Annotated in this window: 112 protein-coding genes, 2 tRNA genes, 1 other RNA gene and 8 pseudogenes (2 of these 123 only partly in view); 48 read left to right on the top strand and 75 right to left on the bottom strand. The window is 34.0% G+C overall.

Annotated elements, in window-relative coordinates:
* The 6 genes and pseudogenes from H5J24_RS03520 to H5J24_RS03495 all read right to left on the bottom strand — a co-directional run.
* On the bottom strand, positions 1–282 hold the 5' portion of the coding sequence (locus H5J24_RS03520) for a UDP-3-O-(3-hydroxymyristoyl)glucosamine N-acyltransferase (RefSeq protein ID WP_068944368.1). 621 nt of this gene lie to the left of the window's left edge; the window shows 282 of its 903 coding nt (coding positions 1–282); its start codon is at positions 280–282; its stop codon lies beyond the left edge, outside the window.
* A 67-nt stretch (positions 283–349) separates the two neighbouring features.
* Positions 350–916, bottom strand: coding sequence for an elongation factor P (efp, locus tag H5J24_RS03515; protein ID WP_045500255.1), 567 nt, complete (start codon positions 914–916; stop codon positions 350–352).
* Positions 917–956: 40 nt separating this feature from the next.
* Positions 957–1,751, bottom strand: coding sequence for an acyl-ACP--UDP-N-acetylglucosamine O-acyltransferase (gene lpxA, locus H5J24_RS03510; protein WP_068944369.1), 795 nt, complete (start codon positions 1,749–1,751; stop codon positions 957–959).
* Positions 1,752–3,150: pseudogene (locus H5J24_RS03505) on the bottom strand (bifunctional UDP-3-O-[3-hydroxymyristoyl] N-acetylglucosamine deacetylase/3-hydroxyacyl-ACP dehydratase).
* A complete protein-coding gene (lpxD, locus tag H5J24_RS03500) occupies positions 3,143–4,174 on the bottom strand; it encodes a UDP-3-O-(3-hydroxymyristoyl)glucosamine N-acyltransferase (RefSeq protein ID WP_068944370.1) in 1,032 nt (343 codons plus the stop codon). The pseudogene H5J24_RS03505 and the gene lpxD overlap by 8 nt, the downstream one beginning before the upstream one ends.
* Positions 4,175–4,254: 80 nt before the next feature.
* Positions 4,255–5,472 carry an HD domain-containing protein gene (locus tag H5J24_RS03495; protein ID WP_068944371.1) on the bottom strand — a complete coding sequence of 406 codons (1,218 nt, stop codon included), beginning with the start codon at positions 5,470–5,472 and terminating at the stop codon, positions 4,255–4,257.
* 304 nt (positions 5,473–5,776) lie between these two features.
* Here H5J24_RS03495 and H5J24_RS03490 point away from each other — a divergent pair, with 304 nt between their 5' ends.
* From H5J24_RS03490 to H5J24_RS03465, 6 genes and pseudogenes are all read left to right on the top strand, one after another.
* Positions 5,777–6,898: a PDZ domain-containing protein gene (locus H5J24_RS03490; protein WP_232816034.1), complete on the top strand. Its 1,122-nt coding sequence runs from the start codon at positions 5,777–5,779 to the stop codon at positions 6,896–6,898.
* On the top strand, positions 6,871–7,419 hold the full coding sequence (locus tag H5J24_RS03485) for a S41 family peptidase (RefSeq protein ID WP_232816033.1): 549 nt from the start codon (positions 6,871–6,873) through the stop codon (positions 7,417–7,419). The genes H5J24_RS03490 and H5J24_RS03485 overlap by 28 nt, the downstream gene beginning before the upstream one ends.
* A gap of 132 nt (positions 7,420–7,551) precedes the next feature.
* Positions 7,552–9,096: a T9SS response regulator signal transducer PorX gene (gene porX / locus H5J24_RS03480; RefSeq protein WP_068944373.1), complete on the top strand. Its 1,545-nt coding sequence runs from the start codon at positions 7,552–7,554 to the stop codon at positions 9,094–9,096.
* A gap of 247 nt (positions 9,097–9,343) precedes the next feature.
* A complete protein-coding gene (locus tag H5J24_RS03475) occupies positions 9,344–9,736 on the top strand; it encodes an MliC family protein (protein WP_068944374.1) in 393 nt (130 codons plus the stop codon).
* A 148-nt stretch (positions 9,737–9,884) separates the two neighbouring features.
* A complete protein-coding gene (locus H5J24_RS03470; protein WP_068944375.1) occupies positions 9,885–10,175 on the top strand; it encodes a YciI family protein in 291 nt (96 codons plus the stop codon).
* Positions 10,175–10,938 (top strand): annotated as a pseudogene (locus H5J24_RS03465) (exodeoxyribonuclease III). The gene H5J24_RS03470 and the pseudogene H5J24_RS03465 overlap by 1 nt, the downstream one beginning before the upstream one ends.
* A gap of 69 nt (positions 10,939–11,007) precedes the next feature.
* Here H5J24_RS03465 and H5J24_RS03460 read toward each other — a convergent pair.
* From H5J24_RS03460 to H5J24_RS03285, 36 genes and pseudogenes are all read right to left on the bottom strand, one after another.
* On the bottom strand, positions 11,008–11,379 hold the full coding sequence (locus H5J24_RS03460; protein ID WP_027374598.1) for a septal ring lytic transglycosylase RlpA family protein: 372 nt from the start codon (positions 11,377–11,379) through the stop codon (positions 11,008–11,010).
* Positions 11,380–12,350: 971 nt separating this feature from the next.
* Positions 12,351–13,061: a hypothetical protein gene (locus H5J24_RS03455; protein WP_232816032.1), complete on the bottom strand. Its 711-nt coding sequence runs from the start codon at positions 13,059–13,061 to the stop codon at positions 12,351–12,353.
* Positions 13,062–13,144: 83 nt separating this feature from the next.
* Positions 13,145–13,807 carry a hypothetical protein gene (locus tag H5J24_RS03450; protein ID WP_068944378.1) on the bottom strand — a complete coding sequence of 221 codons (663 nt, stop codon included), beginning with the start codon at positions 13,805–13,807 and terminating at the stop codon, positions 13,145–13,147.
* 382 nt (positions 13,808–14,189) lie between these two features.
* Positions 14,190–15,491, bottom strand: a complete 1,302-nt coding sequence (gene rimO, locus H5J24_RS03445) for a 30S ribosomal protein S12 methylthiotransferase RimO (RefSeq protein ID WP_068944379.1) — start codon at positions 15,489–15,491, stop codon at positions 14,190–14,192.
* 95 nt (positions 15,492–15,586) lie between these two features.
* Positions 15,587–16,132, bottom strand: a complete 546-nt coding sequence (rfbC, locus tag H5J24_RS03440; protein WP_068944380.1) for a dTDP-4-dehydrorhamnose 3,5-epimerase — start codon at positions 16,130–16,132, stop codon at positions 15,587–15,589.
* 27 nt (positions 16,133–16,159) lie between these two features.
* A complete protein-coding gene (locus H5J24_RS03435) occupies positions 16,160–16,729 on the bottom strand; it encodes a sugar transferase (RefSeq protein ID WP_068944381.1) in 570 nt (189 codons plus the stop codon).
* Between the two features lie 13 nt (positions 16,730–16,742).
* The gene (locus H5J24_RS03430) at positions 16,743–17,879 is read right to left on the bottom strand and encodes a DegT/DnrJ/EryC1/StrS family aminotransferase (protein ID WP_068944382.1); all 1,137 of its coding nucleotides are present in this window, start codon (positions 17,877–17,879) and stop codon (positions 16,743–16,745) included.
* 1 nt (position 17,880) lies between these two features.
* On the bottom strand, positions 17,881–18,522 hold the full coding sequence (locus H5J24_RS03425) for an acetyltransferase (protein ID WP_068944383.1): 642 nt from the start codon (positions 18,520–18,522) through the stop codon (positions 17,881–17,883).
* A gap of 4 nt (positions 18,523–18,526) precedes the next feature.
* Complete coding sequence (locus H5J24_RS03420) at positions 18,527–19,132, bottom strand: sugar transferase (RefSeq protein ID WP_068944384.1); 606 nt, start codon at positions 19,130–19,132, stop codon at positions 18,527–18,529.
* 42 nt (positions 19,133–19,174) lie between these two features.
* Complete coding sequence (locus H5J24_RS03415; RefSeq protein ID WP_232816031.1) at positions 19,175–19,936, bottom strand: WaaS/CpsH family glycosyltransferase; 762 nt, start codon at positions 19,934–19,936, stop codon at positions 19,175–19,177.
* On the bottom strand, positions 19,884–20,180 hold the full coding sequence (locus tag H5J24_RS03410; protein ID WP_232816030.1) for a hypothetical protein: 297 nt from the start codon (positions 20,178–20,180) through the stop codon (positions 19,884–19,886). The genes H5J24_RS03415 and H5J24_RS03410 overlap by 53 nt, the downstream gene beginning before the upstream one ends.
* 7 nt (positions 20,181–20,187) lie before the next feature.
* On the bottom strand, positions 20,188–21,321 hold the full coding sequence (locus tag H5J24_RS03405) for an NAD-dependent epimerase/dehydratase family protein (protein WP_068944386.1): 1,134 nt from the start codon (positions 21,319–21,321) through the stop codon (positions 20,188–20,190).
* A 21-nt stretch (positions 21,322–21,342) separates the two neighbouring features.
* A complete protein-coding gene (locus H5J24_RS25470) occupies positions 21,343–21,942 on the bottom strand; it encodes a DapH/DapD/GlmU-related protein (RefSeq protein WP_283250759.1) in 600 nt (199 codons plus the stop codon).
* Positions 21,929–22,564 carry a glycosyltransferase family 4 protein gene (locus tag H5J24_RS03395; RefSeq protein ID WP_232816029.1) on the bottom strand — a complete coding sequence of 212 codons (636 nt, stop codon included), beginning with the start codon at positions 22,562–22,564 and terminating at the stop codon, positions 21,929–21,931. The genes H5J24_RS25470 and H5J24_RS03395 overlap by 14 nt, the downstream gene beginning before the upstream one ends.
* The gene (locus H5J24_RS03390) at positions 22,546–23,019 is read right to left on the bottom strand and encodes a glycosyltransferase family protein (RefSeq protein ID WP_232816028.1); all 474 of its coding nucleotides are present in this window, start codon (positions 23,017–23,019) and stop codon (positions 22,546–22,548) included. The genes H5J24_RS03395 and H5J24_RS03390 overlap by 19 nt, the downstream gene beginning before the upstream one ends.
* A 34-nt stretch (positions 23,020–23,053) precedes the next feature.
* Positions 23,054–23,902 (bottom strand): glycosyltransferase, encoded by an 849-nt coding sequence (locus H5J24_RS03385; RefSeq protein WP_232816027.1) that lies wholly within the window; start codon positions 23,900–23,902, stop codon positions 23,054–23,056.
* 239 nt (positions 23,903–24,141) lie between these two features.
* The gene (locus H5J24_RS03380; protein WP_068944390.1) at positions 24,142–25,341 is read right to left on the bottom strand and encodes an EpsG family protein; all 1,200 of its coding nucleotides are present in this window, start codon (positions 25,339–25,341) and stop codon (positions 24,142–24,144) included.
* Between the two features lie 5 nt (positions 25,342–25,346).
* Complete coding sequence (locus H5J24_RS03375; RefSeq protein WP_068944391.1) at positions 25,347–26,339, bottom strand: glycosyltransferase family 2 protein; 993 nt, start codon at positions 26,337–26,339, stop codon at positions 25,347–25,349.
* Positions 26,340–26,378: 39 nt separating this feature from the next.
* Entirely contained in the window at positions 26,379–27,260 is an 882-nt protein-coding gene (locus tag H5J24_RS03370; protein WP_232816026.1) for a beta-1,6-N-acetylglucosaminyltransferase, read from the bottom strand.
* The gene (locus H5J24_RS03365; protein ID WP_232816025.1) at positions 27,250–28,092 is read right to left on the bottom strand and encodes a glycosyltransferase; all 843 of its coding nucleotides are present in this window, start codon (positions 28,090–28,092) and stop codon (positions 27,250–27,252) included. The genes H5J24_RS03370 and H5J24_RS03365 overlap by 11 nt, the downstream gene beginning before the upstream one ends.
* Positions 28,093–28,121: 29 nt before the next feature.
* Entirely contained in the window at positions 28,122–28,403 is a 282-nt protein-coding gene (locus H5J24_RS03360) for a glycosyltransferase family protein (protein ID WP_232816024.1), read from the bottom strand.
* Between the two features lie 4 nt (positions 28,404–28,407).
* The gene (locus H5J24_RS03355; protein WP_232816023.1) at positions 28,408–29,646 is read right to left on the bottom strand and encodes an MATE family efflux transporter; all 1,239 of its coding nucleotides are present in this window, start codon (positions 29,644–29,646) and stop codon (positions 28,408–28,410) included.
* A gap of 459 nt (positions 29,647–30,105) precedes the next feature.
* Positions 30,106–31,101 carry a mannose-1-phosphate guanylyltransferase gene (locus H5J24_RS03350; RefSeq protein WP_068944395.1) on the bottom strand — a complete coding sequence of 332 codons (996 nt, stop codon included), beginning with the start codon at positions 31,099–31,101 and terminating at the stop codon, positions 30,106–30,108.
* Positions 31,101–33,457 (bottom strand): annotated as a pseudogene (locus tag H5J24_RS03345) (GumC family protein). The gene H5J24_RS03350 and the pseudogene H5J24_RS03345 overlap by 1 nt, the downstream one beginning before the upstream one ends.
* A 78-nt stretch (positions 33,458–33,535) precedes the next feature.
* The gene (locus H5J24_RS03340; protein ID WP_068944397.1) at positions 33,536–34,828 is read right to left on the bottom strand and encodes a nucleotide sugar dehydrogenase; all 1,293 of its coding nucleotides are present in this window, start codon (positions 34,826–34,828) and stop codon (positions 33,536–33,538) included.
* A gap of 46 nt (positions 34,829–34,874) precedes the next feature.
* Positions 34,875–35,693 (bottom strand): polysaccharide biosynthesis/export family protein, encoded by an 819-nt coding sequence (locus H5J24_RS03335; RefSeq protein WP_068944398.1) that lies wholly within the window; start codon positions 35,691–35,693, stop codon positions 34,875–34,877.
* 41 nt (positions 35,694–35,734) lie between these two features.
* On the bottom strand, positions 35,735–37,663 hold the full coding sequence (locus tag H5J24_RS03330) for a polysaccharide biosynthesis protein (protein WP_068944399.1): 1,929 nt from the start codon (positions 37,661–37,663) through the stop codon (positions 35,735–35,737).
* A 311-nt stretch (positions 37,664–37,974) separates the two neighbouring features.
* The gene (locus H5J24_RS03325) at positions 37,975–38,439 is read right to left on the bottom strand and encodes a regulatory protein RecX (RefSeq protein WP_390881162.1); all 465 of its coding nucleotides are present in this window, start codon (positions 38,437–38,439) and stop codon (positions 37,975–37,977) included.
* A 50-nt stretch (positions 38,440–38,489) separates the two neighbouring features.
* A pseudogene (gene glyA / locus H5J24_RS03320) lies at positions 38,490–39,754 on the bottom strand (serine hydroxymethyltransferase).
* Positions 39,755–39,905: 151 nt separating this feature from the next.
* Positions 39,906–40,808 carry an NAD(P)/FAD-dependent oxidoreductase gene (locus tag H5J24_RS03315; protein ID WP_068944401.1) on the bottom strand — a complete coding sequence of 301 codons (903 nt, stop codon included), beginning with the start codon at positions 40,806–40,808 and terminating at the stop codon, positions 39,906–39,908.
* A 113-nt stretch (positions 40,809–40,921) separates the two neighbouring features.
* Positions 40,922–41,410 carry a hypothetical protein gene (locus tag H5J24_RS03310; RefSeq protein ID WP_232816022.1) on the bottom strand — a complete coding sequence of 163 codons (489 nt, stop codon included), beginning with the start codon at positions 41,408–41,410 and terminating at the stop codon, positions 40,922–40,924.
* A 184-nt stretch (positions 41,411–41,594) separates the two neighbouring features.
* Positions 41,595–42,446: a glycosyltransferase family 39 protein gene (locus H5J24_RS03305; protein ID WP_232816021.1), complete on the bottom strand. Its 852-nt coding sequence runs from the start codon at positions 42,444–42,446 to the stop codon at positions 41,595–41,597.
* Positions 42,447–42,580: 134 nt separating this feature from the next.
* On the bottom strand, positions 42,581–43,792 hold the full coding sequence (locus H5J24_RS03300; RefSeq protein WP_068944403.1) for an efflux RND transporter periplasmic adaptor subunit: 1,212 nt from the start codon (positions 43,790–43,792) through the stop codon (positions 42,581–42,583).
* A 112-nt stretch (positions 43,793–43,904) separates the two neighbouring features.
* Positions 43,905–45,176: an ABC transporter permease gene (locus tag H5J24_RS03295; protein ID WP_068944404.1), complete on the bottom strand. Its 1,272-nt coding sequence runs from the start codon at positions 45,174–45,176 to the stop codon at positions 43,905–43,907.
* A 94-nt stretch (positions 45,177–45,270) separates the two neighbouring features.
* Positions 45,271–46,503, bottom strand: coding sequence for an ABC transporter permease (locus H5J24_RS03290; protein ID WP_068944405.1), 1,233 nt, complete (start codon positions 46,501–46,503; stop codon positions 45,271–45,273).
* A 77-nt stretch (positions 46,504–46,580) separates the two neighbouring features.
* Positions 46,581–47,270 (bottom strand): ABC transporter ATP-binding protein, encoded by a 690-nt coding sequence (locus tag H5J24_RS03285; protein WP_068944406.1) that lies wholly within the window; start codon positions 47,268–47,270, stop codon positions 46,581–46,583.
* A gap of 424 nt (positions 47,271–47,694) precedes the next feature.
* Between H5J24_RS03285 and H5J24_RS03280 the strand changes: the two genes are divergently transcribed.
* From H5J24_RS03280 to H5J24_RS03260, 5 genes are all read left to right on the top strand, one after another.
* Positions 47,695–48,669: a ribonucleotide-diphosphate reductase subunit beta gene (locus H5J24_RS03280; protein ID WP_041461620.1), complete on the top strand. Its 975-nt coding sequence runs from the start codon at positions 47,695–47,697 to the stop codon at positions 48,667–48,669.
* Positions 48,670–48,769: 100 nt separating this feature from the next.
* Positions 48,770–49,060: a hypothetical protein gene (locus tag H5J24_RS03275; RefSeq protein WP_068944407.1), complete on the top strand. Its 291-nt coding sequence runs from the start codon at positions 48,770–48,772 to the stop codon at positions 49,058–49,060.
* A gap of 56 nt (positions 49,061–49,116) precedes the next feature.
* Positions 49,117–50,775, top strand: a complete 1,659-nt coding sequence (locus H5J24_RS03270) for a ribonucleoside-diphosphate reductase subunit alpha (protein WP_068944408.1) — start codon at positions 49,117–49,119, stop codon at positions 50,773–50,775.
* 543 nt (positions 50,776–51,318) lie between these two features.
* Positions 51,319–51,891 (top strand): hypothetical protein, encoded by a 573-nt coding sequence (locus H5J24_RS03265; RefSeq protein ID WP_068944409.1) that lies wholly within the window; start codon positions 51,319–51,321, stop codon positions 51,889–51,891.
* A 6-nt stretch (positions 51,892–51,897) separates the two neighbouring features.
* Positions 51,898–53,466 carry a hypothetical protein gene (locus H5J24_RS03260; protein ID WP_068944410.1) on the top strand — a complete coding sequence of 523 codons (1,569 nt, stop codon included), beginning with the start codon at positions 51,898–51,900 and terminating at the stop codon, positions 53,464–53,466.
* 151 nt (positions 53,467–53,617) lie between these two features.
* On the opposite strand, the gene H5J24_RS03255 is transcribed toward H5J24_RS03260, so the two are convergent.
* Positions 53,618–56,809, bottom strand: coding sequence for a TonB-dependent receptor (locus H5J24_RS03255; RefSeq protein WP_232816020.1), 3,192 nt, complete (start codon positions 56,807–56,809; stop codon positions 53,618–53,620).
* A 218-nt stretch (positions 56,810–57,027) separates the two neighbouring features.
* On the opposite strand from H5J24_RS03255, the gene H5J24_RS03250 reads away from it, so the two are divergent.
* Together H5J24_RS03250 and H5J24_RS03245 are read left to right on the top strand one after the other, a co-directional pair.
* Positions 57,028–57,918 carry a DUF72 domain-containing protein gene (locus H5J24_RS03250; protein ID WP_068944412.1) on the top strand — a complete coding sequence of 297 codons (891 nt, stop codon included), beginning with the start codon at positions 57,028–57,030 and terminating at the stop codon, positions 57,916–57,918.
* A gap of 216 nt (positions 57,919–58,134) precedes the next feature.
* Positions 58,135–58,278: a hypothetical protein gene (locus tag H5J24_RS03245; protein ID WP_232816019.1), complete on the top strand. Its 144-nt coding sequence runs from the start codon at positions 58,135–58,137 to the stop codon at positions 58,276–58,278.
* A 98-nt stretch (positions 58,279–58,376) separates the two neighbouring features.
* Here the strand turns inward: H5J24_RS03245 and H5J24_RS03240 are convergent, their stop codons facing one another.
* The 7 genes and pseudogenes from H5J24_RS03240 to H5J24_RS03210 all read right to left on the bottom strand — a co-directional run bounded on the left by H5J24_RS03240 (position 58,377) and on the right by H5J24_RS03210 (position 65,238).
* Positions 58,377–58,895, bottom strand: a complete 519-nt coding sequence (locus H5J24_RS03240; RefSeq protein WP_068945187.1) for a hypothetical protein — start codon at positions 58,893–58,895, stop codon at positions 58,377–58,379.
* A 113-nt stretch (positions 58,896–59,008) separates the two neighbouring features.
* Positions 59,009–59,656, bottom strand: a complete 648-nt coding sequence (locus H5J24_RS03235) for an HD domain-containing protein (RefSeq protein ID WP_068944414.1) — start codon at positions 59,654–59,656, stop codon at positions 59,009–59,011.
* On the bottom strand, positions 59,656–60,498 hold the full coding sequence (locus H5J24_RS03230) for an alpha/beta hydrolase family protein (protein WP_068944415.1): 843 nt from the start codon (positions 60,496–60,498) through the stop codon (positions 59,656–59,658). Before H5J24_RS03230 ends, H5J24_RS03235 begins: the two co-directional genes overlap by 1 nt.
* A gap of 89 nt (positions 60,499–60,587) precedes the next feature.
* A pseudogene (locus H5J24_RS03225) lies at positions 60,588–61,477 on the bottom strand (ribokinase).
* Positions 61,478–61,543: 66 nt separating this feature from the next.
* Positions 61,544–62,179 carry a DUF4241 domain-containing protein gene (locus H5J24_RS03220; RefSeq protein WP_068944417.1) on the bottom strand — a complete coding sequence of 212 codons (636 nt, stop codon included), beginning with the start codon at positions 62,177–62,179 and terminating at the stop codon, positions 61,544–61,546.
* A 9-nt stretch (positions 62,180–62,188) separates the two neighbouring features.
* Positions 62,189–62,551 (bottom strand): GIY-YIG nuclease family protein, encoded by a 363-nt coding sequence (locus tag H5J24_RS03215; protein ID WP_068944418.1) that lies wholly within the window; start codon positions 62,549–62,551, stop codon positions 62,189–62,191.
* Positions 62,552–62,623: 72 nt separating this feature from the next.
* Positions 62,624–65,238: pseudogene (locus H5J24_RS03210) on the bottom strand (valine--tRNA ligase).
* Between the two features lie 128 nt (positions 65,239–65,366).
* Here H5J24_RS03210 and H5J24_RS03205 point away from each other — a divergent pair.
* Complete coding sequence (locus tag H5J24_RS03205) at positions 65,367–65,831, top strand: DUF1573 domain-containing protein (protein WP_066700282.1); 465 nt, start codon at positions 65,367–65,369, stop codon at positions 65,829–65,831.
* A gap of 383 nt (positions 65,832–66,214) precedes the next feature.
* Positions 66,215–67,084 carry a polyphosphate kinase 2 family protein gene (locus H5J24_RS03200; RefSeq protein WP_068944420.1) on the top strand — a complete coding sequence of 290 codons (870 nt, stop codon included), beginning with the start codon at positions 66,215–66,217 and terminating at the stop codon, positions 67,082–67,084.
* Between the two features lie 69 nt (positions 67,085–67,153).
* On the opposite strand, the gene rnpB is transcribed toward H5J24_RS03200, so the two are convergent.
* Positions 67,154–67,477, bottom strand: an RNA gene (rnpB, locus tag H5J24_RS03195) — RNase P RNA component class A.
* A 288-nt stretch (positions 67,478–67,765) separates the two neighbouring features.
* On the opposite strand from rnpB, the gene H5J24_RS03190 reads away from it, so the two are divergent.
* The 4 genes from H5J24_RS03190 to H5J24_RS03175 are packed head-to-tail and all read left to right on the top strand — an operon-like array spanning position 67,766 to position 70,821.
* Positions 67,766–68,257 (top strand): RNA polymerase sigma factor, encoded by a 492-nt coding sequence (locus H5J24_RS03190; RefSeq protein WP_068944421.1) that lies wholly within the window; start codon positions 67,766–67,768, stop codon positions 68,255–68,257.
* Positions 68,250–68,924: a beta-carotene 15,15'-monooxygenase gene (locus H5J24_RS03185; protein ID WP_068944422.1), complete on the top strand. Its 675-nt coding sequence runs from the start codon at positions 68,250–68,252 to the stop codon at positions 68,922–68,924. The genes H5J24_RS03190 and H5J24_RS03185 overlap by 8 nt, the downstream gene beginning before the upstream one ends.
* A 60-nt stretch (positions 68,925–68,984) precedes the next feature.
* Positions 68,985–70,607 carry an AMP-binding protein gene (locus tag H5J24_RS03180; RefSeq protein WP_068944423.1) on the top strand — a complete coding sequence of 541 codons (1,623 nt, stop codon included), beginning with the start codon at positions 68,985–68,987 and terminating at the stop codon, positions 70,605–70,607.
* 58 nt (positions 70,608–70,665) lie between these two features.
* Entirely contained in the window at positions 70,666–70,821 is a 156-nt protein-coding gene (locus H5J24_RS03175; protein WP_167387029.1) for a hypothetical protein, read from the top strand.
* Positions 70,822–70,866: 45 nt separating this feature from the next.
* Here H5J24_RS03175 and rpoN read toward each other — a convergent pair whose 3' ends face one another.
* The 4 genes from rpoN to H5J24_RS03155 all read right to left on the bottom strand — a co-directional run bounded on the left by rpoN (position 70,867) and on the right by H5J24_RS03155 (position 75,159).
* The gene (gene rpoN, locus H5J24_RS03170; protein WP_068944424.1) at positions 70,867–72,330 is read right to left on the bottom strand and encodes an RNA polymerase factor sigma-54; all 1,464 of its coding nucleotides are present in this window, start codon (positions 72,328–72,330) and stop codon (positions 70,867–70,869) included.
* Positions 72,331–72,489: 159 nt separating this feature from the next.
* Entirely contained in the window at positions 72,490–73,938 is a 1,449-nt protein-coding gene (gene asnS, locus H5J24_RS03165; RefSeq protein ID WP_068944425.1) for an asparagine--tRNA ligase, read from the bottom strand.
* A 112-nt stretch (positions 73,939–74,050) separates the two neighbouring features.
* The gene (locus H5J24_RS03160; protein ID WP_068944426.1) at positions 74,051–74,650 is read right to left on the bottom strand and encodes a CDP-alcohol phosphatidyltransferase family protein; all 600 of its coding nucleotides are present in this window, start codon (positions 74,648–74,650) and stop codon (positions 74,051–74,053) included.
* Between the two features lie 11 nt (positions 74,651–74,661).
* Positions 74,662–75,159 carry a hypothetical protein gene (locus H5J24_RS03155; RefSeq protein ID WP_068945188.1) on the bottom strand — a complete coding sequence of 166 codons (498 nt, stop codon included), beginning with the start codon at positions 75,157–75,159 and terminating at the stop codon, positions 74,662–74,664.
* 174 nt (positions 75,160–75,333) lie between these two features.
* Here H5J24_RS03155 and H5J24_RS03150 point away from each other — a divergent pair, with 174 nt between their 5' ends.
* The 7 genes from H5J24_RS03150 (at position 75,334) to H5J24_RS03120 (ending at position 80,778) form a co-directional block, all read left to right on the top strand.
* Positions 75,334–76,263 carry a helix-turn-helix domain-containing protein gene (locus H5J24_RS03150; RefSeq protein WP_068944427.1) on the top strand — a complete coding sequence of 310 codons (930 nt, stop codon included), beginning with the start codon at positions 75,334–75,336 and terminating at the stop codon, positions 76,261–76,263.
* Complete coding sequence (locus tag H5J24_RS03145) at positions 76,260–77,021, top strand: helix-turn-helix domain-containing protein (RefSeq protein ID WP_232816018.1); 762 nt, start codon at positions 76,260–76,262, stop codon at positions 77,019–77,021. Before H5J24_RS03150 ends, H5J24_RS03145 begins: the two co-directional genes overlap by 4 nt.
* Positions 77,022–77,202: 181 nt before the next feature.
* Entirely contained in the window at positions 77,203–78,024 is an 822-nt protein-coding gene (locus H5J24_RS03140; RefSeq protein WP_346729951.1) for an SDR family NAD(P)-dependent oxidoreductase, read from the top strand.
* Between the two features lie 101 nt (positions 78,025–78,125).
* Positions 78,126–79,040 (top strand): helix-turn-helix domain-containing protein, encoded by a 915-nt coding sequence (locus H5J24_RS03135; protein ID WP_068944430.1) that lies wholly within the window; start codon positions 78,126–78,128, stop codon positions 79,038–79,040.
* 24 nt (positions 79,041–79,064) lie between these two features.
* A complete protein-coding gene (locus H5J24_RS03130; protein WP_232816017.1) occupies positions 79,065–79,517 on the top strand; it encodes a hypothetical protein in 453 nt (150 codons plus the stop codon).
* A gap of 65 nt (positions 79,518–79,582) precedes the next feature.
* Positions 79,583–80,101, top strand: a complete 519-nt coding sequence (locus H5J24_RS03125; RefSeq protein WP_232816016.1) for a serine hydrolase domain-containing protein — start codon at positions 79,583–79,585, stop codon at positions 80,099–80,101.
* A 14-nt stretch (positions 80,102–80,115) separates the two neighbouring features.
* The gene (locus tag H5J24_RS03120) at positions 80,116–80,778 is read left to right on the top strand and encodes a serine hydrolase domain-containing protein (protein WP_232816015.1); all 663 of its coding nucleotides are present in this window, start codon (positions 80,116–80,118) and stop codon (positions 80,776–80,778) included.
* Between the two features lie 56 nt (positions 80,779–80,834).
* On the opposite strand, the gene rimM is transcribed toward H5J24_RS03120, so the two are convergent.
* From rimM to H5J24_RS03095, 5 genes and pseudogenes are all read right to left on the bottom strand, one after another.
* Positions 80,835–81,377 carry a ribosome maturation factor RimM gene (gene rimM, locus H5J24_RS03115; protein WP_068944432.1) on the bottom strand — a complete coding sequence of 181 codons (543 nt, stop codon included), beginning with the start codon at positions 81,375–81,377 and terminating at the stop codon, positions 80,835–80,837.
* Between the two features lie 14 nt (positions 81,378–81,391).
* Positions 81,392–81,945 (bottom strand): annotated as a pseudogene (locus H5J24_RS03110) (30S ribosomal protein S16).
* Between the two features lie 198 nt (positions 81,946–82,143).
* Positions 82,144–82,655: pseudogene (locus H5J24_RS03105) on the bottom strand (nitroreductase family protein).
* A 188-nt stretch (positions 82,656–82,843) separates the two neighbouring features.
* Positions 82,844–83,293, bottom strand: a complete 450-nt coding sequence (locus H5J24_RS03100; protein WP_068944435.1) for a hypothetical protein — start codon at positions 83,291–83,293, stop codon at positions 82,844–82,846.
* A gap of 147 nt (positions 83,294–83,440) precedes the next feature.
* Positions 83,441–83,965, bottom strand: a complete 525-nt coding sequence (locus H5J24_RS03095; RefSeq protein ID WP_068944436.1) for an SRPBCC family protein — start codon at positions 83,963–83,965, stop codon at positions 83,441–83,443.
* Between the two features lie 211 nt (positions 83,966–84,176).
* On the opposite strand from H5J24_RS03095, the gene H5J24_RS03090 reads away from it, so the two are divergent.
* The 10 genes from H5J24_RS03090 (at position 84,177) to H5J24_RS03045 (ending at position 91,618) form a co-directional block, all read left to right on the top strand.
* On the top strand, positions 84,177–86,195 hold the full coding sequence (locus tag H5J24_RS03090) for a M3 family metallopeptidase (RefSeq protein WP_068944437.1): 2,019 nt from the start codon (positions 84,177–84,179) through the stop codon (positions 86,193–86,195).
* 29 nt (positions 86,196–86,224) lie between these two features.
* Complete coding sequence (locus tag H5J24_RS03085; protein WP_068944438.1) at positions 86,225–86,608, top strand: tetratricopeptide repeat protein; 384 nt, start codon at positions 86,225–86,227, stop codon at positions 86,606–86,608.
* A 4-nt stretch (positions 86,609–86,612) separates the two neighbouring features.
* The gene (locus H5J24_RS03080) at positions 86,613–87,026 is read left to right on the top strand and encodes a hypothetical protein (RefSeq protein ID WP_068944439.1); all 414 of its coding nucleotides are present in this window, start codon (positions 86,613–86,615) and stop codon (positions 87,024–87,026) included.
* 25 nt (positions 87,027–87,051) lie between these two features.
* A complete protein-coding gene (locus H5J24_RS03075) occupies positions 87,052–88,362 on the top strand; it encodes a hypothetical protein (RefSeq protein ID WP_068944440.1) in 1,311 nt (436 codons plus the stop codon).
* 14 nt (positions 88,363–88,376) lie between these two features.
* Positions 88,377–88,451, top strand: a tRNA-Lys gene (locus tag H5J24_RS03070).
* 4 nt (positions 88,452–88,455) lie between these two features.
* Positions 88,456–88,528 (top strand) — tRNA-Lys (locus H5J24_RS03065).
* Between the two features lie 13 nt (positions 88,529–88,541).
* On the top strand, positions 88,542–89,237 hold the full coding sequence (locus H5J24_RS03060; protein WP_068944441.1) for a M949_RS01915 family surface polysaccharide biosynthesis protein: 696 nt from the start codon (positions 88,542–88,544) through the stop codon (positions 89,235–89,237).
* A gap of 80 nt (positions 89,238–89,317) precedes the next feature.
* On the top strand, positions 89,318–89,518 hold the full coding sequence (locus H5J24_RS03055; RefSeq protein WP_228407666.1) for a YqaE/Pmp3 family membrane protein: 201 nt from the start codon (positions 89,318–89,320) through the stop codon (positions 89,516–89,518).
* A gap of 147 nt (positions 89,519–89,665) precedes the next feature.
* A complete protein-coding gene (locus tag H5J24_RS03050; protein ID WP_068944443.1) occupies positions 89,666–90,397 on the top strand; it encodes a class I SAM-dependent methyltransferase in 732 nt (243 codons plus the stop codon).
* Between the two features lie 111 nt (positions 90,398–90,508).
* Entirely contained in the window at positions 90,509–91,618 is a 1,110-nt protein-coding gene (locus H5J24_RS03045; RefSeq protein WP_068944444.1) for a serine hydrolase domain-containing protein, read from the top strand.
* Between the two features lie 61 nt (positions 91,619–91,679).
* Here H5J24_RS03045 and H5J24_RS03040 read toward each other — a convergent pair whose 3' ends face one another.
* Together H5J24_RS03040 and H5J24_RS03035 are read right to left on the bottom strand one after the other, a co-directional pair.
* Entirely contained in the window at positions 91,680–93,077 is a 1,398-nt protein-coding gene (locus tag H5J24_RS03040) for an MFS transporter (RefSeq protein ID WP_068944445.1), read from the bottom strand.
* A gap of 39 nt (positions 93,078–93,116) precedes the next feature.
* The gene (locus H5J24_RS03035; RefSeq protein WP_068944446.1) at positions 93,117–93,680 is read right to left on the bottom strand and encodes a TetR/AcrR family transcriptional regulator; all 564 of its coding nucleotides are present in this window, start codon (positions 93,678–93,680) and stop codon (positions 93,117–93,119) included.
* A 149-nt stretch (positions 93,681–93,829) separates the two neighbouring features.
* Between H5J24_RS03035 and H5J24_RS03030 the strand changes: the two genes are divergently transcribed.
* From H5J24_RS03030 to H5J24_RS03020, 3 genes are all read left to right on the top strand, one after another.
* Entirely contained in the window at positions 93,830–94,498 is a 669-nt protein-coding gene (locus tag H5J24_RS03030) for a hypothetical protein (RefSeq protein WP_068944447.1), read from the top strand.
* Positions 94,499–94,508: 10 nt separating this feature from the next.
* Entirely contained in the window at positions 94,509–94,886 is a 378-nt protein-coding gene (locus H5J24_RS03025; RefSeq protein WP_068944448.1) for a VOC family protein, read from the top strand.
* Between the two features lie 382 nt (positions 94,887–95,268).
* The gene (locus H5J24_RS03020) at positions 95,269–95,622 is read left to right on the top strand and encodes a hypothetical protein (protein ID WP_232816014.1); all 354 of its coding nucleotides are present in this window, start codon (positions 95,269–95,271) and stop codon (positions 95,620–95,622) included.
* Positions 95,623–95,901: 279 nt separating this feature from the next.
* Here H5J24_RS03020 and H5J24_RS03015 read toward each other — a convergent pair whose 3' ends face one another.
* Both H5J24_RS03015 and H5J24_RS03010 read right to left on the bottom strand, forming a co-directional pair.
* Complete coding sequence (locus H5J24_RS03015; protein WP_068944450.1) at positions 95,902–96,921, bottom strand: NAD-dependent epimerase/dehydratase family protein; 1,020 nt, start codon at positions 96,919–96,921, stop codon at positions 95,902–95,904.
* 59 nt (positions 96,922–96,980) lie between these two features.
* A complete protein-coding gene (locus H5J24_RS03010; protein WP_068944451.1) occupies positions 96,981–97,556 on the bottom strand; it encodes a Crp/Fnr family transcriptional regulator in 576 nt (191 codons plus the stop codon).
* A gap of 128 nt (positions 97,557–97,684) precedes the next feature.
* On the opposite strand from H5J24_RS03010, the gene H5J24_RS03005 reads away from it, so the two are divergent.
* Complete coding sequence (locus H5J24_RS03005; protein WP_068944452.1) at positions 97,685–100,057, top strand: outer membrane beta-barrel family protein; 2,373 nt, start codon at positions 97,685–97,687, stop codon at positions 100,055–100,057.
* Positions 100,058–100,798: 741 nt separating this feature from the next.
* Here H5J24_RS03005 and H5J24_RS25465 read toward each other — a convergent pair.
* Positions 100,799–100,933, bottom strand: coding sequence for a hypothetical protein (locus H5J24_RS25465; protein ID WP_262495897.1), 135 nt, complete (start codon positions 100,931–100,933; stop codon positions 100,799–100,801).
* Positions 100,934–101,034: 101 nt separating this feature from the next.
* Here H5J24_RS25465 and H5J24_RS03000 point away from each other — a divergent pair, with 101 nt between their 5' ends.
* The 5 genes from H5J24_RS03000 (at position 101,035) to H5J24_RS02980 (ending at position 104,943) form a co-directional block, all read left to right on the top strand.
* The gene (locus tag H5J24_RS03000) at positions 101,035–101,655 is read left to right on the top strand and encodes a TetR/AcrR family transcriptional regulator (protein WP_068944454.1); all 621 of its coding nucleotides are present in this window, start codon (positions 101,035–101,037) and stop codon (positions 101,653–101,655) included.
* Complete coding sequence (locus tag H5J24_RS02995; protein WP_068944455.1) at positions 101,633–102,124, top strand: GNAT family N-acetyltransferase; 492 nt, start codon at positions 101,633–101,635, stop codon at positions 102,122–102,124. Before H5J24_RS03000 ends, H5J24_RS02995 begins: the two co-directional genes overlap by 23 nt.
* A 391-nt stretch (positions 102,125–102,515) precedes the next feature.
* Positions 102,516–103,715 carry a tyrosine--tRNA ligase gene (gene tyrS, locus H5J24_RS02990; protein ID WP_068944456.1) on the top strand — a complete coding sequence of 400 codons (1,200 nt, stop codon included), beginning with the start codon at positions 102,516–102,518 and terminating at the stop codon, positions 103,713–103,715.
* 139 nt (positions 103,716–103,854) lie between these two features.
* A complete protein-coding gene (locus H5J24_RS02985; protein ID WP_068944457.1) occupies positions 103,855–104,403 on the top strand; it encodes a hypothetical protein in 549 nt (182 codons plus the stop codon).
* Between the two features lie 99 nt (positions 104,404–104,502).
* Complete coding sequence (locus H5J24_RS02980; protein WP_068944458.1) at positions 104,503–104,943, top strand: GNAT family N-acetyltransferase; 441 nt, start codon at positions 104,503–104,505, stop codon at positions 104,941–104,943.
* Positions 104,944–105,352: 409 nt separating this feature from the next.
* Here the strand turns inward: H5J24_RS02980 and H5J24_RS25840 are convergent, their stop codons facing one another.
* The 9 genes from H5J24_RS25840 to panD form a co-directional block, all read right to left on the bottom strand.
* Positions 105,353–105,808: a hypothetical protein gene (locus H5J24_RS25840; RefSeq protein ID WP_346729949.1), complete on the bottom strand. Its 456-nt coding sequence runs from the start codon at positions 105,806–105,808 to the stop codon at positions 105,353–105,355.
* Positions 105,809–105,915: 107 nt separating this feature from the next.
* Positions 105,916–106,863, bottom strand: coding sequence for a protein kinase domain-containing protein (locus H5J24_RS25835; RefSeq protein ID WP_346729948.1), 948 nt, complete (start codon positions 106,861–106,863; stop codon positions 105,916–105,918).
* Positions 106,864–106,869: 6 nt separating this feature from the next.
* Positions 106,870–108,138 (bottom strand): PP2C family serine/threonine-protein phosphatase, encoded by a 1,269-nt coding sequence (locus H5J24_RS02970; protein WP_068944460.1) that lies wholly within the window; start codon positions 108,136–108,138, stop codon positions 106,870–106,872.
* 11 nt (positions 108,139–108,149) lie between these two features.
* Positions 108,150–109,193 carry a TerY-C metal binding domain-containing protein gene (locus H5J24_RS02965; protein ID WP_068944461.1) on the bottom strand — a complete coding sequence of 348 codons (1,044 nt, stop codon included), beginning with the start codon at positions 109,191–109,193 and terminating at the stop codon, positions 108,150–108,152.
* A 110-nt stretch (positions 109,194–109,303) separates the two neighbouring features.
* Positions 109,304–109,849, bottom strand: a complete 546-nt coding sequence (locus tag H5J24_RS02960) for a vWA domain-containing protein (RefSeq protein WP_346729947.1) — start codon at positions 109,847–109,849, stop codon at positions 109,304–109,306.
* Positions 109,850–109,931: 82 nt separating this feature from the next.
* Complete coding sequence (locus H5J24_RS02955; RefSeq protein ID WP_068944463.1) at positions 109,932–110,606, bottom strand: TerD family protein; 675 nt, start codon at positions 110,604–110,606, stop codon at positions 109,932–109,934.
* A gap of 32 nt (positions 110,607–110,638) precedes the next feature.
* A complete protein-coding gene (locus H5J24_RS02950) occupies positions 110,639–111,214 on the bottom strand; it encodes a TerD family protein (protein ID WP_068944464.1) in 576 nt (191 codons plus the stop codon).
* A 184-nt stretch (positions 111,215–111,398) separates the two neighbouring features.
* Entirely contained in the window at positions 111,399–112,475 is a 1,077-nt protein-coding gene (locus H5J24_RS02945) for a lysylphosphatidylglycerol synthase transmembrane domain-containing protein (protein ID WP_068944465.1), read from the bottom strand.
* 3 nt (positions 112,476–112,478) lie between these two features.
* The gene (gene panD / locus H5J24_RS02940; protein ID WP_029294648.1) at positions 112,479–112,829 is read right to left on the bottom strand and encodes an aspartate 1-decarboxylase; all 351 of its coding nucleotides are present in this window, start codon (positions 112,827–112,829) and stop codon (positions 112,479–112,481) included.
* Between the two features lie 399 nt (positions 112,830–113,228).
* Between panD and H5J24_RS02935 the strand changes: the two genes are divergently transcribed.
* Positions 113,229–113,519, top strand: a complete 291-nt coding sequence (locus H5J24_RS02935) for an HU family DNA-binding protein (protein ID WP_027379880.1) — start codon at positions 113,229–113,231, stop codon at positions 113,517–113,519.
* A 191-nt stretch (positions 113,520–113,710) separates the two neighbouring features.
* On the opposite strand, the gene pdxH is transcribed toward H5J24_RS02935, so the two are convergent.
* On the bottom strand, positions 113,711–114,352 hold the full coding sequence (pdxH, locus tag H5J24_RS02930) for a pyridoxamine 5'-phosphate oxidase (RefSeq protein ID WP_068944466.1): 642 nt from the start codon (positions 114,350–114,352) through the stop codon (positions 113,711–113,713).
* A 24-nt stretch (positions 114,353–114,376) separates the two neighbouring features.
* Between pdxH and H5J24_RS02925 the strand changes: the two genes are divergently transcribed.
* The gene (locus tag H5J24_RS02925) at positions 114,377–114,928 is read left to right on the top strand and encodes a YqgE/AlgH family protein (protein WP_068944467.1); all 552 of its coding nucleotides are present in this window, start codon (positions 114,377–114,379) and stop codon (positions 114,926–114,928) included.
* A gap of 105 nt (positions 114,929–115,033) precedes the next feature.
* Positions 115,034–115,343, top strand: partial view of an N-acetylmuramoyl-L-alanine amidase family protein gene (locus H5J24_RS02920; protein ID WP_068944468.1) — the 5' portion only. 275 nt of this gene lie beyond the right edge of the window; only the first 310 of its 585 coding nucleotides appear in the window; its start codon is at positions 115,034–115,036; its stop codon lies off the right edge, out of view.

The following is a 115,343-nucleotide window of genomic DNA, read 5'->3' as shown; positions in this document are numbered from 1 at the left end:
TGTAAAATGGGTATTGATCTTATTAAAATCTCTGAAAGGATCATCAGAAACTAAAAGCGCTTTACCTTCAGGGCAATCTACTTCTTTATCAATCAAAATAACAGTTGCCGCAGAGTTTAGTGCCTTATCGTAATATTTGGGATGATTTACAAAAACAATATCACCAGGTTTTACCATGTGAATTTCATTGGTTCCCAATACTTCAAAGTCTTCCGGACCAATAAATTTTGAGCCTATTAAATCTGCGATCGTTTTAAGCTTTTGCGGAGAATGGAATCTCATAACAATAGATTTTCTTATAAAACAAAATTCGGACTGCTAATGCAACCCGAATTTATGTAAATTTTATTTATTCTTTTACTCTTTCTAAGTAGCTACCGTCTTCAGTGCTCACTTTAATTTTGTCTCCCGGTTCAATGAACAAAGGAACCATTACTCTTGCTCCTGTTTCAACGATTGCGTTTTTAAGAGCGTTGGTAGCAGTGTTTCCTTTTACACCCGGATCAGCTTCAATGACATCCAGATATACTGATTGTGGAAGTTCAGCAGAAAGCGGAGTTTCGTCAGCTTCTTTCAAAATGATGGTTACTTCTTCACCTGCTTTCATCAAGTTTGAGTTTTCAATCATTTCTTTATTTAAATATAACTGAGAAAAGTCATCGTTATTCATGAAGTGGAATCCGTTCTCATCATCATAAAGATACTGGAACTTTCTTGTGATTACTTTCACTTCTTCAATTTTGTGACCAGCAGAGAATGTATTATCTAATACTTTTCCGTTTGTCACAGATTTTAGTTTTGTTCTTACGAATGCAGGTCCTTTTCCTGGTTTTACGTGAAGGAACTCAATTACTTTAAAAATATCATTGCTGAATTCGATGCAAAGACCTTTTCTGATATCGTTACTTGTTGCCATTAAATATATATTATCTTTTTTACTTAGTTTGTAGCACTTTTTAGTTGCTGTCTTTTCCTGTTCCGTATCCTTTTACAATCCCTCTTGGAGAGTTTTGGATAAACTGAAGAATTTCATCTCTTTCAGCTGTAGGAAGCATTTCTTTTTCAATATATGCTAACGCTTGAGAAACGTTCATCTTCATTTGGAAAATAGCTCTGTAAATCTTTTGAATTTCAAAGATCTTCTCATTGGAAAAGCCTCTTCTTCTAAGACCTACTGAGTTAATCCCAGCATAGGAAATAGGATCTCTTGCTACTTTCACATACGGGGGAACATCTTTTCTGATCAAAGATCCTCCTGAAATCATCGTATGCTTTCCGATTTTACCAAACTGCTGAACAGCAGATAAACCTCCCATTACGGTAAAGTCTCCAATTTCAACATGTCCTGCAATACCGCAGCCATTGGCTATAATCACATTATCTCCGATAATACAATCATGCGCAACGTGGGAAGTTGCCATAATTAGGCAGTTGCTTCCTACTTTGGTATACCCTAAAGCTTTTGTTCCTCTATTTATTGTTACACACTCTCTTAAAGTAGTATTATCTCCAATAATGGTTCGCGTATCTTCACCATCGAACTTTAAGTCCTGAGGAATAGCAGAAATTACAGTTCCCGGAAAAATTTTACAATCCTTTCCTATTCTTGCTCCATCCATGATGGTAACATTGGGACCAATCCATGTTCCTTCTCCAATTTCTACATCCCCTGCAATTGTAGTAAATGGTTCTACGATTACATTTTTGCTGATTTTCGCACGTTTATCTACGGCTGCTAACTGATGAATCATTTAATCAACTTTATTTTTTGCAACTTGAGCCATAAGCTCTGCTTCTACTGCCACAGTATCTCCTACATATCCGTACCCCTGCATGTGCACAATACCTCTTCTGATAGGCTCAATCAATTCAATTTTGAAGATAAGTGTATCTCCCGGAATTACTTTTCTCTTGAATTTCACTTTATCAATCTTGATAAAATAGGTAGAATAGTTTTCAGGATCCGGAACACTTGCTAAAACAAGGATACCTCCTGTTTGAGCCAAAGCTTCAACCTGAAGTACTCCTGGCATTACAGGTTCTTTAGGGAAATGACCAACGAAGAAAGGTTCATTCATTGTTACATTCTTTAACCCTACTACATGAGAGTCTGAAAGTTCCAGAACTTTATCAATTAATAAAAACGGAGGTCTGTGAGGCATAAGCTTCATAATTCCGTTGATATCAAATACCGGTTCTTTTGTTAAATCAAAATCCGGAACGTTTTTTCTTTTTCTGCAATTTCCACTGACGATTTAGTTTCTTCGCAAACTGAGTGTTTACGAAATGTCCTGGTTTGTTAGCAATAACCTTTCCTTTAATTTTCACTCCTGCTAAAGCCAAATCACCAATTACATCCAGTAATTTGTGTCTTGCCGCTTCGTTAGGATAATTTAGGTTAAGATTATCAAGAATACCGTTTGGTCTGATGGATACATTATCCTTACCAAAGGCTTTTTTCAGTTTTTCTGTAGTTTCCGGAGTCAAATCCTTATCTACATAAACGATCGCGTTGGAGATATCTCCACCTTTGATCAATCCGTGGTCTAAAAGCATTTCCAATTCATGTAAGAAGCTGAATGTTCTTGCTGAAGAGATTTCGTCTTTAAATTCGGAGATATTTTTAAGGGTAGCATTCTGGGTTCCTAAAACTTTAGTTCCAAAATCTACCATAGTAGTTACTTCGTAGGTATCTGAAGGAATGATGGTGATCTCTGAACCTGTAGCCGGATCACTGTAAGTAAGAACTTCTTTTACTACAAGATATTCTCTGGCAACATTCTGATCTACAACTCCTACACTTTCGATAGCTTCTACAAAATACTTTGAAGATCCATCTAAAATAGGAGGCTCAGAAGCGTCCATTTCCAATATTGCATTGTCTATATCACAACCTACTAAAGCTGCCAAAAGGTGCTCACAGGTAGTAATTTTTACGCCAAGCTTTTCTAATGTTGTACCTCTCTCTGTTGCTACTACATAATTAACATCAGCTTCAACCTGAGGGTGTCCCTCCAAATCGGTTCTTACAAATACAAATCCCGTATTTTCTTTTGCGGGTTTGATGGTAAGTTTTACTTCTTTACCAGTATGAAGGCCTATTCCAGAAAGGGTTACTTCTTCCTGAAGCGTTTTTTGCATATCACTCATTAGTATTATCTTTTGAGTTATTCTCAAGATTATTTATTCTGTTAACTATTTCAGGGAAATTTCTGAAATGAACATAGCTTCTTAAATAGTCATTGTAGCTGATTGCCGGTGAACCATATAAAGTTTCTCTATCGTTAACACTTGAATTTACACCACTTTGGGCCTGAATTTTCACCTGGTTTCCGATTTTGATATGTCCGACAACTCCTACCTGACCTCCAATTTGATTCCAGTCTCCGATGGTAGTAGAACCTGCAATTCCGGCTTGTGCCGCAATTACATTATTCTGTCCTATTTTCACATTATGGGCAATCTGGATCAGATTATCAATTTTTGTACCTTTTCCAATGATGGTAGAACCTATTGTTGCTCTGTCTATACTACAGTTTGAACCAATTTCTACATCATCTTCTATGATTACGTTTCCTAGCTGTGGAATTTTTTTGAATCCTTCAGCAGTGGGCTGAAACCCAAAACCATCTCCTCCTACTACTGTGTTGGAATGAATAACACAATTGTCCCCAATAATACAGTAATCATAAATTCTGGCGCCACTGTCTATTTTACAGTTTTTACCAATTTTTACTCCTTTACCAATATATACATGTGGATAAATTTGTGACTTGTCTCCGATCTTAGCTTTCTCAGAAACATATGTAAACGCTCCTATATACACTTGATCCCCTATCACAGCCGAATCATGGATAGACGAACCGTCTTCAATACCTTCTTTCCTTCCTCTCATCTCCTGATATAAATTCATCAGAATCTGAAAAGATAGATAGGCATCTTTTACTACAATTAAGGTTGGGTTATAACTATTTTCGTTAAGAAGTTTTTCCGAAACGATGATTACGGAGCATTTTGAGGTATCTAAAAAATGAGAAAATCGATCTTGTGCTATAAAAGAAAGATGTCCTGATTCTCCATTTTCAATTGGAGAAACCCCTGTAATAAGTGCATTCTCATCACCTATTATTTTTCCGTCAATAAAACTTGCAATTTGCGAAGCTGTGAATTCCATATTCTGCAAAGATAAGAAATTCTATAATTTGCAAACATTTTTTGATTTCAGATATTCAATTTTAATATTATTTAAGAATCTCAACGGGAGATATCTCTTGGAAACATAAGAATATAACGGGTCGTTTTATTGACCATCAACCCTGATAAAAGTTGATCTTCTGATTCGTGAAGCTTCATTTTTTTACCATTTTTCTGCAATAAATAAATCGGTTGCTTTTCGGTATCGTAAGGCAAAAGTTTTCTTTTTATCTCATGAACCAATTCTTTCCCATTAGCAATTTCAAAAAATTCATTGGTGATTTTTATTTTTTCTTCAATAATTCTCTCATCAAAAGGATGGGATGAAATAATGGTCTTTGGAAGATTTCTCTGAATAACACTCTTACACCAATAAGACAAAACAAAGTCATCAGAATTCTGCCATTCTTTCATAGCCTGAATCACATCATTATCATCTAAACTGGTAAATCTTTCTATATCTTCATCTGTTGCTGCACTCTTTCCACGATATAAAAAATATTTAAGATTCTCTGTTGCCGGAAGTTCAATTCCTTGAGAAATCAGATATTTTGCCCTTTCAAGAATTTTCACCAATAAAAATTCTGCTAATGCAGATGTTTTATGATAATAGACCTGCCAATACATAAACATCCTTGCTGTTAAGAAGTTTTCTATAGAATAAATTCCCTTTGCATCAATAACCAGCTCTCCTTCTTCACATACATTCATCATGGAAATAATTCTCTGGGTATTAATATTTCCTTCTGATACTCCCGTAAAAAAACTATCTCTTTTTAGATAATCCAATCTGTCTACATCCAATTGAGATGAGATCAGCTGATTAAAAAACTTTCTGTGGTATTTACCCTGGAACATTTCAATAGCCATGGATAGCTCACCATTAAATTCTTCATTCAACTTATTCATCAGCAATAAAGAAAGCTTTTCGTGGTGCCAGTCATCCATTAACATATTTTCCAAAGCATGGGAAAATGGCCCGTGCCCTATATCATGCATTAAAATAGGCAACATTGCTCCTTTTTCTTCTTCTTCAGAAATTTTAACGCCTTTCTGTTTCAATGTTTCTAAAGCTGTAAACATCAAATGCATGGCTCCCAGCGCATGATGGAACCTTGTATGGGTAGCTCCCGGAAAAATCAGATTCAAAAGACCGGTCTGGCCAATCCTTCTCAATCTCTGGAAATAAGGATGTTCAATAATATCAAATAAAATTTCGTGAGGAATTTTGATAAATCCATGAACAGGATCATTGATAATTTTTAGCTTATTCTGCATTGGAACGTCAATATAAGTAAACAAAGTTAGGGATTTTTAATTTGAAGGATGATTAAATTAGTATTAAAAGGAAGGAAGCTGGAAGAGGGAGGCTGGAAGTTATCATCTGCAATAAGCAATTAAAGTTATTGATTTTGAAAATATTTTTTGAGAATAATTTAATATGTATGAACTACTATTTCATTAATAAACTCCCAATAACCTCCTTCCTCCAACTCCCTGCTTCCCTCTCTAATTATTCATCAAAAAACCTTTGTCATTCTTGCATTAATCACTTACCTTTGAGAAAAACCAATTCTTTTTGATGAGAAAACATTCTCTTTTCATTTTATTCTTCTTTTTAAGTCTACATTTTCCTGCACAGATTTTATCTGAAAATCAAAAACTGGAATCTCTTTGCAGAGTTTGGGGGTTTTTAAAGTATTATCACCCTCATGTAGCAAAAGGTAATCTGAACTGGGACCAGCAGCTTTTCAAAAAGATCAATGAACTTGAAAGAATCAATGACAAAGCAGCATTGAACAATTTGTACTCCAATTGGATTACAGATCTTGGAAAAATTAATGAATGCGCAGAATGCATTCCGGAAGCCGATAAAACTTATTTCCTGAAAAACTTTGACTTAAGCTGGATAGATAATTCCAATATATTTACTGATATAACTTCTCAAAAGCTTCGATATATTGAAAAGAACCGCAACACTGACAACAATCATTTTATTGGAAAAGGAGGACGAAAAATATTTTTCAAAAATGAGCATTCTTACGGATCACAATTTACTTCCAAACAAATCAGTTTATTGGAGCTCTTCAGATATTGGAATTATGTGGAATATTTTTTTCCTTACAAATATCAAACAGATCAAAAATGGAATGAGGTTTTGGCAGAAATGATCCCAAAATTTCTTACAATCAATAATGACGAGGATTATCAGTTGGCCTTAGCAGAATTGGTAACCAAGATTGATGATTCCCATGCTTTTCTTTTTTCACCACTGATCAGCCTTCATCAATATGGAAACAGAAAGCTGCCATTAGAATATTCTTATGCAGAAGGAAGATTGATTGTCACAAAGATTAATGATAACAGACTGCACGAGAAAACACCTTTTAATATCGGGGATGTTATTTATGATGTAAATGGAAAAACAATTCCACAAATGGTCAACAGCCTTGGAAAATATATTCCTGCCTCCAACTCATGGGGGAAAGTAAATAAGCTAAAAAGCAAACTCCTTTTCAGCAATCAGGATTCTCTTTCTGTTAAATTGGAAAGGAACGGACAAAATATAGAAGTTGTAGCAAAAACTTATTTTATTAAAGATATTATCGTTAAAAAGTTCCAACTCCACAAAAATGGAAGTTTCTGGATGAAGAAAAGAAAATCGGCTACGTCAATATGGGAATTCTTGCTAAAGATGAAGTAAATGAAATGTACAAAAATTTGAAATATACAGAGTCCATTATTTTCGACCTCAGAAATTACCCAAAACTTACTATCATCCCTTTAAGTGAATTGTTACTTCCTCAATCAACCACTTATTATCAGTTTAACTTCCCGGAAACCACCTACCCTGGAAAATTTTACAGCAGGAAGAACAATATTGGTAGAAAGAATCCCGATTATTATAAAGGAAACGTCATAGTTTTGGTAGATGAAAACACGCAAAGCCAGGCAGAGACCACAACCATGATGTTTAAACAGCATCCAAAAGCCAAAGTGATTGGAAGTAATACTTCAGGTGCAAATGGAGATATTATCAAGTTTAAAATCGCAGATTTAGACACCTATTTTACAGGTCTTGGCGCTTATTATCCTGATGGCAGAGAAACGCAAAGGATCGGAATTATTCCGGATATCCTTATAAAACCAACTGTAGAAGGAATAAAAAGTGGGAAAGATGAGATTTTGGAAAGAGCTTTGCTGTATATAAAAAATAAGAATTAAATTGTACAGAAGCAGGAAGTGTTACAGACCATTTTCATTTAACTAATATTTAACTTTTAAACTTCCTATTTTGTGAGATTTTAAAAGGATTTGGTCAACATTTTGATAGAATAACCATGTAAAAAATAAATTATGTCAGAAAAGATATTATGGATAGATGATGAAATAGATTTACTTAAACCTCATATCGTATTTTTAGAAAAGAAAGGTTATCAGGTAACCCCTGTTAACAATGTGAATGAGGCTTTGGAGCTTATGGATTCAGAGAAATTTGCCCTAACACTCATTGATGAGAATATGCCAGGGATTTCCGGGCTGGAAGCCATTCCTATGATTAAGGAAAAAGACAATTCTTTAAAGATTGTCATGGTGACCAAAAGTGAGGAAGAACACATTATGGAAGAGGCAATCGGTTCCCAAATTGCAGATTATATCCTAAAGCCTGTAAACCCTAATCAGATTTTACTTTCTTTAAAAAAGAATCTTCAGCAGGATAATCTTGTAGAACAAAAAACCATTTTACAATACCAACAGGAATTCAGAAACCTTTCTATGGAACTTTCTTACCTTAGAACGTATCAGGATTGGGCGGAATATTATAAAAAGATCCTAAGCTGGGAAATTAAGTTCGATAAAGTAGCAGATAATGAATTTGCTGATCTTTTACAATCACAGAAAGAAGAAGCTAATATTCAGTTTGCCAAGTTTATTGAAAAAAATTACGCAGACTGGCTTACGGATTCCGATAAACCTTTGATGAGCCATACCCTTTTTAAGGAAAAAGTAAAACCAGAGGTAGAAAAAGAGAAAGTACTTTTATTAATGGTGGATAACCTTCGTTATGACCAGTGGAAAGTAATTGAACCATTATTTACCAAATATTATAATAAAATTTCGGAAGATTATTATTACAGTATCCTTCCAACTGCTACACAATATGCAAGAAACTCATTCTTCGCGGGTTTAATGCCATCAGAAATTGAAAAACGTTTTCCCGACAAGTGGTTTAATGATAATGAAGAAGGAAACAAGAATGAATTCGAGCGTGACTTCCTGGAAGATCAGATGAAAAGAATTGGTCTTGGGTCCAAGTCTATGAAGTATTTAAAAGTATTGAATGCAGATTTTGAAAGAAAGATCTATGATGATTTCAATCAGCATAAAAACAATGATCTTTTGGTAATTGTCTATAACTTCATTGATATTCTTTCTCATGCCAAGACGGACAACCATATTGTAGACCAGCTTATTCGCGATGATAAGACTTTCCGTTCTCTTACGCTTAACTGGTTTGAAAACTCTTCGTTACTGAAGATTATCAAAACGGCAGCTGAAAACGGATATAAATTAGTGATCACAACAGACCATGGAACCGTCTATGTTAAGAAACCAAGCAAAGTAGTAGGTGACAGAGAAACCTCTACTAATATCCGATATAAAACAGGTAAAAGCTTAACGTATGATGACAGTGATGTATGGGCTATTACCAACCCTGAAAAACTTTTCCTTCCAAAAGGAAATCTAAGTTCAAAATATATTTTTGCTAAAAACAATATATTCCTGGCTTACCCTAAGAACTACAATCATTTTGTAAATTACTATAAAGAAACCTACCAGCATGGTGGAATCTCATTGGAAGAATGTATCATTCCTATCAGCATTTTAGAACCCAAGTAGTTTTTTTCATAGTTTATTTAATTTTGGGTTTAAGGCGGGAAAAATCAATTGATTTTTCCCGCTTTTTTTGATATAACAGCCAATACATGGATAATAAATTCCGTTATTTTTCTATCTCAAAAACAATTCAATTTATATTTTACATTGAATAATGAAAATATTAGTAAAACAGAATCTAATTCATGCATAGATATTGCTTATCCTGTTAACTGTTTGTAAATTTATACTGTATTAAAAAATATAAATTATGAAAAAAAGCATTTTTGGAATTGCATTATTCTCTACCCTACTATTAGCATCCTGCAAACAGGAAAAAACAGCTTCTACTACAAATCAAGAAACCACTCCAGCTACGGATTCTACTTCTTCCATTCCAGCTAAAGATTCAGCAGCCACAGCAGCAACTACTGATATAGTAAAAAGTACTTTAAAAGATAAGAGCGGAAAAACAGTGGAGGTAACTTTTGACAATTCCAAAGACATCGCGACTTTAGTTTTTAATGGTGAAAATCTGGAGCTAAAAGGCCAAAGACCAGCATCAGGAATTTGGTATAAAAATGACCATTATGAACTTAGAGGTAAAGGTAATGATATTCAACTTTCTAAAGATGGCAAAGTTGTTTTTGAAAACGCAAAATAATAAATAATATAAGATTTAATTTTTTATAAATCGGTTTTACAGCTTGTAAAACCGATTTATTATTTCTTACAACTAAAATATATCCAGATATTCTTCCTCCTTCTTTTTAGAGTCTGTAAGAGTTCCTATCTTCGTACAAAATAAAAATATGTTCATTATTTCGCTTACCTATAAAGGGTCAATTGAAGATGTAGAACGCTATATTCCGGAACACAACTCTTTTCTTCAAAAATATTATGATATAGGGCTATTTATTGCTTCCGGAAGAAAAGAGCCGAGAACCGGAGGAATTATTATCTGTAATGCTCCCTCTCAAAATGAGGTTGAAAACATCATTAAAGAAGATCCTTTCCATATCTATCAGGTCGCAGATTATGAAATCACAGAATTTATCCCATCAAAATACAACGAAAACTTTAAAATATTTACAGAAGACTAATGAGATTAATTACATACAATGTCAACGGAATCAGAGCAGCTTTCACTAAAGATTTTCTGGGCTGGCTGAAGACTGCTGATCCGGATGTGATATGCATTCAGGAGAGTAAAGCCGGAAACGATCAAATAGACATCGAAAGCCTTGAAAAATTAGGATACCACAGTTATTGGCATTCAGCAGTAAGAAAAGGCTATAGCGGTGTTGGAATCGCGTCAAAAATAAAACCTAATCATGTAGAATATGGCTGCGGTATCGAAAGTTATGATAATGAGGGAAGAATTATTCGGGCTGATTTTGATGGGTTTTCTGCTATTTCAGTATATGTACCCTCCGCATCGAATATTGAAAGACTTGATTTCAAGATGCAGTTCTGCCATGATTTCCTTGAATACATAAAGAATTTGAAAAAGAAATTCCTAACCTTATTATATCCGGTGATTTTAATATCTGCCACGAGGCTATTGATATCCACAATCCTGTTGGCTTAAAAAATGTTTCAGGATTTCTTCCTATGGAAAGAGAATGGATGACCAATTTCATCAATGAATGTGAACTGATTGACAGTTTCAGATTCTTCAACAATGAACCGGACAATTATACATGGTGGAGCTACAGACAAAATTCAAGGGAAAGAAATAAAGGCTGGAGACTGGATTATAACTTCACTTCTTACAGCTTAAAGGATAAACTCAGCCGAGCTGTTATTTTGAAGGAAGCAGTTCATTCAGATCATTGTCCTGCTTTATTAGAATTGGATGTATAAAAGCATGATATCTATCAACACAAAAGCCAGCTAAAATCAGCTGGCTTTTTTTTAATTTAAATCATAAGATTAATCGACAATTTCATATTCAACCGGAATTGTACCATGACTGATATCTCCGATCTCATCGAACGCGGCTTTAGACATATCTAAAGATCTTGATGAATGGAAAGGGCCTCTATCATTAATCCTCACTATTACTTCTTTACCATTCTTAAGGTTAGTAACCTTAACGTTTGTTCCAAAAGGAAGCGTTCTGTTTGCTGCAGTAAACTTTGAATTATCAAAGATTTCTCCGCTAGCTGTTTTTCTACCGTTAAATTTATCGTGGTAGTACGATGCATAACTTGTTTTTTTCGCATCTAAGGCATTATTCGTAAATGAATAAATACCTAAAGTTGAAATCATCATTATGATTACGAGAATGAATCTTTTCATCATTTTGAAATTTTTATTGTTTGACAGGGCAAAAGTATCAGGAATCTCATTAACTCCCTACTCAAATTGTTAAAAACTGTTAACAAAAACCAAATTATATGTTAAGCACCCCTGTAACCTCCTATGAATAGGGATTTTAAACACACCTGTTAAATAGTGTTAAAAAAACAAGGTAAATGTTAATTTAATTAACTAATTTATGCATAATTTAGAAAATTAAATATTTTAACTTACTAAAAATCAACATGTTATAAAAATACAAAATATTGATTATATACATAAAATTGAGTTTTAAAAAGCTAAAAGTGTTAAGGTTTACTATAGGATAAAATGGCTGGTAGAATAGCTCCAGGGCTATAAATTACCATCATTCACATTTATTTTAACAACAATATCAGCTTCATTATTTACAATGACTGAATTAGTAGTAAAAAATAATCATACTTTTTTATGCATCATGGATATAAAGATCTTCTTTTCTTTGTAATCGTTTTCAAAAATAGGAGTTAAAAATCAGATTAAAAAGCTTTTTTGATGGAAAATATGATACCAGTAATTTCTTATTCTTATACTAGTGGATCATATAATGAACAAAGCAAAATCACATATTTAATATCATAGGCATTAAAACTTTTACTTAACATCATTCTTGCTGTAAATTTAATTAAATCCTCCTTAAAATCATTTTAGGGCTAATTCTCAATTAATAATATAAAAAAATAAGATGCTTAGCTACAGTCATACAATTTTTACAATCAAATGTATTAGCGAATGTCATTATGAATATTGACTGAAGATTTGTGAACAAGCAGCTAAAAAGTTAAATGAAGCTAGCATATATCATTATTTCTTCGTCAAAAATCGAATCTAAAGCATATAACCACGTCAACAAATATAAATGATAAATGAATATAAAGACCAAATAAAAAAACCAACGAGTTATCGTTGGTTTAATATGTAATTAAATATTTTTTTTATTTTAAGTATTCTAAGATATATTCGTATGTATCTTGTGGGTAAACTACTGACATGCTCTGAGAACCTGTAACCGCAGCACCTGTTGCCGTATCATATGAATACAAATCTCTAGCATAAACAACTTTATTACCATTACCTGTACCTACACCAGCTTTTTTATAAATAGTGATACCATACATTGATGTAATACCAGTAGGAGGTGTAATTGTAACAGCAGTACTAGTTCCTGTAGTTGTAAATTGTCCTTTAATAGCATACACCTGAGCACCAGCAACTAATGTGTTAGTAGCAGTTCCAGCTGCTGCAGTTGTTACATCAAACTTAGGAGAGGTAGGAGCACCACCTAATGGTCTCCAAACACCTGGTTTCACATCTTGACTATTAAACCCATTTGGGTTAAAATAGAAGTAATATCCAGGGGTAACTGCTGTTGCTGTTGAAGATCTATTTCCTGTTGTTAAAGTAGTACCCGTAGCTCTGTTGTATACAACCATACCATCAAACATTGTTGGGAAAGTAGCTCCATCAGCTAAAGTAAGATCGAATTCGAAATTAACAAGGTCTACACTTGGAATGATAATTCCTTTACCAACATTTGGCTGAGCACCAGATTCTGTACTAAAGTTGGTACTACCATCTAATAATACGTTTGAGTTTGTAATGGTGGGGTTTACTGGTTGATTCGTAAGAACTTGAGCAGAAGCCATAGTCCCTAATCCAGCAAATAATAAAAGGCTAAATATATTTTTCATCTTGTTTAAAAAATTTAAGTTATTAATAAAATTAGAGATTATAAACCTATACTTACCCATTGTGTTCCTGTCCAAGTGACTGTTCTACCTCTAAGTGCGTTATTACCTGTTTGTCCAGTAACTCCTGAAATAGTGTTCGCCTGACTAGACGGATTATTATTAAATACTAATACAACACGTCCAGCATCAGCTGCTGTAAGATTAGGAAAAGTAATGACAACACCACCAGTTCCAGCCTGAGTGTTAATTACATAATCATTGGCACCAACTGTATAAGTACCAGCTGTAACATTGGCTACACCTCCTTTAATAACTTCATATCGCTGGGTTCCACCACCGCCACCTACTGGCTTCCAAACATTATTACCATTTGTACCATCATAATAATAGAATCCTGTGGCTGTAACATTTACTGTTTTACCAGTTCCCGCACCTCCTAGTGCGTTAATAAATACAAGCGCTCCATTCTGAGCACTCGCAGCAGTAGTATTACCATCAGCATAAGCCGAAGTTCTAGCTTCTAAATCAGCTCTTGATAGACGAGGGACTAATAAGGCATCAGGCCTAGTAGCATCAGTACTGGCTACTACATCTAGAGTCGCGGCAGGTGTGGTTGTGTTAATCCCCACTCGCCCTTGCTGAGCCTGTGAAAGCGCCGTAAAGGCAACGAGCATTGTTGCTGTTAATAAAAATTTTTTCATAAGTTTTTAAAGATTTTAATTACATTATTTTTCATCAATATTTCCAAAGGGAAAATGTATCTCAACTTGCGATTATTATCTTAAGGCTAATATAAATAAAAAAAACAGATTTTTGAATTTTTAGCCCAATTTTAATAAATAACTTATTGATAGCACATGATTTAAAAACATTGCTTATGGCGCAAATTTAAGACATAATTTTTTAATTTACATACTTTATGATAGAAAATTAAAAAATCTTAACATTCAAAGCTATAATATACTGAAAATCAACAATTTAAAAAATTTAACATAAAATTATTTCTGTTAAACCTTATTAATTTTTGTTTTTTTATCTCAGAAAGCTAAACTTTTTCTTCCTGATTAATAATGTTTTATGTTTCTATATTAATTCACCATATAAATCAAATTCTTCAGCAGAAGTAATCTTCACATCAGCGAATTCTCCAATGGAAATATAAGTATCTTCAGCAGATACTAAAACGGTGTTATCTACATCAGGCGAATCATATTCTGTTCTACCGATAAAGTAGTTTCCTTCTTTACGATCGAAAATACATCTGAATACTTTTCCTACTTTCTCCTGATTCTTTTCCCAAGAGATCTGAGATTGTAATTCCATGATTTCTTCTACCCTTGCTTCTTTTACTTCCTGTGGAATATCATCTTCCAGCACATAGGCACCTGTATTTTCTTCATGAGAATAGGTAAAACAACCTAATCTATCAAATTTCTGTTCTCTCACCCAGTCTTTAAGCTCCTGGAATCTCTCTTCAGTTTCTCCGGGATATCCCACAATAAGAGTTGTTCTGATGGCCATATCCGGAACTTTTTCTCTGAATTTCCCTAAAAGCGCATCCGTTTTCTCATGGGTAGTTCCTCTTTTCATTGATTTCAACAGATCAGAATTGATATGCTGAAGAGGAATATCTATATAATTACAAACTTTTGGCTCCTCACGGATAATATCCAAAACATCTTCCGGGAAACCGCTTGGGAAAGCATAATGAAGGCGAATCCATTCAACTCCTTCTACTTTTACTAACTCTTTCAGTAAATCTCCTAATGCACGTTTTTTATAAATATCAAGTCCATAATAAGTAAGATCCTGAGCAATAAGAATTAATTCTTTAGTTCCCTTTTTAGCCAGTTTTTGAGCTTCAGAGACTAATTTTTCAATAGGAGTAGAAACGTGGCCACCTCTCATCAAAGGAATAGCACAAAATGAGCAAGGTCTGTCACATCCTTCTGAAATTTTAAGGTATGCATAATGTTTCGGAGTTGTGGTTAACCTCTCTCCTACTAATTCGTGCTTGTAATCTGCACCAAGATGTTTTAATAGTATCGGAAGGTCCCTTGTACCAAAATACTGGTCTACGTCTGGAATTTCTCTAACCAAATCCGGTTTATATCTTTCAGAAAGACAACCTGTAACGAATACTTTTTCTACTTCTCCTCTGTTCTTTGCTTCTACATAATCAAGGATGGTATTGATAGATTCTTCTTTAGCATTATCAATAAATCCACAGGTATTAATCACAACAATATCTCCACGGTCTTCATGAACAACTTCCTTTCCATTGGCTTTCAGCTGGCTCATTAATACTTCAGAGTCATATACATTCTTGGAACATCCAAGTGTAACTACATTGATTTTTTTCTTCCCTACCGATTTTGTACGCATCTTTTTGATTTTGAGTCTGCAAAGATACAAAATATTAAAGAGTAAAGATTACAAAAATAAAAACCACTTTAAAAAAGTGGTTTTCAGTGTTATACTTAGAAGTTTTTTTCTTTAAAACTTGGGGCGTTTTGATCTTTTTCTGAAAGAACTGCCTCTTTCTCATCAATCTTCCAATCAATATTAATATCGGGATCATTGAATTTTACGCTTCCTTCCGATTCTTTATTATAAAAGTTATCACATTTATAAGAGAATACAGCATTGGTACTTAATACAGAGAAACCGTGTCCAAAACCTCTTGGTACATAAAGCTGTAGTTTGTTTTCAGCAGAAAGTTCAATCCCGAACCATTGTCCGAAGGTTGGGGAATCTTCTCTCAGATCTACTGCAACATCCCACACACTTCCTTCAAGGCAGGATACCAATTTAGCCTGAGCATGCTCTCCCTTTTGAAGATGAAGTCCTCTTAATACACCATAAGAAGATTTGGAAACATTATCCTGAACAAAGTGTCCGTTCATTCCTGTAAGTTCTTCGAATCTTTTTTCATTGAATTTTTCAAAGAAGTAACCTCTGTCGTCTTCAAATACAGTAGGCTCTATGATATAACAATCTTTAAGTGGAGTTTCTTTAATTTTCATAACAATTGAAAATTTATATATAATTTTTTATTTTAAAATAATTAATAAAGTATTCAATAGAATCCTGACATCATTTTTAAATGATAAATGTTTCAAATATTCAAGATTCATTTTAACTTTATGTGGAAATAATACTTCGTCATTATATTTTAAAGGATCTTCCTGTATTTTAAGAATATTTTCTTCATTCCTATATACAATACTGGCTTCACATGTTAGTCCCGGTTTTAATTCCAGTACCTTTCTATCTGTACCTTTAAGTTGATCATAATAGCCTTTGACATCAGGTCTTGGACCTACAAAACTCATCTCACCTTTTATAATATTCAATAACTGGGGAAGCTCATCTAATTTAAATTTTCTAAGTATTCTTCCTATTTTTGAACAGCTCCTATTCTTTTCGTGAATAGTTTTAAATTTAAAAATGATAAAAGTTTTTCCGTGTTGTCCGATTCTTTCTTGAAAAAAAATCCCATTGGAAGAAGTATCCAAACTAGCAATGATAAATAAAATAATCAGCAATGGTATCAGAAAAACAGTTAACATTATCGCAAGGATAAAATCAAAAATAATTTTCCAATATTTATACTGATTCATTTATTTTCAAAAATTAGGACCCGAAATATGCTTTTATCACCTTTGATATTCTTTCTCTATCTTCATCAGACAGATTAGAACCCGAAGGCAGGCATAGCCCGTTATCAAATAGTTTCCCGGAAATATTTCCACCATAGTATGGAGCTCCTTCAAAGACCGGCTGTAAGTGCATTGGCTTCCAAAGTGGTCTTGATTCAATATTATCTTCAAGGAAAGCCAATCTTAATTCTTCTCTATTTTTCCCTGTAATTTCTGGATCAACAATGATTGCTGATAGCCAATGATTAGAATAAAAGTTTGAATTGGGTTCAGAGAAAACTTCTACTTCATTAATATCTTTAAAGATCTCCACATAAAAGTCATGCATATTTCTGCGTGCTTGAACTCTATCTTTCAAAACCTCCATTTGCCCTCTTCCGATCCCTGCAACAATATTACTCATTCTGTAGTTGAATCCAATATGAGAATGCTGATAGTGAGGGGCATTGTCTCTGGCCTGAGTAGATAGAAAAACCGTTTTATCTTTATCTTGCTGGTTATGGCAAACTAAGGCTCCACCTCCTGAAGTTGTAATAATTTTATTTCCATTGAAACTTAAAACTCCAAAACGGCCAAAAGTTCCACAAGATTGTCCTTTATAAGTAGAACCTAATGCTTCTGCGGCGTCTTCAATAATTGGAATTTGATATTCTTGAGCTATAACTGTAATCTCATCCATTTTTGCCGGCATTCCATATAAATGAACGACAATAATGGCTTTAGGTATTTTACCTTTTTGAATTCTATCTTCAATTGCTTCTTTCAATGCTTTTGGACACATATTCCATGTATCCGGCTCACTGTCTACGAAAACAGGATTTGCACCGCAATAGGCAATAGGATTAGCTGAAGCTGAGAATGTCATAGACTGGCAGATTACTTCATCTCCATGCTTTATATCGCATTCAATAAGCGCAAGATGAAGCGCTGCTGTCCCTGCAGAAAGAGCTGCTACTTTTACATTTTCACCCAAAAACTTTTCAAGATCTTCTTCAAATCCATTTACATTAGGCCCTAAAGGGGCCACCCAGTTTTCAGCAAATGCTTCGTTGATATATTTTTGCTCGTTGCCTCCCATATGTGGTGAGGAAAGCCAGATTTTTTGTGACATTTTATTCATGAAATTTTATTGGTTTAGCAGGAATACCAACAGCTGTACAATTGGCAGGAAGACTTTTAGAAACAACTGCTCCAGCTCCTATAATAGTATTTTCACCTATCTCGAGTAAATTGATAATTTTAGCACCTGTTCCCACATATACCCCATTATTGATTATTACTTCCCCTGAAATATTCACACTTGGCATGAAAGAACTATAACTCTTAATCTTAGTATCATGACCTACAGTACAGAAAAGGTTTAAAATAATAAAATCTTCAATTTCAATATCAACTGTTATGATAGCACTTGCACAAATAATATTTCCTTGACCTAATTTAACATTGTCATCCCCAATAATAACTGTTGGATGAATTAAATTTGGAAATTCAATATTAGAATTATTAATACCTTCAATTATTCTTTTTTTAATTTTTGGATCTGCTATAGCTACTGCTATTCCAAGGGGGTAATCAATATCGTTTACACTTGATACTTTTCCCAAATGTGGAAGTCCATTAATTTGACCATCATATTCTTTATCATCAAAAAAACCTATAAGCTCAAATTGATTTTCTTTTTGATTAATATGATCAATCAGCATTTTTACTTCACGTCCAAATCCTCCTGCTCCAATAATTGCTATTTTTTTCATTTTTCTAATTGTTGCCTTTAAATGGTTCCATTGTTGCCTGCCCTGTTTGTGAAATTCCTTCTCTGATAAATACCTTTTTTATAGTTAAAAAGAAGATTTTCACATCTAATATAAATGATATGTTCTCTACATACCAAACATCAAAGTTAAATTTTTCTTCCCAAGAAATAGCATTTCTTCCATTCACTTGTGCCCATCCTGTAATACCTGGCCTAACTTCATGTCTTCTTCCCTGGTGTTCACTATAAAGTGGTAAATACTGTACCAAAAGCGGACGTGGTCCAATGAGAGACATATCTCCTTTAATCACATTAAGTAACTGAGGTATTTCATCCAGAGAAGTTTTTCGAACAATTTGCCCAATGGCAGTCATCCGTTCTGCGTCTGATAAAAGATTTCCATTTTCATCTTTTTTATCGTTCATTGTTTTAAACTTAATGATTTTAAATTTTTTCTCATTAAGCCCTGGTCTTTCCTGGAAGAAAAAAGGTTTCCCACGATTGGCAAAATACAAACCAATCACAGCTACAATAAAGATTGGAGATAATATAGTTAACCCCAAAAGTGCAATAAAAAAATCGAAAAGTCTTTTGAAAAAATTTTTATACATCTTCTTCAATATATTAATTTTTCAACATCCTATTCCAGTATTCTACATTCTTTTTGTAAACAAACTTTCTAGCCACCCCTCCATAGATAATTTTTGATATAGATTATTTTCTAATGGTTGAAAATCATTTTCAAAAAAACTCTTGTCTACAATTAAGTTTTCCCGATCAATAATATAAAAGTTATTTTCATTATAAAAAGGATACTTCTTTATTTCAGAATTGGTAGTAATAAGCTTTTTGTTTGCACCAATCGCCTCAAACGTCCTCATAGTAAGCCCTGTCTGATAAGGATGATTAATATCCAAAACTACTTTTGACTGTTTATAAAAATCTACCATTTCCGAAGTCGTCAAGGAATTAAAACTCAATTTTTTATAATCAAATTTTTTAAAGGTAGGATCTAGTATACGTTTAATAAAATAGACTAATTTTCCTTGCATAAAAAAATAATTGAATGATGCAAGGCCATTCTCAGTACACCATTTACTAAGTTTATTAGCAATAATATATCGATCTGAATGGGCCGTTCCTAAAAACAATAAATCATATTTTTTAACCGTAGAATCATTTAAACCAATATTGAACTGATCATAGTAAAAAAGTGGAAGAAAATTAATTTGAAATCTCTTTGAATCTTCCAGGTCAAATGAAAATGACTTATCATACAAATCTAAATGATCAGATGTATTAGGAGTATTTTTAAAAGAATCCCAGTTATAAAAAATTAAAGTACAATCTGGATTTTTCTCTTTAATTTTTTTTAAAAAATGCAGGAACAACTTCCCCCCTAATGACCAACACATAATCCAATTCTATGTTGTCCAGATCCTTTAATATTGAGTTATAATATTGGATAATATTATTTTTTATCAAATTAGGAGCAACTCTTAAAATACCTTTTGTAAAATTATTATTGGCAGGCCTTTCATCATAATGGATGACATTAGCACCATATGATTCTAATTTATCTACAATTAGATTATAAGATCCAAAATTTTTTACTAAAAAAAATAAGATATTTTTTCCTTTTAATGCATGTAAATCCACAAATATATTATTTATATAATCCTTTAGCTTTCATTTCATCAATCGACTTTTGGTATTGATCTTTTTGTATTTCCTGAGTATTTACCCAATCTGTAAACTTCTTAAGACCTTTTTCAAAAGTAACTTTTGGCTCAAAACCTAAAAGAGTATTTATCTTTGTTAAATCAGCATAATTATGACGGATATCTCCTAAACGATAGTTTCCTGAAACTTTTATAGGAACATCAACTCCATAATTTTTAGCAAGTCCATTAGCAACTTCTAAAACATTAGTTGCAACTCCAGTTCCTACATTAAAAACTTGATTATTTGCCTCCTCTTTTTCTAAACCTAAAATCGTTGCATCCACAACATCATCAATGAAAACAAAATCTCTAGTTTCTTTTCCATCTTCAAAAATATTAATGCTGTTCCCATTTTTAATTTGAGTAGAAAAAATAGATAAAATTCCAGTATATGGGTTTTTTAAAGATTGTCCTGGTCCATAAACATTTTGGTACCGGAAAGCAACACCAGCAATCCCTATTGTAGAACAAACCGTTAAAATCATCTGTTCTTGATTTTGTTTGGTAATTCCATAAACAGAAGAAGGGTGAATTTTAGATGTTTCGTCCGTTCCTACTAGTGTCAATGCTGAGGAGCCAGGATATTTCACTTCAAAATCTCCTAGATCCATATAATCCGCAGTACGTTGTGTAGGATATACAACCCCCAATTCTTGACTAATATATTTTCCTTCTCCATAGATGGAACGTGAAGAAGCAACAATTACTTTTTTAATTTTGTGCTCTGTGTTCACTAATAAATCTAATAATAAAGCAGTACCATTAATATTAACATCAATATACTTTTTCACTTCATACATAGACTGTCCAGTCCCTGTTTCAGCAGCAAAATGTATAATAGCATCCTGACCTTTAATAGCATCTTTCCAATCTTCTTCGCTAGTAACTGTTCCCAAGATAAATTTCACTTTATCTTTAATACTTAAATATAATGGTGACGTTTCAGTAGGATTTTCACCATGTATTTGTGGCGAAAGATTATCCAACACCGTAATATTATAACCCTTATCAATAAGTTTTAAAGCAAGATTAGATCCTATAAAACCAGCTCCCCCTGTTATCAATATATCTTTCATAGTAAAGTAGATTTGTATTTTTTATATTTTTTCCCAATGTTGGGTTTCAAAATTATATTTTTTTATAGGTTTTGCAGGTATTCCCACTGCAATCACATTTGGTGGTAAACTTTTTGATACCACCGAATTTGCACCAACAATAGTGCCTTTACCAATTGTAACTCCTGGTAAAACAGAAACAAATTCTCCTAGCCAAACATTATCTTCAATAATGACCGGTTTTGAAAACAATTTTCTATCGTGTGGAATTGAAGTAGGATCTGAGTCATTTTCATCTCCTGAATAGCTCCCATGAGAACAATCTGAGACATATATTTTACTTGCAAAAAGTACATTATTTCCGATTTGCACCTTTTCTATTGCAGTAATATGCACATAGTCATTCATTTGAAAATTTTCCCCAAAAAACATAGTAGCTTGGTTATGTTCTGGGTAAGCTTCCATTCTACAACCCACACCTGTTGTGAATCCTTTCGAAACTTTGATAAATTTTTTCCCTCTTATATCAATTGGGAAACGAATAATCCGGGCGTTAGAAAATGTCAGCTTTGTTTTAAACAGATTCAATGCCATCTTTAGCACCCCAAAAAAACCATATTGTGTTAATTTATTTCCCATCATATAGTTCTTTATAAAATTCTAAATAATTTAAATATGTTTTATTCCAGTCAAATTTAGGAAATTGTTGAATACCTTTTTTAATTATATCAGCTCTAAATGATGTACTTTCCAACTTTTTAATTCCATCCACAATTAAATTTTCATTAATATTATCATAAAGAATTGCAGCATCTCCAGCAACTTCTGGTATTGACGAATTATTTGCTGCAATTACAGGACAGTGTGCTTTCATTGCCTCAACAATAGGAATACCAAACCCCTCATAAAGAGAAGGGTATAGTAAAACAAAAGCTTTATTATATAAATAATTTAATTTATTATTATCCAATTTATTGAAAATAATAAAATGGTCACCTAAATATTTGTTAATTAAAGCATATTCCTCTTTATTCAATTCTTCTCCAACTATGACTAATTTATATTCACTTTTAACCAGACAAGCAGCTTTTACCACCAAATGAAAATTCTTATATGAATTTCTACGTCCGACAAACAAAAGATATTTAGTATCTTCTAAGGATAAGAACCTTTTGTCTATTTCACCTAAATTAAAATTATGTTCAATTTTGAAGAAATCATCACTGACACCGTTATAAATAACTCTTATTTTTTTATTTTCCACTTCTGGAAAAAACTCCAGTAAATCTTTTTCGTATTCTCAGAGATACATATAATTCCATCTGAGTTTTTTATGGCATGTTTTTTTTGATGATAATTAACAAATCTACCAAGCCCTGTAGTAAATTTCTCTGCAGTTAGATCATGTATTGTGGTAACATTGATAGCGTTTTTAGATTTGGAGACTCTAAAATAGCTAGAATGAAAAATGCTCTTTTCTTCAATTCTTTCCCTGAAATTTAAATATCTCCTTATTTTTAGATGCAGAAAATTTTCAATAGATACATTTTTTAATTTGATCTCTTTCCTAAATATATTATTACAATTTTCTTTTTCATCATAAAACTTCACATCAATACCTTCCAAATTGTTAAACCTCTTTATCAACTCTGTCCAATAAACAGAGCCACCTCCAGATCTCTGTAACCAAAATATAATATTATCGAAAACAATTTTCATGACCTTAAATTAAATATTTTGTTCCATTTATTTTTCACAACTTCTGTACTATATTCCGAAAGGCTTTGCCTTCCTTTTTCCCTTTTTCAATCCGATCTTGTTCATTTAAAATTAAGCTTTTCAACTTTTCATAAAAAGCCACAGTATCATTTTCTTTAATTAAAAAGCCATCAATACTGTCTGAAATTAAAAGCTTAGCCCCTTCATTTTCATAGGCAATAACAGGCAACTCAAAAGTTTTAGCTTCTAAAATAACAAACGGCATAGCTTCGGTATACGATGTCATGATAAAAATTTTCGCGATATTTAACTCTTGATTGATATTTTTTACTGAACCATGCAGTTTTACATTCATCAGATCATTATCTAAATAGAGCTGTTCTAAATGATTCATTAAAGGGCCATCACCAAAAATATCGATCATCCAAGTAGGAAAATCTTGTTTTAGCTTTTCTGCAATGGGGATTATTCTTTCATAGCCTTTTTCTTCACTTAATCTCCCTACCATAATAATCCTATCTTTCTTTATATTTCCAGTTTGATTATCAGGGATTTCAATATAATTAGGGATTACCAATACATTTTTATTTAAATGCTTAAAATTAATATAAGCTGGTTTTGATAGAACAATAATACCAGTCAATTTCTTATATAGCATATTTACAAGCATTTTTGTCAAAACAGGCATTGTTTGATAGTCTGCATGCTCGTAGGCATATAGGCTCATATTATTTTTGGAAAAAAAAGATAATATAATACTCATACTATGTCCATACCCTATTAAATAATCAAATAACTCTTTATTAGTTTCTTTTTTTAAAAGTTGATAAAACTTTTTATACCATTTGATTTTATCAAATAGAGTATTAGGAATACTTCTCAAATTAAAATGATGAACTTTGACCTGACTCGGGATTTTATAAAAGGTACATTTTCCTCATTAGATGCAGGGCTGAAAATTACAAAATCGTGTTCTTTGCCAAAAAGCTTTATCAAACTTATTAACGCTTTCTCAGTTCCTCCTGGTCTAGTAATATCTCCAACTAGTAAGCCTATTCTCATTTATAAAAGTATATTAATAATGTATTTATGAAATTTTTACTATATAAAACTATATTGATTTTACTTAATATCTTTTAATCCAAAATTATTTTCGAAAATAGTATAGATAAAGCTCCATTTTTGAAACTCTGGCTGAAGCATATCCACCAAAACAACTCTCATCACTATAATTTGATTAAAAAAGATCATAAAAAGAAAAGTAGTAAATACAAGTGTTAGTTTGATTTTATTGTATTGGACTTCTTCTCTAAGCAAAAAAAGTACCAAGAACAATTTTAAGAACAAATTATATCTATTGTAAATAATAGGAAATGAAATAAATATATTAGTCGTTATAAGTAATATCATCAGTATTCTCACATAAACTGACTCATTCTTATTTTTTCTTAATAATAAAACGCCATTTAAGATAATTACCCAAATTACATTAAAAAAATTGATTACTTTCACGGCAAAGCTATCTACTTCTACGATTACTGTTTTATCTAAATATGCATTAAGTTTTGCATCAACAACATCTCCCATACCTATACCTACAAAAAATTGTAACATTATTTTTTCGGGTATCAATATAAAAAAGGTTGAAAATAATAGAGCAAGTTTGAGCCACTTCAATTTTATATTTTTAGTGAGTGGAAAAAAAATAAATAAAAGAGCAAATAGAATTACAGAAAAGTGTGTAAATACACCTAATAGAATCCATATTACAGAGGATTTCTTCTTTTCTAGGAGCCCCGTATAATATCCGTAAAAGATAAAACTAATTGCAAGAGTATATCTCAATCCCGATATTATATCTGTATATGATATTGAGAAAATAAAAAGAGGTACTATTAATAGGCTATATTTCCCTATTATGTTAGGTTTATTATATTCTTTAAAGTAAACTTTAAAAATTAGATAAACCGTTATAAAGGTAACAAAGAAAAATATATAGTGAACATTGATATTTATTTGAGCCCCAATAAACAAAAGAAGTCTGAATATAAAATCAGGCTGAGATTTAAAATTTATTTCAAAAAATTCTTTTAATGATAGAATTTTTGAAAAATTGTAAAACTCCATATGCCTTGCTTTATCCCATTCAAAAGGTGGAATATATAAAAAGCTTACAAATGCAACGGAAATACCATAAAAAAAGGCACTCATTCGCATGTTTTTTATCATTCCATATAGAATTAATGGAAGTGCCAAAAATGGGGACACTAAATAAGTTAATACAGTTAATAAATTAAACTCAATTTTACCTTTTCTTTCCATAATTATTACCTACCCTTTATCTTCTGAATCAATAAAAACAAATTGCTATATAAATTTATATACCCCTTCAATGCCGTATTACTTTTTCTTTTCATTAAGTAAAATACTATTTTATCTCTACCATTTAAAAAATTTACATTCTGTATATTATCTGTATCGGGAAATAAGTTTACAATTTTATCAAAATTTTCCCGATTTGATCGTAATAAAAGCTCTATCTTCTTGATAAGTTTACTTTTACGCATTGAAGATAAGAAATCTTTAGAATTAGGTGTATTTTTAAAAAAAATTTCTAATTCTGAATATACACTAACTAAATTTTCTATATTTTTATCGGATATCTTTTTTGTATATGAATTGGCATTTATCTGAACATAATGGTACAAACAATCACTCACTTTTGAAATCTTTTGAGAATAATATATAAGCTTTGGAATTGTTACAAAGTCTTCTCCCAAATTAACACCTTCAATTGCATGGATATTATTATCTACATATAAACTCCTCTTGATCAACTTATTCCACACTGATGTTACAATCTTTCCCGCTAAGATATTTTCGATAAAAATGTTTACATTTCCATTAAAGGATTGAATTACTTTCTTTTGTGTATGACTCCATTCAAGAAAAAAGTTACAAACTACTATATCCGCATTATCATTAATCGCTTTGTTATATAATAATTCAATTGTATTTAATTCTATATAATCATCACTATCAATATGTAAAATATAATCTCCTGTTGCATTTGCTATCCCTGTATTTCTAGCACCGGCTAATCCTTTATTAACAATATGATTTATTATTTTAATATTCTTATTTCGGTTTGGATAACGTAAAATAACATTTTCAAGAATTTCAATGGATTTATCTTTTGATTGATCATTTACAAATATATATTCAATATCATCAAAGGTCTGTTCAAATAAAGAAATAGCACATCTTTCAATAAATTTTTCGACTCCATAAATAGGAACTAAGATCGATACTTTAGCCATAATTTTATATTTTATCCAATTCGTCCAACACCCTAGAATCTAAACTTGTATCAAATTTTCTAGCAAATAACTTATACTCTGGTTGAGATAATAGCTCATGCATATCTTCTTTTTGAATGTAACAGGTAATTCAACTCCTTCCCTAATCCAATTATCATAAGTAAGTGAAGGCATAATATTTATTGTATTATCATCTTTTTTTAGATGTATAAGTATACTATGGAAAAAGATTTCGTCAGGGCACAAAGTTTGTTTGAAAAAAAATTCTAAATCATTTTTATGATCATTATAAAAATCAATTATTTTTTGCAATGTAAGATAATTAAAAGAAAACCAATTTGACCCTCTATAGAATGTAATATGAAAGGGAAGTTTCTTTGTTTTGAAAATTAATACTAGATCTTTAAATTGAATTTTTCTATTGATTATTCCTTTGATAATACTTTTATAATGATATTTTGAAATCATTGTAAAGTCATATCGTTGGCTACTATGATTAAGCTTAAAAGCCTTAAGATTTTTTAAATGATGGCTACCGGACTGGGTTATATTTTCAATATTGATAAAAGAAAAGCCTTCATGTTTTTCAAAAAAATCGTTAATGAAGTCTAGTGATTTTATTGGATAATCTTGACCGCTCAATAAGACAACCCTTGTATTAGGATTATAATCTATTTTCAAAACTTCTTGTATCATATTGAGTGTTGCCTGAACCTGCGAAAAATCTCCCCAAATACAATCAACTCTATTCTCTATAAAAAAAATATTTTCCCCCTTTATAATTTTCTGAAATTCATTCAAATCAGATTTAAAATCAATATGAATATAAAAAAGAGTACCCTCCTCATTCAATCTATTAATCATTCGAAATAATTGCTCAGGATATTGGTGGGCTTGTATTAAATAAATCTTATTTATCATTATGTAACTTCTCAAAAAGGTTTTTCCAAATATCCATCACTTTTTCGATTTCATATTTTTTAGCATTCTCAATAGCCTTAACCGACATTGTTCTTCTTAGCTCTTCATCTTCTATTAACTTAAAAATTTTTCCTAAAAAATCCTCACTATGATTTAATGGTACCAAGAAACCGTTTTCTTCGTCACTTATAAGCTCTGAGGGCCCATATTTACAATTATAAGCTACAACCGGTAAACCAGACTGCATTGCCTCCAATATCACTAAAGAAAATCCTTCAAATTTGGAAGCCATCAAATACATAGATGCATTTCGATAAAAAGCATCCATTTCTACACCTGGCTGCTCTAGCAAAACATTCGATTTCAAATTATTATCATCAATAAGCTTTTGGTAATAATCCCTTTGACTCCCAGATCCTTTTAAAATCAATTTCCAGTCCGGGTATTTATCTACAACTCTTTTCCAAATTAATATGAGTTGATCCAATTGTTTTTCAGGTTCAAATCGTCCTACAGCAACGGCAAGCTTTTCTCTTGGTAAAGTTAAACCCTTTTGATTAATTTTAAATGTTTGAGGATTAGGTATAGTAATTACATTTTTAGAGAAACGGCTCCATTCATTTTCGTCACCTTTCGTTAAAACAATAAATTTATTGTACTTTCTAATGTTTTTTATAAACTTTTGGAAAGAGATCTTAGCTTTTAATTTTTGAAAACCTTTTAAATACTCATTAATTGATTCAAATGCACCAATAGTAACATGATATTCTGCCAATTTTATACTACCATCATCCTGAATTGAATTTAAAATATAAAATTCAGCCCCTCCCAAAGAAATACTATAATCAGGCTTTATTTCTTTTAAAACATTTGCAAGTTTATTTTTAAACTTTTTTTATATTCCTGATATGCAATTCTATTTCTGATAAAATTAGAATTTTGATGTGTAAACTCACCAACTTCTATATCTATTAGTTTTATTCTTTTATCTAATTCAAAAAAAATAGGATTATCACCTTGATTATAAGTAATAATAAAAACTTCAAATTCAAAATTTTGCACAAGATAATTGGCTTTTGTGGTAAGTATCTTTTCTACCCCTCCATGATGAAAAAGAGAGTGAAAGCAATAAGCTATTCTCATAATATTATGAATTTAAAGGTAAATATTTCATTATTATTTTTCTTATTTCTGCTTTTTCTTTTTTATTAAACCCAATCAGAATTAAAATAACTGAGATAATTATAACATCAATGATTAATCTTAAATAAATCTCATTAGGTAAAACAAATTTCTGAACAAAAAAACAAAGTAAGAATGCGATTGTAAAAATAAATAAACTCTTTAATAATACATTCTTAATAAATGTAGTAATTAAAAAATCGGGTATAAGTTTGTTTACAATAAATAGTATTCCAAACCCCATTAATGCAGTCACTGAAATATGAATAATAGAGGTTGTAAACACCCCAAAACCTATTTTCAATAAAATAAAAGATAATAAAACACTTGAGCTATATACGATAGTACTTAAGATACTTAATGGTCTTATCTTTCCAGTAGCATTGATTAAAATAGTTAGGTAATCATAAAGAGAACCTACTAATATTGAAATAAGGAGTAGTTGAGTAAATTCAATACTATACTTAGGGACCTCTTTTAACCAAAGGCTAAGAAAAAAGGACGTATCTAATAAAAAAGGAATTGCCCCAAGAATTAATAAGAAAAAACTTACCCTTGTTCCGGTTTCTACTAATAAAAAAACATTTTTGTAGTCTTTCAAAGAGTAAGATTGAAAAATTTGTGGTCTCAATGCAAAACTGATATTTGCTACAATGGAATTGATTGCATTGGTGATTATACCTGCAACCCCCATAGCTGCGTTAACTATTGCACCAAAGAATATATTTTGTAAAATATTAATTCCTTGATTCCTTGATAAAGCACTTACATTACCCATTAAATCCCATCCAAAGAAAACAGAGATTTCTTTTAATAATTTTCTATCAAAAACAAAATTTAATCTACATTCTTTAAATTTTCTTCTACAATAATATTGATATATTAAACGAATAACAAGACTGACTATTAATAATAAAAAACCGTATACTATTAAATGATCATGCGCAGAATAGAGAACAATAAAAGCAACTGCTAACTTAAGTATAGATTCTAGGATAGAAACAAAAGCGAAAACTTTCATTTTTTGATGGGCTATGATTGCTGAATCATATGGAATTTGCATTACATTCAGTACCATGGTTAGGATTGCAAAATGATAAACTAAACTTGCCGCATAAACTCTATTCTCTGGAATGTTAAGTTTATTGTAAAAAAACCATATCCCAATTGTCTCTCCTAGTAAAACAATCAATAACGCAATCATAATATGAGTAATAAAAATTGTATTAAAGACAATTTTTATTTGTGAAAAAATCACTTAAGGCCATCGCTGAATTCATAAAACGTATGCTAGCGCCATTAAGTGAATAATGTAAAAAAGAAATCAAAGTAACCATTCCCCCTACAACATTATAAATTCCGTAATCTATAATACCTAAAGCTTCAAGCACAATTCTTGAACTATACAAAGAAATGCACATTGTTAAAAGCATTCTTAAAAATAAAAAAATTACGTTTGTAATTGCAGTTTTAGTCTGGCTCATTAATGTGAATTATTGAAACTAAATTTCTTAAATGGTAATATAATTAACAGAATTTGGTCTTTATAGTGAAGTATTCTCAATGTTTATAAAAATATTAATAAATAGAATGTATAACCAGCAACCTATTTCTTTGGAGTTTGCAGATTTCCTCAATTAAACTTTTTTTATTTTTTAAGAATTTATTGCAGAATACTTTTAGACCCTAGTTTCTCATAGACATCCTTTACTTTTTGAGCTTTTTCTCTTTTCAGTACTAAGATTGCATCAGGCGTAACAACTAAAATACTTTTTTTAATTCCTAAAAACTCTGTATGAACATTGGTACCAATTACCATATTTCCATGTTCGTCTGTCGTATGCCCATTGTTCTTTAAATAATAATATAAAGATTCAAAAGACCCCATATCAGACCATTTAAAACTTGATTTTACAACTTTAAGTCGATCTGTTTTTTCCATTACTGCATAATCTACAGATATAGACGGAATATCCATACTTTTTTCAAAAGGTAATTGATCCCCATTTTTTGCATTAAAAGCAATCTCTGATTTTATATATACATCAGGTTGATATTTTTTAAGCTCTTCCAAAAAAACCCCAGCTTTAAAACAAAACATCCCCGAATTCCATAAGAAATTACCCTTTGTTAAAAATTCCTGAGCAGTTTCTTGATTAGGTTTTTCTCTAAAACCTAAAACATTATTACCCTGTACTTGAATGTAACCAAATCCGGTTTCTGGTTTAGTCGGAACCAACCCGAACGTCACAATTGAATCGTCTTTCGCCAAACTAATTGCTTCAATAAATGATTTTTTATATTCATCTTCATCTTCTATCAAATGATCTGATGGTGTAATAAGTAAAATATCATCTTTATCTGCAGAAAACGCTGCAAAAGCAATAGCTGCAGCTGTATTTCTTGGAGTAGCTTCTATGATCTGACCATATTGATCTACTTTGATCTCTTTTAATGCTTCTGAAGATAATTCAAAGTTATCTGTATTACCTATCACAATTAGACTATCACATAAACCAATATTTCTAATTGCTGTCAACTGGAAAAGAGATTTTTCACCAAAAATATTCAAATACTGCTTAGGCTTATGTTTTCTTGATAAAGGCCAAAGTCTACTGCCTACTCCTCCGGAAAGTATTACATTAATAATTTTAGGCATTACAATTTGTCTTTAATTTTTTCTAACCAATTTTTTTCTTTAGCAGAATAACCATAACCATACTTATTACCATATCCATAATGATTTTTATCCACATCATTAAGTACAAAACCTACATTCTTAATTTTATGACTATCAATATTACTGTTGGCAAATTCAATAAGAGCTTTTTCGGTATATCTAGACCTTGTAACATATATTGTAGCATCGGCTAAGTCTGCAAATAAAAAGCTATCCGTCACTAGTAATAAAGGAGCAGTATCTAGAATAATATAATTATATTTAGCTTTCAGCTCATCCAATAATTTTTCATATCTTCCATTACTCAATAAATCTGTAGGATTTGGAGGAATCGCCCCTGAATAAATGACATCACAATGTGGATTAAATGAAGTAATGTGCACAATGTCTTCTAGTCTGGTTTGATCCGAATACAAATATTCGGTCAAACCTTTTAAGCCTTTTCGGGCAGTATTATAACGTTGGAGTTGGGGATTTCTTATATCTGAGCCTATAATAATCACTTTCTTACTAGGGGTAGCTAAGGTCAAAGCTAAATTAACCGAAGTAAAAGTTTTCCCTTCACCCTTAACTGTAGAAGTAACAAAAACAACTTTCCCTTTATCCCTTTTTGGTAATAAAAAGTTCATATTGGTAATTAAAATTCGGAAGGCTTCTGCCATCGGTGAAATATCATTTACCTGTACAATATCCGGGTCTCCTTTTAAAATACTTGGTAACTCTCCTAATACAGGGGCATGAGAAAGCTTTTCTAAATCATGCTTACTCTTAATTTTATTATTAAGTATTTCTTTAAGATAAATAAAAGCAAAAGGTAAAAGAGTTCCTAATAATAATGCACCTGCTAAGTATAGCATTTTTTAGGGGCTACAGGGCTAGGAGAAGCATAAGCATAATCTACGATTCTCGCTTTACTTGCAGTAACTGCTAATGAAATTGCAGTTTCTTCTCTCTTTTGTAATAAAAGCAAATATAAATTTTCTTTTATCTGCTGTTGTCTTTCAATACTCCTAAACATTTTTTCCTGAGCAGGAATTTTAATAATTTTAGAACTGATTTTGTTCTGTTCTCCTTCATATTGATTTTTAGCTAATTGTAATCCAGTTCTATTTTTTATTAAGCTTTCCATTACGGAACCTCTAAGTGAAGAAATTTGTTTATTAAGATCTATTATTAGTGGGTTTTGAGGTGTTGCATTTTCAAGCAATCTATTTCTCTCTAATACAAGTTGATTGTAAGCAGTTATATTTGCAGATGCCGTTGTATTGTTTAAACCAATATTTACTGGTAATACTTGAGTGCTATTTTGTCTTCCCATAAAATCAATCAAAGCATTGGTTAATTCAAACTGTGATTCTAAATCAATTTGTTTTGCTCTTGCTTCGGCTGATGTTTCAAGACTTATTTTAGCTTCTGTTGAAAGGTCAGTAATTTTGTTACTTGATTTGAAACGTTCTTTTTCATTTTCAACCTGTCCTAGTTCTTTTGATATAATATTTATTCTGTCATCAATAAAATCCTTTGTTTTTTTCGACTCAGAATTTTTGTCATATATAGCATCACTATTATATGCTTCTACCAAAGTATTTACGATATCCTTAGCTTTATTGATATTGGCGTAATTTAATGATAACCCTATAACTGTTGCATCTTTATTAACTAAATCTACATTTAATAGTTTTTGATAATAATTTACAGCTCCTTCCAGCGTAGAATAAGTAAAATACATATTGCTTGCATCCTCGGATTTAGATTTAATATATCCTGGATTTCTGGTAATTAACAAATGTGCATAGGGAAGATTTATTGTCTTATTGAACTGTGTTTTAATTTCTGAGAAACTATCACTTGTTAAAATAATATTTTGACCAGAAATCTTAATTGTTACAGCCCCTATTTTTTTTGTGTAAGGTTTTTCATTAATAATCTGAATAATTATCGGCGATGTTTCTTTATAAAGTTCCTTATCATTTAATTTGGATATTGAATATATTGAAGTCTGTAATTTATTTTTTCTTACAACTTCATACATTAATTTTTTTGATCTAAAAATTTCTATTTCATTTTGAATACTATTGGTCCCCATTCCTCCAAATCCGGATAAATCCTTCAAAACACCTAAATCTGCAGCTACAGGGGAATTCTTTTTAGCATCTTTAATTAATACTGATGATTGAATATTATATATAGGTGTTACAAACTTTAAATAAAGATAAGTTAAAGCTAAACATATGATAGGAACAATAATAAACCACATCCAGTTTCTTAAATAGGGTTTAATTATTTCCTGAATGTTAATTCCTTTTTCTGATTCTTCAATAACTGGATTATCCATTATTTAGTTTTAAATTTTATAAATTGTTATGTTGCTATATTTAACAACAGATATTAATTAATTTTTATTATCAAAAGATTAGAGTCTTGCATCTACTAAGCCTCTATCAATACAAGATTTAGTATCAAAAATAACACTAACTTCTTTTCTTAGTTTTTCAAAATCTAATGTGAGAAACTCTTCATGAGATACTGCAATGATAATAGAGTCATATTTTTTATTTTCCGGAAGTTGGTCAAGAATATCAACTCCATATTCATCTCTAACCTCTAGTTTATTTGCCCAAGGATCAAAAATATCGACATTTATTCCATAATCTATTAACTCGCTATAAATATCAATGACTTTTGTATTTCTAACATCCGGGCAATTTTCTTTAAAAGTCACTCCTAAAATTAAAGCTTGTGAATTTTTGATAATATTACTTTTGGCTATTAATAATTTCACCACTTTCGAAGCTATAAATTTTGCAATGGAATCATTGACTCTTCGACCAGATAAAATAACATCCGGATGATATCCCAATTGTTCTGCTTTATGAGCTAAATAATAAGGATCTACAGAGATACAATGCCCTCCAACTAAACCGGGTTTATATTTTAAGAAATTATACTTTGTTCCTGCTGCCTCGAGAACGTCATTGGTATCAATTCCCATTTTGTCAAAAATTAAAGCTAGCTCATTAACAAAAGAAATATTCACATCTCTTTGTGCATTTTCAATTGCTTTAGAAGCCTCAGCTACCTTAATACTAGGAGCCTTATGGGTTCCTGCGGTAATGATTTTTTTATATAAGTTGTCTACTTCTGTTGCTATTTCATCTGTAGACCCTGACGTTACTTTTTTTACACTTGTTAAAGTGTTTACTTTATCTCCTGGGTTGATTCTTTCAGGGGAATATCCTACAAAAAAATCTTTATTAAATTGTAAACCAGAATATTTCTCTAAAATAGGAACACATTCTTCTTCAGTACATCCAGGAAAAACAGTAGATTCATAAATTATTATATCTCCTACTTTAATGATTTCACCCAACATTTTGGAAGCTGATATTAAAGGTTTTAAATCAGGAGCATTAAATTTATCTATGGGAGTGGGAACTGTTATTATAAATATATTACAATCTGAAATTTCATGTAACTCATTTGTTGCTTTATAACCTATACTTCCTTCTGCTTTTATATAATTCTTTAACTCTTCATTTAATTTTTCAGAATCTGCTTCTAATGTTATATCATACCCCTTATTAAGCTGATTAATTCTTTCTATATTAATATCAAAACCTAAAACAGGATAATGTCTAGCAAACTCTAATGACAGAGGCAACCCTACATATCCTTGCCCAATAACTGCTATTCTATATGATTTCATTCTTTGTGTGATTATTAAGAATTTTATGAATATAATGGGAACATTTTTATTTTTTAAATAAACTTACAACTACAGCAATAGCTGTAATACCAATAGAAACGGCTGTTAGATAAATTCCTGTATTGGGGTTCTGTTTAGCCAATAAATCTCTTGTCTTATTTGATGAAACTATAATAGCATCTCCTTGTTTTAGATGAAAGTATGGAGAATTAATTAGATTAGCGTCCTGCAAATTAACTCTACCATGTGTAACTGTACCATTTTCGGTTCTAATCACTAATATATCTGTTCTTTTACCATACATGGTCAAATCTCCAGCAAGCCCCAATGCATTGAGAATTGTAGCTTGTCCATTAGCAATTGTGTAGTCCCCTTGTCTGTTTACTTCCCCTAAAACTGTGACTTTAAAATTTGCAAGTCTGACATTTATTGTTGGGTTAATAACATATTGACTTATTTTATTTTTTAATTCATCTTTAAATTCTACCAGAGATTTATCTTTTGTATTTAGCAAACCAATAATCGGGAAATCTATATTCCCATTACGATCCACAATATATGTAGGTCCTGATATACTAGCATTTCCCTGACCAGGTGTATTGCTACCTGCAAAACTATTACCCTGAATCATTTCAGAAGAATAATAATTTTGATTAAATGGTTTTACAACATTCATATCTTTTGCTGTAATCAAAATAACCAGTTGGTCACCTGCCTGTATTATATTATCAGAATTCTTAGCAGATGATTCAACAGCAATCTGCTCTATGTTCTGCATATAGTTTAAATCATTCTGAGCATTCTGATTAGTTTTACAAGAAACCAATAAAAAAACCAGTGATATGGCTAATATTTTACCTTTCATTATATCTTAAAAATTGTACAAATATACATTTATATTTTTTCCTATTTATCTAGAACCTCGTAGATTGAATTATTACTTATAAATTCAGGTACTATTAATTTCAAAATTTTAACGACCTCAACTTTTTCTTTATTTATAGAAGCTTCACCAATCAAATTAACAAGACTTTCTATTTCAGAAAACGACATTGTCGGATCTTTAGAGATCATAATCTTTTCATTATGTGTCGGAAGTGCCTTCGCATTATCGCTTAATAATTCCTCATACAACTTTTCACCAGGTCTTAAACCTGTATAAATAATTTTTATATCAATATTCGGTTCAAAACCTGATAATTTAATCATTCTTCTTGCCAAGTCTAAAATTTTCACAGGCTCCCCCATATCAAAAACAAAAATTTCACCACCATGTCCCATTGTACCAGCTTGTAAAACTAACTCACAGGCTTCTGGAATAGTCATAAAATATCGTACAATATCTGGATGTGTAATTGTAACCGGGCCCCCAGCTTCAATCTGTTTTTTAAAATAAGGAATAACTGATCCATTTGACCCCAAAACATTTCCAAATCTTGTAGTAATAAATTTTGTTGTATTTCCTTCAGCATGTTGTAAAGACTGTACAAATAATTCCGCAGCTCTTTTAGAAGCCCCCATTACATTAGTAGGATTTACAGCTTTATCCGTTGAAATCATTACAAATCTATTCACTTTATAACGACTGGATAAAACAGCTATATTCTTTGAACCTAAAACATTAACACGAATAGCCTCATTTGGATTGTCTTCAACAAGAGGTACATGCTTATAGGCAGCGGCATGATATACCATCGAAAAATTATACATCTGAAACAACGGCTCTACTCTATGTAGATTAGATACATCTGCCAAAACAAATTTAAACCTGATATGAGGAAACTTCTCTTTCATTTCAAGTTCTATGTCGTATAATGGTGTTTCTGCTTGGTCTAATACAACAATCAAAGAGGGAGTAAATTGCGCAACCTGTCTTATGATTTCACTGCCAATAGATCCTGCACCACCTGTTACAAGTACTGCTTTTCCATAATGACGGCTCTTGACCTCCTCATTTTCAATTTTGATAGGTTTTCTGTTAAGAAGGTCTTCTATCTGAAGATTTCTAATGGAGCCTCCCAGATCACTATCTCTTAATTTTTGTACAGATGGAGCTTTAAAAACATTAAGGTCTTTTTCTAAAAATAAATTGACCCATGAGTTCATTTCATCTTTAGCCATCATTTCTTTTACAATAATAACCCCATCAATAACAAGATCATCTTTGGTTGTATTCTCGATCCATTCTTTTGCGTAAATGGGTTTACCTAAAAGTGATGCTCTTTTTGAATCTGATCTCTGCGTCAAAAATCCAACTACATGATAAGGAAGGTTTGGATTATCTAAAATTGCTCTTGCAATTGCTATAGATTGCTCATCAATACCCAGCACTAAGATTCTTTTTTTCAAGGTACTTCTTCTATATTCTCTTACAATGTGAAAAAACTCTTTAACATAAAGTCTAAAGAGAAATAATCCCATAAAAGAAATTACAAAATACAATACCAGATAAGGGGTCAAAATAAACTTTCCACCAGTAATCCAAAAGTACACGATATTCATCGTAGCAACAACAAACATTGTACTAAAACATGATACAAGCAATTTAAATAAATCGATAAAGGTAGAGTGTCTGATAATCCCAACATATGTCTTAAAAACATACATAAAAATGGTATTTATCATAATAATAAAAGCAAATACAATACTTTTATCTTCATGATAGATAAATTCTTTTTGAGTAATTTTTTCTATAATATAGGTAGAAAGAAATAGAGATATAACCAGAATAATAATATCTAATACTAATATTATCCATCTAGGAAGATATCTTACGTCTGAGAGATTGACAACATTATCTCCTCCAAATATTTTTTTTCTAAGAGAATTATACATTGTCTATATTTGTGTCCATATTTTTAATTCGTGTAAGATTCAATTATCCACCAAAGATAATTTCGATACAATCATGCAAAAATAAAATAAAATTTTATTCCTTCACTGAAATCAAAAATAAATTTGATGTTTACCTATTTTCTGAAATCATTAAGAGTCAGTCAATAGAGCAAATGATTGACAAAAATCATACCATAAAAATTCAGCAAAGAGTGATATTTGTGAGTAATTTGCTTCTTTTTTTATAACTATTTGATCTTTATCTTTTTTAAAAGTCTAAAATAATTATGATTTTAAAACTTAATTAATATTTAGTCAAAAATATCATTTATTTTCTCATATTCAAAACCTCTGCTCATCAAATATTTTATAGTCTTTGCTTTTTTTTGATATTCCTGCAGTCCCTTTTGCTTAGAAGAATAGTCTTCATAGATTCTTGTAATGGTTTTCGTATAATCATCTTCATATATTTCATCAAAACACATACTAATCATCTTTTCAGAAATCTGCTTTTGCTTAAGATTCATTTTGATTTTATTCCTTCCCCAGTGTTTAATGTAAAATTTTCCTCTGATATAACTTCTGGTAAATCTTTCTTCATTAAGATAATTTTCATTCATCAAATAAAGGATAATTTCCTCCTTTGCCTCATCAATCAATAAAAACTCTCTCATTTTTTGTTCTACCTCGGCATGACAACGATCCTGATACACACAATAGCTCACCAGTTTCTGCTTAATTTCATCAAAAGTATAAGATTTCTTTTCCATGTGGATAAAAAAAGAATGAGCTTCCGCCCATTCTTTATATTATATTATACTATTTATTAGTAGTTGAATAACGCTTTTCCTTCCATTAATTCATTAACATTCTTTCTCACAGACGCAAGAACTTCTTCATTTTTGATATTGTCTACTACTTCAGAGATTAATCCCGCAATAGTTTCCATATCATTTTCTTTAAGCCCTCTTGTTGTGATAGCAGCTGTTCCCAGTCTGATACCAGATGTTGTAAATGGAGACTTATCGTCAAAAGGAACCATGTTTTTGTTACAAGTAATATCAGCAAGCACTAATGCTTTTTCTGTTTCTTTACCATTTACGCCTTTATTTCTAAGGTCTACCAGCATTAAGTGGTTATCTGTACCTCCACTTACGATATCAAATCCTCTGTCGATCATTGCTTTTGATAAAGCTTGTGCATTAGCTTTAACCTGTTTTGCATACGTTTCAAACTGACCATCCAAAGCTTCTCCGAAAGCAACCGCCTTACCAGCGATCACATGCTCTAACGGACCACCCTGAATTCCTGGAAATACAGCTCCATCCAATACCTGGCTCATCATTTTTGTTTCTCCTTTTGGAGTTTTATGACCGTAAGTATTTTCAAAATCTTTCCCCATCATAATCATTCCTCCTCTTGGACCTCTTAATGTCTTGTGAGTGGTAGTGGTTACAACGTGGCAGTGTTCAAATGGTGAATTTAATAATCCTTTTGCTACTAAACCTGCAGGGTGAGCAATATCAGCCCAAAGAGTCGCTCCAATTTCATCAGCGATTTCTCTGAATTTAGCATAATCAAGATCTCTTGAATAAGCCGAAAATCCAGCGATCATCATTTTCGGTCTTTCTCTTAAAGCAACTTCTCTCATTTGGTTATAATCGATAAGACCTGTTTCTCTTTCTACTCCGTAAGAAACTACTTCATACTGAATTCCTGAGAAGTTCACAGCAGAACCGTGAGTAAGGTGTCCACCCATTGAAAGATCCATTCCCATGATCTTATCTCCTGGTTTCAAAACAGCAAGATAAATGGCTGCATTCGCCTGAGATCCGGAATGCGGCTGTACGTTCACATAGTCTACACCGAAAAGTTCTTTCGCCCTGTTGATCGCTAATGTTTCAACCTCATCTACAACTTCGCATCCACCGTAATATCTTTTCCGGGATACCCTTCAGCATATTTATTTGTCAGTACACTTCCCATTGCTTTCATCACATTTTCAGAAACAAAGTTTTCTGATGCGATAAGCTCTAATCCATGGGCCTGTCTTTGTCTTTCCTTTTCAATCAGGTCGAAAATAATATCCATTTTACTTTTAGTTTTTGAAATTTTTCACCCCAAATGTACGGATTTTTCGCTGAGATTTTGGTATGGATAAAAATGATTTTAAGCACTAAATAATGAAATATCCGAAAAACAATCAAATCTTTTATACCATTCAATCATATAAAGTAAATCTCTAAAACTCTTCTTCCGAAAGTTCCTTATTTACCATGGCTCCAGCAAAATTGCCCTGTGCTACAGCATTAGCTACCGACCTCATCATGGTTGTATTATCTCCACAGGCAAAAACTCCGGGAACAGAAGTTTTCTGCATAAAATCTACTTTGATAAATCCATGTTCTGTTAACTCACAGGCCAATTCAGATACATCAATATTCTGTTCAAAAGGAATTTTCGCATACAAAGCTTTTAGAGAAACTTCATTCCCATTTTTAAATATAATTTTTTGAATATTTCCGTTTTCATGTTCAAGCTTCACAATTTCATCTTCTTTAAGGTTGATGGTATTCTGTCTCAATTTTTCAACCTGCTCATGGGTAAGTTTAGTTTTTCCGTTAGTAAATAAAGTAAGTTCTTTCGTCAAATTAAAAACAAGTTTAGAAAATTCGTAAGCCAAATCTCCATCAGATAGAATTCCTGTTACTTCATTTCTTACCTCATAGCCATGACAATATGGGCAATGTATAACAGAAATACCCCAACATTCTGTAAATCCAGGAATATCAGGCATTATATCCTTTACTCCTGAAGCCAAAATAATTTTTTTAGCATAAAATGTATCTTCGGAAGATAGTTCTACAGAGAAACCATCAGTATTTTTGGCTACTCTGATTACTTTACCATCATAAAACTGAATACTGTCATACTTTTCTACATCCTTTTTCGCAAGTTCTCCTATTTCTTTTGGCGTTTTTCCATCATGAGTAATAAAATTATGTGAATGCGGGGTCTGCCTGTTACAGGGTTTCCCGTCGTCTATAATCAAAACATTCCTCAAGGATCTTCCCAATGCCATTCCTGCTGATAAGCCAGCATAGCTTCCACCTATGATAATAACATCAAAATTTTTACTTTGCATATTTCAGTTGAGATATAATTTATTAAGGAGATAAAATTACAATAAAATTCAATTAACGCAATAAAGTTGCATTAATATTTTTTTTATTTGTTAAGAGGGCCTCAAAATAAAATTTACTTTTTCCATTGATCTTTCATTTTATCAATCTCATCCTGAAGTCTCTTTCGTATATCAATATTGGCATCTTCAAAACTGAAAATAATTGTTCCTTTTCCTCTTGCATAAGGACTGGTAACAGAATCTGCTATTGCAGAATGTTTAAAAAAAGCTCCTGTCTTTTCAAGTTCATCTTCTGAGCTATCTTTAATTCTAATTAGATTTTTGTATTCCTTACTTAAATCAAACCAGTTGATATAGTCGGCATTAAATGAAACAGCCTTTACGCCTTTTTTTGAGTAAAAATTAATTGCTCCCGCCTGTCCATAATTATCGCAAAGCACTAAAGTATTCCCGGATTTTGATAATCGTGAATATTCTTTATCTACTTTATGTGCCAGTTCTTTCCACCCCAGCATATCAGCAAAATCCTGAGGTAAGGAATGATCTTTACCATCTTCCCAGCGCAAGAGCCCAAATTTTTTATAATTTTCTGGATTTTTCACTATAGATTCTGGAGTTTTGTTAGGAAATGCCAAATTATATATTGGCAAAAACAAAAGGATAGGATGTAGAAGACAAACTGGTTTTAGAAATCTCTTCCATCCACTATTTAAAATATTCTCAAGATAAACAGCTCCAAATCCAATGTATATAGGATAAATACCTACAGCATAATAATCCTTTGCCCTAAAAAACATAAATACTGCTATGGTAATAACATATCCCCAGAAAAAAAAACCTGATTTTTTCAAAAGCTTTATAAAATAATAATGCATAAAAGCCCAACAGGATAACAAACGCAACACCAATAAAGAATAAAAGCTGAGATTTCAAAAAGTTAAACCTGTTTACATTCACCAATTGAAATTCGGAAAGCTCTTTCATATGGTGAATTACCGGAAATCCGTTATTATACTGCCAGATAAGATTGGGAAGAATAATTATTAATGCTAAAAGTGCAGCTCCGTAAGTATGCGGATTTAGAAAAATCCTTCTTTGTTTTGTTATGAGAAGTGCAGGGATAAATCCTAATGCAAGAAAAGCAATATTGTATTTGTTCAAAATTCCGATTGCAAAAATACCTCCACCCCAATATAACCACTTTACTTTTTCTGTATTGACGTATTTTATCAGAATGTAGAAAAAAGAAGTCCACAACAAAACATCCAATGAATTGGGCTGATAAAGCATATTCAATCGGAGCAGCGAAGATAACAATAACCCTAAGGCTGCAAGAATACATGCAAAAATACCACCTTTTAATTCTTCAATAGCTTTCCAGACAACAACCATCGTCAATGCTCCAAATAAAGCCGGAAAAAATCTAATCCAAAATACAGAACCTCCCAATATTTTTATCAGCCACGATATCCATGAGCTTACGGGAGGAACAGAAATATACCCCCAAGCAAGATGATTACCTTGATCTAAGTGCAAATATTCATCTCTTTGCAAATCGTATACAGGGCTTACCAAGGAATATTGAAGGACAAATTTCACAATGACAAAGAGGATCAAAATTAGGTAGCTTTTCTTCATAGTTTTATTTTATAATTAAAAATAAGACATTTCAAACTTCTGATTTATTACATCAATATAATATCTGGTTTTTATAAAAAAATCCCGAAGAATATACTCCGGGATCTAACAGTTTAAAATGTATAGTAAGTTTATTATTTTGCTTTTGCTTTTTCTTTCAACTCTTCTTTGTCTTTATCAGAAGGATTCCAAACTTTCACTTCAGAATCTTTTGTAATATTGGATCCTGGAAGAATCTGAACATTGATCCCGTCACTGGCTCCAAGCTTTACATATACTTTCTTAAATTTTCCATCTGTCTGCTTTACTTCTACAAAAGGAACATCTTTTCCTTGCTTCTTTTCATACTGAACTAAAGATTCATCCAGTAATAAAGCATTTTTCTGTGAGCTTAATACAATTTCTCCATTCGCAGAGAATCCGGCTCTGATATATTCATTGTTAGGATTATCTACGTTTCCTTCTACCGGGAATTTAATAGTTCCTGCATTGTCTTTTCCTTTAGGAGCAATCATAGTCAGCTTCCCAGGGAAAGTTTTATTCTGTAATGCACCGATTACAATATTCATATCCATTCCTTGCTTTAACTTTCCTGCCTGCGCTTCATCAATTTCTCCTTTGAATATCAGAGAATTTAGATCGGCTACTGAACAAATGGTTGTTCCTGCATTAAAGTTATTCGCTTCAATTACCTGGCTTCCTAATTTTACAGGAACCTCAAGAACAGTCCCTGAAGCTTTGGAACGGATTTGAGTGGTAGCTAAACCTTGCCCCTGAAGTTCAGGAGTAGCTCCGGTTTTTGCGATCTGCAATCTTTTCTGTGCAGTATTCAACTGCTGCTGAGCATTTTTCAAGGTCTGTTGCTGTGAGAATAGCTGCTGTTGAGCATTAAGGAACTCTTGTCTGGAAGCTACACCTTGCTTAAAAAGCTTATCCTGCATTTCAAACTGCTTCTGCATATTCCCAACATTCATCTGTGCATTGCTTATCTGAATCTGTGCATTCTGAACTTCCTGCTGAGCTGCATTCACTTCAGAAATACTTGGTACAATTTTCACAGTAGCAATCAGCTGGCCTACTTCCACTTTATCACCTTCCTTCACTAAAATTTTATCGATAATCCCAGTAATATTGGGTTTAATTTCAATTTCTTCCTTTGGAACAATTTTCCCAGTGGCCATTACCTTATCATCCATATTCTGGATACTAGGTTTACGGGTAAGGAAAGCCTCGCTTTCTTGGGAATTTGATTTTATAAGATAACCGATCCCTGAGAACAATGCCACTGCAAATAAAAGCCCCAACACGATATAAATGGCTTTTTTCCAAGTGAATTTCTTTTTCATATGTATAGTTTATTTTTTAATTAAAGGATTGAAAGATTTAAAAATTAAAAGATTAATACCCCATGGCTACTGATCATTTTCAAATTTTTCAAATTATTTCATTTTCAAATTATTACTCTGTCCTTAATGCTTCAATCGGTCTGATTTTCACCGCTCTCTGTGCAGGGATCATCCCGATAATCAATCCTAATATTACCATTACTGCCATGGCAGCAAATACGTTTCCGTAGTTTACCGTTGGATTATAGAAAGGAAACGAATCCTGTCCCTGAGTGGCTATATTTAAAATCATCAGTACAAAAATTCCAAACATAAATCCTAGAAGTCCTGAGGAGAGCGTAATCACAACACTTTCCAATAATATCTGGTTTCTAACTTCAGATGGTTTTGCCCCCAAGGCTCTTCTGATTCCAATTTCCTTGGTCCTTTCTTTTACAGTAATCAAGAGAATGTTTGAAATGGCAATCACCCCTGCCAGAATCGTTAATGTTCCTACAATGATGGTTAAAAGCTGCATTCCGGTGAGGAAACCTGTCAGCTTTTTAAACTCTTTTCCCAAATTGAAACTTCCAAAGGCATTGGTATCTTCGGGAGAAATTTTATTTTTTGCTTTTAACACCTGTTTTACTTCTTCTTCCACTCCATTAACGTTAGCATTAGGCTTGCTTACAATAGCAAACAGATCAATCTGCTCGCCTGCATTGTACATTTTAGTATAAGTGGATAGTGGAATAAAGGCTGTTTGGTCATTCTCAAAGCCTCCGCCTTTTTTCACTCTGAAAACGCCAATTACGTTGAAAAATATTCCTTTTATATTGATAGACTGCCCTATCGGATTTTCTTTTTTCTTGGAATCAAAAAGGTTTTTGTAGATTTCTTCTCCTATAACTACTACATTTTTATTTCCGGAAACGTCGGCATCATTGATGTAACGCCCGAAAATAAGTTTCTTTTCTGAAATTTTATTTCCTACTGCATAATCTCCTGTCAAAGAATAAGTAGCACTTTTCCCGTTTCTTGATATAGATTCTCCCGGTGTTCCTGTAAAACTTCCTCTTGCATTCTGGGGTGATATATAATCTACATCAACTACTTTTCTTTTGAGCATCTCCATATCTGATAGGTTCAAATGAACTTCTCTTCCTTTAGGAAATCCCTCATAAGGAATGGATGTCTTTTGTGCCCACAGGAAAATAGAGTTGGTAGCGAATCCGGAAAACAATTTATCAAAACCATTCTCCATTCCTTTTGCTGCCCCAAGAAGGCTCACATACAAAAACATGCCCCATCCTACTCCAATCATGGTAAGAAATGTGCGGAGTTTATTATTCCTCAATGAATAATAAATTTCCTGCCAAGTATCTATTTTAAATATGATATTCACCTTTCTGAATTATAAATTATTAATAGTTGTAAAAGAGTAAATCAACAAACTGCGATCATTACTGCATTTCCAATTTTATATTATTTTCAAATTACTATTCTGTTCTCAATGCTTCAATCGGTTTAATTCTTGAAGCTCTGTATGCTGGAACAAATCCCGCGATCAATCCGGAAAAAACCAAGGCAATAAATGCCATAAGGATAGATCCCCAACCTACACTTGGACTTTTAATGAAAAACTCTTCAAGACTGTCACCAATCAAGCTCAATGTTAGCACACCTACTCCTATTCCAACAATTCCTGAAATCACAGTAATTACTACACTTTCCTGAACAATTAAGGCAACAATTCCTGCAGGTCTTGCTCCAATGGCTTTTCGTACCCCGATTTCTTTGGTTCTTTCTTTTACGATATACACCATAATGTTACTGATCCCGATGATCCCTGCCAATAATGTCCCTAATCCAATAAATCCAACAATTGCAGTAAGAACTGCCATAAAGGTGAAGGTATCATTCATATTTTTGGCATTATTCCAAACACGGACTCCATTTTCGTCATCAGGAGATACATTCTTTCTTGCTTTTAATTTATCTCTCAGTTCATCACCATATTTAATAGCATCCTGAGGATTAAGTAATTTATCATTATAGGCTATATAAACCGTGTTTACAGTATCAGAGCCTTTCTTCATCTGCTGTAAAGTGGTAATAGGTACAGTAATATGTCTTTCGTCTCTGTCTCCGCCATCGTCTGAAAATACGCCTACTACTTTAAACATTGTTCCGTTGATATCCAGTTCTTTCCCTATGGACCCCCCGTTTTTAATAAGGTCTCTCTGAACCATTCTTCCGATCACTGCTACATTCTGCTTTCTTGCCAGGTCAAAAGAATTAATATAACGTCCATCAACAAGATTTCTGTTTTCAATAACTTGTTCTCCCGGCTCTGCACCATGAACCTGATAAAGACCACTCTCCTTTCCATATTTCACCATTAAATTGGTAGCATATCTTGGGCTGGATGCTCCTACTTTTTCTTTTTCTGTATTAACAAGAAAGTCATAGTCATCATTATTCATACTCACACTTCTATCGGACTGTAATCCTTTATAAGCTAAAGTTGTTTTTCCTGTATAAATGGTAATCAGGTTTTTAGCATCACCTGCAAACCCTTCCGAGAAAGCATTCTGAAGCCCTTGTCCTATTCCAAAAAGTACAATGAAAATAAACAGTCCTAAAGCTACTGTAAATCCTGAAAGTACTGTCCGAAGTACATTACTACGGATAGAACTGAATATTTCCTGCCAACGATCTAGGTCAAACATTTTTATTAATATTAAAAGATTGAAAAATTAAAATCATTTAATTTTCAAATTATCTCATTTTCAAATTTTCAAATTGCTTAAAGCACAATCTGTTTAATAAACTCATCACTTTCAATAATCCCATCCTTCAGCACTACATTTCTTTTTGTCTGTGCCGCTACATCCGGTTCGTGGGTCACCACAATGATTGTTTTCCCTTCATTGTTAATATCCTGAAGAAGTTTCATAATATCATGGGTGGTTTTTGAATCCAAAGCTCCGGTAGGTTCATCCGCCAATACGACTTTTGGATTTGTAATAAGAGCCCTTGCAATGGCAACTCTTTGTTTCTGTCCTCCTGAAAGTTCATTAGGAAGGTGATTGGCCCATTGGGTAAGGCCTACTTTCTCCAGGTATTCTAATGCCTTTTGATTCCGTTCTTTTCTCGGTACATTTTGATAATATAATGGAAGAGCTACATTTTCAAGAGCTGTTTTATAACTGATAAGATTAAAAGACTGGAAAATAAATCCTAAAAATTTACTTCTGTATTCCGCAGCTTTTACCTCAGACAAATGCTCGATAGGAACACCATCCAGCTCATAAGTTCCTGAATCTTTTTCATCCAGAATACCAATGATATTCAAAAGAGTAGATTTTCCGGAACCAGAACTTCCCATAATGGAAACAAACTCTCCCTCTGAAATATTCAGATTAATCCCCTTCAAAACATGAAGCTTGCTTTTTCCTGTATCGTATGACTTGTGTAAATCCTGAATTACTAACATTAAGTGATGTATGTTTTATACCCAATAAGTAGATGATATTTCCAAATTGTTACAAGAAAGAAAATTTATTCAAATATTTTTTTGTTTAACACTTTAACCCTTTATTTAAAATAGTTTATAAAGTTTCGTTTAACTGTAACTTAGGTTTTCCATGTATTTATCCCCTATATTGCCTTCTAGCCTATTATTCGAGCCAGTTTCATGTAAATGTGGAAAACTTTTACAGCTAAAAGTCAGCCTATTAGTATTTACCTCTTTCAAAATCAGTTCTTTTTTTCGAACTTTGTCATTAGATTTTGCTCAGAAAAGAAAACTTGCAGTGTGAATAACTTAAATTCACAACCATCACAAAAACAAAAAGTTAACCATCTTCTGAACATTATCCACATAGATCTGAATTATTTAATTATAAAGATATTTTAATATGGGAATTTTTGATAAGAGAGTAAGCTATAAGCCATTTGAATACCCTGAAGTTCTACAATTTGTAGAAGCCATCAACAAATCGTTCTGGGTACATTCGGAAGTGGACTTTACTGCAGATGTACAAGATTTTCATTCGCAGTTGGAACCACATGAAAAGCATGCTGTGAAAAATGCGCTATTAGCCATTGCACAGATCGAGGTGTCTGTAAAGACATTCTGGGGGAATTTATACAACCACCTTCCGAAACCGGAGTTCAATGGATTAGGATCTACTTTCGCAGAATGTGAGTTCCGTCATTCCGAAGCATATTCCCGTTTATTAGAAGTATTAGGATATAATGACGAATTCCTTAATGTAATTGAAATTCCTGCTGTAAAGGGTAGAATTGAGTTCCTTGGAAATGCTTTAAAACATGCCAACTCTGCTACTCCTAAAGAATATGTTTCAGCATTATTGTTATTCAGTATCCTGGTAGAAAACGTTTCTCTTTTCTCTCAATTTGCCATCATCCTTTCTTTCACAAGATTCAAAGGCTTCATGAAAAATGTTTCCAACATTATTGCATGGACTTCTGTAGATGAGCAAATTCACGCTAATGCAGGAATCTATCTGATCAACAAAATCCGTGAAGAACAACCAGATCTATTGACAGACAGCGATATTGAAGATATCTATACCCTTGTAGATGAATCTATCGCAAGAGAAGGAGACATCCTAAGCTGGATCTTTGAATTAGGAGAAATTGATAACGTATCTAAAGAAGATCTATTAAACTTCATGAAGTACCGTGTAGATGACAGCTTGAAGAAAATCAACATGAAGACAAGATACAACATCACTCCGGAGCAATACAGACCAATGGTTTGGTTCGAAGAAGAAGTTTTCGCCAATTCACTGGATGATTTCTTTGCAAAAAGACCTGTGGATTACACGAAACACGATAAGAGTATTACAGCAAACGACTTGTTCTAATGTAAAGGCGCGAGCGAAGCGAGCGTCAAGGCAGATGGTATTAGGATAATTATATTCTTTATACTTCAAACAAGAGTTAACTTAATAAACACAAATAACAATGATTAATGTAATGGTAAGCTATACTGTAAAACCTGAGTTTGTTTCATCAAATAAGGCCAATATTCAAAAGTTTTTAGAAGATTTTAAAAACTTAGATCAGTCAGTATTTGAATACAAGGTTTTTGTAAAGGAGGATGGCGTTACTTTTCTACATTATTCAAACTACATCAATGAAGAAGTTCAGCATGAAGTTTTGAATGTTCCATCATTTAAGGAATTTCAAAGATTGAGAGATGAAAGCGGACTGAATGACTCTCACAAAGTAGAACTTTTACAATCAATAATATAAAAAAAACAAGATTCCGGAGTGACAGCCTCATTCCGGAATTCGAAAATATAACATCTATGGAAGAGCAAAATTCAAATATATGGTGGCTCAATGAAGAGTCTGAGCAGATGCTGAACAGAGGATATCTGTTGAAAGGTGAAACGGTAGACGGAGCTATCGACAGAATTACTACTGCTGCTGCGAAAAGGTTATACAAACCAGAACTTCAGCCAGCTTTCAAAGAAATGATCACAAAAGGATGGATCAGTTTCTCTTCTCCTGTATGGGCTAATATGGGAACAGAGAGAGGTCTTCCTATCTCTTGTTTCAACGCTCACATTCCGGACAGCATTGAAGGAATTACTCATAAGATGGGTGAGGTGATCATGCAGACAAAAATCGGAGGAGGAACTTCAGGATATTTTGGAGAACTTAGAAACAGAGGTACCGCTGTAACAGATAACGGAAAATCTTCCGGAGCAGTTTCTTTCATGAAGCTTTTTGACACTGCAATGGATGTTGTTTCTCAGGGAGGGGTAAGAAGAGGAGCTTTTGCTGCTTACTTAGATATTGACCACGGAGATATTGAAGAATTTTTATCTATTAAAGATATCGGCAGCCCGATTCAAAACCTGTTCACCGGAGTATGTGTTCCGGATTACTGGATGCAGGATATGATTGATGGTGATATGGAGAAACGTAAAGTTTGGGCAAGAGTATTGGAAAGCCGCCAGCAAAAAGGCCTTCCTTACATTTTCTTTACCGATAACGTAAACAGAAACAAACCACAGGTATATAAAGACCTTGGAATGACGGTAAACGCAAGTAACCTTTGTTCTGAAATCATGCTTCCTTCTACCATGGAAGAGTCATTTATCTGCTGTCTGTCTTCCATGAACCTTGAACTGTATGATGAGTGGAAAGATACGGATGCTGTTAAATTAGCCGTTTACTTCCTGGATGCTGTATTATCTGAATTTATCGACAAGACTGAAGGAAACTACTACTTACAAGGGGCAAGAAACTTTGCAATGCGTCACAGAGCTCTTGGATTAGGAGTTCTAGGATACCATTCTTACTTACAGAAAAACATGATTCCATTTGAAAGCTTTGAGGCGACTCAGTTCAATGCAAGAGCATTCAGACATATCAAAGAACAGGCTGAGCAGGCTTCAAGAGAATTGGCTAACATCTACGGTGAACCAGATGTACTGAAAGGATATGGATTAAGAAATACCACTACCATGGCTATTGCTCCTACCACTTCAAGTTCTGCGATCTTAGGACAGACTTCTCCTGGAATTGAGCCTTTCTCTTCTAACTATTATAAAGCAGGTCTTGCTAAAGGAAACTTTATGCGTAAGAATAAATACCTGGCAAAACTATTAAAAGAAAAAGGATTAGATAACGAGGAAACATGGAGAACGATCATGTTGAATCACGGTTCTGTACAACATCTGAATGAACTTACTCCTGAAGAAAAGGCAGTATTCAAAACATTCAAAGAAATCTCTCCAATGGAGATTATTTCTCAGGCTGCACAAAGACAGCAATACATTGACCAGGCACAGTCTCTGAACCTTCAGATCCCATCTACAATGCCTGTAAAAGATGTAAACTATTTATATATTGAAGCTTGGAAAAAAGGAGTAAAAACTCTTTACTACCAAAGAAGTTCTTCTGTTTCAAAAGAAATGATGGTGAACTTTGTATCTTGTTCAAGCTGCGAAGCATAAGATCAAATAATAAACGCACTATATAGTGGAGCACACCCTTTTGGGTGTGCTTTTTTATTATATTTAAAATTTAACAAAAATTTAACATTTAGGTTTTAAAAACTTATTTTTATTAAATCATCTATTAATACTGAAAATATCAGTCCTTCACTCTCCAAATAGTGAATCAATTACTAATATTACTGATTTTCAATTATCAATATAAAGTAATTTTATTTACATTTGTTAAAGAAAAACCAAATAAATTATTTTTTAATAAATAAAATACCAACAATCAGGCTTATTATTGAACATAAATTTAATACGAAACAAAGATTGTATTAAGATTAAGTTTAAATTAATAAACAAGCCTCTTTTGGTAATTGAGAAACAGGTTATTATTTTTAAAAAACACAATATAAAAGAGAAAAAAATACATTATCAATACAACACGGTATAGGGTGTTCTAATTCTCCCTTTAATTTAAAAACACAAAAAAAATCAGACTACCTCATTACGCTTAGCAAAAATTGCTACAATATAAACACAAACAATTATTTCGAAATGAACAAAGTTATTACCCTAATGATGGCAATGGCCAGTATTACTTTCTATGCACAAGTAGGAATTAATACCACAACTCCTGATCAGAGCGCAGCGTTAGATGTTACAAGTACTTCCAAGGGTGTACTTCTACCAAGAATCAGCAATCTAACCTCTATTACCAATCCAGCTACAGGACTCATTATTTTTGATACCAACAAAAAATGTATCAGCCAAAATGTAGGAACTCCTGCAACTCCTGATTGGACATGCCTTTCTCCGTATGTATCTAAGTTTTTTTACATGCCGAGTATCGTTTTTGACACCACAACAACTTCAACAGGCCAAACGAAAGATCTGTATACATTATATAAAAACCAGTTCTCGAATGTCCCGGCAAATGCCAGAAGTACATCTGCTCCGGCTTCAATTCCTTTTTTTCCCAATGCAACAGATTTATATTATTATGTAACGGGCTATGACACTTCTGTTTTTAAAATAAACAGCGTCAGCAGCACAGGTATATTGAATTATGATGTTTTATCAAATGCGACTTCAGCATCTTTCATTAACATCGTATTTGTTGTAAAATAGGCAGTCATGAAAAAGAATTTTAAAAGGCTGTCTTTGATGAGCCTCATTTTCGCACTGCTTACAAACTTTATGTATGCACAGACAGACAGTACCGAAGTAGCAAGTATCTATGGGTTTTATTCCTATTCCAATTCGCTTATGAATGCCTCTTCAGCTTCTGAGCTTACAATACAGGGAAACGCGTCACATACTTCTACAGGAGTACAGCTTACTCCGGCAAGCTCAGGGCAGTTTGGAGGATTATTTATCAATGGCAGGACTTTTACTTCCGTAAACGGACTTCATGTTGAGTTTGAATATGATATGAAAAACGGAACTCCCTTGAGTGGTACTTATGGAGACGGTTTATCCTTTTTCCTATATGACGGTGCAGTAACAAGCCCTACAATTGGTGCTCCGGGAGCAGGCCTTGGATATTCATATAACAGAGCACAGAATACCTACGCCAGCCAAAGAAAGCAAGGTTTATCATCCGCTTATCTAGGCATTGCCCTGGATGAGTTTGGGAATTTTAAATCAAAGCGTTTTCAGGGTGAATCAAGGGTAAATGGAATTGCAGGAGTAACCTGGTCTCAACCGACAAGCCATGTAACCTTAAGGGGTGCAAGAGGTGCTGCAATCAATACAACAGGACTAGGAGATGGTTTTACAGGATATCCCGTTCTGATTACGCGATCTACATTAAGCAATTCGGGAACTGTAGGCAGGGTATTACAAACTGACAGAAGCTACTTGGCAACCACCAATACTCTTTCTTCAGTATTTGATCTTAGAAATAATGCCGGAGAATTCAGAAAAGTATATCTTGACCTGATTCCTCATTTTATAAGCAGTACCACCACAGACGGATTTGATATAAAAGTTGATATTCAGACAACACAAAACGGAACACCTGTTAATATCATCAACTATTATCATTATAAGACGTCAATACCTTATACAGAAAATGCCAATCCTCAAACTACTGATTTTAATACTTCGGATGTGGAAGGAACTGCAACTCCCCAGACACTTAATGCAACAACTCCAGCTTTTTTAAAGTTAGGCTTTGCTGCCTCTACAGGAGCAGCATTCCAGCAGCATATTATCCGAAATGTGAAATTAACCCTTCCTTATTCAGCGGTAACAAATGATGACATAGCTTCTACATGTAAGTTTCAACCTGTTAATATCCCGGTTTTCAATAATGATATAGCTTATAAAGGTCCTATCAGCATTACAACTCCACCCACTGGAAGTAATACCAATATTGATTATTCAACATTCAGTTTTACAAAGACCAGTGATACAGATCTTACATTGTACCGTAAAAAAACAACTAGTCAAGGAACATGGACCTACAACAAATCAACTGGTATTGTCACATTTAGCCCTTCAGGCGCATTTACTGGAACAGCAACAATGACTTATACAGTAAAAGGAAGAACAGTGAAGGATTCAAATGGTAAAATTGTTGAACCTTATGGTGACACTGCTTATCGGTCTGTTCCGGCTACCATTACGGTTAATCTAAAAACGACTGGCTGTACCTATTCAGCCATTTCAAACAGAATGGTTACACAAACGATAAAATAAGTGATCAAAAAAAGTTTTTTTTTAGTGGAATGGAAGAAATAATATGTCTCAGCCTGTAAGAAGTCATATTATTTCTTCTTTTATTTTACACAGCAAAAAGGCCCGGAAAGAAAATCCGAACCTTTGAAAGAAGTATAGTAAAAAAGAGTAATTAAAAATTATATCTCACCCCCAGCTGAGCTTGAAACCTTGAAGCAAACTGATCGATGGTATAAGCAGGGCCCGGTGTTTTGAAGTTATAAGTAGGGTCTCCGGCTGATGGCTGCCCTGATGCGATATTTCCAGCTTTGGTAAGCCCTACACTTGCTGTAGAATTGAATGTATTTGGTACAAAGTACACTTTACCCCAATCCTTATTCAATAAGTTTGTGAAATTGATGATACTTAAAGAGATCTGAATAGTATTTTTAGATTTTTCACTCAGTCTGATCTCATCCATGATTCTGATATCTGCCTGAATATTCCAAGGTGTTGTATCACCATTCCTTTCCGTAAACTTTCCTCTTCTTGATTTCAGATAATCATTATTATTAACGAAGTTCTCATAATCAGCAACCTGCTGCTGGGCACTTACCACTATATTTCCTGATCCATCTTTTATAGGAACAATATATTTTGCAGCTTCAGCAGCATCTTTAAAGATATAAGCAAGACCTGCGGCTTGTCCCGTATTGGCAATCGTACTGTTTACAAATCCCCATGAAAAAGGATTTCCTGATTGTGCATTAAAATATACATTGGTATATAACTTATTGGATTTGGAAATATTAAACGCATATCCAAGATTAGCTACGATTCTGTTTTTGATGGCAAAATTAGAAGTTGTCAGTTTAGGATCATTGGGTGTCAGCGATTGATTCATCTGCCAGTTACTTTCCATTGAGTTTCTGATACCGTTCGTAATATCTTTCGCGTCACCATACGTATAGGCTGCAAAGAAATTAAATCCGAAATGATATGATTTTGAAATCTGAGCGGTCAGGTTGTAACGATATCCTTCCTTTGTATTGGATAAAAGGTAGGCATTAGAGAACTTACTATTGATATTGGTTGTGTAAATTGGCATTTCATGATTCACATCATAACTGTAATACGTTACATTATCTGTTTTATTCACCTGCTGGAATTTCAGATCATAAAGTACTTTCGTATAAATACCTTCCAAAGTCAATTTATATCCGGCAACAGTATAATCCAATGCCAGAGAACTTCTCCAAACTCTTGGCATTTTAAAATTGTTATCAATAAGGTCAACCTGTACTTTAGATGCCTTTGGGTCTTTGGTTGGATTCTGCCAATTCGGAAGATTAGTTCCTACCAATGGATCCCCATACTGTGCAATCTGTGATGTTGTTGGCCCATTGATATCATAACTTCCAAAACCAACTCCATCATTATAATAAGCATATCCTAACCACGCAAACGGAATTCTTCCTACAAAAATACCTGAACCTCCTCTTAATACCACAGATCTGTCTTCTGTAACATCAATGGTAAATCCAAGCCTTGGAGATAATGTTGGTTTGTTAAGATAACTGTTGGTCAACTGGCTCAACGGGGTATAGCTATAAGTATTTCCTAAATTAGGATCCTGAGGAGATTGATTCACCAATGGACTTAGCTGTGGCTTATTAGGTAGATCTGTATAATCTACTCTTACCCCTGGCGAAAGTCTCACTCTTCCCCAATTGATCTCATCCTGCAGATATAAGGAAAGAAGGTTTACTTTATATTGAGCATACGGATTGTCAAAAAGATCCTCTCTGCTGTTCCCGCCAAAAGGATAAGTTCCTCTTACTCTTGCAGGAGTACCATTATAAAAATCGTTTAATGATTTATAAGATATTCTTCCGTTCAAAGCATTTACAAAGCCATAGTTGATATTATATAGCTCATTGTGAGTTCCCAGTAAGAAAGTATGATTCCCTGTTTTATAAGTTAAGTTATCTGTAATTTCGAAAGTCTTCTGCTTCATGTTGAAAACAGTGGCTTCCCTATCATTCCCTAACAGAATAGTTCCACCGTTATGAGTAATTTCAACTTGTGGAAACATCGCATTACCAGAAGTTGGATCTCTATAATCATGAATAGAAGAATACCCAACCACCAAATTGTTATTCCATTTATCATTAAAACGGCTTTTCAACTCAAGTGTAGTTGTGGATGCTGTATTTTTCTGAACAAAATCCATACTTGAAAACCTGAAATTAGCACCATCTCTTTCAAGGTTGGATGCCTGAGAAAAGACCGTATTATTTTTGATAGATAAAGTATGCTTATCATTGATCTTCCAATCTAACTTATTAAAAAGCTTAGCACTTTCAGAAAAGTTATTGTATCCATTAAAACTTCCCACATTGAACCCGTATTTCTTTTGTACAAAATCTGATATTTTTTGTGCTGTAGACTCATCAATCAGGGCATTAGGATCGTTTGCATTATAAAATATGGGGTCTACCCTTTTCGTATACTCCAGGTTTGTAAATAAAAACACTTTATCCCTCACTACCGGCAGCCCTACTCTTCCACCATAAATAAAATCTGAGAAGTCACTTGGCATTTTAGAATTATCCCCCACTCTGTTTCTTCCTGTGATCGCTGCATTTCTTCCATACACATACAATGAACCAGTTACATCATTACTTCCGCTTCGGGTCACCGCATTGATACTTCCGCCAAGAAAATTTCCAAGCTTTACATCATAAGGAGCGATATACACCTGTACATCCTGAATAGCATCCAAACTGATCGAATTGGAACGCGTACTGCTTCCCGGCATCCCTGACGTTCCTGTCTGTCCTCCCAAAGAGGGGCTGAAACCAATTGCATCGTTGTTGATGGAACCATCAATCGTAACGTTGTTATAACGGAAATTGGTACCATTAAAAGAATTATTGGCACTTTGAGGAACTAATTTGGTAACATCCTGAATTCCACGGTTGATATTAGGAAGCCCTGAAATCTGTGCCTGACTGATCCCAACTCCGTTTTTTACAACTGTTTTTTTAGAAGTGATCTTCACTTCATCAATGGTCTTCTCTTTGTTTCCAATTTCTACCACGGGAAGATCATTACTTCCTAATGAAAGCTGTAAATTAGGATTTTCATAAATAACCTGTGACCCGTCAGATATTTCCAATTTATAAGGACCTCCCGGCTGAAGATTATCTAAGCTAAACTGCCCTTTATTATTACTTTTGGTTTCAAAGGTACTATTGGTAGGGACATGCACGATCTTTACCGTAACTTCAGAAGAAATTCCTTTTAGTCTTCCAAAAATTCTAGAGCTGGTTTCCTGTGAGAATGCGAATCCAAAAGATAACAAAGCAAAAGCACAGATCAATTTTTTTCTTCATATTTTTAATGCTACAAAACTTGTCACAAAATTAGATCGGGGAAAAATGAAGTATGGTAACATAGAATTAACATTGCGTAACATAAAGTTTAATATTTCCTTAAAAAAAACTTAATATCCATCATCATCTGTTCCCGCATTTTATATTCTTTCTATGAAAATCACAGCAAAAAAATGCTTAATTTTAAACATTAAAACAGCTTAATATGAAATTCGGACAAGTAGAAGACCCTTCAAAAATAGACTTCACCCTTCCCAAAGATCATTCCAGAACCAAGGAAATTTTGAGCCTTAATAAAAAAGGACTGGAAAATATTTCGATCGGATGTGCCAAATGGAACAAAACAGATCTTAAAGGATTTTATCCTAAAGGAACCAAAGATGAGTTGACCTATTATGCCACCCAATTTAATTCCATCGAACTCAATGCAACCTTTTACGGAATGCCTACCCCGGATCAGGTAAAAACATGGAAGGAAAAAACTCCCGAAAACTTTAAATTCTTCCCTAAGATCACCAATACCGTTTCTCATTTCAGAAGGCTCATAGACGTTATAGATCCTGTTACTCATTTTGCTTCTGCTGTTATCAATTTTGATGAAAAAATGGGAATGGCTTTCCTTCAGCTTCATGATAACTTTAAGCCAAAAGATTACGACAGATTGGAAAAATTTGTAAAAGAATGGCCTAAAGAAGTTCCTCTTGCTATAGAGCTTAGAAATACGGAATGGTTTACCAATGAAGAAATCCTGAATACAACCTGTGAGCTGTTTGAAGCTTACAATATCACCAATATCATTGTAGATACTGCCGGAAGAAGAGATATGCTTCACATGCGCCTTACTACTCCCAATGCGTTTATACGATATGTAGGAGCCAATGCAGAGAGTGATTATGAAAGACTGGATGATTGGTTAAAACATCTTACCCAATGGAAAAAAGAAGGTCTTCAGAATCTCTATTTCTTCGTTCACCAGAACATTGAAAAAGCTTCCCCTCTCCTTTCTGCTTACTTCATCAAAAAAATGAATGAAGAGTGGAAAACTGACCTTCATATTCCCAAAATGGCCACTGAAAGTACTGGAACCTTATTTTAGTTAAAATTTTAAATGGAATAATTTTAATTTACTGCTGTATTGCAATAAATCACTTTTCATAACGTAAAAATTTATAAATTAGAGTATGTTCTGTTGTTCATTAATAGGACATACTTAAAAAATAAATGTCATGAAAAAGAAATTTGCAAAATCAGCATCTCGAGCAATTGGCTTGGAGATGAATATACCTTCTATGAGGATCACACGATAAAAAGAGTGTATGACAACCATAGTCTGAACTCCAACAAAACAGAATGGCTGGAACCTTGCCAGATCAGTAAACAAAATAAAGATAAGTTAATAAAAGGCTGTCCTGAAGAGTTTAAAGAACAGATTATGTACCTTCTTGATTATCCTTAATAAAAAAACTCTCGCAGATTTCGCAAATATAGCAGATTGATATCATACAATCATCTGCCAGATCAGCAAAATCTGTGAGAATTTATATAATTGGGCTCTTATTTATTTTTCTTCAGAAGCAATACCAGATTGAGAAATAAAAGCAGAAAATCTAATGTAATCCAGATTCCCAGCTTTGTATTTTCATAATTATAGGCATCAACCTGCTTCTTAGCAGCATCAGACAATTTCATGCTTTGATTGATATAATTCTGCACTTCTACAATCTGATCGATATTCTTATTAGGAACAGAATGTTGTGAGAAATATACCAGATTCTTTTTTCCAAGATACCCTACAATCCAATACTCATCAGACTTATCCATTTTCAGATATTCTATCCTGTAATATTCAGGACGTACTTTCCCGATATGCTTAGGCTCAAGCTTCGTGATATTATCAACTTTATTGACATTGATAAGATAAAAATCCAAAGCCTGTGGAAGTTTATTAATGACCTGTAGGCCTACAGAATTATCAACAAATGCCACCGCACTTTTCTTTATAAACCAATACGTAAAAATTGAAATGGAAGAAACTACTGTTACAATACGGAACAGTCTTGCCCATTTTGCCATTCTTCCCGACTTTACTTTATATAAAATCAGGGAAAATATACACGCCCAAAAGATAACAAGAATGAGAAATACCATACTGCAAAGATACTGATTTCAGAATTTTTGAGAGAATGTTAATCTACATTCCACTCTTTATAGAACTGATCAAGGAAATTCAGCATATAATCGTGTCTTTCCTGGGCCATCTTTTTCCCATGTTCGGTATTCATCAGATCCTTCAGCAGCAATAGTTTTTCATAAAAATGATTGATTGTTGTCCCGTTAGATTTTTTATATTGCTCTTTAGACATATTCAAATCAGGCTGAACATTGGGGTCATACATCAAATTATTTTTAAAACCGCCAAAATTAAATGTCCTTGCTATTCCAATTGCTCCAATAGCATCAATACGGTCGGCATCCTGTACAATTTTCAATTCAAGTGGTGGATTAGCAGGGGCCTGGCTTCTGTTTTTAAATGAAATATTTTCAATCACAAATAAAACCTTTTCAATGGTTTCATCAGGAACATTTTGATTTTCTAAAAATTCTCTGGATATTCTTGGAGCTATAGTTTCGTCTCCATTATGAAATTTAGGATCTGCAATATCATGCAATAATGCAGATAATTCTACTACATTCGGATCGCAGGTTTCTTCTGTTTCTGCTATTTTTTTAGCAAGCTTCCATACTCTTTCAATATGGAACCAGTCATGTCCGGCTTCAGCTCCTTCTAATTTTTCCTTTACAAATTCTACGGTATTGTTAATCGTACTTTTCATTAATCTATCAGTTCATTTAAAATAATATTCCAGAGCTTGTGATTATAGCTTCTAAAAAAATTAACATGCCCGATTTCTTTTTTCTCGGACTCTGCGGTTTTCACCAGCCTGTAAGTCGGTTTAAGATTAGGATAAGTATTGTTTAAAAGACTCAGAACTCCTTTTTCTGTCAGCCAGACATCATCCTCAGCACGAATAACAAATACTTTCTGTGTTAAATTTTTAGAATAATCATCAATCTTCTCCAACAGTCTGTTGGTTGATTTTTTGTTTAAAATTAAGGTTCTCCAATCATATGCACAATTTTTTGGAAGACTTTCTCCAAGTCCAAACCAATTTGCAGGAAAATACCCTAACAATGAAGTCGTTAACGGCTGCACAATTCCGAATCCCAGATAGGCTTCAATCTTTGTCTTCAGCCTGAGATTTCCCACAAATGCATTCTGAGTTCCTACAAACACAAATTCTTCAAACATTTCAGAATCTTCATTCATTCCTAAAATCAAAGCTCCTACCGAATGTCCCAAACAGAACTTTCTATGCTTGGGAAACTTATTTTTAATGTATGTTGTAAGTGTTTTATAATCCTTTGAACCCCAAATTCTCATAGATCCATGGAACCCTTTCATATTTTCCGGTTTAGACAATCCTATTCCTCTGTAATCATAAGTAATCACAGTAAATCCCTGCTCTGAAAAATATTGGGCAAAAGAAAAATAAACCTGCTGCTTTACCCCCGTTGCTGAGTTGATGAGCAATAGTTTTCCATTATTTTTTTCAGATTGAAAAAGATGAACAGCCAAAGATGCTTGATCTTCTGTGGTAAGTATTAGTTTTTCCATAGATAAAAGAAAAAAATCCACTATAAAAGTGGACATTTTCAATATATTATTATGTTTAGTTTTAAACTTTCGATATGCCGTAAATAGCTTTAAGAAAGGAAATCTGATATTCTTGGCAAGCCGGTCTGTGAACCTTTGCCTCCGGAAACACGCGATGAAACCTCATTTCCAAATTTTACACATTCTTCTACAGAGTTCCCATGGCAAAGTGCGATCGCAAATCCTGAAGTAAATGCATCTCCCATCCCCATCTTATAAACTGTCTTCTCTTTATTCTTTCTATAGTACTTCATTTCTGTACCATCAAAGTAAATAGTAGAATTCGTATCATCTCTTACAAACACTTTGTTAAAGTATTTTTTAAGAACCTCTTCTCTCTTTTCTTCTCCAAAAATAATGAATAATTCATTACTTTTAGCTACAATAAAGTCTACCATTTCCAGAATTTCATCATTCACTCTCATCGCTGGAGAAGCATACAGCCCTACTTTCTTGCCATATTTTTTAGCTTTTCTCACCGTATATTCCACTACATCCATTGAAACCTCAAGCTGTACCAGAACAAGGTCTGAAGTATGAAAATAGCGATCAGCCTCATCAATATGAGATTTATTAAGATATTTGTTGGCTGCAGGTACTACTACAATAGCAGCATTTCCCTGGGATGTTGTTACATAAGCTGTTCCTGTTGACTCTTTATCTGTTTCATGTACAAAACCTACATTCACACTTTCGCCCACCAGGTTTCTCATGATTTGCTGTCCCAGAGGATCCATTCCAACACAACCTATAAAATAAACACTGGCTCCCAATCTTGCTGTTCCTACTGCCTGATTGGCTCCTTTCCCCCAAAATAACTTTCTGAGTTGACTGCCAGAACAGTTTCGTTAGGCGAAGGAAGTTTATCGGTTTCCAAAACAAGATCTATTGAAGAGCTTCCTACAACGATAATTTTTGGTTGTTCTGATGAGAAATTCATTGTGTTTTGATATTAGTTTAAAGATTATAACAGACTAAATTCCGTGCCAAAAATAATTAATTTTCCCTAACTTATTTCAATAAATTCTGTAATAATTTTCACTGGTGATTGATTTCTATCATAAGCAATATAGCTTGCATAAAAACCTTCCCCATATCCGGTCTCAAAAGCAAATATAGTTCCCGGGTGAGATTCTGAAGGCTTTAAAAATGCATATTGATCTATTGCTCCGTTTTCATCAAAGAAATACTCATGGAAAAACTCTTCGTATATTCCCATAAAATCTCCGCCTTTGTTATGATAAAGCCTTTGTTCCAGTTCATTAAGACTTTTTTGAGTATCCACATCCATGAAACAGCCCATTCCGCTTTCTACGGGATATCCAAACACTTCTCCTTCTGCCAGTTCTTTTATATGCTGCCCCTCAGTAGTAGCCAGCTTCCAGTCTGCAATTTCTGAAGTATTAAAAATAATTTCTGCATAGGCTACACAATTACTATCTCTCTCTTTATGCAGCATTACAGAAAATTCTCCTTTTGGAAATTCTGTAGAAAAAGGCAGCATATCATTGGTGATTAAAGGATCACAAGCGACCAGCTTTCCACTGGAAAGATAGATTTTCCCTACTTCAAAGCTTTCTAATAACGGGCTTTCTACAAAGTCCTTCGAAAATAGCTTTTTTATGTTTTCTATATGTGTCATTTTATTGTATTACTTATTCTCAGTGTCAGGCTGAGCGGAGTCGAAGCCTTTTTGATTTTTGCTCTCAAAATTATCAGAGTGACTTTTGTTGTGGCAAACAGACAACTCTTTTAATTGATCCCAATTATCATTAATTATAGCTTCTTTTTTCTTTCTACTCCAACCTTTCACTTGTTTTTCAAACGCTATTGCTTGAATAATGTCATTAAATACATAAAAGAAGACTAGTTCAACCGGTCTTCTTTTATAAGTATAACTTTCAGGAAACTTACCTGATTGATGTTGAGCTAATCTCACTTCAATATCATTGGTAACCCCTGTATAATAGGAGTTGTCGGAACATCTTAAAATATACACGAAATATTGTTTCATTTTTATTCCAAAAAAGGCTTCGACTCCGCTCAGCCTGACATTCCAACAACCACTTTGGTTTATTGGTGTTATTTACAAACTTTTCAGCTTCTCTTCCAAGATCGCAATCTTATCAAGAGCATCTTTTTGTTTCTTACGTTCAACCTCTACAATTTCAGGTTTTGCGTTTGCTACAAACTTCTCGTTGGAAAGCTTTTTATCTACTGAAATTAAGAATCCTTTCAGATACTTTAATTCTTCTTCAGTTTTAGCTTTTTCTTCCCCTAAATCTAAGTTTTCACTTAAAGGAATAGAAACCTCAGTTGCTCCTACAAGGAATGTAAAGCTTGGTTTATCTGTTTTCTGCCCAAAGTGGATTTCAGAAACATTGGCCAGTTTTCTTACTACGGCTTCATTAGCAAATTCAGCAGCATTGGTATATATTTCAGCTGCTTCTCTTGGAGAAATTCCTTTGGTCTGTCGGTAATTTCTAACTCCAGAGATCAATTCTGCTGCTGTTTCAAAGTTTTTAATGATCGTTTCATCAAACGCAGCCGCTTCTTTTTGCTGAGCAACAACTAAAGCGTCTTCAATATTTCTCTCTGAAATCATCTGCCATAATTCTTCTGTCAAGAAAGGCATGAACGGATGAAGTAATTTCATCAGTTCTTCAAAGAAATATATTGTTTTATTATACACTTCTTTAGAAATACCTTCTCCATAATTTGGTTTGATGGCTTCCAGGTACCAACCACAAAAATCATCCCAAATTAATTTATAGATCAAATGCAGGGCATCAGAAATTCTAAATTTCTCAAACTGATCGTTGATTTCAGCAATCGTTTTATTTAATTTATTTTCAAACCATTCGATAGCCTGGTTATCTGTAGCAATTGCTGGTTTATCTTCATGATTCCACATGTTAATCAAACGGAAAGCATTCCAGATCTTTGTCATGAAGTTTCTACCCTGAAGCATTAAATCTTCATCAAAAAGAAGGTCATTTCCTGCTGCAGAGCTTAGTAGAATACCTACCCGAACTCCATCAGCACCATATTTATCCATTAATTCAAGCGGATCCGGAGAGTTTCCTAAAGATTTTGACATCTTTCTTCTCTGCTTGTCTCTTACGATTCCTGTAAAGTAAACATTCTTAAACGGAACTTCTTTTCTGTATTCCAATCCAGCCATAATCATTCTGGCTACCCAGAAGAAGATAATATCCGGCCCGGTAACCAAGTCAGAAGTTGGATAATAATAGTTGATATCTTTATTTTCCGGATCAAGTAATCCATCAAATACAGACATTGGCCACAACCATGAAGAGAACCAGGTATCTAGCGCATCATCATCTTGTCTAAGACCTTCTATTGTTAATTCCTGATTTCCTGTTTTTTGTTTTGCTAATTCTAAAGCTTCTTCTTTGGTTTCAGCAACTACAAAATCTTCATCTCCTGCACCGTAATAGTACGCCGGAATTTGCTGCCCCCACCAAAGCTGACGGGAAATATTCCAGTCACGGATGTTTTCCATCCAGTATTTGTAAGTATTTTTAAACTTATCCGGATAGAATTTTACTTCGTCATCCATTACTACATCCAATGCCGGCTTAGCAATTTCAGACATTTTAAGGAACCATTGTACTGAAACTTTAGGTTCAATCACTGCTCCTGTTCTTTCGGATGTCCCTACTTTATTTACGTAATCTTCTGCTTTTAGTAAAAGACCTTTTTCTTCTAATTCTTTTGCGATCTGCTTTCTTACATCAAATCTGTTTTGTCCTGCATAGTGAAGACCATGCTCGTTAAGATTTCCATCATCATCCAATGCATCAATCATTTTCAACTGATGCTTCTGCCCGATTTCATAGTCATTGGTATCGTGTGCAGGGGTAATTTTCAATGCTCCTGTTCCAAACTCGATGTCAACATATTCATCCTCAATAATAGGAATTACTCTGTCAACGATAGGTACAATTACATTTTTACCTTTTAGGTGAGCGTATCTCTCATCATTCGGATTGATACATACGGCAGTATCCCCGAAAATAGTTTCAGGACGTGTAGTGGCTACAGAAAGGAATTCTTCTGAACCTTCAATTTTATATTTAAGGAAATATAATTTTCCGTTCTGCTCTTTAAAGATTACCTCTTCATCTGAGATATTGGTTTTCGCTTCCGGGTCCCAGTTTACCATTCTGTATCCTCTATAGATCAAACCTTTGTTATATAGATCTACAAAACTTTTGATAACCTGTTGTGAAAGTTTATCCTCTAAAGTGAAGTGGGTTCTGTCCCAGTCACATGAACATCCTAACTTTTTAAGCTGCTCAAGGATTGTTCCACCGTATTTATCAGTCCATTCCCAGGCATGTTCAAGGAATTGCTCACGGGTAATATCAGACTTGCTGATTCCTTCAGACTTCAACTTAGCAACAACTTTAGCTTCGGTAGCAATAGAAGCGTGATCTGTTCCCGGAATCCAACAAGCATTAAACCCGCGCATTCTTGCACGACGGACCAGAACATCTTGGATGGTATTGTTCAACATATGTCCCATGTGTAAGATCCCCGTCACGTTTGGCGGCGGAATGACCACGGTATATGGTGGTTTCTCATTAGGCTCTGAGTGGAAGTATTTGTTTTCCAACCAGTAATTGTACCATTTTGTTCTGTTTCCTGTGGATTGTACTTTTCTGAAATCTGCATAAATTCTATTTCTTTGGCTTGCAATTTGCAAAAATAGTCTAAAGAAAAAAATTTTTAAGCATGAATTAAAATAATTTTTAACTTTGTTTCACAAAATTTATCTAACAAACATATTAACATTCAAGAATATGAAGAAATTAATCGCAGGAATTGCATTATTCGGAACATTTGCTCTTGCATCTGCACAAACTATTACGTTTGATAAAACTACTTTCGACTATGGTAACATTAAGCCTAGTTCTGATGGTACAAGATTCTTTACAGTAACTAACACTGGTGATAAGCCTTTGATCATTTCAAACGTAAAACCATCTTGTGGATGTACTACTCCTGAGTTCAGCCAGGATCCGATCATGCCAGGAAAATCTGCTAAGATCAAAGTTGGATACAACACTGCTCTTACGGGAGGGTTCAACAAAATGATTGAGGTTTTCTCTAATGACCCTGCTAACAGCAGAAGCGTAATCTATATCAAAGGAAACGTAGATGCTAATGCTCCTGAACCAAAAGTATTAACTCCTGCTGAGCAGAAAGAAGCTGCTAAAGCTGAGAAAAAAGCTGCAAAAATTGCTAAGAAAGCTGCTGCAAAATAATTTTCTACTTAAAAATAATGAAACCGTCTCTCTTGAGGCGGTTTTTTGTTATATTTATAGTAACAGATATTAGACAATATCAACTTTATTTCATCACCATATGACGCATCTCTTTAGGTTTTGGCTAAAACCAATGGAATATTTTAAATCTATTTGATCGGCCGGGCTAAAGCCCGCCCCTATTGATGCTGATATTCGAGTGGATATACACAAACGCAATAGTTGTTTAACGACAAGATCTTTTATCTTTTATCTTTTATCTTTTATCTTTTATCTTTTATCTTTTATCTTTTATCTTTTATCTTTTATCTTTTATCTTTTATCTTTTATCTTTTATCTTTTATCTTTTATCTTTTATCTTTTATCTTTAAATAAAAAAATATATGGACACCAATTTCTCAGACGACTTTAAGGTAAATGGAAAATTCTCAATAGAAAAAGCATCTACTTCTTATAAGGGAAAACTTACCAAAGAAGAAGGGACTCAATTATTAATTCAGGAAAAAGAAAAACTCCGTGAACTGCAGGAAAAACTATACGCCGATGGAAGCCAATCTCTTCTGGTTGTACTCCAGGCTATGGATGCCGCAGGGAAAGACAGCATGATAGAACATGTATTTGGAGGAGTAAACCCTCAAGGCTGTAATGTAACCAGCTTTAAAACACCAAGTTCAAAGGAATATTCCCACGATTTTCTCTGGAGGCATTATCTGGCCTTACCTCAAAAAGGAATGATCGGAATTTTCAACCGCTCTCATTACGAAAGTGTTTTGGTCTGTAAAGTTCACCCTGAATATAATTTAAGTGAGAAAACATGGTCTTCTGTAAAAGATTTTGACAATAAATTCTGGGAAAACCGCTATGAAAGTATCAGAAACTTTGAGAAACATCTTGCTCAGAACGGAACAACCATTATCAAAATTTTCCTGCATGTTTCTAAGGACGAGCAAAAGAAAAGACTTCTGGACAGGATCAACGAACAGGAAAAAAACTGGAAGTTTTCTGCTGGAGACCTTCCGGAAAGAGCTTTATTTGATCAGTATATGGAAGCTTATGAAACAGCGATCAACGAAACATCAAAGGATCATGCCCCATGGTATGTACTTCCTGCAGATAATAAATGGTTTGCAAGAATGGCAGCAATCCAGATTATTATAGACACGTTGGAAAAAATGAATCTTAAATATCCTCAGCTTTCGGAAAAAGATAAATTGGAATTACAGGAAGCAAAAAAGCAATTGGAAAGTGAATAAAAACAAAACCTCAGATGTACTTATCTGAGGTTTTTTATTTAAATAAAGACTATCTATATTTTCCAAAAAATCACGAGAAAATCTATAAGCCGGATTCTGTACTTCCGAAGAAGCGCCTGTTATTTATCTACGTCTTACATTGCTGCAACACTTGAGCTGATTACCCCTCGGTTTTCAGGACGAGCCGCCCCTATTTCCATTACTGAAAAGAACCGATATACTTACCATTGCACCGCAAAGAGTTTACCTGGTTTCACTACAGCCGAACTGTACTTGCTTTCTGTTGCACTTGTCCTACCCTCACGGGTGACGGATGTTATCCGCTTTGCTGCTCTATGGTGTCCGGACTTTCCTACCTCCCGTAAACGGGAAATCAACAAGCCGATTTTCTCGCGGGTGCAAAGATACATAAATTTTGCGGTAAAAGTATAAAGAGGTTCGAAGCAGGAAGTGAGAGGCAGGGAATCATTGAGCTACGAAGTCAGCAGTAACAGACATTTTATATTATTTTTTTCAGGGCTGTCTGTTCAGATTGTAAGGTTATTGTTAAAATAAGTCTCTATAATAACTGCCAGTCTCCAGCTTCAGACTTCCTGACATAATCAGAATTATCTTTGATTTCACCATAATTATTCTTCCGCAATTACCACATTATTATTATCTTCGTGGCATTATACATCTATGGATTCCAGAGAAAAAGAATTTGCGCAGCTCATCAAAGATAATCAGGGCCTGATTATTAAGGTATCGCGCTTATATACCAATTCGCTGGAAGATGAAGAGGATCTTTTCCAGGAAATTGTCCTACAGCTCTGGAGAAGTTATGATTCTTTCAAAGGAAACTCCAAGATTTCAACATGGATGTACCGTGTAGCGCTTAACACAGCCATTACCCTCTTTAGAAAAAAAAGCAAAAGCCTTCCTACGAATGAGCTGGACGTCAACCACAGGGATTTTGTGGAAGATGATGATGAAAAACAGCAACAGGTATCACTTTTGTATACTGTAATCAAGACTCTTCCTAATATAGAAAGAGCCATTGTCATGATGTATCTTGACGATCTGCCTTACAAGGACATCGCAGAAAACCTCGGAATCACTGAAGTCAATGCACGCGTGAAAATGAACAGATTAAAGAAAACCCTTAAAGAACAGATGGAAAAATATGCCTGAATTTGATTTAGATAGTTTAAAAAAAACATGGCAGGAACAACCTGTACAGCCAAAATATGACAACAGTGAGATTCTTCAGATGTTGAATAGAAAATCACGTAATTATGTAAAATATATTTTCTGGATCAGCGTTTTTGAATTCCTGTTCTTTTCCGTATTAGGCTTATTCTATTTCTTTCAGGATGATGAATCTGACAGCTTCCGTAAAATACTGGATAAGCTGGGTACTCAGGAAGCTCCTGAGGTAGAAAATAACTTTGGCCATTTTTATCTGGCTATTAAAATTCTAAGTGTATTAATTACAGCTTATTTTGTATTAAAATTCTATCAAAATTACCGTAAAATAAAGATCGAGGAAAATCTAAAAGGTCTTATTACGAGAATCATCGGCTTCAAAAAAACAGTCAATGCCTTTATCCTGATTAGTATTGTATTACTGCTTGCATTTACCTTTGTATTGATCGCCTTTATATTCTACACTTTAAATTCTCAAAACATACAGCCTTCCGGCTCTAATCTTACGGTTATTATTGTTGCGATTACCATCAGTACTTTGTTGGCCATTTCTATGATCTGGGTATATTACAGATTGGTATATGGAAGTATCATCAAAAAACTTGATAAAAATCTGGAACAGCTTAAAGAAATAGATTCTCAGGAAAATTAGCATTCATAGGCTATAGTTCAAGATATTATTGTTAATTTTATTTCACCAAATCTTTTTACTATGCCTTTATCATATGTTTATGGAACATCTGAGGTTCCATTATTAGGACAGACTATTGGAGGAAATCTTAAAAGTACTGTCGAAAAATTTCCTAACCAAGAAGCTCTTGTCTGTGTTCATCAGGGTTACCGAGCTACTTATCAAGAATTTTACAATCAAACAACCGCTATTGCCAAAGCGCTGATATTTTTAGGTGCAAAAACTGGTGATAGAATAGGAATATGGGCTTCCAACCGTTATGAATGGGTACTTCTTCAATATGCCACAGCCAGAATCGGAACCATTTTAGTCAATATCAATCCGGCTTACAGAACCCATGAACTTACCTATGTACTCAATCAGTCAGAAGTAAGGTTTATTTTTTCTTCCTTAAGCTTTAAAACGAGTAACTATAGAGAAATGGTTGAATATGCCAAGGAAGTCTGCCCCACTTTGGAGCACGAAATTTTCTTTGATGACAACTGGGAAATCTTCGTCAATAATGGGCAGGATATTTCCGATGAGGTTCTTCATAGTTTCGAAGAACATGTACAGTTTGATGATCCTGTCAATATTCAGTATACTTCAGGAACTACTGGATTTCCAAAAGGAGTTACCCTTTCTCACCATAACATTTTAAATAACGGATATTTTATTGGTATCCGCTTAAAATATACAGAAAAAGACCGTGTATGCATTCCCGTTCCTTTTTATCATTGCTTTGGAATGGTGATCGGAAATATATGCTGTACAACGCACGGAGCCTGCATGGTAATTCCTAATGATAGTTTTGATCCTGAGATTACGCTAAAGGCTGTTTCGGATGAAAAATGTACCTCTCTTTATGGGGTTCCTACCATGTTTATTGCTGAACTTGCCGTAAAGGATTTTGATACTTATGATTTTTCAAGCCTAAGGACAGGTGTTATGGCTGGCTCTGTATGTCCACCGGAAATTATGAAGAAAGTGGAAAACCTGATGAATATTAAAGAAATGAGTATTTGTTATGGAATGACAGAAACTTCTCCAGTGTCAACACAGACTTTAATTGGAACTCCACTGGAAAAACAGGTCAGTACAGTAGGAACAGTTCAGGATCATCTTGAAATAAAAATCATAGACGAAAGTGGAAAAATTTTGAAACGTGGTGAACACGGTGAACTTTGTACAAGAGGCTACTCTGTCATGCTGAAGTACTGGAACGATCCTGAAAATACAAAAAAAGTACTGGACGACGCCCGATGGATGCACACCGGAGATATGGCTGTAATGGATAAAGATGGATATATTACCATTTCAGGAAGAATTAAAGACCTGATCATCCGTGGTGGAGAAAATATTTCCCCTAAAGAAATCGAAGACTTCTTATATACTTATACTCATATTCTAGATGTACAGATCATCGGAGTACCCAGTGAAAAATTTGGAGAAGAAGTGATGGCCTGGGTGAAAGTACGAAAAGGCTTTACCATTACAGAAGAAGAACTATTAGAATATTGTAAAGGAAAAATTGCTCATTATAAAGTTCCGAAATACTGGAAGTTTGTGGATGAATTCCCAATGACTATTTCCGGAAAAATAAGAAAGGTAGAAATGCGTGAGGTATCTATGAAGGAACTGGGATTGGAGAGCCTGAAAAGTTAATTCAAATAAAATCATAAAAGATCATTCAATCTAAAATTAATATCAAATCTAAACAACTATGAAAAAATTAAAAAGAAATGAGCTGAAGAATATCACAGGAGGTGAAAGATGTTTCTGTCTGGTGAGCCCAGATGCCTGTTATGAATTAAATCTTAATAATGAAGGAAAACATTATTCTTTTAACTGTTGCACAATGAGATGTGAACTGGATTAAATTCAATAAAAAAAAGCATTTCAATTTGAAATGCTTTTTTTATTATTAAAGTTCTTTTCTCAATCTGGCAACAGGAATATTGAGCTGTTCACGATATTTAGCAATCGTCCTTCTGGCAATATTATATCCTTGCTCTTTTAAAATCACTACCAAAGCGTCATCCGTCAATGGCTTTCTCTTATTCTCTTTGCTGATAACTTCCTGAAGGTGGGTTTTGATCTCTTTAGTAGAAACCTCTTCCCCGTCATCATTGGTTAAACTGTCTGAGAACAGATCTTTAAGGTAAACAATACCATTTGGTGTATCTGCATATTTACTTTTTACCACTCTTGAAATGGTAGAAATATCAAATCCTGTAATATCTGCCACGTCTTTTAAGATCATCGGCTTCAGAGATTTTTCGTCACCTGTGATAAAATAGTCTTTCTGAAATTTCACAATAGCGGTAATTGTCTGCAATAAAGTATTCTGGCGCTGATTAATGGCATCAATATACCATTTGGCTGCATCTAATTTCTGCTTGATAAACAAAGCAGCCTGCTTATGCTCAGAAGAGTTTTTATCATGTGAATAGGTTGTAAGAATGTCTTTATATTCTTCAGAAACTCTTAATGTAGGAGCATTCTTGCTATTAAGCATAGGAATCACCTGCCCATCCTTCACCTGAATGACAAAATCCGGAATAATCTCCTGGTTGATGGTAATCGTTTGAGTATCGAAGTTTCCACCCACTTTTGGTGATAGCTTTGAAATTTCCTCCAACGCATCTTTCAGATCTTCCTCCTCAATATCATACTTTTGAATAATCTTATTATAATGCTTATTGGTTAAAGCATCAAACTGATATCTCAGGATATTGGCGGCTAAAGAAACCGCTTTATCAGCGCTTACTTTCTTTTCAATCTGTAGTAATAAACATTCCTGAAGACCTCTGGCCCCCACTCCAGGTGGATCCAGCTTCTGAACATAATTTTCAAGGATATCCTCTACTCTTTCCTTGGTCGTATAAATTCCTTGTGAGAAAGCGAGATCATCTACGATAGATTTGATCTCTCTTCTCAGATATCCGTCAGTATCAAGGTTACCAATCAGGTATTCTGCAATTTTCAGATCTTCTTCATTGATATTAATCAGGTGAATCTGTTCCGTCAGATAATCATATAAAGACTGTCCTTCTGTTAAAAGACTTTCATTATCAAATTCTTCATCATCCGGAGAATAGTTGCTGGACGCAGTTTTATAGCTTGGTTCGTCGTCATAAAGATATTCATTAACGTCGAAATCTGTTTCAATGCTTTCCGTACCCTCATCCTGATAAGCATCTTCCAGGGAAGAATAATCATCTTCCTTAGAATCCTCTTTTACAATTTCCAAAGCAGGGTTTTCTTCTAACTCTCTCTCCAACTCCTCTTCAAATTCAAGAGTATGAAGCTGAATAAGCTTCATAAGCTGGATCTGCTGAGGAGCCAGCTTCTGTCCTAATTTGAGTTGTAAATGTTGTTTAAGCATATTAATATTGGCGTTTTAACATAACATATTCTACGAATTTAATAAATTTATTTGATAAAAAATACATTTAGCATGATTTTTGCTTTATACTTTTTATATAATAAACTATTGAAAAATAAAAAAAGCCTTAAACAATTGTTTAAGGCTTTTTTTTTGATTCTAGAATTCAGCGCTTTTCGGCGTTCTTGGGAAAGGAATTACGTCTCTGATGTTCGTCATTCCCGTTACAAAAAGAACTAGTCTTTCTAATCCTAAACCGAAACCTGCATGGGGTACAGAACCGAATTTTCTGGTGTCTAAATACCACCAAAGTTCATGTTCATCTACATGCATATCTGCCATTTTCTGTTTTAAAACGTCTAATCTTGCTTCTCTTTCAGATCCACCGATGATTTCACCGATACCTGGGAAAAGAACATCCATTGCAGCCACTGTTTTGTTGTCTTCGTTCAGCTTCATATAGAAAGCTTTGATTTCTTTCGGATAATCGAACAATACAACCGGGCATTCAAAATGTTTTTCCACCAAGAATCTTTCATGCTCAGACTGAAGATCTGTGCCCCAATTTTCAACAGGGTAAGCAAATTTTCCTTTTTTGTTCTCTTTTGAGTTCATTAAAATCTCGATAGCTTCTGTATAGCTTACACGCTTAAAACGTTTAGCAATTACATTTTCAAGTTTCTCAATAAGACCCTCTTTTGCTCTTTCTTTTTCCGGTTTTGTCTTTTGTTCTTCAGCAAAACGGTTGTCTAAGAACACAAGATCATCTTTACAGTGATCCAATACATACTGGATTACATATTTTAAGAAATCTTCAGCTAAGTCGATATTGTCTTCAAGGTTGTTGAAGGCAACTTCCGGCTCAATCATCCAGAATTCTGCAAGGTGTCTTGTTGTATTTGAATTCTCTGCACGGAAAGTAGGTCCGAAGGTATAGATTCTTCCTAATCCCATGGCTGCAGTTTCTCCTTCAAGCTGTCCTGAAACGGTAAGGTTGGTTTTTCTACCAAAGAAATCCTGAGCGAAATCAATTTCTCCCTCTTCAGTTCTTGGCATATTATTCAGATCGAAGTTGGTAACTCCGAACATTTCTCCTGCTCCTTCAGCATCAGCTCCTGTAATAACGGGAGTATTGATATAGAAGAACTGGTTTTGGTTGAAGAATGAATGAACTGCAAAACTTACTGCATGACGTACTCTGAAAACAGCTCCAAATAAGTTGGTTCTGAATCTTAAGTGTGCCTGCTCACGAAGTTTCTCTAAGCTGTGCTTTTTTGGCTGAAGAATGGTGCTTTGAAGCTCTTCTGTAAAGTTATCTCCTAAAATAATAATCTTTTTAGCAACAATTTCTACAGATTGTCCTGCTCCCTGGCTTTCCACTACTTCACCTACCACTTTAAGAGAAGAAGCTGTGCTAATATTCTTGATAAGTTCTTCATCAAAATTTTCGAAATCAACAACTATCTGCAAATTATTAATCGTAGAACCATCATTAAGTGCAATAAAGCGATTAGCACGGAATGATCTTACCCATCCGTAAACTGTAATGTCATGATGTAATACTTTCTTGTAATCCTTTAGGATTTCTTTGATCGTTTGCTTTTTCATTTGTTGATAATAAATTTTTGTATAAAAATTAATGGTTGCAAAGTTACAAAAAAACGGCGCAACTTGATGATTGCGCCGTCTTTAAAAAATCATTTATCAATTATTTAATGCTTCAGTTGAAGAAAATGGTCTTTTTTCTTTGCTTTCCCTTCCTGATTTTCAGGGCATGGTAGCAGCTTGGAACATCATATTGCCATTGGGGAAGAAACAGAATAATGAGGATAACATCTATATGAGAAATTAATCCTAAGATCACTGCTAAATCAAAGGTCCAACCTGTTTTCTGAAAACCTATCAGATAAGTAAAAGCCAATAAAAGACTCAAACCCCACATTTTAGCTAAAAAAGCATGAGTACAGGTTTCTTTTCGAAACTTCCAGATGCTTACGATATAACACAATGCTTCCATGATGAAGATCAGCAGAATACTTTTCCATTCATTGATAATCAGATCCGGATTGAGAAAATAAGAAACAACTCCTAATGAAAGCCAGAAAACAAGATCAGTCTGGCTGTCTAACCGACGTAATTTCTCTGAGGAAATACCAGTTTTACGGGCAATAATCCCATCAAAAATATCGGTAAACAATCCGAAATACATGAGGATCAGAATATGTTGACGAGCTGATTCTCCTACAAAATATCCCAGATACAGAATCACAAATGCTGTAATAAAACGGGATAAGATCAATAAATAAGGTATATTTTTCATGACTATTATTTTTAATTAATTCTTTTATATTTTTCTGCATAATTGATAGTGTATCCTGACCAGAAAAAGAGTAAAAAAGCTCCGCTGTTATCATAATAATCCTGAATCAATAGGTTATGATCTTGTGTTAATCCTATTCTTGACTGAAAATTACGGCAGCCACCAAACAAATAAGGAATTTCATCACAATGAGAAGTGAAGTTATCCAGTAAAAACAAACCATTCTTCAACTTAGCTTTATATTTAAAAGTATATCCAATAGTACTGTTCTTAAAAAAAATGAACTGTACTTCATATGTTTTATTTTTTGCTAACGGTACTGATTTTATAATGAGTTTATCAAAATCCTTCACTTCTCCATTTTTCATAGCCAACATTTCCCCAACACTTCCTGTTTTATCAGATTTTGTATTGTTATTTACAATATGTTCATAGCCTTTGTATTCATATTGTCCATCAATCATCTGAACATTTTCTTTATTCAGCATCAAAAGATCATTCTCAATCATTTTTCTACTGAAACTCACACATGAATTCAAGCTTACTATTATTGGTATTAAAAAAAATTGTGCTTTCATAGCTCATGATTTTAAAATTATGGTTCAAAATTATCAGCAGAGAGCGTCGTATTAAATGTGAAAAAAAATTAAAAAAAACAGTACATTTGTGAAAATCACAAATTCATGCACCAGGAATCTTTACTCAAGGAAATTCGTAGAAGAATTGGTGACAAATCGTTGAACGATGAAATTGCCAATATTCTCAATATAAGTTATGATGCTGCCCATCGAAGAACTTCGCTTAAAGCAAAATTCAGTTTTGAAGAAGCCCTGGAATTGGCAAAATATTATCAGATTTCGTTAGATCAATTTCTCTCTTCAGATCATCAGATTTTGGTTAAAAAAACTTCTGCTGTTACTACAACAGAGGATCTCCAATCTTTCTTCCAGAATAACCTGAGTGTTTTTGAAAACTTACCCATTTCGGATAAAATGACCATTTATTATTCGGCAAAGGATATTCCGTTTTTCTATACCCTTTCGGATACTTTACTTTCTCGTTTTAAGATTTATGTCTGGATGAATTTACTAAATGCCAAACAGGTCTTCATCCCTTTTCTACAGTTTTCTCCACCACTATTTGAAGCTGACACTCAAAAATTAAGAAGAATATATGAAGAACAGAATGTTGCTGAATTATGGAATGACATGACTGTTTCCAGTATTTTACAACAAGTTTTATTTTATTACGAAACCGATCTGCTGAAAATAAACGAAGCACAAATTATTTTACAGGAATTAAGAGAGTTGATAGAATACATCGAGCAAAAGACAGAAAACAATCCAAAGTTCCACTTATACGAAAATGAATTGATGCATCTTTCCAATGACATTTTTTTCCATCATCCACAGCAGTCGCTTTTTGCTTTACCTACGAATATGTTTGGATATATTTTAATAAATGATGCTAAGACCTGCCAGGAAACCTTGAATTATTTTGAACATCAGATTAAAAATTCAAAATCACTGAACACTTCAGGAAATCGCGACAGAAAAAAGTTCTTTAATAAAATGTATGAACAGATTGACCGATTAAAACAAAATCTATCATGAAGAGTCTTTGTAACGGCGAATACTTTGGGGAAACTAATCAGAGGATCAATTTAGAAGGATTGACGATCACTGATACGGAATATACTCATCCTTATGTGGACTGGCATTATCACGAAAATGCTTATTTTACCTTTCTCCTTCAGGGCAATATGACGGAAGGAAACAAAAAAGAAACATACGGATGCTCATCAGGAACATTGTTGTATCATCATTGGGAAGATCCGCACTATAATATTAAACCGGATGTTTTTACCAGAGGCTTCCATATAGAAATCAGTCAAAATTGGTTTGACCGTTTTGATATTCAGAAAAACAAAGTTGAAGGCAGTTTCAATATAAGAAATCCAGCCTTCAAATTATTGGTACATCTGATTTTTAAAGAAACAAAAATCAATGATTCATCTCTTGAAATGGCTATCGATCAATTATTAGTACATCTTTTTAGTCAATTAACTTATGAGAAGGAAATCAAAGAAACAAAACCTTTGTGGGTAGGCCAGATTAATGAACTATTACATGAAAACGTTACTGAAACTCTAAATCTGACTGAACTTTCTAAAACGTTGAATATCCATCCTATTCATTTAAGCAGAGATTTTCATAAATATTTCCATTGCAATCTGGGAGAATATCTCCGGAAATTAAAGATTAATAAAGCAATGGAACTCCTCCATTCGCCATCTTCATTAACGGATATTGCTCTGGAATGTGGTTTTGCAGATCAAAGTCATTTCATCCGTTGTTTCAAAAAAATATAGGAACCACTCCTTTGAAATACAGAAATATTCTGAAAATTCATTGAAATTTTCACGAATAAAATCACCATTCACGGTTTGGATACATCATCCCCCGATTTGGATACATTTTACCTCCTATAAGTTTTCATCTTTGTACCATCATTTAAACAAAAAAATATTTAAAAATGGAAACAAAAAAAGTATGGTTCGTGACAGGAGCTTCAAAAGGCTTAGGATTCGAGTTGATAAAAAATTATTATCCGAAGGATTTCAGGTTGCTGCCACCAGCCGTACCGTTGAATCTCTCATTTCTACCATTGGAGAAACTTCAGAAAATTTCCTTCCGCTCAGCGTCAACATCACAGATAATGAGGATATAAAATCCGCAATTTCTAAAACTGTGGAACATTTCGGCCGAATTGATGTGGTTGTTAACAATGCCGGCTACGGACAAATTGGAACGCTGGAGGAACTTACTGATGAAGAAGCAAGAAAAAATTATGCTGTGAATGTTTTTGGCACCTTAAATGTGATCAGAAATGCCATGCCCTATCTTCGTGAGCAAAGGTCAGGAAACATCTTCAATATTTCTTCTGTAGGTGGATATTCTGCCAATTTTCCGGGTTGGGGTATTTACTGTTCCACAAAATTTGCTGTTGCCGGATTTACAGAAGCACTGGCTGAAGAAGTAAAAGATTTTGGTATTCATGCTACCGTTGTTTATCCAGGATATTTCCGTACAGATTTCTTAGACAAAGATTCTGTGAGAACTCCATCAAATCCTATTCAGGCCTATGAAGCGGCAAGGAATTCTGAGCAGGCTCACCTTAATGAAATCAACGGTAATCAGCCTAATGATCCTGTGAAAGCAGCGGATGTTCTGATCCAGATCAGCAAAGAGAAAAACCCTCCTGTTCATTTATTATTAGGAATAGGAACAATAGAATTTCTAAATAATAAAATTGATATTTTAAAGAAAGATGCTGAAAAATGGGAAAATCTGACTGTCTCAACGGCATTTTAATGTTATCATGATATCCTTCAGTTCCGTTCATTCTGAACGGAACTGAAGGCCTTCTTAAGCCATGTATTATACTTTTTATAAAAACAATTAACTTAGCCATTATGAAACAGCCTGTTCATTTTAATACTATTGCAGATTTTCATGCTTTCTGCAGTCTTCCAAACCCTGAGCATCCCCTGATCAGCCTGATAGACTACAGTAAAGTAAATTACATTGTGGAGAATGAAGAATTAAAATGGATACAGAATTTTTATTCCATTGGATTGAAGAAAAACGTCAATCCAAAATTTAATTATGGACAGCAGCAATATGATTTCGATTCTGGAGTATTGTGTTTTGTTTCACCGCAGCAGTGTTTAAGTCTGGAAATAAGACAGGATATCCAGGTAGAACCTACCGGGTTCTTATTACTGATTCACCCTGATTTTCTTTGGAATACGTCATTAACAAAAAAAATAAAATCTTACGATTTTTTCAGCTATCAGGTGAAAGAAGCCCTTTTCCTTTCAGATAAAGAAGAGAAGATCATTATTGAAATTCTTAAAAATATTGAGCGTGAATACCAGTCAAACATTGATAAATTCACCCAGGAACTTCTCATTGCACAGATTGAATTGTTACTGATTTATTCTGATCGTTTTTATGAGCGTCAGTTTTTTACCAGAAAAAAATCAAGTCATGAATTGCTTCATAAATTTGAAGAGATTCTTTCCGGATATTTTGAAAACGGAAACCTTATAGAAAATGGAATTCCTTCTGTAAAACGTATAGCCGAACAGATGAATATTTCTCCCAATTACCTTGGAACCTTACTTCGTCTTCATACTCAGCAAAATACACAGCAGCATATTCAGAATAAACTAATTGATTGTGCGAAAGAACGTTTAAGCACTACGAGTTTGTCAGTGAGTGAAATTGCTTATGAACTCGGTTTTGAACATCCGCAGTCTTTCAGCAAGCTCTTTAAACAAAAAACAAATCAGTCTCCCGGAGCGTTTAGAAAACGATTCAATTAGAGAGCACATAATTATAAAACAGCAATGTTAATTTCATTCTATTTTACTGTAAAGAAGTTTGTTATTTTTGCTCAAATACTTCTTGCCATGAGAACAGCTTTATTATTGATTTTTATTTTCATCCTCCATCTTTACCAGGGACAAAGCAAAAACATAATCAATCCTGAAAAAATTGAGAATCCGATTCAGAAAAAATATTCAGGGAAAATTGTGTTCCTGAACAAAGCTATTTCACTTGAAAACCTCAAAGATTCTGATATGATTACTTCTTCAACATTTCAGGAAAATGGTGACCTTGGAATTCATGCTTTTTTTGACAATTCACTGATCAACTATCTCCATCAGCTTGAACCGAATTGGACCATAGAAGAACTTCTTAAAAAGGAAATTTTCAATTTTCATTCTATGTTGATGGACAACCGATCTATACGGAAAATCTCAATACAGGAGCAGGAAGTTCAGAAAATAAAAAACTAAAGACTACATTAAGAATTCCTCTTCTCAGCAGTAAAAATGAAGATTCATGGGGCAGATATTTATGGATGCGTTTTTATAGAGGCCATGACGGAATTGATGTACTGACAGACGGAAATCACACTTTAAAAATTGAAATCCGCCCTTATCTGAATACAGGAAATATAATTACAGGACCTGTTATTGCAGAAGGACAAATCAATTTGAATGTTCCTAAACAAAATATTTCAGAATATCAAATGGCAATTCAGACTATCCTGCCCAACAGCGGATGGAAAGTTTCAAATGAAAAAAAACATACTGAAATGATCAGAAATCTGAATAAAAAAATTGCAGAAGAAAGGTTTAAAAATATTACAAGCATTGTTGTTATTAAAAACGAAAAGCTTCTTCTGGAAGAATATTTCAATGGGTCCGGAAGAGACTCTTTGCAGGATACCCGTTCGGTTGGAAAAACATTTGCTTCTGCATTGATGGGAATTGCGATCCAAGAGGGTTTTATTAAAAGCGAATATCAGCATCTGAAAGAATTTTATGATATCAAGTCATTTGAAAATTATTCCCCCGAAAAGACAGCGTTACCATAAAAAGCCTGCTAACGATGAGTTCTGGTTTTGATGGTAATGATCAGGACTCAGAATCTCCAGGAAATGAAGAAAATATGTATCCTACCGATAATTGGGTGAAATTTACATTGAATTTACCCATGACCGAAAATAAAATAGGGAAAAACTGGAACTATTTTACAGCAGGAGTAGTGATAACAGGTGATATTTTAGATAAATCTCTTCCCCAAGGACTGAAAGACTATGCTGATAAAAAATTATTCCAACCCCTTGGAATCAAGAACTACAAATGGCAGCTTACTCCTCAACAAAAACCTTCTTTAGCAGGCGGCTTACGGATGAGAGCAATAGATTTTGCAACATTCGGGCAATTATATAAAAATAAGGGGATCTGGAACGGAAAAACGATCTTAAATACAAATTGGATAAAGAAGTCTTTCACGAACTACTTCACAGACCATAAAGATTTTGAAGGCTATGGCTACTTATTCTGGAGGAAAATTTATAAAATGGGAAACAAAAACCTAGAAGCTTATCAATGCAGTGGAAATGGCGGAAACAAGATCATTATATTTGCAGATATACCGGTTGTGATGGTCATTACAGCTACAGCTTATAATCAACCTTATGCTCATTCACAGACTGATAAAATGGTAGAAGAATACCTTTTACCGGCTTTAATAATGGGTAAAGAATAATTTCAGATAATAATGATAGGAAAATGAGAAGGGATAATTGTTGATAGTAACAACAATTACTCATCTTTTTTAGAGGGAACCAGAAATACATCAATAAGGCCTTCAGGAAGTACCATTTTGATCGTTCTTTCTTCTCTGTCCACGTTAAGAATCCAATCTTTAATCATAGGAATAACTACTTCTTTTCCATCCAGATTGGTTATAAAATACACTTGCGCCGTTTGATCATTTACAGATCTGATCACACCACAGTTGTTATCATTTTCATCAAAAATTTCAAATCCAATGATTTCGTGATAATAGAATTGCTTACCTGTAAGTTTTGGAAGTGAAGCCAGCGGAAGGTAAACACTTTTACCTAAAACCTGGTCTACCATTGCTTCAGAAGCATTTTTGAATGCAAGATTCAGAGCATCTAATTTGCTCCAGGATGATTTTTCAATAAAAAATGGAACCAATAATCCGTTGATTTCAACGAATATTGATTCCAATTTATTGTAAAGCTCAGGCTGGTCGGTATCCAATTTAAGGATAACGTTGCCCGCAAGTCCATGTCTGCGTGTAATTTTCCCCAACAAATAGCAATCTTCTTTACGCATAACAGGAAATGTTCTTAAGCTTCAGTGTTTTCTTCAGTTTCAGCAGCAGCTTCTCCTTCTGTAGCAACTTCTTCAGCAGGTGCGTTTGCAGCTTCTTCAGCAGCTTTAGCATCAGCTTCAGCTTGTGCAGCAGCAGCGATTCTAGCTTCATTTACTTTTACTTCAGCTTCTAAAGCAGCTTTTTTAGCATCAGATTTAGCAGTTGCTAAACCGTCAACTTTACCTTGTACTTTAGATTCTTTAGCATCTACCCAAGCGCTAAATCTTTTTCAGCTTCAGCTTGATCAAAAGCTCCTTTAGCAACACCACCTTGTAAGTGTTTTTTGTAAAGAGCACCTTTGTAAGATAAAATAGCTCTAGCAGTATCAGTAGGCTGAGCACCGTTGTTTAACCACTGTACAGCAGAATCAACGTTCAACTCGATAGTTGCTGGGTTAGTAATTGGGTTGTAAGTTCCTAGTTTCTCGATGAATCTACCATCTCTTCTAGCTCTAGAATCTGCAACCACGATGTGGAAGAAAGGTTTTCCTTTTTTACCGTGTCTTTGTAATCTGATTTTTACTGACATAATGTTTGAATTTTACGGGAACTCGTCCCAGTTAAATATTTAAGAGTGCAAAGATAGTAAAAAAGTTTGAAGTAAAAAGCTCCAAGTAAAAAGTTTTGTAAAATTCAATTACTTTTCTCAGGAGCCGGGAACCTGCTTTCGCTACTCGCTTTTTTCTTATACAAAGAAAAAGAGCTTAAACAGGCCGCTCAATCAGGGCTAATCCAAATTTCCCATATAGAAAAGACCCAGGCATTTCTGGTTTTCTTCTATCGTCAGAGACTCTTTCAAATGGTCAACAATCTTAGGAGAACTCCAATAGCAACCGATATTATTGGCTGTACAGCTCAAATACATGTTCTGAACGGCCATTGAAGTAGCCGCAATTTCTTCCCATTCCGGAACCATTCCACTGAAGTTGACTACAATGGAAACCACTGCATTGGCTTTATTGATCTTAAAACCTATGTCATTATATTTTTTTCCAGGAATAGCTGCTCAGGTTGAGTTGCTTTATAGATAGCCTGCATTTCCGAAGCCAGCTTTGCTTTTTCTTCTCCTTTAAATATTTTGAAACGCCAAGGCTTAGTACGTTTATGGTTAGGAGCTAAAGTCGCTGAATGTAAAATTTCATCAATAACTTCCTGAGAAATTTCTGCATCCGTATAATCTTTTGGGAAAATACTCCTTCTTTGCTCTATGATTTCTTTTAAAATTTCTGCTTTGTTCATAAAGACAAAAATACGATATGTAAGTTAAAATGCAGGAGATATGATGAAGATTTTAATAGTAATTCTGGTTGGAGAAATAAAATAAGAGATAATAGTGAATAGTCAATCCACTGCGCTTGTCAATTTTTGTAGATAGCAATGATTCACTATTCGCTTGCAAAGCAAAATTCTCTATTGACAATATAATTTTATAGCACTTCCACAATCTTCTGATGAATTTTGTTGAGTGTAAACTCATCTCCTGCTTTCATTCCCATCATCTTTTTAGCCATGGGACTTTCGGAAGAAATAGCGTAAAAGCGGTCTCCTTCAAAGAAAAATTCACCTAACGATACTGAAATATAGAAACGGGCTTTATTGGTAATCACTAAAGAACCTAGCTGAACCCGATCCGTAGAAGTATTCAGTACCTTTCCCATATTTCGCTTGAGATCATTTAAAGCACCTAGCTGCCGCTGCATTTGATAGATTTCTTCCTGCATTTCTTCACGCATACTGTCATATTTAGGTGTTTTTTTGATATCACGACTCGCTTCCAGAGTAAATTCAATGAAGTTTTTAAGCTTTTCAATTTTTTCTGTAATGGTATTTTTTACAAAGTCTCTGATATCACTTTTTTCAAATACAATCTTCTCCATACAATCGTTTCTTTATATAAAGATAATATTTTTAGAATAATATTTACTCTTTTCATATTTTACAAAAAGTAAACCATCAGCAAGTACAATTATTTATCTTGATATTACAGCACAAAAAAGCCCTGTAGTTTTTACAAGGCTTTTATTTTATTTTTCTGATAATTTCTTCAGGTCATCCAGTCCCTGCCCGAACATTTTATCCATATTACTGTCCATCATGGGCTTCATGATCTTCATCATAGTGTTTAGTTCATTATCAATCATCCAGGTAACTTTCGTACCGGCACCTTCAGGAGTCAGTACAATAGCACTTTTAGCATTTCCCTCAAAAGGTTTTATAAAATGAAGCTGAGTTCCCAATTTTTCATTAGGGACTATTTCCGTAATAGATTGTTCTCCTTCACTATCATCTCCTTTCCAGTGATAAGAATCTCCCATTGTATTTCCTTCTCCGGAATAGGTAATTTTAATATTTTTGATTTCTTTTGAAAAAGGATCCCACATATTATATCCTTTTAATGAACCTGCATATTGCCATACTTTTTCTTTAGGAGCATTGATGACAACAGATTTTTCATAATGATAATCTTTACTGAAGGCCAACATGGCAAAAACAGCATATACAATAAGCAGCAAAATGATAATGCCGATAAATTTTAAGAGTGTTTTCATAGTCTGTCTATTTAAGGTTATTTATTTCAAAATGAGTCTCTCATCTGCTTTCAAAATTAAATATTCTGACATCATCCCCTCTTTGCATAGGACAAGATTATTTAAAGATAAGGTATTTTTGTCATACCTTGGCTTTAAGGCATTATTTTTGAGCATTTCAACTGGGATTCCCCATGAATCCTTACATTTACGTTTAACTAAAAATCGAAAAATGAATATTTTAACAGAAAAATTTAATACGCCATATCACTCAGCACCATTCGGAGACATTAAAAATGAAGATTATCTTCCCGCTTTCAAGGAATTAATTCAAAAATCTGAAGAAGAAATTAATGCTATCGTTGACAATCCTGAAGCTCCTACTTTTGAAAACGTCATTGAGGCATTAGCGTATTCCGGTGAACAGCTGGATGTGGTTTCTAATATCTTTTTCAATTTAAATTCAGCAGAAACCAGTGATGAGCTCCAGCAGATTGCTCAGGAAGTTTCTCCGATTTTAACAGAATATTCTTCTAAAATATCTCAAAACGAGGGCCTTTTCAACAAAATCAAAAAAGTGTATGATGAAAAGGAAAAATATAATCTCAATGAGGAACAGGAAATGCTTTTGAATGAAACCTATAAAGGTTTTGTAAGAGATGGCGCTTTACTGAATGAAGAAGACAAGGAAAAATTAAAGAAGATCAGTATGGATCTTTCCATAAAATCTCTGCAATTCGGACAAAATGTACTGGCTTCTACGAATGCTTACTTCAAACATATTACAGATAAAGAACAATTAGCCGGAATTCCGGAAGCAATTCTCGAACAATACGCAGAGGAAGCTAAAGAAAGAAATCTTGAAGGATGGGTGGTTACTTTACAATATCCAAGTTATATTCCATTCATTACATATGCTGAGAACCGTGAACTGAAAAAAGAACTGGCATTAGCCAATGGTAAAAAATCTTTTGATGGCGAAGAATATGATAATCAAAATCTCATTAAAGAGCTTCTTCAACTAAAACAACAGAAAGCTGAGCTTTTGGGCTATAAAAATTATGCAGATTTTGTATTGGAAGAAAGAATGGCAAAATCTCCGGTAAAAGTTTTTGATTTTTTAAATGAACTTTTAACAAAGGCAAAGCCTTATGCCGATAAAGAAGTTGAAGAATTAAAATCTTTGGCAAAAGCTGATGGAATTGAGGAAATGCAAGGCTATGACCACGCTTTCTATGCTGAAAAACTTCGTAAGCAGAAATTTGACCTTAATGATGAAGAACTCAAACCTTACTTCCCGTTAGATCATGTACAGGATGCTGTTTTCGGACTGGCTGGAAAACTCTTCGGGTTAACCTTTGAAGAAAGAAACGATATTCCTAAATATCATGAAGATGTAAAAGTCTATGAAGTAAAGGAGAACGGAACTTATAAATCCTTATTATATGTTGACTATTTCCCAAGAAAAGGGAAAAGAGCCGGCGCATGGATGACCAGCTACAAGAATCAGTATAAGCAGAACGGAGAAAACTCACGTCCGCATATTTCTATTGTCTGCAACTTCAGCAAACCTACAAAAGATACGCCTAGCTTACTGACATTCCAGGAAGTAACGACTTTATTCCACGAATTCGGACATGCTCTTCACGGAATGATGGCAGATACTCAATACCCTAATCTATCCGGAACTTCCGTGAAATGGGATTTTGTGGAGTTACCATCTCAGTTTTTAGAAAACTTCTGCTATGAGCCTGAATTCCTAAAAACCTTCGCAAAACATTATAAAACCGGAGAAGTTCTTCCCGATGAAAAAATTGCAAAAATTGAGCAGTCTAAAAACTTTATGGAGGGCTACCAGACTTTAAGACAATTAGGTTTTGGTTTACTGGATATGAACTATCATACAAAAGTTGCAGAGCTGGAAAATGAAAGTATAAAAGAGTTTGAAGATCAATACACCAAAGCTACAGCACTTTATCCAACCAATCCTGAAACAGCGATGAGCCCAAGTTTCTCTCATATTTTCCAAGGCGGATATTCCGCAGGATACTATTCTTACAAATGGGCAGAAGTATTGGATGCTGATGCTTTCCAGTATTTTAAAGAAAACGGAATTTTCAATCCGGAAATTGCCGCGAAATATAAAGTACTTCTTTCTTCCGGAGGAACAAAAGATCCTATGGAATTGTATAAAGCCTTCAGAGGGAGTGAGCCTAAAGTAGAGAGTTTATTGAAAAGAGCTTTTGGATAAGAAAACATTCAACAATACTTGAAAAACAGATGAGCAACATACCACAAAGACTCGAAAATGTAAAAAAACTCCAGGCGAAAAGATGGGAGAATGAAGATCATTGGGATACATTAAATGATCTTTTAGTGAAAGAGCTGGATGAAATTTTACTTATTGAACCTGAAAATACCTCTGCACTCATCAACATTGGAGCAATTTATTCCGATATGGGCGAAAATGAGAAAGCCTTGGATTATTTAAAAATGGCTTTAAACCTGGGATCTGAAGATAAAAACCTTTTCGTAAACCTGGCTATTGTGATGATTTATATGGAAAAACATCAGGCAGAATATTTAGAATATCTGGAAGACGCTGAGGGAAAAATTGAGGATCCGCTTACTTTTAAAGCTTATTTTGACCCTCAATCTCATTAAAATTATGATAGAAAAACTAAGTAAATTAGCAGCAGCTTTTAATGATTCATTAAAGGCTGCTCTTATCAATATTACCCCTGAAAAGATTGATGAGATCCTCGACAACAGAGATTCTTCAGAATTTTCTGTTGCATGGATGAACGCTTACCAGACAGTGGATGGAAAAGAAATAGATGAAGAAACCGAGGATGCTCTTACACATATCCGAAAGGAACTTTTCATCTCTATTTTCAAAGCTACCAGCTCTTCTGAGCTGCCAGCTTATATTTCTGATGACTTTGGATTAATTTCGTCTTACTATATTCACGATATTGAAAACAATTGGGTAACCAATTTACTGTTTACTTATCTTAACCATCAGATTCCTCAGGGAGATTTGTTGATAACAGACAAAACATTGAAAGAATTAATTTCATAAAAAATCCAAAAGCAAATGACAAGATATGAACACTATTGAACAGCTTTATCAATCATTAGATCAGCGCCGCCGTCCCGAAGATGTTGCGGAAATGATTGTTGAATTAATGAGAGGTCAATTAGCTATTCACGAGCTGGCAACTTTAAGTAAAGCAGCCAGCCGTTCTCTGAAAAATAGTGTTTATGGATATACCTCAATGCTTGAAACTTTTGGAAAGGCAGTCGGTGCAGACAAACAGATCAAAAAAGCCATCGAAATATTTAAGATTGATGAAAAAGAAAATTCCGGTTATCACAGTGTCAATGGCATTGAAACATTTCTGAAAGAAGTTTCACCGCTGGTCCATAAAGATATTGGAGAAAATAATTTTAAAAGTGACCGGCTTAATAAAGATCTGAGAAAACTGGCCGGATTAGATATCTCCAAGCGGAATTACAACAAGAAATGGAGGCTTTTAAAACGTATTGAAATCCGTCTTCAAAAATTCATCCATGAATCAAAGAAGATTGAACTTCAGAAAATAGCTAAACACGGGCTTTCTCATACCATCAGCTTTGAAGATTTCAGCCAAGATCTGAATACAGCCTGCTTTATTGCTTATTTCAATGCGAGAAGTAATCTCAGAAGTACATTCACCAACCAAAGCCAGGAAAGACCCTTTGATGAAATCTGCGAAATGTTATTCAACAGATGCCTGAAAAATCCGGGTGAAACTCAATGGGAAGCCATTTCCTATATTTATACGGATGCTAAAGTTTTAGAACATCTGAATGATGAAAAAAAGGGTAAACTCTTAGGAAAATGGACTGCTATTTTACAGGAGCTCTCCGATTTTCTTGAAGAACTATGGAATCAGAATGATATCTACAGGAAAACAATGGCTGTAAAGAAAGGAAATGACTCCACCACCTGGAACAATACCGCCGGAGCCTGGAATAAAGCCAGAGATAACTGGATGAATCTCATCTATGCCCTTGGTCTTGATTCTATTCTGGGTGATATCTGTTTCGGAAAAGTTATGCGTTTGATGGCTGCTGATGTCATTGCATGGCATTTATCAACTGGAGGAAAAATAGATCCTAATACAGAAGTTTGGAATGTATTACCTTTGCCATGGGAAGTTTTTCAGGAAAAAGCCTTTTGTAACAAGGAAATGATCGTTAATGCCTGTAAAGATGCTGGCATTGATCCCGAAAAATCAGGATGGATTGCTCCCCGCACTCATGGAGTAAGTGAATTTAAACCTACTCCGGAACTGGTACATGGCGTAACCGTTTCCAATCCTTTTCTGGCTAAAGTCTTAAGACAAAACAAATATTTTTCAGGAAAACTCTGAAGCAAAAATAAAAAGGATAGGTTAGTTCAGTGGTAGAACACCCGGCTCTTTAACCGGGTTGACGCAGGTTCGAGCCCTGCACCTATCCTAATTTCTGATATAGCTCAGTGGCAGAGCGTCCGGCTCTTGGACCGGGAGGACACAGGTTCGAGCCCTGTTATCAGACCAAAAAATTATCTATGAAAAAAAAGCATCTACTCTATTGTCTTCCGTTTCTATTCTTTTTAAACTGTAAAGAAGAAAAGAAAAATTCCCCATCAGAAACTCAATCACCGGAAGTTAATCAGATAGAAAAAACAGATTCTTTAATCACTACAAAAATAGATTCTGCCCAGGCTCCTAAAGCGTTGAAGTACAAAGGAAATTTTAAAGACGGATTCCGATGGAAAGATAAAACCGGAGAATATGTAGTTATTACTTCCGAAACAGGAGTCTACATCAATGAAAATTTTTCGCATGAAAATGATGGCAGTGATGCTGAAGTTTTTGCCCAGTGTTATTCTTTGGAAAATAATCAGCTCGTATGGAAAGTCAATGATTTCGTTAAAGACTGTATGGTAGATATAGAGGCCGAGTTCAAGAAAAATACTTTAGCGGTAACAGACCTTGATAAAAACGGTGTCGCTGAAATTTGGATGATGTATAAAACCGCCTGCAAAGGAGATGTAAGTCCGTCAGATCTAAAGGTCATTATGTATGAAGGAAAACAAAAGTTTGCCATGCGTGGAGAAACAAAAATACAAACAGGAATGGAAAATCATGGCAAGCCAGTATTTGAAGGAGGATCTTATACTTTCGACAAGGCTTTCCAGCAAGGCCCGAAAGTGTTCAGAAATTATGCCGAAAAATTATGGAACGCGCATATGGAGGATTAATTGACTATCTTTTTTCATTGGATTAAAATTTGATACATTTGATTCATAAAACTATATTATAACCTTAAAAAATTTACATCATGTTTTTAGCTGTTGTACTTCCCTTTCTATCTTTTATTGTTAGAGGAAAAGTTCTTACCGGAATCATATGCTTTTTCTTACAAATTACCTTGATTGGCTGGCTTCCGGCAGCGATTTGGGCCGTGATGTCTTTAAATAACGAAAGAGCAAATAAACGAAACGAAGATTTAATTCGCGCCGTTCGTGAAGGCAGAAAATAAAATCATTTTACCTCTATATAGTCAATCCTTTATTTCGGTAAAGGATTTTTTATTCAATTTTTTGAATCAGTGTTTTAAAACTTTATCAGCTAATAATCGTAAATTTATTGTTCATTAATTCCGGTTTTAACCCTTTAAATCTGTCCTATGAAAGAAAATAAATATGATAATCCGTCTTTTTTTGACCAGTATGAGAAAATGCTCCGCTCCCAATTAGGACTGGAAGGAGCCGGAGAATGGCATACCCTGAAAAATATGTTACCCGATTTTAAAGGGAAAAATGTACTTGACCTCGGCTGCGGATTTGGGTGGCATTGCAGATATGCTATAGAAAACGGAGCAAAATCAGTGATTGGAATTGATCTTTCAGAAAAAATGCTGGCCAAAGCACAGGAAATCAATAATATCGAAGGCATCCTCTATGAAAGAAAAGCCCTGGAAGATGTTGCTTATCCGGCAGAGCAGTTTGATATTATTTTAAGTTCATTAACACTACATTATGTGGAATCATTCGATAAGATTGTCCAAAATATTCATCAATGGCTGACTTCAGGCGGGCATTTTATATTTTCCGTGGAACATCCTGTCTTTACCGCTGAAGGAAGCCAGGATTGGAACTATGATAAGAATGGAGAAAAAACAGACTGGCCTGTCGACAGATATTTTATCGAAGGAAAAAGAAATACTACCTTCTTAGGGGAAAATGTCATTAAATACCATAGAACTTTAACTACATATCTGAATACTTTACTGAAACATGGTTTCAAAATCAAAGAAATTATTGAACCAGAGCCTAGCCCTGAAATGTTGAAAGAAATTCCGGAAATGAAAAATGAGCTCAGAAGACCCATGATGCTTCTGATCGCTGTAGAAAAATAGAATATTCTTGTATCTGGCTATAAAACAAAAACATAATTTAAACATCCCTTAGTATATTGTATAACATAGTAATTAAAATAATTTATATCTTTGTATTACAAAATACATTATATGATTACTAAAAAAACAATAGCCTTACTGATGACTCTGCTGATATGCAGTTCTATTGGTGCACAACTCCATACAAAAAAATATGAAAAGAAGATAGACAGTCTTATTCTTACCGGATTTGGAGATCAGAATGAACCGGGAGGTGTCTTTATGGTAGTTCAAAAAGGTAAAAACCTTTATCGAAAAGCGTTTGGAAAAGCCAATCTGGAACTGGATGTCAACATGACCCCTGAAAATGTTTTCCAAATCGGTTCTATGACCAAACAATTTACAGCTGTAGCGATTCTAATGCTTGAACAGCAGGGAAAACTTAAAGTAAGTGATCCGGTATCAAAATATATTGCAGACTATCCAAATGGTGATAAAATTACCATTCATCATCTTCTTACCCACACTTCGGGAATCAAAGATTTTACCAAGATGAAAGCTTTATCTTCTATTGCCCAAAAAGAAATGGAACCTAAAGCCATGGTTGATTTTTTCAAAAATGAACCTGTTGATTTTGCGCCCGGAGAAAAATTCGATTACAATAATTCAGGGTATGTTGTTCTGGGATATATCATAGAACTTACTTCTGGAGATACCTATGAAAATTTTATTAAAAAAAATATTTTCGATAAAATCGGAATGACTCATTCTTATTATGCTTCAGACCGGAAGATCATTCCTCAAAGAGCTTATGGATATCATAAAAAAGAATATGGTTTTGTGAATAAGACTGTTATTAGTTTCAGTGTTCCTTTTTCTTCAGGTTCACTGATGTCTACCGCCGATGATCTATGGAAATGGCAGCAGGCTTTGAATCAAAATATCTTATTAAATCCACAGGAAACTCAGAAAGCCTTTCAAAAATATAAACTTAATAATGGAGAAGAATTCACCTATGGCTACGGATGGCATCTGAAAGACATCAACGGAACTCCGGATCGTGAACATGGCGGCAGTGTATTTGGATTCAAAAGCATGGGAGTCTATATTCCTGAAAAAGACATTTATGTAATAGGGCTCAGCAATTGCGATTGCCATTCTCCCACCGAAATTACGCGCAACATTGCCAAAATAACCTTAGACGAAACGAAAACCTCATCCAAAAACCTTAAAACTAAGTAAAAACACCTTAGTTAGAATGAAGTGATAAATCGTTTTATAGAAAGACTGTTGATTAAATTATTTATTTACTTTTAGGAAGAACAGCAGCAGGTACTTTAAAAACAGCAGCCAGGACGATCATTAAGCATACAATATTAATCAGTACTGCTATTGTAAAAGCAGTGTGATAATGCTGTATCGAAGGTCTTTCTCCAAGAAAATAATAGAAGACACTTCCTACTGCTACAATTCCGATGATCGCAGCAACCTGCTGAAAGGTGTTATAGACTCCGGAGGCGTTTCCTATCAGCTTTTCAGGCATTTCCGAAAAAGCAATACTGGCCAGTGAAGGAATCACAGAGCCCACTCCTGCTCCATGGAAAAACAACAGTAGATAAAACAGGTAAAATTCTGTATAATTATTGAACATAATAATCTGAAGGATCAAAACCAGCACAATAAAACAAAGTCCTGCTATCAGGGCTTTTTTTCCATATCTCAGAATCAGCTTCACTGAAAAAGCAGAAGCCATTATAAATCCCAGACCTTGAAATACGATCACTTCCCCTGCTTTCAAAGGACTCATCTTTAAACCATCCTGAAAGAATAAAGACAAAATATAGAAATAAGAATCCAACATGATAAAAAAGAAAGAAACAGCAATAATACCCAGATTGAAATTTTTATAATGAAACAATTCAAAATCAACAAGGTATGATCTTTTATTTTTAAATTTCAATTGTTGATTTTTTATGAAGTAAATCAAAATACAAATGGAAATAGCAACCAACAATATATTCTGAACAGAAAAACCATTTTTCTCAGAAGCGGTAAGAGCGTACGTCGCACTAAAAAGTCCTGCGGATAACAGAAAGACACCTCCAATATCAAAATATTCCTTTGTATTCACTTTAGATTCTTCCAGTTTCCAAAGGCTGAAAAAAATAGCGATTAAACATATTGGAATATTAATCAGAAAAATAAACCGCCATGGTTGATCAAAACCCGTTAGTGAAGAAAAATATCCCCCAAGAAACTGTCCTGAAATGGTTCCAATCCCGATCGTAATACCATACCAACCCATTGCTTTAGTACGCTGTTGATGATCCGGAAACAGAATCTGAATCATTGAAAGTACTTGTGGAGCCATCAATCCAGCACTTATTCCCTGTACAAGCCTTGAAATCATCAGCTGAATTGCTCCTTCTGAAATTCCACAGGCTATAGAACTGGCCATAAAGAAAATCAACCCAAGAATAAAAATCTTTTTTCGCCCATATACATCTCCCATGCGCCCGCCTGTAATCAGAAAAGAAGCAAATCCGATAAGATAAGCGGCTATCATCAGCTGCATTTCACCATGAGAAGCCTGAATATCACGCTGTATAGATGGTATGGATACGTTGATAATGAAAATATCCATGATCGTCAGCAATTGACCAAAAAGTATAACAAATAATTTCAAATAGTTACGTTTCATTTTTATATAGATATATCTATTTTTTATTTAGTGAAAAAATTAGGGTAATAAACCCTGAATCATTTTTTGTATCTGATCAAAAGAATCATTATTTCCGGTAATGGTAGATGTTACCACGGCTCCTTCTATCAACAAAAATATATTTTCAGTGATTATATTGGAGTCAGGCAATTGATGTTCTTCATTGTATTCTTTTATAATATTATTGATCATCATCTTTTGCTTTTCCTTATGATTTTTTGCAAAGGCAGATACTGCTGGATTTCCGTCACCGGTTTCGGAAACAATTTTGATGAAAGGACATCCTGCAAATTTGGATGACTTTTGCAGCCTTTTACGATAATCAATAATGGCAGAAATTTTTTCTTTCGGATCAGGAATATGACCAATACTTTTTTCAAGACCTTCAAACCAATCCAGTTCCTCTTTGATTAAATAAGCCTGAAGCAGATCATTTTTGGATGCAAAATGATTATACAACGAACCGATAGCGATATCAGCCTCAGCAATAATCTGATTAATTCCTGTAGAATTAAATCCTTGCTTATAAAATAAGTCTGAAGCCACTCTGATGATTCTCTCACGTACTTTTTCCTTTTTCATTCTGAAAAATTTTCACAAAGCTACATAAAAAATAGAGAAGTCACTCTATTTTTTTATTACGGAAAAATTCTATCTAGTTCTTTAAAATTCTTTCCGTGAAATTCTTTTAATTATTAAAATAATACGATCTTTAAACTAAAAGACCAACCATGTTCAAGTTTTTCAGGAAGAATAAAAAAAATAAGGCCAGTCTCCATTCTGTAACCATTCCCAACCAGGGATGGGAAAAAGTCTCTGAAGATCATGATGCTATCAGATGGATAAATCCACAACAATCTGCCCTGATTGTTCTGCACTATTTTGACAAAGAGCCTGACCTCCCCACAGCCAAAGACCTCGATTATCTGAAAAAGTTTTACAGAAATATTGCGGACTCCTCCAACGGCGGAATTATTGAAACAGATATTATCCACATTCATGATATCCCTTGTGTAAAAACCATTATTAAGTTTCCTCAACAGGAAACCGGAATGATTTATATCGCCTCCATCACTATTCCTTTTGAAAATTGCAGCTATGTCGTAAAAATTCAGGCTAACGAGATTGGCATTACAGGAATGAGAGATGCAGTTATTCTCAACAAGATGATTGAAGCCGGAGAAGTAAAAATAGATGGCGAAACTATGACCCATTGGTTTGAAGATCCTTATGATCCCGATTGTAAGCAAGGAACACTTATGAATAAATCTGAGCTTGAGAAATATGATCATGAATTTCCTGAACATCCGCTTTCCATCACCAGATCTCTAATCCGATCAATAACTGAAACAATTATTTTCAAAAAAGAAATAAAGGAACTTCCACCATTTAAAAGATAAAACCACGCCCATGAATTCATCCAACCCTGTTGTTTATTTTGAAATCCCTGTTAATGATCTGAAACGTGCAGAAGAATTTTATGCAGCTGTATTCAATTTCAGTTTTGAAAAGGAAATTATTGATCAATATGAAATGGCCCTCTTCCCTTTTGAGGAAAAAAACAGTGGAATTACCGGAGCTTTGGCTAAAGGTGATGTTTATAAACCAACAAAAGACGGGGTTATCATTTATTTTAAAACAGAAAGTATTGATGCTACGTTGGAAAAAGTTCTTCAGCATGCAGGAAAAGTTCTTTATCCCAAAAGAACTGATGAAAAATATGGTTTTGCAGTGGCAGAATTTGAAGACTCGGAAGGAAATAGGATTGCACTACACCAAACGATCTGAGAGTATTGAAGATGGAGGCTGGGAAATGGAAGTTATGAAGTACATACAAGCAAAATTTTCCACTATTGAAACATTGAGTGATACTAAACGAATTATTATGTAAGTATTTTACAAAATAATTTATTACTTCTGTGTTAAATATGAACTACATAGGCACATAGGATTATTAGCGGTGTAATTGTTTTCGGTTTAAAATAATTTTTGAAACGCTTTTGGCATCAAAAAGATTTATGTTTTAATATGGTTTACAACTTCCAGCCTCCATCTTCCTGCTTCCATCCTCAAAACGCATTCCATTCATCGCATAACATTTTTCAATCTATGTTTCAGCATATTTTGTATCTTTAATTACCATTTCAATAAAAATATTTGGTAATTCGTTATGACAGAAGAACTTTATTTCATCAAAACCAACCCAAATATTGCCAAGATCAATTTGTATAATAAGCTTTGCCGTGAGGAAGAAAATTTTCTGAGCTTCCTTCAGCCTGATGGAAAAAGAAGTCTTGAAATTATCAAGGATAAAGTAAAAGATTCTGTAGAAGAGCTTACCCGGGAAGAGCTTCTCAATATATTTTCATGGTTCAGTAAGGCTTATCCTTCAGATCATGAAGAAATAAGAACGCAATTGTTCATCAATGGTATTGATCTTTTTACGAAATTCAATCGCCGGTACATACTGAATACTTTCTTAAAATTCTTTCAGACTATGAGAAGCTGTCCCAGGAAAATCTGAATTATATTGTCAATGCCCAAAACTTTAACCAATTTCTGATCTATGGAATTTTTCTTACGGAAATAATCAACAGAGAAAAGGGCAAAGAAAATATTCTTTCCGATTATCTGAAACCAGATTACCGGTCTTTATACTCCTTGGCTGAGAATCATTCAGAATCAAAAAATTGGGATGAGAAAAACAGTACAGATCTTCAGCGCTACTTCAATGATCTTTATGACCTAACTAAATTTTATAAGGGTTCTATTATTCAATTATAATTCAATAAAAAAGGGAATTTTATACCTCTTTCCAAAGTTCAGGATGCTGCAATAAATAATCAAATGCTTCCTGTACAGTCTTTTCCGGGCTTTTGGGATTAAAACCCAGTTCATTTCTGGCTTTCGAAATATCAAAATCCTGTTGTAATCCGGAGAACATTGAGATATCTTTTCTAGTCAATACAGGAGCTTTTCTGCTCAGTTTTGCAGAGAATTCCATCAAACCAGCAATAGTAAACAAAATTCTTTTGGGAACAGACTTGGGGATTTTCAATTTAAGATCAGAGTATAGCTTATTTGCCAGAATTGTTGTATCTGTAATTGTCATGCATTTCTCATTAGCCAGAATATAACGTTCTCCGGGACGTCCTTTTTGCGCGGCCAGATAACAGCCTTCTGCAACATCTTTCACATCTACCCAATTCAGGGTAATCTTTGTATCTACAGGAATCTTTTTGTTCAGGATAAGCTTCAGTATACCATAGGAAACATTCAAAGGTAAAAAGGCTTCACTGCCAATCATCGCAGATGGCATAATGGAAACAAGCTCTACTCCGAGCTTTGCAGCAAGTTCAAAAGCTAATTTTTCCCCATCATTTTTGGAATTATAATACATATCTCTTCGATCCGGATTGTACCCATTGCTTTCCTTTGTGGGCAGTTGAGTATAATCAAGAGCAGCAATAGAACTTACATAAACGATTCTTTTAACTCCAGCTTCAGCAGCGGCTTCAATGGTATTTCGGGTTCCTTTGATATTGACATCATATATTTCTTTCTTTGGATCTTTAGCCCACAGCTTAAAAGAAGCTCCCACCGCATAAAATGTTTCTACTCCCTGAAGTGCTTTTACAAAAGATGCTTTATCCGTAATGTCAGCCTGTACCAATTCACAATTCAGGCCGGCAAAAGGTTTTGTATTGTGGATATTCCGAACTGTTGCCCGTACCGGAATACCTTGCTTCAGTAAAAATCTGACTAAATTATTTCCTAAATGTCCATTAGCACCAGAAACGAGGCTTAGATTATTCTTTGTCATTGCATTAATTTTAATACAGCAAATTTCATCCTCTTGCTCTCGGAACCACTTGACTTTTGTTAGTTAATTATTTTTCTTCTGATCCGGCTCAGACTTTCCGGTTTCATTCCGAGAAATGATGCGATATATTGAATAGGAACATGCTGAATAATTTCAGGATAATTTTTTAAAAGCTTAAGATACCGCTGCTCTGCGCTGAGGGCAGACAATTCTCTGGAACGGTTTTCATTATAAGCTATGGAGTGTTGAAATACTGAAATACTGAAGTCTTTCATCGCCTTACTCTCGTTGACCAAATCATCAAGATTTGTCTTTGTAATTCTTAGAAGTTCACATGCTGTAATACATTCCACACTATGATCCGAGACTGTTCCACTGACAAAATGAGAATAAGAAGTAAAAAATCCTGGTGGGCAGTTAATATGTGTCGTCACTTCACTTCCATCCTCATCCATATAAAACAATCTGAGATACCCTGAAACGATGTAATATAGGTAATTGGGAACCTTTCCTGCTTCTTCTATCACTGTATTTTTAACAAAAGATACAGGTTCAAAATATTGTTGAACCCTTTCAATATCTTTTGGGGTAAAATTATGATTGGAACCGATGTATTGTAATAGCTTGCCGTGCATCAAAGTCAAATTTATATACTTACAAAAATACCAAAAGAATAGTGCCGTATTTTATTAATAAGAAAACATTTTTCACAAGCCAATGTAATATTCTCTGCAAAATAATTGTCTTGTATAAAAAGCTAAATATGAACCGGAAAATTATTCTTCTTTTAAGTCTTACAGTTTCTTCATTCATTTTTGCACAAAGTGTAGAGGGAACCATTACAGACAAAGAAAATAAACCTGTAGCAGAAACAGAGGTGCTTATCACAAAAAATGACATTAAATTTTCTGCTATTACAGATGACAAAGGATTATTCAAAATTCCTTTGAAAGAAGATGGAAATTACATACTTGAGATTATAAAAGATGGCGTAAAAACCAACAATGAGAAAATTGAAGTAAAAGGAAATATCAGAAAGGATATTCAGATCAAGGATGAGCCGGTAGTACAGAAAGTAGAAGGCGTAACCATTACCGCAAAGAAAAAATTATTCGAGAGAAAAGTAGACCGTCTGGTCTTCAATGTGGAGAATTCTGTAGCATCACAGGGCATTGATGCTATAGAAGCTCTTGCTAAAACACCCATGGTAAAAACCAGTGATGAAGCGATAAGTATTGCCGGAAAAAGCAATGTAGCTGTTATGATTAATGACAGATTACTGAACCTGAACGGACAGGAACTTATCAATTATCTGAAGACAATCCGTTCTGATGATATTCTTAAGATTGAGGTCATCACTACCCCACCGGCAAAATATGACGCAGAAGGGAAAAGTGGACTGATTAATATTATTCTTAAGAAAAATGCCAATCTGGGATGGAATGGATCTATTCAGACTTCAGGAAATTATTTTTGGGGAAAGCCTACCGTTTCCTCAAGAGGAGGTGCCACCTTCAATTACCAGGGAGAAAAACTTTCATTAAGTACCAATTTATCTGCTGGGGATAATTACTGGCAGTATAATACTTATAATAATATGTCCGGTATTTCAAATAATAATTACTGGAACAAAGATGGAGACAATCTTAACAATTATAAATACCAAAGTGGAAATATAAAAGCTGAATATAAGATTAATGATAAAAACCTTATCGGCATCAATTATAATTATTCACACAGCAATCCTAAGGAAATAGGAGTAAGTAAATCGGTCCGTTTCAATGGAAAGGAACTCATTAATATTTCTTCTGATTTCAATAACAGAAACAGTCGGGATGTTCACAATGCTACAGCATTTTATGAAACTAAAATCGATAGTGCCGGAGGTAAGCTGAATATAACAGCTAATTTGATGCTTAACAATTCCAATGCGAGAAATTTCTCCAACACCTATACTCCACAAGAGATCTATACAATGGCTAACCCAATCAGTAAATACAGAATTTACTCGGGACAGGCTGATCTGGAAAAAACATTTGGTAAAATAAAAACAGAATCCGGGCTGAAGTATACGAAAATCAAAAACGATTCTGAATTTAATTTCTTTGACATTATCAACGGACAAAACCAGCTTAACGCAGGCAAAACCAACACATTCCTTTATAATGAAGAAAACTATGCCGCTTATTTTTCAACCAATTTTAAGATCAATGATCAATGGGATGCAAAGGCTGGGCTTCGTTATGAATACACCACGCTGGAAGGTATTTCTATGAATGATCATATTTCCACAAAGATCAAATATGGTAAACTCTTTCCTACTGCTTACATAAGCTATAAGCCTAACGAAAACAATTCATTTTCATTAAGTTATTCCCGAAGAATTTCACGCCCTTATTTTGGAAATCTGAATCCATTTAAGTATTTCACCTCCAACTTTGAATACACCACCGGAAATCCTTATCTACTGCCATCATTTTCGGATAATTTTGAATTCGGGTATGTTTTGAATAACAACCTCAACATTACACTTTATCACAGCTACAACAAAGACAGCTGGGACAGAATTCAGATGATTGATGAAAATTACAGATACACCATCGCGAAGAATTTCTATAATGAAAATCAGACCGGAGTCAATATCAGTTATAACTACAACAAACTGAAATGGCTGGAATCTACTATTTTTCTGAATGGATATTATACCAAAGCAAAATCTTATGATCCGTCTATTCTTCCTGTTCCTCCGGGATACAGTGCCAATGTAAACATAGATAACAGTTTCTTCCTTAATAAAGATAAAACAGTGACTTTCTTACTGGGATTATGGGGAAGCCTTCCGAACAGAGATGGAAATACCTATTATTACACCAATGCCTCATTATACACAGGACTCAAATTAGCATTCATGGATAAAAAGCTTTTAGTCAATCTGTATTTGAATGATGTGCTGAATACCAACCGTGAAAAAGGAATAGAATATTATCCGGATTATAATATTGATTACCAATACAAAGGAATTACCAGAAACGTTCATCTTTCCCTAACCTATAAATTCGGAAACAATAATGTAAAAGGAGCTACAAAACAGGTGAAATTTGAAGACTCCAACAGGGCAAACAGCGGCAACAATTAAAACCTCACCCTTTCTTTAGCATAAAGAACAAAAAACAGGATAAAAACAATAACCCCGGCCGGCAGCCTTTTTTATAATAAGGTTCTGCCGGTCTTTTTTATGATGATTAAAAATGATTTTCCCCTTTTACATTTTTTGAAGTATGTTCCTATTTTTCTTTGACGCAAAGGTTTTATCTTCTTATCACATACTTTTAGGCAGCAAAGAATGGAATCAACTTTGTTGATTCGATAAAGCGAGTGTATCCATCTGCTTCATCAAAATCGATTGCAAATCGATTACATTCTTAGCTCACTTAAAAATAAAGCATATTTTAAATAAAACTTTGCGTCAAATTCTAGGTAATCTCAAGCTTTTAATATTACCTCAATTTACTCCGACTTTCTTTTTAAAACGGAAAATGATCTTATATAAAAAGAGCAATACAGCATTCCTCCAAGAAAATAAGCTACTACATCAAAAATATCTCCTGTAAATAATAGGGACAGCTTCGGACAAAGGACTTCAAATAAAAAGACAGATATAAAATTGAAGTGAGTACAAACTTAAAATCAGGCTTCCAGTGAAATCCAAGTAGAGAATTCATGATATATTCTATGAGGTAACAATACATCGGAACGGTAATAAGATCTGTAAAATGGTTATTGATAACAGGAATAAAAATACCATTCTTTCTCAGTTGAACAATGATCAGCCACACCGCTAATCCCAGCAAAAACCAATATGAAATCCTTTTTTTCATCACATGTGCAGCACTGCCATAATAAATCCAATAATGACCTGCAGCACTTTTGCCATTATATCCTGGATGTCGGTTTCATTTTTCTTTTCACCGCTTCCAGCAGCCTCATAATCAAACTTTTGTTTTCCTTCCATTGTCATAAGATTTGATATTGTAAATATACTTAAATTAGAACAATTGTTCTAATTTTAAAAATATGATTTATTCCCTGCCTGATAATTCATATCTTTGAAAGATGAGCACAAAGGAAAAAATTCTGGCTAAGGCTCTGGAACTCTTTAATGACCAGGGATACAACAATATCACAACAAGACATATTGCAGCTGAACTTTCTATCAGTCCGGGAAACCTTCATTACCATTTCAAGCATTCTGAAGATATAATCAAGATTCTTTTTTCTGAACTTACCCTTAAAATGGATGAGCTGCTAAACAAGATGAAGGAGAAAGAGGATAAAACACTAAATGATCTTTACAGGTTCACTTCTTCCACTTGCGAGATATTTTACGATTACAGGTTCATCTTCATGAATCTTGTCGATATATTGAAAAAAATACCTGAAGTTGAATCTCAGTATGAAGGCATTAACTTCAGCCGAAGAGAAGAATTTCAACTTATTTTCTCAGATCTTCAAAGGAATAATGTTTTCAAAAAAGATGTTCCTGATTTTATCATTAATAATCTTACTGAACAAATTTTCATTATTGCTGACAATTGGATTACCCATAACCGGCTGATTTCAAAGCTTAAGAAAAAAGCAGCAATTCAGTCGTATACGCTTTTACTGATGAACCTCTTCTATCCTTTCCTGAATAAAGATCAACAAAAACTCTATGAACAGCAATACATCCGATAAACCGGCCATTATCATCAGAAAAGGAGACCCAAGCGATCTTCCGGAGATGTTACAGCTTTTCCAGGACACTATAATAACTATTTGCCAGGAAGATTATAATATCGATCAGCTTAATGCGTGGAGATCTGGTACAGAGAATCAGGAAAGATGGAACAATGTCATCAAACAACAATTTATTTTAATTGCTGAAATAAAAAATAAAACAGTAGGTTTTTGTACCCTTGATAAAGGAAATTATATCGATCTGCTCTTTGTTCATAAAGATTATCAACATCTGGGAATTGCCACTCAACTGTATAAGCTTATTGAAAAAGAAGCGTTGCATCAAAATCAAAAATTTTTAACTGCAGATGTTAGCAAAACAGCAAAACCCTTTTTTGAAAGGATGAATTTTAAACTTATTCAGGAACAAACTGTGAACGTAAAAGGAGTAGATCTCATCAATTATAAGATGGAAAAAGCCTTATAACATGATAAAAAACATATAAACTCATTTTAACAGATTGTGGCATAGAATTAGCTTAGAAAATGACAAGTAAAATTGTTTTGAACCATTATTTTAGACCATTAAGATACGTAAATGGTTAAGTTTTTTCTAAAAAAACAAATCTTGTTATAACCACTACATTACATCTTAATGGTTTAAATATTGGAAGTTCAGGGAAATCCTGTTATATTTACAATATCAATGAAACACTTAAACAGCATATTGCGTCTTCCATTCTTCAGTGAATATTACGCTCCGAGCTATCGTTCGGGAAGACTTTCTATATCTGTATTCTAAATTAAAATCTAAACTTAAAATATATAGAGCCCGGACAGTATTGTCCGGGCTTTTTTCATTTAAAAAACTTTACAACATGATTGATACATTACAAGAAAATGTTTCTATTATCCTGCCGGAAAACGGATTGGAGGAGAAATTAAGACAAGCAAAAGAAGAAAACAGAACCCTATCCATTAAACTAGGTTTTGATCCCACTGCTCCGGATTTACATCTTGGACATGCTGTTGTCCTGAAAAAGCTGAAACAGTTTCAGGATCTTGGCCATCAGATTATTATTGTGGTAGGAAGCTTTACAGCGAGAATTGGTGATCCCACCGGAAAAAATAAAGCCAGAAAGCCTTTAAGTGCTGAAGACGTTCAGCATAATGCACAGACTTATATCGACCAGCTATCTAAAATCATTAATGTTGAAAAAACAAAGATTGTTTTCAATTCTGACTGGCTTGATGTACTGAATTTTTCAGAAGTTATCCAGCTGTTATCAAAAGTAACCGTTGCACAACTGATGCACAGAAATGATTTTAACAAAAGGTTTACTGAAAATACCCCTATTGCCATGCATGAGCTGGTATACCCTATTCTGCAAGGCTTTGATTCTGTAAAAATTGAATGTGATATTGAAATGGGCGGAACTGATCAGCTGTTCAACTGTACTATGGGAAGACAATTGCAGGAAGTTCACCAGATGCCTGCCCAAATCGTGATGTGCATGCCTTTATTGAAAGGACTTGATGGAAAAGAAAAGATGAGCAAATCTTTAAACAATATCATTGGACTGACTGATGAACCAAATGAAATGTTTGGAAAAACCATGTCTATTCCGGATACATTAATCGAAGAATTTATTGATCTGACCACTGATTTTTCAGTCGACGAAAAAAGCAGTTTAAAATCAAAAATGAGCAATGGAGAAAACCCGATGAACATCAAAAAACTGGTTGCCAAAAATATTATCAGTCAATATCATAATGATAAAGCAGCTGAAAATGCTGAGCTGTTCTTCAATAACCAGTTTCAGAATAAGAATTTTGATGAAAAAAGCTTTGAACCTGTTTCTATCAATATGCTGAATCATCACCAACTGAAAATAACTGTTCTTGAACTTTGTCACCAGCTAAAAAATGACCTCAGCAAATCTGCAGTCCGAAGATTGATTCAAAGTGGCGGAGTTCAAATCAATATGATAAAAATGATGGAACCGGATACAAAAATTGAACTTGTAAAAGAAACTAAGATAAAGATCGGCAGAAGAAACTTTTTTGAGCTGGTCTAAAAATAAAAGATTAAATGCCGGAAGTATCAGTAACGATTTATCAAAAAGATGAGCTCATATCGTTTCCGGCAATTCTCTTTTCTATTTTTATTTCCAAATCCAATTAAATCAATATCTTCGCCTCCAGAAACAAAAAGCAATGACGCAGGCTGAAATCCTTACCCTTATTGATGAAGAACTATCCACAGATCATATAAAAACTGAACTCAGCCAGCAAAAGATGGTCTGGATGGATCATTCAGGTACGGAAAATTCAGTATCTCCACATCAGACCGCCATCAATAATGAGGGGATTATTGCATGGTGGCAATGCAATGAGACAGGAAAAGAAGAGGTTCACATCCGGCTGAAGGAAAAGAAAATTATTACCTGGAAACCACCTATCAATACATTGGGGCAACCAACATTTCGGGATGGTCTCTTATACTTCTATGAAAATTATCTGATCATTAAATATAAAGATACTCATTATCAGAGAATTTTTATTTTTAATATTAAAACATTGCAAGATGAAGAAATCCTTATCAATGCCCTCACCATTCAGGTAAAAATGATAGGAAACGAGCTATTTTTAGGAGGCCTTTACCTAGATGAAGAATTTATAAAAATCACAATGTATCCGGATCGTCTTGAAAAAGAAAATATTGATGAAGCCTATCTTCAGCAAAGAAATATTACATTTGATTAAACTTTAAATTAAGTTCAGAAATTATTGTTAAAGATAGATGCTTATTAATTTTGCTAGTCAATAGGAAAAGTATGGCCTGAAATTCGAATTCAAAAAACTATGAAAACTCCACTTACTTATCAACAAGCCACAGAAAAAGATATTGATTATCTCCTTGATCTAAGGACGAAGACCATGGTTCCACATTATGCAGAATCCAATCTTCCTACAGACCGGGAAACAACTCTTGGCAGAATTCTGGATCAGTTTGATAAAGCTTATATTATTTTTTTGAACAATCAACCTATCGGGCTTTTAAAAATAAACAGGGAAGATACCAATATAGATGTCTTACAGCTTCAGATCGACCCCAGCCAGCAAGGCAAAGGATTAGGAAAAATGATATTGACTGATATTCTGGAAGAAGCTTCTGCAAAAGGAAAAACAGCTTCTTTAAGTGTTTTAAAAACCAATAAGGCACAAAAGCTTTACCTAAGCCTGGGATTCAAAACGATAAGTGAAGATGAACATTCTTTCTTCATGGAATTCTCTCCGATTTAAGAACAAAAGATAATCTCTCGCTGATTAGGCAGATTGAGCGGATATTTTGATCATATGAATGATAATCGTCAATAAGAAAATCAAAGATTTTCAAAACTTTGGTGTACCTCCATGCGTAAAGCTATTAACTTAAAAAACTTTTGTGACTTTTGTGGCTAATCTTATTTGTTAGATTTTATTTCCCACAGATTGCACAGATTTTCACAGATCATTACGTATAAAATTTAACTCTCGTTGATGAGGTGGGTTGAACAGATCATTGTGTATCAATCTGCGTTATCTGAAAAATCTGCGAGAGTATAAAAAATATAAATTTGGGCTAAAGCTTCTATTGAATTTAAATATCTCTATCCTATTTTTTACTGCTATACATCCAGATTCACTTTTCCAGCTTCCAGCCTATCTCTATCTACTGATTCGCCATTGTTACATAGATCAATCTTCCACCTTCTTCTGAGGACAACAGTATTTTTTTCCCATCCGTCAGTTCAACCATAGATCCAGGTGGAATTTCCTGCTGTTCTGTAATATCTTTCATATCTGCCAGACTTTGATTCACCAATACCCATTTTCCCTGATGGAAAGTAAAATATCCTACAGGCATTTTATCCTGCATCGTCAGATTTTCATTTCGGATCACCTTTCTCGATACATGCCATTTGAATAAATATTGATTATGATATACCATTAGCCTATGATTTTCAGGTTTCCAGACCTCATCATCAAATCTGAAGTACAAATCCAGCACTGGAAGCATTCCTTGGTGTGGAGTTCCGCAGAAAGGGCATTTCGGATTGCTTGTATTATCAAAAACATACCATTTTTCAGTACATTCGGAGTTCTGACAAGGCTGTATCAGGTCCACAGTTTTCAGCAAAGCAGTTTCCCATTCGTTGGCAGTAGGTCGTCTGATTGGATCATGCAGTCCGTCTATAAATGTTTTCCTAAATAAATCAGCAATATAGGGACCTGTTACAGTATAAGGAATCTTTTAGGGTCACCCCAGAAAGTATCCCATTTTCTCAGATGATCAGCTCTTACATTATTGGAAGGATCATTGGGATGTTCTACAAACAGAGCTTTTTCACCCATGGATATCACTTCATCCTTTTCAGAATCCAGATCCCAGATCTTTCCACCACGAAGTGGGTGTCTTCTCAACAGATACATGTAAATCAAAACGGCAAGGGCATGTAAATCAGTTTTCTGATTAGGCAGATGCCTTGCTGGATCCTGAAGTCCCAAATGTTGGGTCTTTAAAACTTCAGGAGCAATAAAATCTGCAGTTCCAATAACTTCAGGTGGAAATAATTTAGGAACAACAAGTCCATCAATATCAATAATACAGGCCGATTTGGTTACCGGATCTACCAGAATATTATTATAAGATAAGTCTGAATGCGCTAGTCCCATTTGATGGAGTTTCTTTACCCCACGGCTGATATTAATCGCAATCTGAAAATAGCTCAGCCAATCCCCGAGCTCAGATCTGTCAAGCCTTAGCGGATATTGCGGATTTCTGAACATAGGTGCGGTGAACCATTTTCCCACTTTATCTTCATTCTGAATATTATCTGAACCTACATATCCTTTAGCAAAGAAGAATTTTTGATTGTAAACAGGAACAATAATACCTGTTAACCTATCTCTTTCTACAATATCATAAGGCCATCTGAATATTTCATTCAGAAAGTATTCTGCTGCATTTCCATTTCGGATATTTTGAAGGTAGGTAGAAACAATTCTCATAATCCTTTCTTTCTGTCCTTCATCCAGCGGATTTCTGTAAAAAGCAACCACATACGTTCTGTCCGGTGAAAAGTAAACATCTTTTACGCCTCCCTGGATTGGCTTTTCATCTACATATTCATAGGATTTGGATGCATCCAGGACAGAAACAACCTTTATAGTATTTTTCATGTTTAATTAATAAATTATGGCCAGTGTACGATCGTCATGGTTTCCACGGCTCCAGAAATCAGTCCAAAGGAGAAGTTGTTGAGCAATTTCTGCATCATTCATAAAATCTACTTTCGTAAGATCATCATTATCTCCATTAAGATCGTTAAAAAATATTTTCCAGCTTTCTGTATCTTCCAATTTATTTTCGGTAAGAAATTTAGGATCATAAATTCCATCCGTCATGAGCACCAGATATGAAAAATCTTTCATACATGTTATTCTGAAACGGGAAACAATATGATCGTTGAAAATTTCCTTCATGGTCATAAAGCGAGTTCCTCCACTGAACTCTCCCACATCCATTGTATTCAGTAATTCTACTTTGGAAAAATCAGTATTGATCAGATTGATTGGGCAGTCTCCTACTCCGAAACTCAGGATCACATATCCAAAGCTGAACTTTTTAACCAAAGCAAAAATAAGTGTGGCATGCAGATCATTAATGGAAAGATCATTCTCTAGCGCCGTTTTATCGAGTTCATGATGAACATGTAAAACACCTTCATATAAAAGTCTTATTACATTTTCTTTGGCTTCATCCCGTTCTTTCTTTGAGACTTCTGCAGTATAAAAGATATTGATGTTATTTTCAATCTCAGTTAAAACTTCAGGAACGCTAAAAAACTCATTAACAGAAATTGTAGCTAATCTTGAACCTTCCCTTGCCATGACAGCAGAACCGGCACCATCAGAAACTGAGATAATATTCCAATCTGCCGGAAGTTCATTCACTGCAAAATCATCTTCTCTGAATTTCCCTTCATGGGCATGAGAACGGCCTCTTTTGGAAGCTGCAACAATTTTTTTATCCAAAAAAGTTCCCTGAAATGAAACCTCATCTTCTTTATAAAAGTCATCATTTCGATCACTTGGAATATTTTTCCACAAATCTTTAGGATCAATATTGATTAATAACGAAACTCTTTTAACATCTGTATGCTCTTTATCTTCTGTGTGAAAAAATTCTATATCCAGATGATACATACTATGGGCTTTCGGAATCCCAAAAATCCTGTCATTTTCAAACGTTAGTCCGGTTTCTTCAAGGTTTCCAATATTTTTAATCCTGATGTTAGGAAAATCAGCCATCTCAAAAGTGAATTCATAGAACTTCCCTGAATGGGCATGTTGTAATACCCAGTGAACTTCTTTAAACTCTTCTTTTTCTTTATGAATAGTTCCTTTTTCCATAGGCTTTCTCCCGATTCCAAAATAAAATGAAGGTATTTTCATAGGCAAAGTAATTAACCTAATGTTCTGTTGATATCAAATCCACCGCCGGAATACCCGTAATAATCGGATGTTCCACACCAGGGACATTTATTGTATCCTTCCCCTTGCAGACAATGGATTCCGCCACAAGCACAGGTGGCCAAAGCAATAGGATTTGCACAATGTGGGCAAGAAGTTCCACCCTGAAGTTCTTCTATTGAAATTTTAAGATTGCTTCTTTGGGCAGAAGACAACCTGTAATAAGCTTTCTCATCAATTTTATAAGCGCCTTCCAGTTTATAATATCTTGTAGACATCCCCGGAATACTGGATTCTCCGAATGTCTTCTTAAACTTCATCAGATAGAGTTTATCCGTCTCTGAACATTTACCATTCAAAACAACAAAGTTATTATCCGGAAAACGCTGTTCCATCTGCGGATCTACCTTTTCCAGAATAACAGAATCTATTTTAGATAAATTAATTCCTTCTTTCTTCGCTTCTGTTACACTTTGACTGGTTGTTTTAATAGAATCTGTTACCCATTTGAAGAATTCTTTATAGGAATTTTCATCCGTATTATTAAACAGTAAAACATTATCTGCCAGTGAACCCAACAGCTTATAATTGGTATTCTCTCCTATAGATACTGCAATGGTATTAGATTTTCCGTTATACTTGCTGTTCCATCTTTCAATCGCTTTGGCAGCATCATCAGTAGGAACCCCGTCTGTAAACAAAAATACGATAGGCTTCCAATCTCCTTTTCTATCATAGGTTGTTTTTACAATATCCTGATCTATACAGTCCATTATTTTAATCAATCCTTGAGACAGTGATGTACCACTGCCAATCGGAATTTTTGGAGGATAAAAACTTATGATATCCTGAAGTGGTGTAATCACTTCAGCTTCTCCTGCAAAACCTACCACAGAAATATACACCGTTTCCAATGAATACGGATCTTTCTTAAGTTCCCTGACAATGTTGGAAATTCCTTCCTGCACCTGCTCAATCGGGTCTCCTACCATAGATTCGGAGACATCAATTAAAAAATAAATCGGTAGTCTTCTCATAACTGTAAAGACAATTTTTTAAATAATAATATTTAGCTCCGATGGTGGCGGAGGTAATGTTACGTGATCTGTTGTATTCTGTGAATGCCCTCCTTGTGTAATAGAAGTACTCACCCATTTGAAAAAGATGAAAGAGTGATCGCATCTGTAGTATCCAGCTTTACCACATGATCCGTGAGTTCTTTCAAAGACTGTTCATCAGCTTTAGGTCCTGCCGCACAGCCTACAATGGCTCCAAACTCAAGACCTCTAAGAATTGGAATCATCTGTCTGTATTTCTGAATATCGGAAGGTTTTCCATCAGTAAATATAAAGAGTAAAGGCTGCCAGTCACCTTTTTCATCAGCAGATCCTTTTACAAGATCTTTCTGAACAAGATCAGATACCATTTCCAGTGCAGCCCCGGTATGAGTTGGTCCACTATCCGGACATGTAATTTCAATGGGATAAAAATTGGAAAGAGCTGTTAAAGGAATAATATTCTTAACTTCTCTATCAAAGGTAATAACACTTAAATGAAGGCTTTCCATCGCCTGCGGATCTGCACGAAGCATACTGATAAGCCCGTTAAAGCCGTTGTTCAGTGCCTGGATAGGTTCCCCGTTCATAGAGCCGGAAGTATCCAGTAAAAAATAGGCTAATAATCTTCTGTTCATAAGGGTGGTTATTAGGTCTGAAGCCGGCGGAGGAAGTCGAAGACTTCCCAGCCGGCTTTTATGTTGAATAGAAATATAAAGTCTAGTTTGAATATGAATACTGCTGTCTCAGAATATCAATAAAGTTATCCGTATTATGAGGCTCTCCTACTGCACGAAACTTCCAGTCACCATTATGACGGTAAGCCTCTGCAAAAACCATTGCACACATTCCGTTCATGCTAGAATCTCCGGAAAGACTGTATTTTGTAATTTCTTTACCTGTAGCATCTACTGCACGGATAAACGCATTTTCAATCATTCCAAAATGCTGATTATTGGTTCTCCCCTGATAGATGGTAACCAAAAAAACAATTTTCTGGTAGCTTTGATCCAGCTGATCCAATTTTACAATGATCTGCTCATCATCACCATCTCCGGCTCCCGTTCTGTTATCTCCCGTTAACCATACATTTCCGCTTGGATGCTGCATAGAATTAAAGAAAACCACATCTCCCTGATACAGCCCCACCTGTCTTCCGTCATTGGTCTGAACCGTTCTTCCAAGATTAGCCACCTTTCCGCTGCCATCCAAAAGAAACGCTACTGCATCAAGATCATATTCAGCTTCTTTATTAAAAAGTTTCCCGAAGAAACCACCTTGTTTTCTTACATCCCATCCTAAACCGATTGTTACTTTTGAAAGATCATAAACACTTTCTCCACGGTCATTTTTTCTTAAATCAATCGTTTGACCTTTCTGTAAATTAATTGCCATAGCTATCGTTTTGTGTATTAGTGTATTATTATTTATTTGATGATTTGTCCTTTATAATATTTTTCAAGGAAGAAACCAAGGTCTGCTCTGTATCCTATTCCTGAAGCTTCAAACTTCCAGCTTCCGTTTCTTTTGTATAATCTTCCGAACTCAACTCCGGTTTCAATGGAAAAATCTTCATCCAGCTCATATTTTGCAATTTCCTGGTTGGTACCATTATCTACCACCCTGATATATGAATTTCTAACCTGTCCAAAGTTCTGTTTTCTTCTTTCAAAGTCTTCAATAGTGACCACAAAAAGAATTTCTTCAACTCTTGAATCTACTTTATCAAGATCTATAATGATCGCTTCATCATCAGCTCCATCACTGTTTTTTCCGCTCGGATCATCTCCGGTATGAGTAAGGGCTCCATCCGGTGAATTCAGATTATTATAAAAAACAAAATATTCCTCGCTTACTAATTTTCTATCAGAATCGATCATGATTGCTGAAGCATCAAGATCGAAGTCGTAGCCTGTCCCTTCATTAGGATCCCAACCAAGTCCTATCGTCATTTTTGTCAGTCCGATCTCGATTTTTTGTCCTTTCTGTAGATTAATTGCCATAGTATTTTATGTTATGAATTATTTTTGCATTAAGATAGATTTGATTTACGAATTAACCAAATTTATTTACTAAAAATAATGGGTATAAAGCAATTAAGTCTAATTTTACCGGTTAAATTAACGGCAACAAAAAAGGTCCAATTAAAAATTTGAACCTTTGTACTGTATCATTGTTGAATTAGTTTTAAAAATCTTTCTTCGAAGCAGCTTCATTTCTTGCCTTTGCCAGCATTGGAATTGAAATAAGTCCCATTACCAATACTATTACAATTTGAAGTGGTAAAGAAATAAAAGAATAAATTAATCCTATCTCACCTCCAAGGTCAGCACTTTTCCCCATCGAAATAAAAAGAGCCATAAAGCCGTATTTCATAGCCAGATTATAAGCTCCGATTCCACCACTGGCAGGAATAATCATTCCAAGTGTTCCTACAACAATAATAAAGAAACCATCTGCAAAAGTAAACGTTGAAGTTTCAGGAAGGGCAAAACATACAAAATAGGCGGCAAAGTAATAAGAAACCCACAGCCCTAGTGTATACAATATGAATTTACTTTTTTGTTTTAGCTTAAAAATGGAAGTTATTCCCTGAAGAATTCCTTTTCCAAAATTGATGAGTTTCTCTTTTTTATATTTATAAAGAAGTCCCAAACCTATTAAAAATACTACTCCTACAGCGATCTTGATGCACAAATAAAAAGAATCAAAATCATTGACTCCCAACTTCATCATTTGTTTCTCAAAAAAATTGGGAACAAATTCAGCTTTCTCATCTTTTTTATCCATTACAAAATGATAAAAAGAACGGATCGCATTAAATTTAAAAATCACTGTTAGAAGTAAAAAACCAACCAGGCAAACCAAATCTACCACTCTTTCCAAAATAATAGTACCGAAAGATTTATCTACAGGTACTTTTTCTACCCCATATAAAGCAGTAGCTCTTGCCAATTCTCCACTTCTTGGAATCGTAAGATTCATCAGATATCCAAATGAAGTAGTCCATAATGAATTAGAGTTTGAAATGCGGTATCCCATTGGCTCCAATAGTAAATTCCAACGAATCGCTCTGAACCAGTAGCCTAAAAGCCCAAATACAGAAGCAAACAATACCCAAAGATAGTTGGCCTTCGCCAATGATTGCTGAATCACTTTAAAATCAAGCCCTCGTAAGGCAAGCCATAAAAAAAAGCCTGCAAAAGCAAGCGATATTACTATTGTAAGTATTGATTTCAAAGGACTTTTTGATGTTTTCTCCATGAATTACGTAAGAAGATTTGTTTTTTCATCAGGGAAAACTATTTTCGGCTGGAAGTCTTTGGCTTCTTCAGGGGTCATCTGCGCATAAGCAATGATGATGATGATATCATCTCTCTGTACTTTTCTTGCAGCAGGTCCGTTAAGACATACTTCTCCGGATTTTCTTTTTCCTTTGATAACGTAGGTATCAAAACGTTCTCCATTATTCACATTGACGATATAGACCCTTTCTCCCACCACTAAACCAGCGGCTTCTATAAGATCTTCATCTATCGTTATACTTCCTATATAATTAAGGTCTGAGGCTGTAACTCTTACCCTATGGATCTTGGACTTGAAAACTTCTATTAACATGCTGCAAATTTATTAATAAAAATTAATAAAACAGTCCTTCATTACCATTAAAAAACTCCCATAAACAATGGGGTTTAATTTTATAAAACACAACAAAAGAGATCTTTAGTTATATTATTAATAATTATATTCTTAAAAACATCAATACTTTATACACAATTTAGGATTTAATAAATACAGGAAATAATATTAACTTTTTGCTAAAGTCAATAAGCATAAGCATTTGGCATGATTTTAGTAACCCGTAACGTAGATTTTTCGTAGAAACACGAATTATCATATTTTAACTGTTTTCACTGAAAAGTAAAAAAATTGCATAAGTTTTTATAAAAAAATTGCACAATTAGAAAATAGTATTATATTTGCTATAATTACGAACTAACTTTAATATTAAAAATTATGAACAAGTCTGAATTAATCGACGCAATCGCAAAAGATGCAGGTATCACTAAAGTTGCAGCAAAAGCTGCTTTAGAATCTTTCATTGGTAACGTAACTTCTACTCTAAAGAAAAAAGATGGAAAAGTTTCTTTAGTAGGTTTCGGTACTTTCTCAGTAGCTGAGAGAGCAGCTAGACAAGGGATCAACCCTGCAACTAAAAAACCAATTAAAATTGCTGCTAAAAAAGTTGCTAAATTTAAGGCTGGAGCTGATTTATCAAATGCAGTTTCTGGTGCTAAGAAAAAATAATCATTCAGATTACAAAAATTCAAGACCGTTTCTAAGAGACGGTCTTTTTTTATGCCTTATCAAGAGCTTATAAGTTTAGGCTAAAGCCTTTCGGCCGATATAATAAATAAGCAGGCTAAAGCCCGCTTTATTGAATTGTACTAGCATCTATGATGTTGTCTCATGTAGAGTAGTTTACAGATTTATCTTACCTATGGAGCCAATCGAGAGATCTTCCAATCAAGATCTTCCAATTTATACACAATTCTGTCGTGAAGACGGTTAGGTCTTCCCTGCCAGAATTCAATCTCATAAGGTTTTGCAAGATATCCGCCCCAATGGTCCGGTCTTGGAACTTCTATATTTTCGTACTCTTTCTCCAGATCTTTTAATTTTTCTTCCAGAAACTCACGATTAGGAATTTCCTGACTTTGTGGCGAAACTACAGCGCCCAGCTGACTTCCCTTTGGCCTCGAATGGAAATAGCCATCACTTAAGTTTTCTGCCACTTTTTCAAGGTTAGCTTTGATGATAATCTGCCGCTCCAGATTAGGCCAGAAAAAATGCAGACAGGCTTTATGATTATTTTCTATTGCTTTTCCTTTTCTGCTATTGTAGTTGGTATAGAAAATAAACCCTTCATGAGTGTAAGATTTCAACAGGACCATTCTTGTTCTCGGACAACCATCTTCCTCTACCGTAGAAACCGCCATAGCATTAGCTTCTGAGACTTCCGGGCTTTCACTGGCATCCAAAAACCAGTCTCTAAACTGCTCTATTGGATTTTGTTTTATCTCACTTTCAATAAGTTGGGATTTATCGTACACTTTTCTTTTGTCGTGCAGGTTTTCCATAAATATTTTTTATTAAATTTGAGTATGAATCACTCATACAAAGGTAAAATATTAATCTCGACCCCTGACATTTCCGGCGATATTTTTTCCAGATCGGTAGTATTGGTTATTGAACATAACGAAAGCGGAGCTTTTGGTTTGATCCTTAATAAAAAAAATAGCCAGATGAGTAGTAAATTCAAAGATTTCTTTGATTTTAAGATCGAGGTATACGATGGCGGTCCTGTAGAAAATGATAAAGTATTTTTCATTGTAAAAGGTGATGAAAAAGTGACCGAGATTTACACTGATATTGCGGATGAATATTATCTTACCGAGGATATCGAACGTATTATCAATGCTGTATTGGCTAATGAGCTGGATATTCATAATGTAAAAATCTTTTCAGGATATTCCGGATGGGCTCCTAATCAACTGGACAGTGAGGTTCAGAGAAAAATGTGGACTGTGGTAGATGTTTACAATCTGGATTACACTCTTCCCAACGACCAGACCTTATGGAAATCGATCATGCAGAATCTTGGTGGAGAATTCTTATTATGGGCCAATTCCCCTGAGGATATTTCATTAAATTAATCACATCCTTTTCATATTAGTAAAAATAATTAACAAATTTTAAGATTCTGTTAACCAATTTTAAAGAAAGTTTTTCCGTTCTTTGAAAAACCAAAAATCACTGAAATGAAAGGTATTCCATTACTTGCTTTATCAATCTTTTCGACTGCTTTTTTATCATTCACTCCTCTTAACAAGAAATACATTGTCATAGATGCTGGTCATGGAGGCAATGATCATGGTGCTGTATTTGGCCAATTTAGTGAAAAAGATATCACCTTAAGCATTGCAAAGGAGATTCAAAAGCTTAGTGGAAAGCAAGACCCGTATGAGGTGATTTTAATAAGAAATGAAGATACCTATCCCAGTCTTTCCGAAAGAACTCTTCAAATCAACAAACTGAATCCTGAAATGGTGATTTCACTCCATGTTAACA

The organism is Chryseobacterium capnotolerans, from assembly GCF_021278965.1.
GTDB lineage: Bacteria > Bacteroidota > Bacteroidia > Flavobacteriales > Weeksellaceae > Chryseobacterium > Chryseobacterium capnotolerans.
Note: the sequence above shows the minus strand (reverse complement) of the source record. Positions and strands in the feature narration are given on the sequence as shown.

What these genes read in the sequence shown, in the direction of transcription:
- efp (WP_045500255.1), bottom strand. Translation starts at nt 916, where the DNA reads ATGGCAACAAGTAACGATATCAGAAAAGGTCTTTGCATCGAATTCAGC.
- lpxA (WP_068944369.1), bottom strand. Translation starts at nt 1,751, where the DNA reads ATGATTCATCAGTTAGCAGCCGTAGATAAACGTGCGAAAATCAGCAAA.
- lpxD (WP_068944370.1), bottom strand. Translation starts at nt 4,174, where the DNA reads ATGGAATTCACAGCTTCGCAAATTGCAAGTTTTATTGACGGAAAAATA.
- H5J24_RS03495 (WP_068944371.1), bottom strand. Translation starts at nt 5,472, where the DNA reads ATGCAGAATAAGCTAAAAATTATCAATGATCCTGTTCATGGATTTATC.
- H5J24_RS03490 (WP_232816034.1), top strand. Translation starts at nt 5,777, where the DNA reads ATGAGAAAACATTCTCTTTTCATTTTATTCTTCTTTTTAAGTCTACAT.
- H5J24_RS03485 (WP_232816033.1), top strand. Translation starts at nt 6,871, where the DNA reads ATGGGAATTCTTGCTAAAGATGAAGTAAATGAAATGTACAAAAATTTG.
- porX (WP_068944373.1), top strand. Translation starts at nt 7,552, where the DNA reads ATGTCAGAAAAGATATTATGGATAGATGATGAAATAGATTTACTTAAA.
- H5J24_RS03475 (WP_068944374.1), top strand. Translation starts at nt 9,344, where the DNA reads ATGAAAAAAAGCATTTTTGGAATTGCATTATTCTCTACCCTACTATTA.
- H5J24_RS03470 (WP_068944375.1), top strand. Translation starts at nt 9,885, where the DNA reads ATGTTCATTATTTCGCTTACCTATAAAGGGTCAATTGAAGATGTAGAA.
- H5J24_RS03460 (WP_027374598.1), bottom strand. Translation starts at nt 11,379, where the DNA reads ATGATGAAAAGATTCATTCTCGTAATCATAATGATGATTTCAACTTTA.
- H5J24_RS03455 (WP_232816032.1), bottom strand. Translation starts at nt 13,061, where the DNA reads ATGGCTTCTGCTCAAGTTCTTACGAATCAACCAGTAAACCCCACCATT.
- H5J24_RS03450 (WP_068944378.1), bottom strand. Translation starts at nt 13,807, where the DNA reads ATGAAAAAATTTTTATTAACAGCAACAATGCTCGTTGCCTTTACGGCG.
- rimO (WP_068944379.1), bottom strand. Translation starts at nt 15,491, where the DNA reads ATGCGTACAAAATCGGTAGGGAAGAAAAAAATCAATGTAGTTACACTT.
- rfbC (WP_068944380.1), bottom strand. Translation starts at nt 16,132, where the DNA reads ATGAAAATTAAAGAAACTCCACTTAAAGATTGTTATATCATAGAGCCT.
- H5J24_RS03435 (WP_068944381.1), bottom strand. Translation starts at nt 16,729, where the DNA reads ATGAATCAGTATAAATATTGGAAAATTATTTTTGATTTTATCCTTGCG.
- H5J24_RS03430 (WP_068944382.1), bottom strand. Translation starts at nt 17,879, where the DNA reads ATGTCACAAAAAATCTGGCTTTCCTCACCACATATGGGAGGCAACGAG.
- H5J24_RS03425 (WP_068944383.1), bottom strand. Translation starts at nt 18,522, where the DNA reads ATGAAAAAAATAGCAATTATTGGAGCAGGAGGATTTGGACGTGAAGTA.
- H5J24_RS03420 (WP_068944384.1), bottom strand. Translation starts at nt 19,132, where the DNA reads ATGTATAAAAATTTTTTCAAAAGACTTTTCGATTTTTTTATTGCACTT.
- H5J24_RS03415 (WP_232816031.1), bottom strand. Translation starts at nt 19,936, where the DNA reads ATGTGTTGGTCATTAGGGGGGAAGTTGTTCCTGCATTTTTTAAAAAAA.
- H5J24_RS03405 (WP_068944386.1), bottom strand. Translation starts at nt 21,321, where the DNA reads ATGAAAGATATATTGATAACAGGGGGAGCTGGTTTTATAGGATCTAAT.
- H5J24_RS25470 (WP_283250759.1), bottom strand. Translation starts at nt 21,942, where the DNA reads ATGATGGGAAATAAATTAACACAATATGGTTTTTTTGGGGTGCTAAAG.
- H5J24_RS03390 (WP_232816028.1), bottom strand. Translation starts at nt 23,019, where the DNA reads ATGAAAATTGTTTTCGATAATATTATATTTTGGTTACAGAGATCTGGA.
- H5J24_RS03380 (WP_068944390.1), bottom strand. Translation starts at nt 25,341, where the DNA reads ATGGAAAGAAAAGGTAAAATTGAGTTTAATTTATTAACTGTATTAACT.
- H5J24_RS03375 (WP_068944391.1), bottom strand. Translation starts at nt 26,339, where the DNA reads ATGGCTAAAGTATCGATCTTAGTTCCTATTTATGGAGTCGAAAAATTT.
- H5J24_RS03370 (WP_232816026.1), bottom strand. Translation starts at nt 27,260, where the DNA reads ATGATAAATAAGATTTATTTAATACAAGCCCACCAATATCCTGAGCAA.
- H5J24_RS03360 (WP_232816024.1), bottom strand. Translation starts at nt 28,403, where the DNA reads ATGAGAATAGCTTATTGCTTTCACTCTCTTTTTCATCATGGAGGGGTA.
- H5J24_RS03355 (WP_232816023.1), bottom strand. Translation starts at nt 29,646, where the DNA reads ATGATTGCGTTATTGATTGTTTTACTAGGAGAGACAATTGGGATATGG.
- H5J24_RS03350 (WP_068944395.1), bottom strand. Translation starts at nt 31,101, where the DNA reads ATGCCTAAAATTATTAATGTAATACTTTCCGGAGGAGTAGGCAGTAGA.
- H5J24_RS03340 (WP_068944397.1), bottom strand. Translation starts at nt 34,828, where the DNA reads ATGAAATCATATAGAATAGCAGTTATTGGGCAAGGATATGTAGGGTTG.
- H5J24_RS03335 (WP_068944398.1), bottom strand. Translation starts at nt 35,693, where the DNA reads ATGAAAGGTAAAATATTAGCCATATCACTGGTTTTTTTATTGGTTTCT.
- H5J24_RS03330 (WP_068944399.1), bottom strand. Translation starts at nt 37,663, where the DNA reads ATGTATAATTCTCTTAGAAAAAAAATATTTGGAGGAGATAATGTTGTC.
- H5J24_RS03315 (WP_068944401.1), bottom strand. Translation starts at nt 40,808, where the DNA reads ATGCAAAGTAAAAATTTTGATGTTATTATCATAGGTGGAAGCTATGCT.
- H5J24_RS03305 (WP_232816021.1), bottom strand. Translation starts at nt 42,446, where the DNA reads ATGAAGAAAAGCTACCTAATTTTGATCCTCTTTGTCATTGTGAAATTT.
- H5J24_RS03300 (WP_068944403.1), bottom strand. Translation starts at nt 43,792, where the DNA reads ATGAAAAAGAAATTCACTTGGAAAAAAGCCATTTATATCGTGTTGGGG.
- H5J24_RS03290 (WP_068944405.1), bottom strand. Translation starts at nt 46,503, where the DNA reads ATGTTTGACCTAGATCGTTGGCAGGAAATATTCAGTTCTATCCGTAGT.
- H5J24_RS03285 (WP_068944406.1), bottom strand. Translation starts at nt 47,270, where the DNA reads ATGTTAGTAATTCAGGATTTACACAAGTCATACGATACAGGAAAAAGC.
- H5J24_RS03280 (WP_041461620.1), top strand. Translation starts at nt 47,695, where the DNA reads ATGGGAATTTTTGATAAGAGAGTAAGCTATAAGCCATTTGAATACCCT.
- H5J24_RS03275 (WP_068944407.1), top strand. Translation starts at nt 48,770, where the DNA reads ATGATTAATGTAATGGTAAGCTATACTGTAAAACCTGAGTTTGTTTCA.
- H5J24_RS03270 (WP_068944408.1), top strand. Translation starts at nt 49,117, where the DNA reads ATGGAAGAGCAAAATTCAAATATATGGTGGCTCAATGAAGAGTCTGAG.
- H5J24_RS03265 (WP_068944409.1), top strand. Translation starts at nt 51,319, where the DNA reads ATGAACAAAGTTATTACCCTAATGATGGCAATGGCCAGTATTACTTTC.
- H5J24_RS03260 (WP_068944410.1), top strand. Translation starts at nt 51,898, where the DNA reads ATGAAAAAGAATTTTAAAAGGCTGTCTTTGATGAGCCTCATTTTCGCA.
- H5J24_RS03250 (WP_068944412.1), top strand. Translation starts at nt 57,028, where the DNA reads ATGAAATTCGGACAAGTAGAAGACCCTTCAAAAATAGACTTCACCCTT.
- H5J24_RS03240 (WP_068945187.1), bottom strand. Translation starts at nt 58,895, where the DNA reads ATGGCAAAATGGGCAAGACTGTTCCGTATTGTAACAGTAGTTTCTTCC.
- H5J24_RS03235 (WP_068944414.1), bottom strand. Translation starts at nt 59,656, where the DNA reads ATGAAAAGTACGATTAACAATACCGTAGAATTTGTAAAGGAAAAATTA.
- H5J24_RS03230 (WP_068944415.1), bottom strand. Translation starts at nt 60,498, where the DNA reads ATGGAAAAACTAATACTTACCACAGAAGATCAAGCATCTTTGGCTGTT.
- H5J24_RS03220 (WP_068944417.1), bottom strand. Translation starts at nt 62,179, where the DNA reads ATGACACATATAGAAAACATAAAAAAGCTATTTTCGAAGGACTTTGTA.
- H5J24_RS03215 (WP_068944418.1), bottom strand. Translation starts at nt 62,551, where the DNA reads ATGAAACAATATTTCGTGTATATTTTAAGATGTTCCGACAACTCCTAT.
- H5J24_RS03205 (WP_066700282.1), top strand. Translation starts at nt 65,367, where the DNA reads ATGAAGAAATTAATCGCAGGAATTGCATTATTCGGAACATTTGCTCTT.
- H5J24_RS03200 (WP_068944420.1), top strand. Translation starts at nt 66,215, where the DNA reads ATGGACACCAATTTCTCAGACGACTTTAAGGTAAATGGAAAATTCTCA.
- H5J24_RS03190 (WP_068944421.1), top strand. Translation starts at nt 67,766, where the DNA reads ATGGATTCCAGAGAAAAAGAATTTGCGCAGCTCATCAAAGATAATCAG.
- H5J24_RS03185 (WP_068944422.1), top strand. Translation starts at nt 68,250, where the DNA reads ATGCCTGAATTTGATTTAGATAGTTTAAAAAAAACATGGCAGGAACAA.
- H5J24_RS03180 (WP_068944423.1), top strand. Translation starts at nt 68,985, where the DNA reads ATGCCTTTATCATATGTTTATGGAACATCTGAGGTTCCATTATTAGGA.
- H5J24_RS03175 (WP_167387029.1), top strand. Translation starts at nt 70,666, where the DNA reads ATGAAAAAATTAAAAAGAAATGAGCTGAAGAATATCACAGGAGGTGAA.
- rpoN (WP_068944424.1), bottom strand. Translation starts at nt 72,330, where the DNA reads ATGCTTAAACAACATTTACAACTCAAATTAGGACAGAAGCTGGCTCCT.
- asnS (WP_068944425.1), bottom strand. Translation starts at nt 73,938, where the DNA reads ATGAAAAAGCAAACGATCAAAGAAATCCTAAAGGATTACAAGAAAGTA.
- H5J24_RS03160 (WP_068944426.1), bottom strand. Translation starts at nt 74,650, where the DNA reads ATGAAAAATATACCTTATTTATTGATCTTATCCCGTTTTATTACAGCA.
- H5J24_RS03155 (WP_068945188.1), bottom strand. Translation starts at nt 75,159, where the DNA reads ATGATTGAGAATGATCTTTTGATGCTGAATAAAGAAAATGTTCAGATG.
- H5J24_RS03150 (WP_068944427.1), top strand. Translation starts at nt 75,334, where the DNA reads ATGCACCAGGAATCTTTACTCAAGGAAATTCGTAGAAGAATTGGTGAC.
- H5J24_RS03145 (WP_232816018.1), top strand. Translation starts at nt 76,260, where the DNA reads ATGAAGAGTCTTTGTAACGGCGAATACTTTGGGGAAACTAATCAGAGG.
- H5J24_RS03140 (WP_346729951.1), top strand. Translation starts at nt 77,203, where the DNA reads ATGGTTCGTGACAGGAGCTTCAAAAGGCTTAGGATTCGAGTTGATAAA.
- H5J24_RS03135 (WP_068944430.1), top strand. Translation starts at nt 78,126, where the DNA reads ATGAAACAGCCTGTTCATTTTAATACTATTGCAGATTTTCATGCTTTC.
- H5J24_RS03130 (WP_232816017.1), top strand. Translation starts at nt 79,065, where the DNA reads ATGTTAATTTCATTCTATTTTACTGTAAAGAAGTTTGTTATTTTTGCT.
- H5J24_RS03125 (WP_232816016.1), top strand. Translation starts at nt 79,583, where the DNA reads ATGCGTTTTTATAGAGGCCATGACGGAATTGATGTACTGACAGACGGA.
- H5J24_RS03120 (WP_232816015.1), top strand. Translation starts at nt 80,116, where the DNA reads ATGAGTTCTGGTTTTGATGGTAATGATCAGGACTCAGAATCTCCAGGA.
- rimM (WP_068944432.1), bottom strand. Translation starts at nt 81,377, where the DNA reads ATGCGTAAAGAAGATTGCTATTTGTTGGGGAAAATTACACGCAGACAT.
- H5J24_RS03100 (WP_068944435.1), bottom strand. Translation starts at nt 83,293, where the DNA reads ATGGAGAAGATTGTATTTGAAAAAAGTGATATCAGAGACTTTGTAAAA.
- H5J24_RS03095 (WP_068944436.1), bottom strand. Translation starts at nt 83,965, where the DNA reads ATGAAAACACTCTTAAAATTTATCGGCATTATCATTTTGCTGCTTATT.
- H5J24_RS03090 (WP_068944437.1), top strand. Translation starts at nt 84,177, where the DNA reads ATGAATATTTTAACAGAAAAATTTAATACGCCATATCACTCAGCACCA.
- H5J24_RS03085 (WP_068944438.1), top strand. Translation starts at nt 86,225, where the DNA reads ATGAGCAACATACCACAAAGACTCGAAAATGTAAAAAAACTCCAGGCG.
- H5J24_RS03080 (WP_068944439.1), top strand. Translation starts at nt 86,613, where the DNA reads ATGATAGAAAAACTAAGTAAATTAGCAGCAGCTTTTAATGATTCATTA.
- H5J24_RS03075 (WP_068944440.1), top strand. Translation starts at nt 87,052, where the DNA reads ATGAACACTATTGAACAGCTTTATCAATCATTAGATCAGCGCCGCCGT.
- H5J24_RS03060 (WP_068944441.1), top strand. Translation starts at nt 88,542, where the DNA reads ATGAAAAAAAAGCATCTACTCTATTGTCTTCCGTTTCTATTCTTTTTA.
- H5J24_RS03055 (WP_228407666.1), top strand. Translation starts at nt 89,318, where the DNA reads ATGTTTTTAGCTGTTGTACTTCCCTTTCTATCTTTTATTGTTAGAGGA.
- H5J24_RS03050 (WP_068944443.1), top strand. Translation starts at nt 89,666, where the DNA reads ATGAAAGAAAATAAATATGATAATCCGTCTTTTTTTGACCAGTATGAG.
- H5J24_RS03045 (WP_068944444.1), top strand. Translation starts at nt 90,509, where the DNA reads ATGATTACTAAAAAAACAATAGCCTTACTGATGACTCTGCTGATATGC.
- H5J24_RS03040 (WP_068944445.1), bottom strand. Translation starts at nt 93,077, where the DNA reads ATGAAACGTAACTATTTGAAATTATTTGTTATACTTTTTGGTCAATTG.
- H5J24_RS03035 (WP_068944446.1), bottom strand. Translation starts at nt 93,680, where the DNA reads ATGAAAAAGGAAAAAGTACGTGAGAGAATCATCAGAGTGGCTTCAGAC.
- H5J24_RS03030 (WP_068944447.1), top strand. Translation starts at nt 93,830, where the DNA reads ATGTTCAAGTTTTTCAGGAAGAATAAAAAAAATAAGGCCAGTCTCCAT.
- H5J24_RS03025 (WP_068944448.1), top strand. Translation starts at nt 94,509, where the DNA reads ATGAATTCATCCAACCCTGTTGTTTATTTTGAAATCCCTGTTAATGAT.
- H5J24_RS03020 (WP_232816014.1), top strand. Translation starts at nt 95,269, where the DNA reads ATGACAGAAGAACTTTATTTCATCAAAACCAACCCAAATATTGCCAAG.
- H5J24_RS03015 (WP_068944450.1), bottom strand. Translation starts at nt 96,921, where the DNA reads ATGACAAAGAATAATCTAAGCCTCGTTTCTGGTGCTAATGGACATTTA.
- H5J24_RS03010 (WP_068944451.1), bottom strand. Translation starts at nt 97,556, where the DNA reads ATGCACGGCAAGCTATTACAATACATCGGTTCCAATCATAATTTTACC.
- H5J24_RS03005 (WP_068944452.1), top strand. Translation starts at nt 97,685, where the DNA reads ATGAACCGGAAAATTATTCTTCTTTTAAGTCTTACAGTTTCTTCATTC.
- H5J24_RS25465 (WP_262495897.1), bottom strand. Translation starts at nt 100,933, where the DNA reads ATGGAAGGAAAACAAAAGTTTGATTATGAGGCTGCTGGAAGCGGTGAA.
- H5J24_RS03000 (WP_068944454.1), top strand. Translation starts at nt 101,035, where the DNA reads ATGAGCACAAAGGAAAAAATTCTGGCTAAGGCTCTGGAACTCTTTAAT.
- H5J24_RS02995 (WP_068944455.1), top strand. Translation starts at nt 101,633, where the DNA reads ATGAACAGCAATACATCCGATAAACCGGCCATTATCATCAGAAAAGGA.
- tyrS (WP_068944456.1), top strand. Translation starts at nt 102,516, where the DNA reads ATGATTGATACATTACAAGAAAATGTTTCTATTATCCTGCCGGAAAAC.
- H5J24_RS02985 (WP_068944457.1), top strand. Translation starts at nt 103,855, where the DNA reads ATGACGCAGGCTGAAATCCTTACCCTTATTGATGAAGAACTATCCACA.
- H5J24_RS02980 (WP_068944458.1), top strand. Translation starts at nt 104,503, where the DNA reads ATGAAAACTCCACTTACTTATCAACAAGCCACAGAAAAAGATATTGAT.
- H5J24_RS25835 (WP_346729948.1), bottom strand. Translation starts at nt 106,863, where the DNA reads ATGAAAAATACTATAAAGGTTGTTTCTGTCCTGGATGCATCCAAATCC.
- H5J24_RS02970 (WP_068944460.1), bottom strand. Translation starts at nt 108,138, where the DNA reads ATGAAAATACCTTCATTTTATTTTGGAATCGGGAGAAAGCCTATGGAA.
- H5J24_RS02965 (WP_068944461.1), bottom strand. Translation starts at nt 109,193, where the DNA reads ATGAGAAGACTACCGATTTATTTTTTAATTGATGTCTCCGAATCTATG.
- H5J24_RS02960 (WP_346729947.1), bottom strand. Translation starts at nt 109,849, where the DNA reads ATGAACAGAAGATTATTAGCCTATTTTTTACTGGATACTTCCGGCTCT.
- H5J24_RS02955 (WP_068944463.1), bottom strand. Translation starts at nt 110,606, where the DNA reads ATGGCAATTAATTTACAGAAAGGTCAAACGATTGATTTAAGAAAAAAT.
- H5J24_RS02950 (WP_068944464.1), bottom strand. Translation starts at nt 111,214, where the DNA reads ATGGCAATTAATCTACAGAAAGGACAAAAAATCGAGATCGGACTGACA.
- H5J24_RS02945 (WP_068944465.1), bottom strand. Translation starts at nt 112,475, where the DNA reads ATGGAGAAAACATCAAAAAGTCCTTTGAAATCAATACTTACAATAGTA.
- panD (WP_029294648.1), bottom strand. Translation starts at nt 112,829, where the DNA reads ATGTTAATAGAAGTTTTCAAGTCCAAGATCCATAGGGTAAGAGTTACA.
- H5J24_RS02935 (WP_027379880.1), top strand. Translation starts at nt 113,229, where the DNA reads ATGAACAAGTCTGAATTAATCGACGCAATCGCAAAAGATGCAGGTATC.
- pdxH (WP_068944466.1), bottom strand. Translation starts at nt 114,352, where the DNA reads ATGGAAAACCTGCACGACAAAAGAAAAGTGTACGATAAATCCCAACTT.
- H5J24_RS02925 (WP_068944467.1), top strand. Translation starts at nt 114,377, where the DNA reads ATGAATCACTCATACAAAGGTAAAATATTAATCTCGACCCCTGACATT.